Origin of the sequence: Millisia brevis NBRC 105863 (assembly GCF_001552615.1) — a bacterium.
GTDB classification, from domain to species: Bacteria; Actinomycetota; Actinomycetes; order Mycobacteriales; family Mycobacteriaceae; genus Millisia; species Millisia brevis.
On record NZ_BCRN01000004.1, the window covers coordinates 173,014 to 288,356 of the forward strand.

At 70.5% G+C, this 115,343-nt stretch carries 94 protein-coding genes, 1 pseudogene and 1 riboswitch (1 of these 96 running past the window's edge); of the genes and pseudogenes, 59 read left to right on the plus strand and 36 right to left on the minus strand.

Annotated elements, in window-relative coordinates; genetic code table 11:
- Positions 1 to 22 precede the first annotated feature (22 nt).
- The 5 genes from MB1_RS07395 to MB1_RS07415 form a co-directional block, all read right to left on the minus strand.
- Entirely contained in the window at positions 23 to 1,159 is a 1,137-nt protein-coding gene (locus MB1_RS07395; protein ID WP_066905282.1) for an Mrp/NBP35 family ATP-binding protein, read from the minus strand.
- 115 nt (positions 1,160 to 1,274) lie between these two features.
- Positions 1,275 to 2,213 (minus strand): lytic transglycosylase domain-containing protein, encoded by a 939-nt coding sequence (locus MB1_RS07400; protein WP_439646929.1) that lies wholly within the window; start codon positions 2,211 to 2,213, stop codon positions 1,275 to 1,277.
- Positions 2,214 to 3,059: 846 nt separating this feature from the next.
- Positions 3,060 to 4,538 carry a lytic transglycosylase domain-containing protein gene (locus tag MB1_RS26780; RefSeq protein ID WP_281189897.1) on the minus strand — a complete coding sequence of 493 codons (1,479 nt, stop codon included), beginning with the start codon at positions 4,536 to 4,538 and terminating at the stop codon, positions 3,060 to 3,062.
- A gap of 161 nt (positions 4,539 to 4,699) precedes the next feature.
- Complete coding sequence (locus MB1_RS07410; protein ID WP_066905639.1) at positions 4,700 to 5,239, minus strand: DUF1003 domain-containing protein; 540 nt, start codon at positions 5,237 to 5,239, stop codon at positions 4,700 to 4,702.
- Between the two features lie 129 nt (positions 5,240 to 5,368).
- Complete coding sequence (locus MB1_RS07415; RefSeq protein ID WP_066905286.1) at positions 5,369 to 6,658, minus strand: magnesium transporter MgtE N-terminal domain-containing protein; 1,290 nt, start codon at positions 6,656 to 6,658, stop codon at positions 5,369 to 5,371.
- Between the two features lie 99 nt (positions 6,659 to 6,757).
- On the opposite strand from MB1_RS07415, the gene MB1_RS07420 reads away from it, so the two are divergent.
- From MB1_RS07420 to MB1_RS07430, 3 genes are all read left to right on the plus strand, one after another.
- Positions 6,758 to 7,717, plus strand: a complete 960-nt coding sequence (locus tag MB1_RS07420) for an HpcH/HpaI aldolase/citrate lyase family protein (RefSeq protein WP_066905287.1) — start codon at positions 6,758 to 6,760, stop codon at positions 7,715 to 7,717.
- A 109-nt stretch (positions 7,718 to 7,826) separates the two neighbouring features.
- Positions 7,827 to 8,315 (plus strand): YflT domain-containing protein, encoded by a 489-nt coding sequence (locus MB1_RS07425; RefSeq protein ID WP_066905288.1) that lies wholly within the window; start codon positions 7,827 to 7,829, stop codon positions 8,313 to 8,315.
- Positions 8,316 to 8,334: 19 nt separating this feature from the next.
- Positions 8,335 to 8,922, plus strand: coding sequence for a suppressor of fused domain protein (locus tag MB1_RS07430; RefSeq protein WP_066905289.1), 588 nt, complete (start codon positions 8,335 to 8,337; stop codon positions 8,920 to 8,922).
- Positions 8,923 to 8,929: 7 nt separating this feature from the next.
- Here MB1_RS07430 and MB1_RS07435 read toward each other — a convergent pair whose 3' ends face one another.
- Positions 8,930 to 10,006 (minus strand): magnesium and cobalt transport protein CorA, encoded by a 1,077-nt coding sequence (locus tag MB1_RS07435; protein WP_066905290.1) that lies wholly within the window; start codon positions 10,004 to 10,006, stop codon positions 8,930 to 8,932.
- A gap of 92 nt (positions 10,007 to 10,098) precedes the next feature.
- Between MB1_RS07435 and MB1_RS07440 the strand changes: the two genes are divergently transcribed.
- From MB1_RS07440 to MB1_RS07460, 5 genes are all read left to right on the plus strand, one after another.
- Positions 10,099 to 10,965, plus strand: a complete 867-nt coding sequence (locus MB1_RS07440; RefSeq protein ID WP_066905642.1) for a PHP domain-containing protein — start codon at positions 10,099 to 10,101, stop codon at positions 10,963 to 10,965.
- A complete protein-coding gene (locus MB1_RS07445; protein WP_066905292.1) occupies positions 10,962 to 11,258 on the plus strand; it encodes a hypothetical protein in 297 nt (98 codons plus the stop codon). The genes MB1_RS07440 and MB1_RS07445 overlap by 4 nt, the downstream gene beginning before the upstream one ends.
- A 248-nt stretch (positions 11,259 to 11,506) precedes the next feature.
- The gene (locus MB1_RS07450; RefSeq protein WP_066905294.1) at positions 11,507 to 12,718 is read left to right on the plus strand and encodes an NAD(P)-dependent malic enzyme; all 1,212 of its coding nucleotides are present in this window, start codon (positions 11,507 to 11,509) and stop codon (positions 12,716 to 12,718) included.
- A 234-nt stretch (positions 12,719 to 12,952) separates the two neighbouring features.
- Positions 12,953 to 13,555, plus strand: coding sequence for an HdeD family acid-resistance protein (locus MB1_RS07455; RefSeq protein WP_066905296.1), 603 nt, complete (start codon positions 12,953 to 12,955; stop codon positions 13,553 to 13,555).
- Between the two features lie 102 nt (positions 13,556 to 13,657).
- The gene (locus MB1_RS07460) at positions 13,658 to 14,509 is read left to right on the plus strand and encodes a type 2 periplasmic-binding domain-containing protein (protein WP_157083944.1); all 852 of its coding nucleotides are present in this window, start codon (positions 13,658 to 13,660) and stop codon (positions 14,507 to 14,509) included.
- Positions 14,510 to 14,585: 76 nt separating this feature from the next.
- On the opposite strand, the gene MB1_RS07465 is transcribed toward MB1_RS07460, so the two are convergent.
- Positions 14,586 to 15,419: an SDR family NAD(P)-dependent oxidoreductase gene (locus tag MB1_RS07465; protein ID WP_066905302.1), complete on the minus strand. Its 834-nt coding sequence runs from the start codon at positions 15,417 to 15,419 to the stop codon at positions 14,586 to 14,588.
- The gene (locus tag MB1_RS07470) at positions 15,416 to 17,116 is read right to left on the minus strand and encodes a flavin-containing monooxygenase (protein WP_084351134.1); all 1,701 of its coding nucleotides are present in this window, start codon (positions 17,114 to 17,116) and stop codon (positions 15,416 to 15,418) included. Before MB1_RS07470 ends, MB1_RS07465 begins: the two co-directional genes overlap by 4 nt.
- 88 nt (positions 17,117 to 17,204) lie before the next feature.
- On the opposite strand from MB1_RS07470, the gene MB1_RS07475 reads away from it, so the two are divergent.
- Positions 17,205 to 17,885, plus strand: coding sequence for a TetR/AcrR family transcriptional regulator (locus MB1_RS07475; RefSeq protein WP_066905644.1), 681 nt, complete (start codon positions 17,205 to 17,207; stop codon positions 17,883 to 17,885).
- A 65-nt stretch (positions 17,886 to 17,950) separates the two neighbouring features.
- Here the strand turns inward: MB1_RS07475 and MB1_RS07480 are convergent, their stop codons facing one another.
- From MB1_RS07480 to MB1_RS07490, 3 genes are all read right to left on the minus strand, one after another.
- Positions 17,951 to 21,742 (minus strand): multifunctional oxoglutarate decarboxylase/oxoglutarate dehydrogenase thiamine pyrophosphate-binding subunit/dihydrolipoyllysine-residue succinyltransferase subunit, encoded by a 3,792-nt coding sequence (locus tag MB1_RS07480; protein WP_084351136.1) that lies wholly within the window; start codon positions 21,740 to 21,742, stop codon positions 17,951 to 17,953.
- A gap of 216 nt (positions 21,743 to 21,958) precedes the next feature.
- Entirely contained in the window at positions 21,959 to 22,696 is a 738-nt protein-coding gene (locus MB1_RS07485) for a hypothetical protein (RefSeq protein ID WP_066905304.1), read from the minus strand.
- A 192-nt stretch (positions 22,697 to 22,888) separates the two neighbouring features.
- The gene (locus MB1_RS07490) at positions 22,889 to 23,746 is read right to left on the minus strand and encodes a CHAD domain-containing protein (protein ID WP_066905306.1); all 858 of its coding nucleotides are present in this window, start codon (positions 23,744 to 23,746) and stop codon (positions 22,889 to 22,891) included.
- 206 nt (positions 23,747 to 23,952) lie between these two features.
- On the opposite strand from MB1_RS07490, the gene infA reads away from it, so the two are divergent.
- The 10 genes from infA (at position 23,953) to MB1_RS07540 (ending at position 31,971) form a co-directional block, all read left to right on the plus strand.
- Positions 23,953 to 24,174: a translation initiation factor IF-1 gene (gene infA, locus MB1_RS07495; RefSeq protein WP_066905648.1), complete on the plus strand. Its 222-nt coding sequence runs from the start codon at positions 23,953 to 23,955 to the stop codon at positions 24,172 to 24,174.
- A 104-nt stretch (positions 24,175 to 24,278) separates the two neighbouring features.
- On the plus strand, positions 24,279 to 24,392 hold the full coding sequence (gene rpmJ, locus MB1_RS07500; protein WP_026917227.1) for a 50S ribosomal protein L36: 114 nt from the start codon (positions 24,279 to 24,281) through the stop codon (positions 24,390 to 24,392).
- A 181-nt stretch (positions 24,393 to 24,573) separates the two neighbouring features.
- The gene (rpsM, locus tag MB1_RS07505) at positions 24,574 to 24,942 is read left to right on the plus strand and encodes a 30S ribosomal protein S13 (protein ID WP_066905308.1); all 369 of its coding nucleotides are present in this window, start codon (positions 24,574 to 24,576) and stop codon (positions 24,940 to 24,942) included.
- Between the two features lie 7 nt (positions 24,943 to 24,949).
- Positions 24,950 to 25,363 (plus strand): 30S ribosomal protein S11, encoded by a 414-nt coding sequence (gene rpsK / locus MB1_RS07510; RefSeq protein WP_066905311.1) that lies wholly within the window; start codon positions 24,950 to 24,952, stop codon positions 25,361 to 25,363.
- 26 nt (positions 25,364 to 25,389) lie between these two features.
- Positions 25,390 to 25,995, plus strand: coding sequence for a 30S ribosomal protein S4 (gene rpsD / locus MB1_RS07515; protein WP_066905313.1), 606 nt, complete (start codon positions 25,390 to 25,392; stop codon positions 25,993 to 25,995).
- Between the two features lie 103 nt (positions 25,996 to 26,098).
- A complete protein-coding gene (locus MB1_RS07520; RefSeq protein WP_066905315.1) occupies positions 26,099 to 27,157 on the plus strand; it encodes a DNA-directed RNA polymerase subunit alpha in 1,059 nt (352 codons plus the stop codon).
- Positions 27,158 to 27,174: 17 nt separating this feature from the next.
- Positions 27,175 to 27,765, plus strand: coding sequence for a 50S ribosomal protein L17 (rplQ, locus tag MB1_RS07525; RefSeq protein WP_066905317.1), 591 nt, complete (start codon positions 27,175 to 27,177; stop codon positions 27,763 to 27,765).
- A 56-nt stretch (positions 27,766 to 27,821) separates the two neighbouring features.
- The gene (gene truA, locus MB1_RS07530; protein WP_066905650.1) at positions 27,822 to 28,673 is read left to right on the plus strand and encodes a tRNA pseudouridine(38-40) synthase TruA; all 852 of its coding nucleotides are present in this window, start codon (positions 27,822 to 27,824) and stop codon (positions 28,671 to 28,673) included.
- A 40-nt stretch (positions 28,674 to 28,713) separates the two neighbouring features.
- Positions 28,714 to 29,310 (plus strand): NADPH-dependent FMN reductase, encoded by a 597-nt coding sequence (locus tag MB1_RS07535; RefSeq protein WP_066905319.1) that lies wholly within the window; start codon positions 28,714 to 28,716, stop codon positions 29,308 to 29,310.
- Between the two features lie 399 nt (positions 29,311 to 29,709).
- The gene (locus MB1_RS07540; protein ID WP_066905321.1) at positions 29,710 to 31,971 is read left to right on the plus strand and encodes a putative bifunctional diguanylate cyclase/phosphodiesterase; all 2,262 of its coding nucleotides are present in this window, start codon (positions 29,710 to 29,712) and stop codon (positions 31,969 to 31,971) included.
- Positions 31,972 to 32,034: 63 nt separating this feature from the next.
- Here MB1_RS07540 and eccE read toward each other — a convergent pair whose 3' ends face one another.
- A complete protein-coding gene (gene eccE, locus MB1_RS25585; protein ID WP_066905323.1) occupies positions 32,035 to 33,633 on the minus strand; it encodes a type VII secretion protein EccE in 1,599 nt (532 codons plus the stop codon).
- A gap of 128 nt (positions 33,634 to 33,761) precedes the next feature.
- On the opposite strand from eccE, the gene eccB reads away from it, so the two are divergent.
- The gene (eccB, locus tag MB1_RS07550) at positions 33,762 to 35,234 is read left to right on the plus strand and encodes a type VII secretion protein EccB (RefSeq protein WP_066905325.1); all 1,473 of its coding nucleotides are present in this window, start codon (positions 33,762 to 33,764) and stop codon (positions 35,232 to 35,234) included.
- Here the strand turns inward: eccB and mycP are convergent.
- Together mycP and eccD are read right to left on the minus strand one after the other, a co-directional pair.
- Positions 35,183 to 36,610, minus strand: coding sequence for a type VII secretion-associated serine protease mycosin (gene mycP / locus MB1_RS07555; RefSeq protein WP_084351213.1), 1,428 nt, complete (start codon positions 36,608 to 36,610; stop codon positions 35,183 to 35,185). The two genes, eccB and mycP, sit on opposite strands and share 52 nt — an antisense overlap.
- Before the next feature lie 38 nt (positions 36,611 to 36,648).
- Positions 36,649 to 38,169: a type VII secretion integral membrane protein EccD gene (gene eccD / locus MB1_RS07560; protein ID WP_066905327.1), complete on the minus strand. Its 1,521-nt coding sequence runs from the start codon at positions 38,167 to 38,169 to the stop codon at positions 36,649 to 36,651.
- Between the two features lie 426 nt (positions 38,170 to 38,595).
- On the opposite strand from eccD, the gene eccCa reads away from it, so the two are divergent.
- From eccCa to glmM, 7 genes are all read left to right on the plus strand, one after another.
- Complete coding sequence (gene eccCa, locus MB1_RS07565; protein ID WP_066905652.1) at positions 38,596 to 42,525, plus strand: type VII secretion protein EccCa; 3,930 nt, start codon at positions 38,596 to 38,598, stop codon at positions 42,523 to 42,525.
- Positions 42,504 to 44,189: a type VII secretion-associated protein gene (locus tag MB1_RS07570; protein ID WP_066905328.1), complete on the plus strand. Its 1,686-nt coding sequence runs from the start codon at positions 42,504 to 42,506 to the stop codon at positions 44,187 to 44,189. The genes eccCa and MB1_RS07570 overlap by 22 nt, the downstream gene beginning before the upstream one ends.
- Before the next feature lie 212 nt (positions 44,190 to 44,401).
- Positions 44,402 to 44,716: a WXG100 family type VII secretion target gene (locus MB1_RS07575; protein ID WP_066905330.1), complete on the plus strand. Its 315-nt coding sequence runs from the start codon at positions 44,402 to 44,404 to the stop codon at positions 44,714 to 44,716.
- Positions 44,717 to 44,769: 53 nt separating this feature from the next.
- The gene (locus tag MB1_RS07580) at positions 44,770 to 45,066 is read left to right on the plus strand and encodes a WXG100 family type VII secretion target (protein WP_066905333.1); all 297 of its coding nucleotides are present in this window, start codon (positions 44,770 to 44,772) and stop codon (positions 45,064 to 45,066) included.
- Between the two features lie 303 nt (positions 45,067 to 45,369).
- Entirely contained in the window at positions 45,370 to 45,813 is a 444-nt protein-coding gene (rplM, locus tag MB1_RS07585) for a 50S ribosomal protein L13 (protein WP_066905334.1), read from the plus strand.
- Positions 45,810 to 46,340 carry a 30S ribosomal protein S9 gene (gene rpsI / locus MB1_RS07590; RefSeq protein ID WP_084351144.1) on the plus strand — a complete coding sequence of 177 codons (531 nt, stop codon included), beginning with the start codon at positions 45,810 to 45,812 and terminating at the stop codon, positions 46,338 to 46,340. The genes rplM and rpsI overlap by 4 nt, the downstream gene beginning before the upstream one ends.
- Before the next feature lie 234 nt (positions 46,341 to 46,574).
- Positions 46,575 to 47,948, plus strand: coding sequence for a phosphoglucosamine mutase (gene glmM, locus MB1_RS07595; protein ID WP_066905655.1), 1,374 nt, complete (start codon positions 46,575 to 46,577; stop codon positions 47,946 to 47,948).
- A gap of 48 nt (positions 47,949 to 47,996) precedes the next feature.
- Here the strand turns inward: glmM and MB1_RS07600 are convergent, their stop codons facing one another.
- Positions 47,997 to 49,040 (minus strand): LLM class F420-dependent oxidoreductase, encoded by a 1,044-nt coding sequence (locus MB1_RS07600; RefSeq protein WP_066905336.1) that lies wholly within the window; start codon positions 49,038 to 49,040, stop codon positions 47,997 to 47,999.
- Positions 49,041 to 49,198: 158 nt separating this feature from the next.
- Between MB1_RS07600 and MB1_RS07605 the strand changes: the two genes are divergently transcribed.
- Positions 49,199 to 49,696 carry a hypothetical protein gene (locus tag MB1_RS07605; protein WP_066905337.1) on the plus strand — a complete coding sequence of 166 codons (498 nt, stop codon included), beginning with the start codon at positions 49,199 to 49,201 and terminating at the stop codon, positions 49,694 to 49,696.
- On the plus strand, positions 49,686 to 51,581 hold the full coding sequence (locus MB1_RS07610; protein WP_066905338.1) for a hypothetical protein: 1,896 nt from the start codon (positions 49,686 to 49,688) through the stop codon (positions 51,579 to 51,581). Before MB1_RS07605 ends, MB1_RS07610 begins: the two co-directional genes overlap by 11 nt.
- A gap of 179 nt (positions 51,582 to 51,760) precedes the next feature.
- Here MB1_RS07610 and MB1_RS07615 read toward each other — a convergent pair whose 3' ends face one another.
- Positions 51,761 to 52,618, minus strand: a complete 858-nt coding sequence (locus MB1_RS07615) for a dienelactone hydrolase family protein (protein WP_066905340.1) — start codon at positions 52,616 to 52,618, stop codon at positions 51,761 to 51,763.
- A 114-nt stretch (positions 52,619 to 52,732) separates the two neighbouring features.
- Here MB1_RS07615 and glmS point away from each other — a divergent pair, with 114 nt between their 5' ends.
- The 8 genes from glmS to tsaD all read left to right on the plus strand — a co-directional run bounded on the left by glmS (position 52,733) and on the right by tsaD (position 61,193).
- Positions 52,733 to 54,595, plus strand: coding sequence for a glutamine--fructose-6-phosphate transaminase (isomerizing) (gene glmS, locus MB1_RS07620; protein WP_066905342.1), 1,863 nt, complete (start codon positions 52,733 to 52,735; stop codon positions 54,593 to 54,595).
- 10 nt (positions 54,596 to 54,605) lie between these two features.
- Positions 54,606 to 56,051 carry a bifunctional ADP-dependent NAD(P)H-hydrate dehydratase/NAD(P)H-hydrate epimerase gene (locus MB1_RS07625; protein WP_066905344.1) on the plus strand — a complete coding sequence of 482 codons (1,446 nt, stop codon included), beginning with the start codon at positions 54,606 to 54,608 and terminating at the stop codon, positions 56,049 to 56,051.
- 87 nt (positions 56,052 to 56,138) lie between these two features.
- The gene (gene alr, locus MB1_RS07630; protein WP_066905346.1) at positions 56,139 to 57,383 is read left to right on the plus strand and encodes an alanine racemase; all 1,245 of its coding nucleotides are present in this window, start codon (positions 56,139 to 56,141) and stop codon (positions 57,381 to 57,383) included.
- A complete protein-coding gene (locus tag MB1_RS07635) occupies positions 57,380 to 58,474 on the plus strand; it encodes an alpha/beta fold hydrolase (protein ID WP_245650086.1) in 1,095 nt (364 codons plus the stop codon). The genes alr and MB1_RS07635 overlap by 4 nt, the downstream gene beginning before the upstream one ends.
- A complete protein-coding gene (gene tsaE, locus MB1_RS07640; RefSeq protein ID WP_066905657.1) occupies positions 58,471 to 59,019 on the plus strand; it encodes a tRNA (adenosine(37)-N6)-threonylcarbamoyltransferase complex ATPase subunit type 1 TsaE in 549 nt (182 codons plus the stop codon). Before MB1_RS07635 ends, tsaE begins: the two co-directional genes overlap by 4 nt.
- 10 nt (positions 59,020 to 59,029) lie before the next feature.
- Complete coding sequence (tsaB, locus tag MB1_RS07645) at positions 59,030 to 59,668, plus strand: tRNA (adenosine(37)-N6)-threonylcarbamoyltransferase complex dimerization subunit type 1 TsaB (protein ID WP_066905348.1); 639 nt, start codon at positions 59,030 to 59,032, stop codon at positions 59,666 to 59,668.
- A complete protein-coding gene (gene rimI, locus MB1_RS07650) occupies positions 59,665 to 60,150 on the plus strand; it encodes a ribosomal protein S18-alanine N-acetyltransferase (RefSeq protein ID WP_066905350.1) in 486 nt (161 codons plus the stop codon). Before tsaB ends, rimI begins: the two co-directional genes overlap by 4 nt.
- On the plus strand, positions 60,147 to 61,193 hold the full coding sequence (tsaD, locus tag MB1_RS07655) for a tRNA (adenosine(37)-N6)-threonylcarbamoyltransferase complex transferase subunit TsaD (protein ID WP_066905352.1): 1,047 nt from the start codon (positions 60,147 to 60,149) through the stop codon (positions 61,191 to 61,193). Before rimI ends, tsaD begins: the two co-directional genes overlap by 4 nt.
- Before the next feature lie 65 nt (positions 61,194 to 61,258).
- On the opposite strand, the gene MB1_RS07660 is transcribed toward tsaD, so the two are convergent.
- Positions 61,259 to 62,893: a DUF7159 family protein gene (locus tag MB1_RS07660; RefSeq protein WP_066905354.1), complete on the minus strand. Its 1,635-nt coding sequence runs from the start codon at positions 62,891 to 62,893 to the stop codon at positions 61,259 to 61,261.
- A gap of 347 nt (positions 62,894 to 63,240) precedes the next feature.
- Here MB1_RS07660 and groES point away from each other — a divergent pair, with 347 nt between their 5' ends.
- Entirely contained in the window at positions 63,241 to 63,543 is a 303-nt protein-coding gene (gene groES / locus MB1_RS07665) for a co-chaperone GroES (protein ID WP_066905356.1), read from the plus strand.
- A gap of 168 nt (positions 63,544 to 63,711) precedes the next feature.
- Positions 63,712 to 65,325 carry a chaperonin GroEL gene (gene groL, locus MB1_RS07670; protein ID WP_066905358.1) on the plus strand — a complete coding sequence of 538 codons (1,614 nt, stop codon included), beginning with the start codon at positions 63,712 to 63,714 and terminating at the stop codon, positions 65,323 to 65,325.
- Between the two features lie 156 nt (positions 65,326 to 65,481).
- On the opposite strand, the gene MB1_RS07675 is transcribed toward groL, so the two are convergent.
- Complete coding sequence (locus tag MB1_RS07675) at positions 65,482 to 65,778, minus strand: WhiB family transcriptional regulator (RefSeq protein ID WP_066905661.1); 297 nt, start codon at positions 65,776 to 65,778, stop codon at positions 65,482 to 65,484.
- 792 nt (positions 65,779 to 66,570) lie between these two features.
- On the opposite strand from MB1_RS07675, the gene MB1_RS07680 reads away from it, so the two are divergent.
- From MB1_RS07680 to MB1_RS07690, 3 genes are all read left to right on the plus strand, one after another.
- Positions 66,571 to 67,491 carry a hypothetical protein gene (locus MB1_RS07680; protein ID WP_157083946.1) on the plus strand — a complete coding sequence of 307 codons (921 nt, stop codon included), beginning with the start codon at positions 66,571 to 66,573 and terminating at the stop codon, positions 67,489 to 67,491.
- 207 nt (positions 67,492 to 67,698) lie between these two features.
- Positions 67,699 to 68,277 carry a sigma-70 family RNA polymerase sigma factor gene (locus MB1_RS07685; protein ID WP_066905362.1) on the plus strand — a complete coding sequence of 193 codons (579 nt, stop codon included), beginning with the start codon at positions 67,699 to 67,701 and terminating at the stop codon, positions 68,275 to 68,277.
- A complete protein-coding gene (locus MB1_RS07690; protein ID WP_066905364.1) occupies positions 68,270 to 69,235 on the plus strand; it encodes an anti-sigma-D factor RsdA in 966 nt (321 codons plus the stop codon). Before MB1_RS07685 ends, MB1_RS07690 begins: the two co-directional genes overlap by 8 nt.
- Positions 69,236 to 69,447: 212 nt before the next feature.
- Here MB1_RS07690 and MB1_RS07695 read toward each other — a convergent pair whose 3' ends face one another.
- Positions 69,448 to 69,846, minus strand: coding sequence for a DUF5319 domain-containing protein (locus MB1_RS07695; RefSeq protein WP_066905663.1), 399 nt, complete (start codon positions 69,844 to 69,846; stop codon positions 69,448 to 69,450).
- A 354-nt stretch (positions 69,847 to 70,200) separates the two neighbouring features.
- On the opposite strand from MB1_RS07695, the gene guaB reads away from it, so the two are divergent.
- The 4 genes from guaB to guaA all read left to right on the plus strand — a co-directional run bounded on the left by guaB (position 70,201) and on the right by guaA (position 76,532).
- Positions 70,201 to 71,742: an IMP dehydrogenase gene (gene guaB, locus MB1_RS07700; RefSeq protein WP_174531939.1), complete on the plus strand. Its 1,542-nt coding sequence runs from the start codon at positions 70,201 to 70,203 to the stop codon at positions 71,740 to 71,742.
- Positions 71,743 to 71,830: 88 nt separating this feature from the next.
- Positions 71,831 to 72,967, plus strand: a complete 1,137-nt coding sequence (locus MB1_RS07705; protein ID WP_066905366.1) for a GuaB3 family IMP dehydrogenase-related protein — start codon at positions 71,831 to 71,833, stop codon at positions 72,965 to 72,967.
- Positions 72,968 to 73,056: 89 nt separating this feature from the next.
- Complete coding sequence (locus tag MB1_RS07710; protein WP_066905368.1) at positions 73,057 to 74,856, plus strand: FAD-dependent oxidoreductase; 1,800 nt, start codon at positions 73,057 to 73,059, stop codon at positions 74,854 to 74,856.
- Positions 74,857 to 74,936: 80 nt separating this feature from the next.
- Positions 74,937 to 76,532, plus strand: coding sequence for a glutamine-hydrolyzing GMP synthase (guaA, locus tag MB1_RS07715; RefSeq protein ID WP_066905370.1), 1,596 nt, complete (start codon positions 74,937 to 74,939; stop codon positions 76,530 to 76,532).
- Positions 76,533 to 76,568: 36 nt separating this feature from the next.
- Here the strand turns inward: guaA and MB1_RS07720 are convergent, their stop codons facing one another.
- The 3 genes from MB1_RS07720 to MB1_RS07730 all read right to left on the minus strand — a co-directional run bounded on the left by MB1_RS07720 (position 76,569) and on the right by MB1_RS07730 (position 80,083).
- Positions 76,569 to 78,161 (minus strand): MinD/ParA family ATP-binding protein, encoded by a 1,593-nt coding sequence (locus MB1_RS07720; protein WP_066905372.1) that lies wholly within the window; start codon positions 78,159 to 78,161, stop codon positions 76,569 to 76,571.
- 202 nt (positions 78,162 to 78,363) lie between these two features.
- Positions 78,364 to 78,594: a hypothetical protein gene (locus MB1_RS07725; protein WP_066905374.1), complete on the minus strand. Its 231-nt coding sequence runs from the start codon at positions 78,592 to 78,594 to the stop codon at positions 78,364 to 78,366.
- Positions 78,587 to 80,083 (minus strand): PspC domain-containing protein, encoded by a 1,497-nt coding sequence (locus tag MB1_RS07730; protein WP_169801615.1) that lies wholly within the window; start codon positions 80,081 to 80,083, stop codon positions 78,587 to 78,589. The genes MB1_RS07725 and MB1_RS07730 overlap by 8 nt, the downstream gene beginning before the upstream one ends.
- Before the next feature lie 190 nt (positions 80,084 to 80,273).
- On the opposite strand from MB1_RS07730, the gene MB1_RS07735 reads away from it, so the two are divergent.
- Together MB1_RS07735 and MB1_RS07740 are read left to right on the plus strand one after the other, a co-directional pair.
- Entirely contained in the window at positions 80,274 to 81,689 is a 1,416-nt protein-coding gene (locus MB1_RS07735) for an ATP-binding protein (protein ID WP_084351148.1), read from the plus strand.
- Positions 81,686 to 82,384 carry a response regulator gene (locus tag MB1_RS07740; RefSeq protein ID WP_084351150.1) on the plus strand — a complete coding sequence of 233 codons (699 nt, stop codon included), beginning with the start codon at positions 81,686 to 81,688 and terminating at the stop codon, positions 82,382 to 82,384. Before MB1_RS07735 ends, MB1_RS07740 begins: the two co-directional genes overlap by 4 nt.
- A 67-nt stretch (positions 82,385 to 82,451) precedes the next feature.
- On the opposite strand, the gene MB1_RS07745 is transcribed toward MB1_RS07740, so the two are convergent.
- Positions 82,452 to 83,609 (minus strand): serine/threonine-protein kinase, encoded by a 1,158-nt coding sequence (locus MB1_RS07745; RefSeq protein ID WP_066905378.1) that lies wholly within the window; start codon positions 83,607 to 83,609, stop codon positions 82,452 to 82,454.
- A 214-nt stretch (positions 83,610 to 83,823) separates the two neighbouring features.
- Here MB1_RS07745 and imuA' point away from each other — a divergent pair, with 214 nt between their 5' ends.
- Positions 83,824 to 84,576, plus strand: a complete 753-nt coding sequence (imuA', locus tag MB1_RS07750) for a DnaE2-dependent mutagenesis accessory factor ImuA' (RefSeq protein WP_066905380.1) — start codon at positions 83,824 to 83,826, stop codon at positions 84,574 to 84,576.
- Complete coding sequence (locus MB1_RS07755; protein ID WP_066905382.1) at positions 84,576 to 86,267, plus strand: DNA polymerase Y family protein; 1,692 nt, start codon at positions 84,576 to 84,578, stop codon at positions 86,265 to 86,267. The genes imuA' and MB1_RS07755 overlap by 1 nt, the downstream gene beginning before the upstream one ends.
- Here the strand turns inward: MB1_RS07755 and MB1_RS25590 are convergent.
- A complete protein-coding gene (locus MB1_RS25590) occupies positions 86,258 to 87,196 on the minus strand; it encodes an SDR family NAD(P)-dependent oxidoreductase (protein WP_169801616.1) in 939 nt (312 codons plus the stop codon). The two genes, MB1_RS07755 and MB1_RS25590, sit on opposite strands and share 10 nt — an antisense overlap.
- Positions 87,197 to 87,368: 172 nt before the next feature.
- Here MB1_RS25590 and MB1_RS07765 point away from each other — a divergent pair, with 172 nt between their 5' ends.
- Positions 87,369 to 88,214 (plus strand): helix-turn-helix transcriptional regulator, encoded by an 846-nt coding sequence (locus MB1_RS07765; protein WP_066905386.1) that lies wholly within the window; start codon positions 87,369 to 87,371, stop codon positions 88,212 to 88,214.
- Positions 88,215 to 88,362: 148 nt separating this feature from the next.
- Here MB1_RS07765 and MB1_RS07770 read toward each other — a convergent pair whose 3' ends face one another.
- Both MB1_RS07770 and MB1_RS07775 read right to left on the minus strand, forming a co-directional pair.
- Positions 88,363 to 90,603 carry an MMPL family transporter gene (locus MB1_RS07770; RefSeq protein WP_066905388.1) on the minus strand — a complete coding sequence of 747 codons (2,241 nt, stop codon included), beginning with the start codon at positions 90,601 to 90,603 and terminating at the stop codon, positions 88,363 to 88,365.
- Positions 90,604 to 90,739: 136 nt separating this feature from the next.
- The gene (locus MB1_RS07775; protein WP_169801617.1) at positions 90,740 to 91,378 is read right to left on the minus strand and encodes a TetR/AcrR family transcriptional regulator; all 639 of its coding nucleotides are present in this window, start codon (positions 91,376 to 91,378) and stop codon (positions 90,740 to 90,742) included.
- A 186-nt stretch (positions 91,379 to 91,564) separates the two neighbouring features.
- On the opposite strand from MB1_RS07775, the gene MB1_RS07780 reads away from it, so the two are divergent.
- Positions 91,565 to 92,320 (plus strand): alpha/beta fold hydrolase, encoded by a 756-nt coding sequence (locus MB1_RS07780; RefSeq protein ID WP_066905392.1) that lies wholly within the window; start codon positions 91,565 to 91,567, stop codon positions 92,318 to 92,320.
- A gap of 99 nt (positions 92,321 to 92,419) precedes the next feature.
- Here the strand turns inward: MB1_RS07780 and MB1_RS07785 are convergent, their stop codons facing one another.
- Both MB1_RS07785 and MB1_RS07790 read right to left on the minus strand, forming a co-directional pair.
- A complete protein-coding gene (locus tag MB1_RS07785) occupies positions 92,420 to 94,528 on the minus strand; it encodes an SDR family oxidoreductase (protein ID WP_066905394.1) in 2,109 nt (702 codons plus the stop codon).
- A 147-nt stretch (positions 94,529 to 94,675) separates the two neighbouring features.
- Positions 94,676 to 96,901, minus strand: a complete 2,226-nt coding sequence (locus MB1_RS07790; protein ID WP_066905396.1) for an MMPL family transporter — start codon at positions 96,899 to 96,901, stop codon at positions 94,676 to 94,678.
- A 193-nt stretch (positions 96,902 to 97,094) separates the two neighbouring features.
- Here MB1_RS07790 and MB1_RS07795 point away from each other — a divergent pair, with 193 nt between their 5' ends.
- Both MB1_RS07795 and MB1_RS07800 read left to right on the plus strand, forming a co-directional pair.
- Complete coding sequence (locus MB1_RS07795) at positions 97,095 to 100,379, plus strand: error-prone DNA polymerase (protein ID WP_066905398.1); 3,285 nt, start codon at positions 97,095 to 97,097, stop codon at positions 100,377 to 100,379.
- A 123-nt stretch (positions 100,380 to 100,502) separates the two neighbouring features.
- A complete protein-coding gene (locus MB1_RS07800) occupies positions 100,503 to 101,240 on the plus strand; it encodes a hypothetical protein (RefSeq protein WP_066905400.1) in 738 nt (245 codons plus the stop codon).
- Here MB1_RS07800 and MB1_RS07805 read toward each other — a convergent pair.
- Positions 101,213 to 102,157 (minus strand): NUDIX hydrolase, encoded by a 945-nt coding sequence (locus MB1_RS07805; protein WP_169801618.1) that lies wholly within the window; start codon positions 102,155 to 102,157, stop codon positions 101,213 to 101,215. The genes MB1_RS07800 and MB1_RS07805 overlap by 28 nt on opposite strands.
- 285 nt (positions 102,158 to 102,442) lie before the next feature.
- On the opposite strand from MB1_RS07805, the gene MB1_RS07810 reads away from it, so the two are divergent.
- Positions 102,443 to 104,173 carry a DUF4349 domain-containing protein gene (locus tag MB1_RS07810; RefSeq protein ID WP_169801619.1) on the plus strand — a complete coding sequence of 577 codons (1,731 nt, stop codon included), beginning with the start codon at positions 102,443 to 102,445 and terminating at the stop codon, positions 104,171 to 104,173.
- 175 nt (positions 104,174 to 104,348) lie between these two features.
- On the opposite strand, the pseudogene MB1_RS07815 reads toward MB1_RS07810, so the two are convergent.
- Positions 104,349 to 104,798, minus strand: a pseudogene (locus tag MB1_RS07815) (tRNA (cytidine(34)-2'-O)-methyltransferase); the annotation flags it as partial.
- A 173-nt stretch (positions 104,799 to 104,971) separates the two neighbouring features.
- Between MB1_RS07815 and MB1_RS07820 the strand changes: the two are divergent.
- Both MB1_RS07820 and MB1_RS07825 read left to right on the plus strand, forming a co-directional pair.
- Positions 104,972 to 105,850: a bifunctional methylenetetrahydrofolate dehydrogenase/methenyltetrahydrofolate cyclohydrolase gene (locus tag MB1_RS07820; RefSeq protein ID WP_218000201.1), complete on the plus strand. Its 879-nt coding sequence runs from the start codon at positions 104,972 to 104,974 to the stop codon at positions 105,848 to 105,850.
- A complete protein-coding gene (locus tag MB1_RS07825) occupies positions 105,847 to 106,152 on the plus strand; it encodes a DUF3017 domain-containing protein (protein WP_245650087.1) in 306 nt (101 codons plus the stop codon). The genes MB1_RS07820 and MB1_RS07825 overlap by 4 nt, the downstream gene beginning before the upstream one ends.
- Before the next feature lie 95 nt (positions 106,153 to 106,247).
- On the opposite strand, the gene metX is transcribed toward MB1_RS07825, so the two are convergent.
- From metX to MB1_RS07840, 3 genes are all read right to left on the minus strand, one after another.
- A complete protein-coding gene (gene metX / locus MB1_RS07830; RefSeq protein WP_066905671.1) occupies positions 106,248 to 107,378 on the minus strand; it encodes a homoserine O-acetyltransferase MetX in 1,131 nt (376 codons plus the stop codon).
- A gap of 110 nt (positions 107,379 to 107,488) precedes the next feature.
- Entirely contained in the window at positions 107,489 to 108,814 is a 1,326-nt protein-coding gene (locus MB1_RS07835; protein ID WP_066905408.1) for a bifunctional o-acetylhomoserine/o-acetylserine sulfhydrylase, read from the minus strand.
- A 261-nt stretch (positions 108,815 to 109,075) separates the two neighbouring features.
- A riboswitch (SAM riboswitch) is annotated at positions 109,076 to 109,194 on the minus strand.
- Positions 109,195 to 109,308: 114 nt separating this feature from the next.
- Positions 109,309 to 110,016 carry a VIT1/CCC1 transporter family protein gene (locus MB1_RS07840; RefSeq protein WP_066905410.1) on the minus strand — a complete coding sequence of 236 codons (708 nt, stop codon included), beginning with the start codon at positions 110,014 to 110,016 and terminating at the stop codon, positions 109,309 to 109,311.
- Positions 110,017 to 110,096: 80 nt separating this feature from the next.
- Here MB1_RS07840 and trpS point away from each other — a divergent pair, with 80 nt between their 5' ends.
- On the plus strand, positions 110,097 to 111,122 hold the full coding sequence (trpS, locus tag MB1_RS07845) for a tryptophan--tRNA ligase (protein ID WP_066905412.1): 1,026 nt from the start codon (positions 110,097 to 110,099) through the stop codon (positions 111,120 to 111,122).
- Positions 111,123 to 111,127: 5 nt separating this feature from the next.
- Positions 111,128 to 112,132, plus strand: a complete 1,005-nt coding sequence (yhjD, locus tag MB1_RS07850; protein WP_066905414.1) for an inner membrane protein YhjD — start codon at positions 111,128 to 111,130, stop codon at positions 112,130 to 112,132.
- A 51-nt stretch (positions 112,133 to 112,183) separates the two neighbouring features.
- On the opposite strand, the gene MB1_RS07855 is transcribed toward yhjD, so the two are convergent.
- The 3 genes from MB1_RS07855 to sdhA form a co-directional block, all read right to left on the minus strand.
- Positions 112,184 to 113,527 (minus strand): D-alanyl-D-alanine carboxypeptidase family protein, encoded by a 1,344-nt coding sequence (locus MB1_RS07855; protein ID WP_245650088.1) that lies wholly within the window; start codon positions 113,525 to 113,527, stop codon positions 112,184 to 112,186.
- Positions 113,528 to 113,688: 161 nt separating this feature from the next.
- Positions 113,689 to 114,459, minus strand: coding sequence for a succinate dehydrogenase iron-sulfur subunit (locus MB1_RS07860; RefSeq protein ID WP_066905418.1), 771 nt, complete (start codon positions 114,457 to 114,459; stop codon positions 113,689 to 113,691).
- Positions 114,459 to 115,343: the 3' portion of a succinate dehydrogenase flavoprotein subunit gene (gene sdhA, locus MB1_RS07865; protein ID WP_066905420.1), read on the minus strand. It continues 867 nt past the right edge of the window; only the last 885 of its 1,752 coding nucleotides appear in the window; the start codon falls outside the window, past its right edge; it ends in the stop codon at positions 114,459 to 114,461. The genes MB1_RS07860 and sdhA overlap by 1 nt, the downstream gene beginning before the upstream one ends.

Consider the following 115,343-nt stretch of genomic DNA (forward strand, 5'->3'; position numbering starts at 1 on the left):
GCGGAGGTGCTCTGCCGGACGCTCAGCCCTGCCGGGTGGTGGCGATCCCCAACGACATACCCGCGAGGCCGCGGCTGCGCACCGACAGGGCATCGGCGACCCCGCGCATCGCCACCGCGGCGGGCAGGTCCGGCCGGCCCAACACCACCGGCACGCCCGCGTCGCCGGCCTCCACGAGGGCCGGGTCCATCGGCACCTGGCCGAGCAGCGGCACCGAGGCACCGACGGCCCGGCTCAGGCGCTCCGCGACCGCCGCGCCGCCACCGCTGCCGAAGACCTCCATGCGACTGCCGTCCGGCAGCTCGAGCCACGACATGTTCTCGACGACGCCGACGATCCGCTGCCGGGTCTGCAGGGCGATCGCACCGGCCCGTTCGGCCACCTCGGCAGCAGCGTCCTGCGGGGTGGTGACCACCAGGATCTCCGAGCTCGGCAGCAGCTGCGCGATCGAGATCGCGACGTCGCCGGTACCGGGCGGCAGGTCGAGCAGCAGCACGTCCAGATCGCCCCAGAACACGTCGGCCAGGAACTGCTGCAGCGCCCGGTGCAGCATCGGCCCGCGCCAGACGACGGGGGTATTGCCCTTGGTGAACTGGGCGATCGAGATGACCTTCACGCCGTGCGAGATCGGCGGCATGATCATGCGGTCGACCTGGGTCGGCGGCGCCGAGGTGCCCAGCATGCGGGGGATCGAGTGGCCGTAGATGTCGGCGTCGACCACGCCGACCGACAGGCCGCGGTCGGCCATCGCAGCGGCCAGGTTGACCGTGACGCTCGACTTGCCCACCCCACCCTTGCCGGAGGCGACCGCGTAGACCCGCGTCAACGACCCGGGCTGGGCGAAGGGGATCACCGGTTCGGCGGAGTCGCCCCGCAGATGCTTGCGCAGTTCGGCGCGCTGCTCGTCGTTCATGACGTCCATGTCGACGTGCACCTGCGAGATCCCCGGCACGTCGGCGACCGCGGTGCGCACCCGGTCGGCGATCGTCTCGCGCATCGGGCATGCCGAGGTGGTCAGGTAGACCCCGACGGTGGTGACGCCGTCGGCGTCGATATCGACGTTGCGCACCATCCCGAGCTCGGTGATCGGTTTGCCGATCTCGGGGTCGTTCACCCGGGACAGGGCAGCGCGAACAGCGGAGTCGGTGGCAGTGACCATATTTCGATGGTAGAGCCTCACCGATCGGCGCCGAGGACGGCCACCGCCGGGGTGGTACCGCAGACGGGGCGCGGCGTGCGCCTTCGGCGGGAACCGCGACCGGCGGCGGCGGTGCTCAGTGGATCTTCGGCAGGTCCTCCGCGCGCGGCGCGACACCGGTCGCATAGGCGGCCGACCAGGCGGACACATTGGTCGCATAGGCCCGCGAGTTGTTGTACCGCATGATCGCGCGGGTGGCCTGAGCCGGATCGCGCATATCGAGGCCGCCGTCGCACAGGTAGGCCGCGGTGGTGGCGGCCGCGTCGAAGAGGTTCTGCGGATCGGCCTTGCCGTCGCCGGTGCCGTCGGTCGCGTACTTCTTCCACGTCTGCGGGATGAACTGCATCGGGCCGACGGCGCGGTCGTATTCGGTGTCGCCGTCGTACTCGCCGCCGTCGGTATCGCGGATCACCTTGCTGCCGGGCAGCGAGCCGTCGAGGCGCAGACCGTAGATCGGGTCGAGCAGATTGCCGTCGCTGTCGACCTTGCCGTCGTTGGCGTGGCTCGACTCGACGCGGCCGATCCCGGCCAGCAGCTCCCAGGTCATATTGCAGCCGGGGAGGCGCTCGGCGGTGATCCGCTCGGCGCGCACATAGGTCGCCAGATTGATCGTCGGGATGCCGAGCGGGCTGGACTTCAGCGAGGTCGGCAGATCCGGCAGGTTGCGCAGCGTCGGACCGCCCGCGGCGCCCGGCACGGTCTGCGCGACGACCGGGACCGGTGCGGCCGCCGGGACGGGCGCGACCGCCGCGGCCGCGAAGTAGCCGTCGCCGCCGGCCGTCGCGGGCGCCTGCGGAGCGGTAGAGGTGGTCGATGCGGCGGCCGGTGTGCCGGTGATGTCGGTCGACTCGGCGGTGTCGATCGGCGCGGTGTCCGGCTGGGCGTTCAGATCGGTCGAGTGCGCCGACAGCAGCGCGGTGCTGCCCGCGCCGGTGGTGGCGCCGGCGATGCCGATCAGGCCTGTCGGGATCAGGCTCGCGAGCGTCAGCGTCGAGTGCCGGCGGATCGCGGCCAGCGGGCGACGCCGATGGCGACCGCGCGGATCGTCGGCAGCGGTCGCATCCGAATCGGCGGTATCGGGGGCAAGCAGGGCGGCCGGGGCCTGCGGGCCGGCCGGGGCGTCGATCGCGGCGACCAGCGCGGCGGGAATACCACCGGTAGCCGGGTCCGCGGCCGCCGGCGTGGCCGTCTCGGTCGACAGGCTGCGCAGCGTCGAGGCGATCGCGCGATCGGTCGCGTCGGTCACCATCGGGATCGGCACGATCGGAGCGATCGGCGAGGGCAGCGCCGGCACCGTCGCCGGGGAGCCGGCCGTGGCGGCGACCGTCGGTGCGATCGTCGGAGCGGTCGCCGAGCCCTTCCGGGCGGCGGTCGGTATCGCGGTCGTCCCGGTCCGCTCCGCCCGGCGCCGCAGATAGGTGCGCTCGAGCTGATCCGACCACGGATCGGTCGCCGTCCGGGTACTGCCGGCCAACGCGTTGAGGCTGTTGCGGCGACGCAGCGCGGCGGGGGCCGAGATGGCGGCCGGCTGCGCGGGAGCGGGCAGGCTCGTCGCGGCGGCGCGATGTGCGGTCCCCTCGGCGATCGAGCGGCCCTCGGCAATCGATCGGCGCAGCGCGGCGTCGGCGCGCAGGGTGCGGCGCAACTCGGTCGGCGCGATGTCCGATGCGCTCGTCAAGGTGGTGCGGTCGGGGTCGATCTCCCGGGCGGCGTAAATCCGCTCGCGCAGCTCATCGACCGAGCTGGATTTTCGACCGCTTTTTCTGTGTCGCCCCACCCTCGATACCCCTCCGTCGTCCCGAACGTTCTCGTGGATCCGACAAGAGGCTACCCGATTCGTTGCCGGGCCGTTACAAGGCCGTTATCCGCCGAGGTGGGCGGGGTCGACGGGTGGGATCGGGATACCGGCGACCTGCAGGACCATGTGGTCGACGCAGGGGCCGAGCGGCAGGAACGACAACCGGGCGCGGTCCGGCTCCGGCAGAGCGTCCAACGGGGTCTCGTTCGGTCGGCATTGCGGCAGCGGCGCGGGTTCGGCCGGTGCGGCGGGAGCGGGAGCCGGCGCGGGAACCGCCGGTGCGGCGGGCGCGGGCGGTGCGGCGGGCGCCGGGATCGGTGTGATCCCCGGCGCGGGCGCCGTGGCGTCCACCGGAGCGGCCGGTTGGGCCGGATCGGCGGTCGGAGCCACCGGTGCGGGTGTCTGGTCGGTCGGCGCCTGCGGTACCCCGGCGAGCCCCTCCAGGGCCCCACGGATGTCGTTGAACTGACTCTCGAGACCCATATCGCGGGCGCTCTGCGCGAGCGCGTCGATCGGATGGTGCTCGGGTGCGCCCGGCACGGGTGTCGACGACGACGGCGCCGCCTCATCGGTTGTCCCCGGTGCCGTCGGTTCGGTGGTCGCCGCCAGCGCGGCCAGGGTCACCGGATCGAGCGTCACCGCTCCCGGCGCCGCGCCGGAGTCGGGTCCCGGGGCGGCGGGGATCGGCTGCGCCATCGCGGTCGACAGTTGGCCGGGCGTCGGGGTGGCGCCCTGCGAATACGCCGCCGCCCAGGTCAGCACCTGAGCGGCGTAGGCGCCGGAGTTGTTGTAGCGCAGGATCGCGGACATCCGTTGCCCGGCGTTGCGCATATCGAACGCGCCGGCGCAGAGGTACTTGCCCGCGCCGAGGGCGGCGTCGAAGACGTTGTTGGGATCGGCCCGGCCGTCCCCGTTGCCGTCCGCCGCGTACGCCTTCCAGGTCCCGGGCAGGAATTGCATCGGGCCGACCGCGCGATCGAAGTGCGGATCGCCGTCGATCGCGCCGCCGTCGGTATCGCCGATCACCGCGTTGCCCGCCAGGGTCCCGTTGAGTCGCGGCCCGAGGATGGCGGTCATGGTGGTGCCGTTGACGTCGGTGCGTCCACCACCGGCGTGCCCGGATTCGATGCGTCCGATTCCGGCCAGCAGGTACCAGGGCAGATGGCAGCCCGGCTGGTCGATCGCCAGCCGCGCCTCCGCCGCGCGATAGGCCTCGAGGACCAGCTGCGGGATGCCGGCGGCGCCGGCGATGATCTGTACCGCCGGGCCGAGGGTATTCGGCAGGACCGGTAGCGCGGCCGGTGTACCCGGCACGGCCGCGGCCGCCGCGCGGTCGGCCGCGGCCAGCGCCGATGTGCGCAGCGCCGGCCCGCGCAGGGGTTCCGGAACGGAGATCCCCGGGACCGATACTCCCGCGACGGCGGGGGCGGCTTCGACCTGAAGCTCCCGCTCGTGCGCGGTCGCCAGTACGGCCGTCGCGGGGACCGTGGAAGCGGCGGACAACCATCCGATCGCACCGACCACGACTGCGGATGCAGCCATAAACCCAAGCCGCATAACGTCCTTCCGTCAGCCCCCGGAGAAGCCCGACTTTCGAGAACAAGTTACCGAGCGGTCGGGTGCGGAGGCTGTGGAGAATGTAAGGATCGTCTGAGGGTGTGCTGGGTACGTTTCAGGGGCCGGACCAGCGTCGATCGCCCGGTTCAGTCGTCGGGAGCCGAGTCGGGCCGCGGCCGTCGTCGACCGGACTCGCGGGGTTCGTCCTCGTCCTCGTCGAGGGCGGAGACGATCAGATTGCGAATGTCCTCGAGCTCGCGACGCATGTAGTCGCGGGTCGCGACCTCACCGAGGGCGATCCGCAGCGACGCCAGTTCGCGGGCGAGGAATTCGGTATCCGCCTTGGTCTGTTCCGCCCGCCGCCGGTCCTCCTCCAGCGATACCCGGTCCCGATCGTCCTGACGGTTCTGCGCCAGCAGGATCAGCGGTGCCGCGTACGCCGCCTGGGTGGAGAACGCCAGATTGAGCAGGATGAACGGATAGGGGTCCCAGCGCAGGCTCACCGCGAAGACGTTCAGCAGGATCCAGACGATCACGATGATCGTCTGGATCGCCAGATACCGCCCGGTGCCCAGGAAACGGGCGATCGCCTCGCTGGAACTGCCGATCTTCTCGACATCGAAGCGCATGCGCATCCGACTGCCGCGCGGTGTATCCAGACGGTCGCCGCGACCCGGCCCCATCATCCGATCGCCTCCGCGACCGGGCCCGCCGCCGGGTCCGTTGCACAACACGCGCCGCAGAGCATCGTCGAGGACGATACGTCCTCGACCACGCTGTACCGACCGTGTTGTGTCACGGCCTTGATCGTGGACCTATACATAGCCGACCTCGGGATCCCGGTCGCGCCACCCGTCGGGCAGCAGATGGTCGAGAACGTCGTCGACGGTCACCGCACCCAGCAGGTGGTTCTGGCTGTCGACCACCGGTCCGCAGACCAGGTTGTACATCGCGAAGTAGCGGGTGACCAGGCCGAGCGGCTCGTCGGGGGACAGCGGGGTGATCGTCGTATCGACGATGCCGCCCACCAGGTTCGCGGGCGGTTCGCGCAGCAGCGCCTGGAGATGGACACAGCCGATATAGCGGCCGGTCGGCGTCGCCGTCGGCGGGCGCACCACGAAGACCATGCTCGCCAGCGCCGGGGTCAGGTCGCCGTTGCGGGCCCGGGCGAGCGCCTCGGCGACCGTCGTCGAGGCGGTCAACACCACCGGCTCCGGCGTCATCAGACCGCCGGCGGTATCGGGGGAGTGCTCGAGCAGTCGCCGCACCGGTGCGGACTCGACCGGGTCCATCAACGTCAGCAGGGCCTCGGCCTCCGCGTCCGGCAACTCGCCGAGCAGGTCGGCCGCGTCGTCCGGGTCCATCGCCTCGAGGATGTCGGCCGCGCGGTCGACATCCATATGCATCAGCACGTCGACCCGGTCGTCCTCGTGCATCTCCTGGATGACGTCGGCGAGGCGCTGATCGTCGAGCGCGAAGGCGATCTCCAGGCGCCGCTCCGGGGGCAACTCGTGCAACGCCAGGGCGACGTCCGGTGGGCGCATGTCCTCGAACTGTTCGAGGAAGACGTTGACCCCGGCCGCGGTGCGCCGATCGGGGTCCGCCGAGGCCAGGCCCAGCACGTGTTGCCATTCGACGATGGTGACCGCGGCGCGCCGGGTCAGCCGGGAGCGCACCCCGTTGGGGCGCAGCGCGACCTTGGAGACCACCCAGTCGCGGGTGCGGGTCCGTTCGAGAGCCAGGTCGACCACCACGCACTCGACGTCCGCCAGCTGCGGAAGGTCGGGGTCGTCGGTGCGCACCCGCGAATCGATGACCTGGGCGAGCGCGAGCACCTCGCCGGACCGCTGCGCGAAACGCCGGAGGCTGACGTTGCCGGTCGTCAGGGTGATCGCCGACGGTTCGATCGAGGTCACCCGCAGCATCGGCACGAAGATGCGCCGCCGGGTCGCCAGCTCGACGACCAGGCCGAGGACCCGCGACTGCGAGTGCCCCGATCGCGAGGTGATCACGACATCGCGTATGCGTCCGATCGATTCCCCGTCCGGTCCGAGCACCACCAGACCGGCCAGCCTGGCTGCGAAGACCCTGCCTACTGCTGCCATGATCGCTCCCGAGTGGGTGTGCCGGGTCGGATGACGAACGACCGGGGCGGCCCGGGCGGCGTCGCCGGCGCCGCGAACCGATCGACGAGGCGAGGTTCGATGAGCGAGCGACCGTACCGATCCCGAAGGTCCGTGCTGGCGGTCCCCGGCAGCAATCCGCGGATGCTCGAGAAGGCGTCGACATTGCCCGCCGACGCCGTATTTCTCGATCTCGAGGACGCGGTCGCACCCGCCGCGAAGGAGCAGGCGCGGCGGGCGGTGGGGGAGGCGCTGACCCGGTACACCTGGCGGGCGCCCACGCGGACGGTACGGGTCAACGACTGGACCACGGCTTGGACGGTACGTGATGTGGTGGAGGTGGTCGAGACCGCGGGCGCGTCGATCGACGCGATCGTGTTGCCAAAGGTCACCGATGCCGGACATGTCCGGGCTCTCGACCTGATTCTGACCCAACTCGAGCGAGAACTCGACCTTCCGGTCGGTCGTATCGAGATCGAACCGCAGATCGAGGACGCCCGCGGATTGACCGCGATCGACGCGATCGCCGCGGCCTCCGACCGGGTGACGACGCTGGTCTTCGGGCCCGGCGACTTCATGGCGTCCCTGGGCATGCGGACGCTGGTGGTCGGCGACCAGCCGCCGGGGTACGAACCGGGCGACGCCTACCACCACGTGCTGGCGACGATCCTGGTCGCGGCGCGGGCGCGGAATCTGCAGGCGATCGACGGGCCCTATACCCGGGTGCGCGACGCCGAGGGCTTCCGGCGATCCGCGGCACGCACCGCCGCGCTCGGCTACGACGGCAAATGGGTGCTGCACCCCGACCAGATCGACGCGGCCAACGAGATCTTCGGCCCCGATCCGGAGGAGTTCCGGCGCGCGGTCGCCCTGCTCGAGGCGTACCGCTTCCACACCTCCGGCGCCGGCGGGGCGCGCGGAGCGATCGTCTTCGGCGACGAGATGGTCGACGAGGCCGGCGCCAAGATCGCCGAACGGGTCGTCGCCCGCGGCCGCGCCGCCGGCCTGGACGCCACACCCGCCGCCGACCACACCCTCTGACCGCCGCGACCCGCACCGTCCGGTGAGTTCCGGGCGGTCACCCCCGCCCGGCCGGAAGCCGGCCGGGCGCGGCGAGAATCGTCGCCGGGGTACGGGCACAATGGGGGTTATGACCAATCCCATGGCACGGCCCGCCCAACAACCGGGCAACCTGCCTACCCCACCGTCGGGCTGGCCGGTGGGTTCCTACGGAACCTACGCCGAGGCGCAGCGCGCCGTCGATCACCTGTCGGATCAACACTTCTCGGTCGAGGACCTGACGATCGTCGGCGTCGACCTCATGCAGGTCGAGCGCGTGATCGGCCGGCTGACCTGGCCGAAGGTCATCGGTGGCGGCGTCGCCTCCGGTGCCTGGCTCGGCGCGTTCATCGGTGCCTTCATCGGCATCTTCACCAACCAGATCCTCGCCGCGATCATGTTCTGTGTGCTCGGCGGCATCGTCTTCGGCGTGATCACCGCCGCGATCCCCTACGCGATGACCCGCGGCCAGCGCGACTTCGCCTCGACGATGCAGCTGGTCGCCGGTCGCTACGACGTGCTGTGCGAACCGAAGTCTGCGGAGCGCGCCCGGGATCTGCTCGCCCGGTTGGCGATCTGAGCGCCTCGGTGACCAACGCGTGAGCGCGGACATCGTCGACCGGGTCCGAGCCCATCTGACCGAGACCTTCGACGTCGGCGCCCCGGCCAGTGCCTCGGTGACCTTCCTGGGCGTCGAACCGATCGAGATCGCGCGCTTCCCCGCGGATTCCGACGCGATCGTGCGCTACGCGACCATCGGCTGCTCCCGCCACCCCATGGGCGACCCCACCGAGATGGTGGTCGACCCGGTGGCCGGGCCCCGCGCCGAGGTGATCCTGGCGGTGCGCGGCGGACTCGCCTCGGGCGGCGGCGTCGTGCGCACCCTGGCGACATTCGCGGCCGCTCCCGCCGTCGAGGGTGTCGTCCTGCGCCCCGACCTGCTGCTCGACGCGGGTGAACCGCTCTGGGACGGTGCGCCGTTCACAGCGGTGGTGCTGCGGGCCGAGGCCGCCCGGGATCTGCCGCTCGACCCGCCCGCGGAGCCGGTGCGCTTCCTGCGGGCGGTGCCGATCACCGCGACCGAGGCGGCCTGGCTGCGGCTGCGCGGAGTAGACGCGCTCGTCGAGGCCTGGACCGAGGCGGGTATCGATCTGACCGATCCGACCCGCGCCGGCGTCGAACTCTGATCGCCGCCTACAACCAGTGGTTGCGGCGGAAGGTGACGAAGAGCAGCAGGCAGGCCGAGAACATGATGCTCAGCAGGGTGAAATAGCCGTAGTGCCAGCTCAGTTCGGGCATGTTCTCGAAGTTCATCCCGTAGATACCGGCCATCATGGTCGGGACCGCGGCGATCGCCACCCAGGCGGAGATCTTCCGCATGTCCTCGTTCTGGGCCATTGCGACGCGACCCATGGCCGCGCTGATCATCGAGTTGAGGGTCTCGTCGAGTTCGGCGATCCGGTCGGTCACCGTGGCCTGATGGTCCGCGACATCCCGGAAGTACCGGCGCACCGCCTTCGGGACCAGATCCGGGGTGGCGAGCAGCCGACGCAGCGGACCGTCGAGCGGGGCGACCGCGCGGCGGAACTCGATCAACTCCCGCTTGAGCATGTGTGACTGGTCGATCGGGATGATCCGGCCGCGCGGCCCGAAGACCTTCTCCTCGATCTCCGCGACGTCCTCGGCCATCGCCTCGACCACCGTCAGATAGCGGTCGACCGCCATATCGGCGATCGCGTGCATCACGGTGGTCGGTCCCTGGGCGAGCCGCTCGGCGGTCGCCTCGAGCGACTTGCGCAGCGACCCGAGTCCGGAATGCTCCCCGTGCCGCACGGTCACCACGAAGTCCGGCGCGCACAGCACCATCAGCTCGCCGGTCTGCACGATCTCGCTGACCGCGTCGACCGCGTCGTGCTCGATGTAGTTGATCGTGCGCAGGACGAGGAAGAGCAGGTCGTCGTAGCGCTCGAGCTTGGGCCGCTGATGCGCCTGCACGACGTCCTCGACCACCAACTCGTGCAGACCGAAGGTCTCCGCGACATCCATCATCTGACGGGCGTCCGGCTCGAGCAGCCCGAGCCAGACGAATCCCTCGCCGCGTCGGCGCACCTCCGCCAGCGCCGCCCGGTAGGTGAAGGTGCCGGGCAGGCGCAAACCCTCGATGTAGACCGCGCAGTCGATGACCGCCCGCGCCGCGGGTACCGGGATCGCCTCCAGGGGAGACCGGTGCTCGGCGGGGGGCTTGCGGTTCAGTCGGCCAAATCCGTTCATCGACGACCTCCTCCGCGGAACCGGTTCACCCGGGACCGACTCCAGTGTCGGGTCCCGGGATTGATACGACTATCGCCTGACAGACTGTGAACGTGCTGATCGACCTGCATTCGCATTCAACCGCATCGGATGGAACCGACACACCCGGTCGGGTGGTGGCGTTGGCCGCAGCCGACGGTATCGATGTGATTGCGCTGACCGATCACGACACGGTGGCCGGGTGGGACGATGCCACCGCGGCGGCGGAGCGCCTCCCCGACATCGCCCTGGTGCGGGGGATGGAGATGTCCTGCGTCGGCGACGGGCAGGATGGCCGACCGGTCTCCCTGCACCTGCTCGCCTACCTCTTCGACCCCGACCAGCCCGACCTGGCGGCCGAACGCGACCGGGTCGGCTCCGATCGACCGCGCCGCCTGCGCCGCATGGCCGAGCTGATGCGCGACGACGGCCTGCCGGTCGACCCCGACGACCTGCCCACCGACAACGATTCGATCGGCCGACCACATCTCGCGGGTCTACTCGTCCGCGCCGGCGTCGTCGACTCCCTGGACGAGGCCTTCCGCCGCTACCTGCGCTCCGACGGGCCGTACCACGTGGCCAAGGCCGAAACCCCGCTCGACGAGGCGGTCGCGTTGGTCCGACGGGCCGGTGGGGTCTCGGTGCTCGCCCACGGCCGGGCGGCGCGCCGGGGACGGCTGCTGGCCACCGAGCACATCGAACGGCTCGCCGCCGCCGGCGCGCTCGACGGAGTGGAGGTCGACCACCCGGACCACGACGCGTCCGATGCCGCCGAACTGCGCGACCTCGCCGAACGCTACGACCTGGTGGTCACCGGATCGTCGGACTATCACGGCGCGAACAAGACCACCCCGCTCGGCGCCCGGACCACCGCCCCCGAGCAGTACCGGCGGCTGGTCGAGCGCGCGCACGGTGTCGCGGTGATCGGAGGTCGGGGATGACGGTGCTCAGGTCGATCAGCGGCGTGCTCGCCGGCGGTCTGGTGGTCCTGGCGATCGGGGTGATCGTCGTATCCCGGATCGAATCGGTCGGCGCCGGGCCCGGGGCGACCTCGCTGGTCGTGCACGTCGTCGCGGCGATCGGTGCGGTGGTCCTGCAGGTACTGGCCGACGCCCGGCGCACCTCGCGCGCGGCCGCCGCCCTCGCCAGCCTGATGATCGTCGCCCTCGTCTTCGCCGTCCTGTGGAGTCAGTGGTGGACGGACTCCACGCCCGCCGGCCTCTTCGGGAATTGACCGCTGCGAGGGTGGTCGTGGAGTCGGGGTGGACGGACTCCACGCCCGCGGGCCTGTTCGGGAATTGACCGCCCATCCGTCCGCCCATCCACCCACCCGGCCGGTCGGTCAGGGCCGGTTGACGGGTTCCGGAGGGGGCGCCGAACCCTCCGTCTAGACTGTGACGAATTCATCAGCGGTAGACGTACCGGCGCGACCACGCGGCCGCCCGACGTACCGCCCCCGCCGGCAACCTATGGGAGTTTGCGATGACTGGTGCCACCGAAACCGGTTCGGCCGTCGACATCTCGGTCGCGGACGACCGACCGATCACCGACGAGGACATCTTCGAGGGCCACCTCGGCGGCAAGCTCGAGATCGACCTGCGTGCCCCGTTGACCACCAAGCGCGATCTGTCGATCGCCTATACCCCCGGCGTGGCCAAGGTGTCGCTCGCCATCGCCGAGGACCCCTCGCTGGCGGATACCTATACCTGGGCGAGCCGCCTGGTGGCCGTGGTCAGCGACGGCACCGCGGTGCTCGGACTCGGCGACATCGGCCCGCGCGCCTCGCTGCCGGTCATGGAGGGCAAGGCGGCCCTCTTCCGGTCGTTCGCCGGCCTCAACTCGATCCCGATCGTGCTGGACACCACCGACGTCGACGAGATCGTCGAGACCCTCATCCGCCTGCGCCCGACCTTCGGCGCGGTCAACCTCGAGGACATCTCCGCTCCGCGCTGCTTCGAGATCGAGCGCCGCGTGATCGAAGCCCTCGACTGTCCGGTGATGCACGACGACCAGCACGGCACCGCGATCGTGGTGCTCGCCGCGCTCGAGGGCGCCGCCAAGGTGCTCGACCGGCCGATGGCCCCGCTGCGCGTGGTGATCAGCGGTGCCGGAGCGGCGGGCGTCGCCTGCACCGAGATCCTGCTCGCCGCCGGCATCCCGGACATCGTGGTGCTCGACTCGCGCGGCATCGTCGAATCCGGCCGCGGCGACCTCAACGACATCAAGAAGTCGGTGGCCGGCCGCACCAACCCGCGCGGACTGACCGGCGGCATCGCCGAAGCCCTCGCCGAGGCGGACGTGTTCATCGGCCTGTCGGCCGGCACCGTCGACGAGGAACTGATCGCGACGATGCGCCCCAACTCGATCGTCTTCGCGATGTCGAACCCGACCCCGGAGATCCACCCGGACATCGCGCGTCGCCACGCGGCGATCGTCGCCACCGGGCGCAGCGACTTCCCCAACCAGATCAACAACGTGCTCGCCTTCCCCGGCGTCTTCCGCGGCGCGCTCGACGCCGGCGCACGACGGATCACCGAGGCGATGAAGCTCGCCGCGGCCCGCGCGATCGTCGAGGTGGTCGGCGACGACCTGTCCGCCGAGATGATCGTGCCGAGCCCGCTCGATCCGCGGGTGGCGACCGCCGTCGCCGCCGCCGTGGCCCGCGTCGCCCGCGAGGACCAGGCCGGCGTCTGACCCTCCCGAGACGTACGGAACCGCCCGACACCCGGATCACCCGGGCCGTCGGGCGGTTCTGTCCGTGGGACGGCATGCGTCGGGTGTTGTTCGCGCCGGCAAATATCGTGGTGTGGGACGCCGATTCGGCAGGCGGCGTAATAGATTGATCGGCGTACACCGTTGTTTCGTGCCCGTGATCGCAGCCCGGGGGTCGGCGCACGCGTCTCTCGGCCGTCATACATAAGGACCACGATGACCACTCCCGAATCGTCGACCCCCGAACCCACGGTCGGATCGTCGGCGACACCTCCCGACGCGCCGATCGTCGCCCTCGCCAAGGGAATGCGCCGTCTCGGCATCATCGGCGCGGTCCTCGGCATCGCGCTCGGTATCGCCGCGCTGGTGTGGCCCGGCGCCACGCTGGTGGCGATCGCCTACCTGCTCGGCTTCGGCGTGATCGTCGGCGGCGTGCACCGGCTCGCCGCGGCGATCGCGTTCGGCGTCCTGCCCACCGGAATGCGTTGGCTGCTGGGCATTCTCGGCGCCCTGATGGTGGTCGCCGGCTTTGTCGCCCTGCTCAACCCGGTGGGGACGCTGTTCTTCCTCGCGATCTGGATCGGCGCGGCCTGGCTGGTCGGCGGCATCTTCGACATCGCCGCGGGCATCTCCGGCGCAACCACCGGTCCGCGCTGGTGGGCGATCGTGTCCGGCCTGCTCGGCATCGTCGCCGCGATCGTCGTCTGGACGATGCCGGCCGCCGCGCTCGGCACCTTCGTGATCGTCGGCGCGATCGCGCTGATCATCGTCAGCGTCTCGACGCTGTTCGTGCTGCCGAAGGTGCCCGACCAGTCCTGACCGGGCGGATCCGGTTCGGGCGAGAGGTGAACGTTGCCCGATCCACGGACGCGGGACCGATCGGTGGTCCGCGTCCGCGGCGCGGCGGTCTATCGTGGTGCGGTGTCGCGAAGGGTAGGACGTCGAACGGGTGACCGGCGCCGGTTGCTGCGGATCGTGGCGACGGCCGCGATCGGCCTGACCCTCACCGCCTGCGCCCGCATCCCCGAGCCCGGGTCCACCTCCCCGCGGGGCGAATCGCGGCAGGTGGTGATCGGGGTCGGCGCCGACGAGGCCTCCGCCGTGGTCGCCCGCCTCTACGCCGGCATCCTGTCCGCCCGCGGGACCGATGTGCGGCTCGACGTCGATCCGCGACAACGGCAGCGATCGCTGGCCGACCTCGACGCCGGGGCCCTGACCCTCGTCCCCGAATCGATGGGCGACCTGGTCGATCACCTCGAACCGCTGTGGCGGCTCGACGTCCCGGACGCCGACGCGGAGGCGACCTTCGTCGAACTCAGTCGCGCCCTGCCGATCGGGCTGTCGGTGGGGGACTTCGCCGAATCGGCCACCCTGCCGGCCGCGAGCGTGCCGGCCGACCTGCCCGCGTCGGCCGACCCCGCTGTGCCGGGACTCGAGACCGTTGCGGCGCCGCCGAGCGCCACCGGCGCACCCGAGACACCGCCGATCGAGCCGGCACCGACCGAGCCGGCACCGATCGAGACCACTCCGATCGACACCACACCGATCGACGCGCCGGCGGTCGAAACCACACCGATCGAGCCGGCCCCGGAACGCCCCAACAACGTCATCCCGGTGTTCCGCTCCGGCGAACTCGATTCCGATCAGATCCTCGCGCTCAACGTGATCGCCGGTGAGCTGACCACCGCCGATGTCGAGGCGATGCTCGACCAGATCGACTCCGGCCGTTCGATCGGCGAGGTCACCGGTACCTGGATGGCCGAGCGCTCCTGAGCGGACGGCGGCCGGCAACACGAAGCGGGGCCGAACCCTCGAAAGGACTCGGCCCCGCGTTCGGGTCGACGGTCGATCAGGGCAGGACGCGCTTGGCGGCCACCGCCACCACACGCTGGTAGGCCGGTCCGAGGATGCGGACCACCAGATCGAGGGCGATCGCGTCGGCGCCGACCAACACCCGCGGCCGGTTCTTCCGGACACCGTCGAGGATGATCGTCGCCGCCTGCTCCGGGGTCAGCCGGGCGAGCCGCTTGTCGAACAGCTGCGCGACGCTCTGCTGCTCGTGATCACCGGAAACCGTGGCATTGCGGGCGATCGCGGTCTTGATCCCGCCCGGGTGGACGCAGGTCACCCGCACCGGACGCTGCTCGATCAGCATCTCCTGACGCAGCGACTCGGTGAACCCGCGCACCGCGAACTTCGCCGCGTTGTAGGCGGACTGACCGGGCATCGACAGCAGCCCGAAGAGCGACGAGATGTTGATGACGTGCCCGTCACCGGAGGCGATCAGGTGCGGCAGGAAAGCCTTGGTTCCGTGTACGACACCCCAGAAATCGACGTCCATCACCCGGTCGAAGTCCTTGAACTCCGTGGTCTCCACCTCGCCGTGGTGGGCGATACCCGCGTTGTTGTAGATCTGGTGGATCACCCCGAAGTGATCGGCGACCGTCGCGGCGTATTCGAGCACCGCCTCGCGTTCGGAGACGTCCAATGGCTGCGCATGCGCCTCGCCGCCGGCGGCCTCGACCAGCCGGACCGTCTCGGCCAGGCCGGTGGTATCGACGTCGCTGAGCGCCAACCGGGCGCCCCGCTCGGTCAGGCCGAGCGCCAGGGCGCGGCCGATACCCGAACCGGCGCCGGTGACGACAGCCACCTTGCCGGCAAACGCTTCGCGATCCGAGGTCATCGGGCTACCTCCACAGTGGTCGTGGTGTCGACGTGTTCAGCATGGGCGGGCGCAGCGACGTCCGCACGATCGGGGGGTGTCGCCGACGCGGCGTCCAGCGCGGTTTCGCCGCCGGCCCCGATGCTCGGCGCGGTTTCGCCGTTGCTCCCGGCGCTCGGTGCCGAGCCGATCGCGTCGACCCGCGGAGACCCGGCGCCGCCGATCGCGTAGGCCTCCGGGTCGAAGGTGCGAGTGATCTTGCGGAACTCGAAGGTGAAGTCCGGCCACAGCGTGGTGACGTTGCCGTGCTTGTCCTTGTACCAGCTCGAGCAGCCGCCGTTGACCCAGATGGTCTTCTTCATGCGCTCCTGGATACCGGCGTTGTACTCGTCCTGGGCTTCGGCGGTGACCTCGACACGGCGCAGGCCGTACCGGCGGGCGGTGACCATCGCGTCCGTCAGGTAGTTGAGCTGTGACTCGATCATGTAGACCATCGAGGTGTGGCCGAGCCCGGTATTCGGGCCGATCATCAGGAACAGGTTCGGGAAGCCGTGCGTCGTCATGCCCTTGTAGCCCTGCATGCCGTGTTCGTCGAAGACGTCCGCCAGCGATCGGCCGCCGGATCCGATGATCGAGCCGAAGACGGGGGAGTCGGTGACGTGGAAGCCGGTGGCGACGATGATCGCGTCGACCTCCCGCACGGTGCCGTCGGTGGTCACGATCGCGTTCGGGCGGACCTCGGCGATGCCGTCGGTCACCAGATCGACGTTCGAGCGACCCAGCGTCGGGTACCAGGCGTTGGAGATCAGGATCCGCTTGCAGCCGAGCCGGTAGTTCGGGGTGACCGCCTTGCGCAGCTTCGGGTCGGCGACCTGAGCGCGGATGAAGGCCTTGGAGATCACCTCGAGGGCCCGCAGCGCCCCCGGCTGCCGGGTCATGCCGATCGCCTGGGTCTCCCGACTGAGGTAGACGCCGAGGCGGGCGAGGCGGGTCGCGCCGGGGATGTAGCGGTAGGCCAGCTTCTCGGCGCGGGTATACGGCCGGTCGACGCGCGGCGCGATCCAGGGTGCGGTGCGCTGGTAGACGTCGAGGCGCTCGGCCAGCGGGGCGACCTTCGGGCCGATCTGGATCGCGGAGGCGCCGGTACCGATCAGCGCGACGCGCTTGCCGTCGAGCGGAACGTCGTGGTTCCAGCGGGCCGAATGGAAGATCTCGCCCTCGAACGACTCGATGCCCGCGATATCCGGCAGGTTCGGTTCGCAGAGCGGACCGACCGCGCCGACGAGGAATCGGCAGACGTAGAGACCGCGGTTGGTGTGGACGTGCCAGCGCTTGCTGTCCTCGTCCCAGACCGCCCGTTCGACGGAGGTCTCGCCGACGAAGTAGTCCTGCAGCTTGTGCTCGCGCGCGACCTTCTGCAGGTAGCTCTCGATCTCCGGCTGGGTGGAGAACGACCGCGACCACCGCTTGTTCGGCGCGAACGAGAACGAGTAGAGCTGCGAGGGCACATCGCAGGCGGCACCGGGGTAGGAGTTGTCGCGCCACGTCCCACCGACGTCGCGTCCGCGATCGAGGATGACCAGATCGCGGATTCCCTTCTTCAGGAACCTGATCGCCGCGCCCATACCGGAGAAGCCGGCGCCGATGATCACGACCTCGACCGTGCGGACCGCCGTGGGCTGCTCGGCGGCGGTGGTGTCTGTAACTGGGGGAACCATGTACGTAGGATAGGACCGCTATTGAGTCCTGGTCAATAGTCTATTGAGAACTGTTCAATAGCGTGGTAGTACTCGAACGGTGCCCGTGGTGAAACGATCGACCCCACCCGGTCCGGCGTCGGCCGGATCGACCCGTGCCGGGCCCAAACGTGCGCGTCTCGATCCCGAGGAACGCCGGGAACAGCTGGTCAGGTTGGGTGCGCAGCTCTTCGCCGAGCGGCGCTATACCGAGGTACCGGTCGACGAGATCGCCGACCGGGCGGGGATCTCGCGCGGTCTGCTGTTCCACTACTTCCCGACCAAGCGGGATTTCCACGTCGCGGTGGTCGAGTGGCTCGGTCGGCAGATGCTCGAGCGCACCACCCCGCGCGAATGGCACGACGATCCGATCCGGCTGCTGGCGACGGTCCTCGAGGCCTATCTCGACTACGTCGAGGGAAACCGGGATACGTATCTGGCGCTGGTGCGCGGCGGCCTGGGCGGGGACGACCGGTTGCGGGAGATCATCGATCGCACCCGCACCGCGCAGGCCGAGGTGGCGCTCGACGTGCTCGGGGGGATCGGGGTCGAGATCGGTCCGACGGTCCGACTCGCCGTCCGCGGCTGGATCGCCTTCGTCGAGGAGATCACCGTGACCTGGCTGCGCGATCCGGCGGTCGAGCGGGCGGACGTGCTGGCGCTCGCCATGCGGGCCCTGCCGGCGACGATCTTCTCCGACGGCGCCCTCGACAGCCTGCGCGCCCGGGTGGACCAACACCCCCGAACCTGAAAAAACCACCGCGGTGGGGCGCACTCGGCGCCCCACCGCGGTGGTTTTGTTCACAGCTCGTCGGCTCAGCCGAACGCGGTGTCGATGATCTCCTGCTGCTCGACCGCATGGACCTTGCTCGAACCCGACGACGGCGCGGACATCGGCCGCCGCGAGACGCGCCGGATACCGGCGAGCTTCTCGGGCAGCTTCTCCGGCAGCGCCAGGCCCAGGAACGGCCAGGCACCCTGGTTGGCCGGCTCCTCCTGAACCCACAGGAACTCCGTGGCGTTCGGGTACTCGCCGAGGGTCTCCGCCAGGCGGTACTCCGGGATCGGGTACAGCTGCTCGACGCGCACGATGGCGACGTCCTCGCGGTTGTCCTTCTTCTTGCGCGCGGCCAGCTCGTAGTAGAGCTTGCCGGACACCAGCAGCACGCGCCGCACCTTGCTGCGGTCACCGTCGCCGTTGACGAAGGTCGGCTCGTCGAGGACCGACCGGAACTTGTTGTCCGTGAAGTCCTTGATCGGGCTGACCGCCTGCTTGTTGCGCAGCATCGACTTCGGGGTGAAGACGATCAGCGGGCGACGGATGCCGTCGCGGGCGTGCCGCCGCAGCAGGTGGAAGTAGTTCGCCGGGGTCGAGGGGACCGCGACGGTCATCGAGCCCTCGGCGCACAGCTGCAGGAATCGCTCGATGCGGCCCGAGGTGTGGTCCGGGCCCTGGCCCTCGTGGCCGTGCGGCAGCAGCAGCACGACATCGGAGAGCTGGCCCCACTTGGCCTCACCCGAGGAGATGAACTCGTCGATGATCGACTGGGCGCCGTTGACGAAGTCGCCGAACTGGGCCTCCCAGAGCACCAACGCGTTCTCCGCGCCGAGCGAGTAGCCGTACTCGAAGCCCAGGCCCGCGTACTCGGTCAGCGCCGAGTCGTAGACCTCGAAGCGGCCGCCCGACTGCTCGGCGATCCGCTGCAACGGCACATACTCCCCACCGGTGACCCGGTCGATCAGCACCGAGTGGCGCTGGGTGAAGGTGCCGCGGCGGGAGTCCTGACCCGACAGGCGGACATTGCGGCCCTCGTCGATCAGGGTGCCGAAGGCGAGCAACTCGGCGAACGCCCAGTCGACGCCACCCTCGTAGGCCATCTCGCGGCGACGATCGAGCACCGGCTGGACGCGGGAGTGGACGTTGAAGCCCTCCGGCACCTCGACGAAGGCATCGCCGATGCGCTGCAGGACGGCCTTGTCGACCGCGGTCGACAGCTTGACCGGCAGCTTCTGGTCGCCCTCGACCGATTCGCTGGGTTCCGGGGTGTACTTCTCGAGCTCGCGGACCTCGTTGAAGACCCGTTCGAGCTGGCCCTGGTAGTCGCGCAGCGCGTCGTCGGCTTCCTTGAGCGAGATGTCACCGCGGCCGATCAGCGACTCAGTGTAGCTCTTGCGGACACCGCGCTTGGTGTCGATGACGTCGTACATCTTCGGCTGGGTCATCGAGGGGTCGTCGCCCTCGTTGTGACCGCGCCGGCGGTAGCAGATCATGTCGATCACGACGTCGTTGTGGAACCGCTGACGGAAGTCGACCGCCAGGCGGGCCACCCAATCGCAGGCCTCCGGGTCATCGCCGTTGACGTGGAAGATCGGCGCGCCGATCATCTTCGCCACGTCGGTGGCGTACTGGCTCGACCGCGACGCCTCCGGCGAGGTGGTGAAGCCGACCTGGTTGTTGACCACGATGTGCACGGTGCCGCCGGTGGCGTAGCCGTCGAGCTGCGCGAGGTTGAGCGTCTCGGCCACGACGCCCTGGCCGGCGAAGGCCGCGTCGCCGTGCAGCATCAACGCCATCACCGGGAAGGGCTCCTCCGGCGTCGCCCGCAGCTCCTGCTTGGCGCGCACCAGGCCCTCGAGCACCGGGTCGACCGCCTCGAGGTGCGACGGGTTGGCCGTCAGCGACACCTTGATGTCGTTGTCGCCGAACATCTGGATGTAGGTGCCGTCCGCGCCGAGGTGGTACTTCACGTCACCGGAGCCGTGCGTACCGGCCGGGTTCATGTTGCCCTCGAACTCGGTGAAGATCTTCGAGTACGGCTTGCCGACGATATTGGCCAGCACGTTGAGCCGGCCGCGGTGCGGCATGCCGATGACGACCTCGGACAGGCCGTATTCGGCGGTCTGGTCGATCACCGCGTCCATCGTCGGGATGACCGACTCGGCGCCCTCGAGCGAGAACCGCTTCTGGCCGACGTACTTCGTCTGCAGGAAGGTCTCGAACGCCTCGGCGGCGTTGAGCCGGCTGAGGATGTACTTCTGCTTGGCGACCGACGGCTTGACGTGCTTGATCTCCACCCGTTCCCGAATCCACTTGATCTGCTCGGGTTCGAGGATGTGGGTGTACTCCACGCCGATGTGGCGGCAGTACGAATCGCGCAGCAGGCCGAGCACGTCGCGCAGCTTCATCTGCTCCTGGCCGTTGAAGCCGCCGACGTGGAATTCGCGGTCGAGGTCCCAGAGGGTCAGTTCGTGGGTGGTGATGTCCAGGTCGGGGTGCGACTTGAACTTGTCCTGGACCAGCTTGAGCGGGTCGACGTCGGCCATCAGGTGGCCGCGCTGACGGTAGGACTCGATCAGCTCGAGGATCCGGGTCGACTTGTCGACGCCGCTGAGCGCGACGTCCCGACGCCACCGGACCGGCTCGTAGGGGATCGACAGCTCGTGGAAGATCTCGTCGTAGAAGTCGTCCGAGAGCAGCAGCTGGTGGATCGTCTTGAGGAATTCGCCGGACTCGGCGCCCTGGATGATCCGGTGGTCGTAGGTCGAGGTGAGCGTCATCAGTTTGCCGACGCCGATATCGGCGATGCGCTGATCGCTGGCGCCCTGGAACTCCGCCGGGTACTCCATCGCACCGGCGCCGATGATCGCGCCCTGGCCGGGCATCAGGCGGGGCACGGAGTGCACGGTGCCGATACCGCCCGGGTTGGTCAGCGAGATCGTGACGCCCTGGAAGTCGGCGGCGGTCAGCTTGCCGTCGCGGGCGCGGCGCACCACGTCCTCGTAGGCGGCGTGGAAGCCGGAGAACGACAGGTCCTCGGTGCCCTTGATCGCCGCGACCACCAGGGAGCGGTTGCCGTCCTTGCCGGGCAGGTCGATCGCCAGGCCGAGGTTGATGTGCGCCGGGGTCACCGAGTTGGGCTTGCCGTCGACCACCGCGTAGTGGCGGTTGATGTTCGGGAACTTCTTCGCCGCCTGCACGATCGCGTAGCCGAGCAGGTGGGTGAAGGAGACCTTGCCGCCGCGGGTGCGGGCGAGGTGATTGTTGATGACGATGCGGTTGTCGATCATCGCCTTGACCGGGATCGCCCGCACGCTGGTGGCGGTGGGGATCTCGAGCGAGGCGTTCATATTCTTCGCCACGGTGGCGGCGGCACCGCGCAGCGGCTTGTTGACGTCGACGGCGGGCTCACCGCGATCGGCGGCGGCCTTCGGCGCGGCGGCATTCGACGCCGGACCGGCCGGCACGGTCGGTGGCTTCGGGCGCGGCGGGGGAGAAGTCTTCTTCGCGACCGGTGCGGGCGCGGGCGCCGGGGTGGCCGCCTTCGGCGCGGAGCCGTTGGTCGGGGCCGCGGCGGGGCGGCTCGGCGCGGTGGTCACGGGGGCTGAAGCGGGGCGGGATGCGGTCGGCGCCGACGAGGACACAGCCGAGGTCTGTGCGGCCTTGGCCGGTGCGGCCGCCGCGGTGTCACCGTTGGACGACGGGGTGTAGCCGGCGAGGAACTCGTGCCAGCTTTCATCCACGGACGACGGGTCCTGCCGGAATCGTTGGTACATCTCGTCCACGAGCCACTGGTTCTGTCCGAACTGGTTCGGGGAGCTGTTGCTCACGGCGGTAGTGCCTACTTTCCGTCATCGATCTCTCACAGGCCTGTTTTGCCTGAGGTCAAGGCTAAACCCATAGGCTCGAGCGGCGCCACGAATCGCCAGTGCGCGCCGCGCCCCGACAATCTTCGCAAACGAGACCGACCCGCAATCATCTGGAACCCCGACCGCTCGTCGGTTATTCCGGCGGGTCGCTCGAAGCGGTCGCGCGGCCGCGGGTCGTCACGCCCGGTCGGACGTCCCGGTGGGCAACTGCGGGGTCGCCCCGGCGGGCAATCCCGGGGCGCTCCCGTCGGCCAATTGCACGATCCTCCAGGCGGCCGGCGGCGGTCCGAAGGCCTCCCGGGCGTTGCGCACCACGCCGCGCCCGATCGTCCGGTTGCCGGCGCCGCCGATCACCGCGCCGATACCCGCCGGCAGCAGCTTGCCGAGGATCAGCGTGCTGCGTTTGGCCAGGAAACGCTTGACGAACTTGGCCAGCAGGGACTTGTTCATGCCGGCGACCGCGCTGCCGGGGATCCGCTTGGACATCAGGTCGCGTACGCCGCGTACGCCGACCGTTCGTTCGATCACCTCCATTCCGCTCTCGCCGAGGGCGACGGCGAGTACGAGGCTGCGGCGGCGTTGCCGATCCTCGAGGGGGATTTCGTGGACCGCCGCAACCGACAGGGCCAGCAGGGCGGAGGCTTCCAGGAAGAAGGCGGTCTCTCCGCCGATCGCGGCCAGCGCCGCGAAGGTGCCGACGCCGGGGATCGCCGCGGTCGCGCCGGCGGCGCTGCCACTTCCGGTCACCGCGAGCAGATAGCGCTTCTCGAGGCGTTCGATGATCTGCGCGGGGGACTCGTCCGGGTGCTGCTGCCGCATCCTGCGGACGTAGGCCTGTACCGCCGGCGCCTGCAGACGGGATGCGTTGTCGAGAACCGAGGTGATGCCGTCCTCGATACCGCCCTGCATCTTCATATGCGCCCCCGCTCTCCGGTGCGCCGGCCGGTCGACAATCGTCGCCGGGGCGCACCCGTCGTCTGTCGTACCGCCGCCGGTTGTAGGCGCCCGTGCGGCGTACGTACCTGCCATCGTATGGATCGAACCGGAGCGGCGGATGTCGATTGCGTATCGCCCGGGTGATCGGCGCGGTAGCACCCGGATGGGCGGTCATCCCGGCGCCGAGATCGCTCCCTCGCGCAGCGCCTCGGCACGCTCGCGCGCTCGCAGGGTCACCATGCCGAGCACGAAGGTGGTGGCCGGATCGACCTCCGGTGCGAGCGACTCGGCCAACTCCGCGGTGACCACGGCGTCCTGGTATTCGCCCAACCCGTCCTGCAGCCCGGTCAACCGCGACAACCGTCGGCGGACCCGGCCCCGCCGGCCGCCGGCGACCTCGTTGGCGTAGCGGGCGCGTTTGACCGTCTTGCGGGCCCGGTGGATCAGCTCCGGTTCGCCGCGCGCGATCGCCCGCCGGGTACGCCGGTGGGCCCGATCGGCCGCGCGGTCACCGGCCGCGGACAGCTCGCTCGCCCGCACCAGCGCCCGGGTGGGGGGATCGCCGGCCCACCGATCGAGGGCCTCGGCGAGATCGTGGTGGCGCGCCGAGTCGAAGGTCGCCTCGAGCGCGCCGCGGGCGGCGTCCTCGCGGCGGGCGAGAGCGGCGTCGATCGCCTCCGCCGCCGCCGAGCGGGCCTGCGGCGGCAGCGGCAGGCCGTCGACGAGGGCGGCGATGATCGGCCGCTGGACCTGGACGTCGCGCACCGCCCCCCAGACGCCCGCGTACCAGGACAGTTCGTCGTCGAGTCGACCGACGTCGTCGGGGGTCAGCTCGAGGAACTGCGCGTAGACCCGCAGCACCGCGCGCAGGCGGCGGATCGCGACGCGGGTGCCGTGCACGACGTCGTCGCCGGCGAGCAGGGCCGCGCGGCCGTCGAGGATCGTGCGGGCCTGCACGGTGACGTAGCGGCCCAGCGAGGTGGTCCCGTCCGGGCGGTCGTCGAGGCGGCTCTTCGATCGGGAAACCATCGCCCGATTGTCCGCTTTTACTCGTCGGCTCGGGGGCGGTTTGGGAAAGCGCACCGACACGGCGTACTCTTGTAGGTCGGTGCTCGTATGCGCCGGTTTTGGCGTGTCTGTTCCCGGTGACGGGATCGACGCCATCCGGCGATGGGCACCACCGTATCGGAAACGAAGACAAGCAACCAGGCGTGCGGGCCGGGATCGCGGAGGACATGGCTAAGAAGGACGGCGCAATCGAGGTCGAGGGCCGGGTGGTCGAACCCCTGCCGAATGCGATGTTTCGCATCGAGCTGGAGAACGGACACAAGGTGCTCGCCCACATCAGCGGCAAGATGCGGCAGCACTACATCCGCATCCTTCCCGAGGACCGCGTCCTGGTCGAACTGTCCCCGTACGACCTCTCGCGTGGACGCATCGTCTACCGGTACAAGTAATCGCCCACCGAGTCCCCGGGTGGTCATCGACGCGTCGGTGACCGGCCGAGGGCTGTCGTTCGTTTGCCCATCCGGGTGAACAATCAGCAGGAGATCGAACAGACGTGAAGGTCAAGCCGAGCGTCAAGCCGATCTGCGAGAAGTGCAAGGTGATCCGCCGTAACGGGCGGGTCATGGTGATCTGCGAGAACCTGCGCCACAAGCAGCGTCAGGGCTGACCGAATCACCACTGCTCGAAGATCTTCTTGGCGGGTATAGCCCCTCCGCAAGGAACAATTGCAGACCTCTCGACACCAGCCACCCACACGGGGTGGCCCACCGCCGGCACGGAGGCCGGTGCCCCAACGGGGGACGGTGCGGGAGTAGACCTCCGCGACAACGTTAGGAATACCCAGCCACATGGCACGTGTTGCCGGCGTTGATCTGCCCCGCGAAAAGCGGATGGAGATCGCGCTCACCTATATCTACGGCATCGGCCGTACCCGGTCGAAGGAGATCCTCTCGGCCACCGGCATCAGTCCGGATCTGCGCAGTCGCGATCTGACCGACGATGACACCGCCAAGTTGCGCGAGTACATCGAGGCGACGCTCAAGGTCGAGGGTGACCTGCGTCGCGAGGTTCAGGCCGACATTCGTCGCAAGATCGAAATCGGCTGCTACCAGGGTCTGCGCCATCGGCGTGGCCTTCCGGTTCGCGGCCAGCGGACCAAGACCAATGCGCGCACCCGCAAGGGTCCGAAGCGCACCGTCGCCGGCAAGAAGAAGTAGGTAGTCCATGCCCCCGAAAGCACGCACCGCCGGGCCGAAGCGGACCCAGAAGACTCGGCGCCGCGACAAGAAGAACGTTCCGCACGGCAACGCCCACATCAAGAGCACGTTCAACAACACGATCGTGTCGATCACCGACCCGAACGGCAACGTGATCTCCTGGGCGTCGTCCGGCCACGTCGGATTCAAGGGATCGCGCAAGTCGACCCCGTTCGCCGCGCAGCTCGCCGCCGAGAATGCCGCCCGCAAGGCGCAGGAACACGGCGTCAAGAAGGTCGACGTCTTCGTCAAGGGCCCGGGTTCGGGTCGCGAGACGGCGATCCGATCGCTGCAGGCCGCCGGCCTCGAGGTCGGCACGATCTCCGACGTCACCCCGCAGCCGCACAACGGTTGCCGTCCGCCCAAGCGGCGACGCGTCTAAGCGGGAAAGGAAAAAGGTAGAACATCATGGCCCGTTACACCGGACCCATCACCCGCAAGTCGCGTCGTCTGCGCGTCGACCTCGTCGGAGGCGACCAGGCGTTCGAGCGTCGCCCCTATCCGCCCGGCCAGCACGGCCGTGCGCGGATCAAGGAGAGCGAGTACCTGCTGCAGCTGCAGGAGAAGCAGAAGGCGCGCTTCTCCTACGGCGTTCTGGAGAAGCAGTTCCGTCGCTACTACGACGAGGCCAACCGCCTCAAGGGCAAGACCGGCGACAACCTGCTCAAGCTGCTCGAGCTGCGGCTCGACAACGTCGTCTACCGCTCCGGTATCGCCCGCACGCGTCGTCAGGCGCGCCAGCTGGTGACCCACGGTCACTTCCTGGTCAACGGCAAGCCGGTCGACGTCCCCAGCTACCGCGTCTCGCAGTACGACATCATCGATGTTCGGGACAAGTCGGCCGCGACCCTGCCGTTCCAGGTCGCTCGCGAGACCTACGGCGATCGCCCGGTCCCGGGCTGGCTGCAGGTCGTCCCCGGTCGGCTGCGGATCCTGGTCCACCAGGAGCCCGAGCGTGCGCAGATCGAGGTGCCGCTGCAGGAACAGCTCATCGTCGAGTACTACTCGAAGTAACACCGGTACCCGGATCCGCCGAGGACATCTCCGCCGCGGATCCGGGTTTCCGTTCCATCGTGGCGTCATATGGCGGACGCCGGATATAGGAGTCACACAACTCATGCTCATCTCTCAGCGCCCGGTGCTGACCGAGGAAGTACTCGCCGAGAACCGCTCGAAGTTCGTCATCGAACCCCTCGAGCCGGGCTTCGGCTACACCCTCGGCAACTCGCTGCGCCGGACTCTGCTCTCGTCGATTCCCGGCACCGCGGTCACCAGCATCCGGATCGACGGCGTGCTGCACGAGTTCACCACCGTCCCCGGGGTCAAGGAGGATGTCACCGACATCATCCTGAACCTCAAGGGCCTCGTGGTGTCCTCCGAGGACGACGAGCCGGTGACGATGTACGTGCGCAAGCAGGGTCCGGGCGAGGTCACCGCGGGTGACATCGTTCCGCCCGCGGGTGTCACGGTCAACAACCCCGACCTGCACATCGCGACCCTCAACGACAAGGGCAAGCTCGAGATCGAGCTCGTCGTCGAGCGGGGCCGCGGCTATGTGCCCGCCGTGCAGAACAAGGCGGCCGGGGCCGAGATCGGACGCATCCCGGTCGACTCGATCTACTCGCCGGTCCTCAAGGTGACGTACAAGGTCGAGGCGACCCGCGTCGAGCAGCGCACCGACTTCGACCGGTTGGTGCTCGACGTCGAGACCAAGAACTCGATCAGCCCGCGCGACGCCCTGGCGTCCGCCGGCAAGACCCTGGTCGAGTTGTTCGGTCTGGCCCGTGAGCTCAACGTCGAGGCCGAGGGCATCGAGATCGGACCCTCGCCCGCCGAGGCCGATCACATCGCCTCGTTCGGGCTGCCGATCGAGGACCTCGACCTGACGGTGCGTTCGTACAACTGCCTCAAGCGCGAGGGCGTCCACACCGTGGGTGAGCTGGTGGCTCGTACCGAGTCCGATCTGCTCGACATCCGCAACTTCGGACAGAAGTCGATCGACGAGGTCAAGGTCAAGCTGCATTCGCTGGGTCTGTCGCTCAAGGACAGCCCGACGACCTTCGACCCGTCGAGCGTGCCCGGCTACGACGTCAACACCGGTACCTGGAACGACGCCGAGTCGACCACCGCCGGTGATCACGCCGAGCCGGACTTCGCCGAGACCGAACAGCTCTAGTTCAGGAGAACATTCCAATGCCCAAGCCCACCAAGGGTGCCCGCCTCGGGGGTTCGGCCTCGCACCAGAAGGCGATCCTGGCCAACCTGGCCACGTCGCTGTTCGAGCACGGCCGCATCACCACGACCGAGGCCAAGGCCAAGCGCCTGCGCCCGTACGCCGAAAAGCTGATCACCCACGCCAAGGCCGGCACGCTGGCCCACCGGCGTGAGGTGCTCAAGGTCATCCGCGACAAGGACGTCGTCCACAAGTTGTTCGCGGAGATCGGCCCGCACTTCGCCGAGCGCGCGGGTGGCTACACCCGCGTCGTCAAGACGATGCCGCGCCGGGGGGACAACGCCCCGCTCGCGATCATCGAGCTCGTGCAGGAGCAGACCGTCACCTCCGAGGCCAACCGCGCTCGTCGGGTCCAGGCCTCGCAGGCCGCCCCCGCCGCGCCGGCCGACGAGACCGTGGTCGAGGAGACCCCGGCCGCCGAGGCCGTCGACGAGGTCGTCGAGGCTCCCGCCGCCGAGGAGACCGCCGCCGAGACGGTCGCCGCGACCGAGGATGCCGCTGCGGATGATTCCGCCGAGGCGCCCGCGGCCGATACCGAGGACAAGAAGTAGTCGGACATCCTCGGGTGAACATCACCGACGTCGGCGAACCCGCCGATCCCACCGGGATCGGCGGGTTCGCTCGTTCTCGCACCGAGGGGTTCGCGCGCTACCGCCTCGACATCGCCTACGACGGCACCGACTTCAAGGGGTGGGCCCGGCAGCCGGGGCTGCGCACCGTCTGCGGCGAGCTCGAACGGGCGCTGTCGCTGATCCTGCGGCAGCCGATCACCCTGACCGTCGCCGGCCGCACCGACTCCGGGGTGCACGCCGACGGGCAGGTCGCGCATATGGACCTCGCGGACGGGGCGATCCCCGAGCCGACGCGCCTGGTCGGCCGGCTCGCGCGGATGCTGCCGCCCGATGTGCGCGTGCGTGCCATCGCGCCGGTATCGCCGGACTTCGACGCCCGCTTCTCGGCGCTGCGGCGGCATTACCGGTACCGGCTGACCACCGCCGCGCACGGCGCCGACCCACTGCGTGCCCGCGAGGTCGTCGGCTGGTCGCATCCGATCGATCGCGACGCGCTCGATCGCGCCTCCGCACGGCTGATCGGGCTGCACGATTTCGCCGCCTTCTGCCGACGCCGCGAGGGCGCGACCACCGTGCGCGACCTCCAGGACTTCGCCTGGGAGTCCGATGGCGACCTGCTGACCGCACGGGTGGTCGCCGACGCCTTCTGCTGGTCGATGGTGCGCTCGTTGGTCGGTGCGGTGCTGACCGTCGCCGGCGGACGGCGCCCGGTCGAGTGGATCGACGGGCTGCTGGCCGCCCGCGAGCGCGAGGGTGCGATCCCGGTCGCCCCGGCGAGAGGCCTGTCCCTGGTCGGTGTCGACTATCCGGACGCCGACCGGCTGGTCGAACGCAACCGCGTGACCCGCGATGTGCGCTCCGCGCCGACGGGCTCGGGCTGCTTCTGAGCGCGGCGGCGTGCGGGATGCGGTCACCTAGGCTGAGGGGATGACCGCCCATCTGGCGATGATCGTCGGCAGCGTGCGCCGGGGCCGCAAGGCGCCGTCGCCGGCACGCTGGGTATACGAGCGCATCTCCGCCGATCCCCGTTTCACCGTCGAGGTTCTCGATCTGGTCGACTGGGCTCTGCCCGCCGACCTGTCCGGCGGTGCGACCACCGACGCCTTCGCTGATCGGATCGCCGCCGCGGACGGCTTCGTGATCGTGACCCCCGAGTACAACCACGGCTATCCGGCCGCGCTCAAGAATGCGATCGATACCGTCAAACGCCCCTGGTACGCCAAGCCGGTCGGATTCGTCTCCTATGGCGGCTGGGGTGGTGGCATCCGCGCCGTCGAACAACTGCGCCAGGTGGTCGCCGAGGTGCACATGGTCGACGTGCGGCAATCGGTCGCTATCCGCGACCTCGGCGCCCGGTCGGGTGCCGGCGCGCCGGAGGCCGGCGGCGGGGCGCCCGGCCATCCCGACGAGGCGGCCGAGAGCGACCACCTCGACGCGATGCTCGACCAACTCGACTGGTGGGCGACGGTGCTGTCCGCGGCGCGGCGGGATCTGCCCTATCCGGGGAGCCGGCGCCGTCGGTGACCACCCCGGCGGGACCGCGCCGTGAATCCGGCCGTTCCGCGTACACGGGAACCTACGGTTCGGTATTCGTAGGAATGAGCGGTCCGATACGCGGCGAACGCGCGGCTTCGGGCCCGCGCACCGAGGATTCTTCGTACCAGGTTCTGGTCGGCGAGGTCGACAGTCGGCATCCGGGCGGGTGTGTATCGGGTCGCTCGGCGGAAAAATCATCCCTGAGTACGCGTACGACCGGTTGTGACGCTAATCTGTGGGCTTGTGGTACGAGGGAGGTTCGCCGGTCGGCAGCCTCGCCACGATGCAGGAGCGGGGGCCGGCAGCTCGTCGGCGTGGTGGAGGGCGGCCGGCTGGGTCGCGGCGGGGATCCCGGGGGTCCTCGTCATAGTGTTGTCGATCGCCAGCGTGGCGATCGACCCTTCGACGACCCTGCATGTCCTGCGGTTGCTCACCTCCGCGATCGCGGTGGTGGTCACCCTGCGCGTCGCCCTCGTCACCCGCCTGCTGCCACTGCACATCATGGCCGCGGGCACAGGCTTCTGGCTGATCGGTGATATCGCCGAGATCCTCGCCCAGATCGCGGCGAGCCCGCCGGTCGCGGCGGTACAGATCGCGCAATATGCGCACCTGATCGCACGGATCGTGTTGACCGTCTCCGCGCTCGCGGCGATGGGTTCGCTGCTCGGCGCCGCCACGCTGCGCCGCTCCACCGATACCCTGCTGTCCCTGCTGGTGGCGGCCTTCGCGGTGGTCACCCTGTCCCAGGTGACCGATGCCGGGCGGTACGCCTTCGCGATCACCGCGGTCGACGCCACCTATCTGACCCTCGCCGGGCTGGCGCTCTGTGGGGCCGGCGGACCCCAGCGCACGCCCTACCGCATTCTGCTGCTCGCGTCGCTGGTCCTGACGACCACCGACGTGATCGACATCTACGGCGACTACTTCTCCGCCTCCGTTCCGGACGGCGTCCTGCAGTTCGGTTGGGCCCTGCAATCGGTGATCCGCACGATCGGCGTCCTGATGATCTACCGCGGCTTCGGCCGGGGGATCACCACGATCGACGCGACGTTCCGCGAATCGCGCCCGATGCTGCTGGCCGTCTTGTCGGTGGTGGGCGCCGCGTCCGCGCTCGAACCGATCCGGCACTGGAGTGTCGCGAGCATCCTGCTGGGATTGGCGATCTGCGCGGTTGTCGCGGCCCGCGAGTGGATGATCACCGCCGAGCAGCGCAGCCTGGCCCGCTCGGAGGCGCGGGCGGCCGCGGAGTTGCTGCGGCAGGCCGAGTACGACGACCTCACCGGGCTCTATCGCCGCGACAGCATCCTGCGCCGGCTCGAGGCCGCGATGGCCGCGGGGCGGGTGTCCAATACCCCGGTCGCGGTGTTGTCGGTCGACCTCGACCACTTCAAGGAGATCAACGACACCTTCGGCCACGACACCGGCGACCGTGTGTTGCGGGGCCTGGCCGAACATCTGCGGCTGGCCGCCCGGACCGCGCAGATCGGTCGGTGGGGCGGTGACGAGTTCGTCGTCGTACAGGCCCCGGCGGGCACCGCCGGAGACCTCGAGCGACTGATGCGGGCGGTGGAGCAGGCGGTCGACACCGAGATCGACGTCGCCCCGGGGGCGGCGATCCGGCCGTCCGGCTCGGTGGGGCTCGCCGTCGTCGAGGACTGGGACGATCCCGCCAACGCCGCCGACGTCTTCGGGCCCGGCCAGCTGATCGCCCGCGCCGACCACCGCGCCGGGGAGGCCAAGCGCGGGGCGTTGCGCCGCCGGGCCAGCTCCGACGACCGCACCGCCGACCCGACCGATATGAGCTCCGCGCTGCGCGCGCTCGACGAGGAACGGCTCACCGTCTGGTACCAGCCGATCGTCGATCTGCGCACCGACCGGGTGGTGGGCGCCGAGGCGTTGATCCGCCTGATCGAACCGGACGGCACCGTGCGCTCGGCGGGCGAGTTCCTGCCGATGCTCGTCGCCGCCGGCCACGGCGACCACATCACCGATCTGGTGGTCCGCCAGTCCTTCGAGGACTTCGCCGGCGGCCCGGCCGCCGATATGGGTTGGGTGCTGTCGATCAACCTGTCCGAACGCGATCTCGCCGGCAGCCGGGCATTGGCGCTGATCCGTCGCGAGATGGAGCGCACCGGCCTGCCGGGCAACCGGTTGATCGTCGAGATCGACGAGCACATCGCCCCCGACGACCCGGTCGGCGCGGCGGTCGACGGACTGCGCGAGCTCGGGGTGGCGCTGGCCCTCGACGACTTCGGTGCCCGGTCGTCGTCGTTCGGGCAGATCTCCCACCTGCGGCCGACCTACCTCAAGCTCGACGCCGCGCTCGCCCCGCAGGCCCCCGGTGCGGTGGGCCGCACCGAATGGAGCACACCCGGTGTCGAACTGGCCGACGCCTTCACCCGGCTCGCCCACCAACTCGACATCCGCGTCGTCGCCGAGGGCATCGAGACCGCCGAACAACTCGAACTGATCCGGGGCATCTCCTGCGACCTCGGGCAGGGCTTCCACTGGTCCGGCGCCGTTCCGCTCGATCAGCTGATCGGGCTGGCCGCGGGCATCGATCAGGAGGCGACCGAGACGCAGCCGATCACCCGGCGCGGATCGCGCGGCCGGATCGCGCAGGCACCGGCGGAGTTCCCCGCCCGCTGATCCCCGTCGGTCGATTCATCGCGGTTGGTCCCCGTCGATTCTTCGCGGCTCGGCCCGAGGGTGTCAGCCCCGCCGCGCGCCGAGGCCCCCGGTGATCTCGGCCTCCGCCGCGATGGTGACCAGGGTCAGGCGCACCGCCCGCGGCCCCGCGGTCAGCACGACGCGATCGTCGCCGGGCGCCGGCTGGACGATCGTCACGTCGGGGTCCTCGACCGGCCAGAACGCCGCGTCGTCGGCGACGTGGATCAGGGTGCCGGCGGCCTCCGGCGGGTCGGCGTAGGGCCCGTCGAGCAACACCGCGTCGAATCGGGTCAGACCGCCCTCCGGCCGGGTCTGCGCCGCTTCCACGGTCAGCTGATCGTCCGGGACCGCGCGCGCGAGCGGCTGCCACGCGCTCGGGCGGTCGGTGATCACCAGCAGCCGGCCGCCGATAGCGATCGCGCGCAGGGCCAGTTGCAGCGCGACGAACAGCTCGCCCGCGACGTAGGTGCGGGCCACACCGCGCCCGAAGAGCCGGGCGGTCACCCCCGCGCCGGCCGCGTCCGAACCGACCAGCTGACCGCCGGCTCCCGCGGGGACGACGATCCGCCCGAGTTCGGCGACCGGTAGCTCGCCGAACGGGGCGAACCGATCGTGATCGGTGGCGGTCGCCGGCAGATGCGAGAGGATCGCGACGCCGCGCGGTACCGGCAGCGACCGGGCCGGATGCGTCGCGCCGTCCGGCTGCCGCCCGCGCGCGAGGTAGCCCGCCGCGACCAGCACCCGGTCGCGGTCGCGATGCGGGCGGAGCCGAATCGTCGTGGTGATCGAGTCCTCGGGCAGCCCCCAGACCGCGTTGAGCGTGCTCGAGTCGATCGTCGCGGAGGCCAGGGCCCGGCCGCGGGCCTCGTCGGGAACCTCCGGATCGGCGTCGGTGGTGACGATCTGGCGCGATACCGAGTCGAGTTCGGCGGCGGTCAGCACGCGGGCGCGCAGCCCGTCGCCCGACAGCGCGGTCACCATCCGCGCCGCGGTCACCGACAGCGCCCGCGCCGCCCCACCGCCGCGCCCGCCGCGCCGGTCGACCGCGCGCCGGTTGCGCGGAACACTCATCGTCAGGACCACCCAGGTCGACCGTTCGGCCGCGATCGGCAGATCGCCGATCAGCCGACGGTAGACCTCGCCCGCGGTACCCGACGACATACTCCGCCGGCCGTGGCAGATCACGTCGATCCCGTCGAGCTCGACGTCGACCCCGGTGAGGCTGCGCGCCAGCGTCGCCAACGGGATCGCCCGATCCGGCTCGCAGCGACCGGTGGCCACCGTGGTGAACCCGCCGGAACGCGGCAGGATCTCGACGACCGCTGTCAGCAGATCGCGATGCCTGTGCAGCCCGATCACCCCGCCGTCCGGGGTGGTCCAGGCGAAGGTGTCCACCTGCGGCTGCGCGCCCGTTCGACGCAGGCGGCCGCCGATCCGTTCGAGCAGGCTGCGCCCGCGGACCGGGCTCGCGGTGGCGGCGGCGACGACCGCACCGCCGACCGCGGCCCAGACCGGCGCCGCCCCGGTGAACGGAATTCCCACCGCCACAGCGGATCCGAGGAGCACCGCGGTAACGGTCGGTCCGGTGCGCAGCGGGCCCGGACGAGGGGTGGTCGCGGCGGTGTCGTCGGGGTCGGTCACGATCTGCCTCCGGGTTGGCTGCTCGGTCGACGGTAGGGTGTGCGCTGGCACGCGGCCGGTGGGGAGCCGCGATCGGAATCGGCCGCGGTCGATTCCTGCCGGGGATCGATCGACGGGGGAGGCACGACGTGGCGGCAACGCCGACAACGCGATGGCAGGTGGGGGGCCACCGCTTTCTGGTTCGCCGACTCGAGCACGCGATCGTGCGGCGCGACCCCCGGATGATCCACGACCCGATGCGCTCGCAATCGCGGGCGCTGATGGTCGGCGCGGTCCTGGCGGTGATCGGCCTGGCGGTCGCGGGCGCGCTGGCATTGTTCCGCCCCCGGGACACGGTGGGGGACGCGGCGATTCTGGTGGGCCGCGATTCCGCCGCGCTCTACGTCGTCGAGGACGGGGTGGTCCACCCGACCACCAATCTGGCCTCCGCGCGGCTGGTGGTCGGCAGCCCCGACGAGCCGACGCGGGTATCGGACTCCCAACTGGGGGAGTATCCGGTCGGGCCGCTGGTCGGCATCGTCGGAGCGCCGTCCGCGCTGCCCGCCGACACCGCGGACCCCCGGCCGGTCTGGGCGGTCTGCGATACGTTGCGCGACGGCCATCCCGAGCCGGTGTCCACGGCGGTGCTGGTCACCGGCGCCGCGGCCCCGGATGCGGTCCGGCCCCTCGGCGATCGGCAGGCGCTGTTGTGGAGCAACGCCGGGCGCACCTTTCTGGTGCACGGCGGTGTCCGCTCCGCGGTCGACATCAACGATCGCGCCGTGGTGCGGGCGCTCGGCCTCGATCCCGCCGCGGTCACTCCGGTCTCGACGTCGGTGCTCGACGCGGTGCGCGAGGTCCCCGCGATCTATCCGCCGGTGATCCCGCGGGTCGGCGAGCCACCGACCCAACCGTTCGGGGATCGGCCGATCGGATCGGTGGTCACCGTCGAACGCAACGACGGCGCCGAGTACTACCTCGTGCTCGACGACGGTGTCCAGCAGATCCCGGCCACCGTCGCGGACCTGATCCGCTACGCCGACGCCCGCACCGGCGCCACGATCGATGTGGTCGCCCCCGGCGAGTTGTCCGATGTCCCGACCACCGCGCGGCCGGTCTCGATCGACATGTTTCCGACCGAGCCGCTCGACGTGATCGCCCGCGGCGTCCACACCGTGCAATGCCTGACGTGGACGTCGAGCACGCCGACCGAGGCGGCCGACGGTGGCGAACTGCGGGCCGATGTGGCGGTCGCGGTCGGGTCGACACTGCCGCTGCCCGCCGACGCGCGGATGACCGAGTTGGCCGGCGCGGACGGTCCGGGACCGCTGATCGATGCGGTGCACATCGACCGGCCGGTGGGCTACTTCGCGGTCGCCACGGGTGCCGGGACGAGCGAGGTCCGCCGGGACGGCGCCTTCGTGGTCGCGAATACCGGTGTGCGTTACGGGGTTCCGGATGTCGAGGCGCAGGAGGCGTTGGGTGTGGGGCTCGCGACCGCCGGGCCCTGGCCGATCCTGCGGCTGCTGCCGGAGGGGCCGGTGCTCGCCCGCGACCGGGCGCGGGTCCTTCACGACGGTGACCTGCCCGACGAGGCGGTGCGGTCCCTCGGCGAACGGTAGCGGCGGCGCACCGCTCGGCGCGGGCGCGCGCCGGTGGCCGACCGGCCGGGCCGGATCGCGGCGACCAGTAGCGGGGTCAGCAACGCCAGCACCGCCGCGATGATCAGCGCCGCGGTCGCCGCTCGCCGGTCGGGCGGCGCCGGGGCGGGAGTCTCGGCGAGCAGCGTCTCGATCGGGCGATCCGGCACCGCCGGCGGGGGCACGTCGAAGGTGACGGCGGCGAGGGGATCGACCGTGCCGCGGCCGACCATCGGATTCCACCCACCCGCGGGCGCCCGGGCGGTCTCGACGATGCGCCGGATCACCTCGGCGGCGGGCATCTCGGGATAGCGCGAACGCACCAGCGCCGCGGTCGCCGCGACCAGCGGCGCGGCGAAGCTGGTGCCCGCGTACGGGACCGCGTCGCCGCGGCTGTCGCGGTACCCGTCGGTCAGGTCGTCGCCTCGCGGATTCAACGACACCACCGACGTGCCCGGTGCGGCGACGTCGACCCACGGGCCGCCCAGGGAGAAGCTCGACGGGGCGCCGGACGGGTCGGTCGAGCCGACCGTCAACACCCAGTCGTCGAAGTAGGCGGGCGAGGCGAATGTCGCGACCCGCGGCCACGGATCGGCGTCGGGATGGGCGGGATCGGGGCCGGGGTTCTGCTGGGCGCAGTCCGAGGTGCTGCCGACGTTGCCGGCCGCGGCGACGATGACCACGTCGCGTTCGACGGCCGCGTACTGCAGCGCGGCGGCCAACGATCCGTCGCCGAGGCCGGTCCCCGCCGGGGCGCACGCCACCTCGGAGATGTTGATGACGGTGGCGCCGAGGTCGGCGGCGTGCCGGACCGCCGAGGCCATCGTGCGCACATTGCCGTAGCCGGAGGAGGTCGCGCCGGTCTCGTCCCGCTCGGGGGAGCCGACCGCGGAGAAGGCGCTGCTCGACTGGCGGATCGACAGGATGGTCGCGTCCGGCGCGCCGCCGGAGAATCCGGAACCGGGCACCGGGGTCGCGGCGATCAGCCCGGCGACCAGGGTGCCGTGCCCGTCGCAGTCCTCGAGGCCGTCCCCGCCGGCGACGTAGTCGCCCGCCGCCTCGAGATTCGGCAACCGGGGATGCGGGGAGATGCCGGTGTCGATGACCGCGATGCGTTGGCCGGCGCCGCGGGTGAACGGCCACACCGCGCCGAAGTCGAGCAGGCGCAACTGTTCCGGCGGTTCGGCCGGGTCGCCGATCGGCGTCGTATCGGTGCACAGGGTGCGCTGCTCGGTGGCATCGGGCGGCGACGGCGTGCCGGCGGCGGGCACGGCCGCGGGGTCGGCGATCGGCGGTTGGGCGCCGGCCGGAACGACTCCCGGGCCGAGGCCGATGCCGAGCAGGATCGCCGCGACCATCGCGGCCGCCGGCAGCCGGCGGGTCGCGCGCGGACCGTTCACAGGTTGCGGACGAGGGCGAACAGGCCCGCGACCCAGAACAGCAGCGGCACGACCGCCGCGGTGGCCGCCAACTCCAGGTATTCGACCGCCCGCCGGGCGGTGGGCGGGAAGGTGCGCACCGCCGCGATCGTCCCGAGCACCAGGCAGATCGCGATACCGGCCAGGGCGATCAGCAGCGCCACCCACCAGAGCCCGGGGCGACCGATCGCGACGCCGAGGACCGCGGCGACCGGGATCGCCGCACCGGCGACGATCATCGCGGTCACCTGCCGACTGCCCACGTAGCTGCGGGCCCGCAACATCAGCATGAGCGCGACCACCGCGGCCAGCAGCAGACCGGGCAGATGCGGCTGGCCCAGCCGCTCGACCAGGCCTGCGGCGATCGGCCCATCGCCGACCGCACCGGCGGCGACCTCCGAGGTCGGTGTCGCGAAGGGCAGGGCGACGATCGTGCCGAGAACGGCGACCGCCACCGCGGCCGCGCTGCCCGCGACGTGGCCGGAGAGGTACTCGTCGGCGCGATTCGCCCGGGCCAGCACCGCATCGACGTCCTCATCGATCGGCTCGTCGTCGACCGGTTCGGTCGCGTCGGCCGGCGCGGTGCGGGGGATGACCGGCACCGCGAGCCCGGCGGCGAAGATCGACAGCCTCGGCCCGAGGATCAGCAGGATCAACCCGACGGCCACCACGATCGCCGCGCTGATCCGCGCGGTGGTGATGTCCGCGGTCACCACGGCCAACCACAGCGTCATCAGGCCGCTGAACAGGATGATCGCCGTCGCGGTGGCGTAGCCGACCGACAGGGCGCGGCGGCCGATCGCGGCGACGGCGCAGACCGCCGCGCAACCGGCCAGGCCCGCGGCGGCGGGGTCGTTCGGCGGCAGGATCCGCGCCGCGCCGACAAAGGCCGGGGCGAGCGCGCAGGCGGCGACAACCGCGCCGGTCCGCGGATCGCCGAGCAGTCGGTCGATCGCGATGCCGCCGCCGAGCAGCATCGCCGCGAGCACCAGTCCGACGATCGCGGCCACCATCGTCGAGGTCGGTGCCGTCAGGATCGCCGCGCCGAGGGCCACCGAGGCGATCGGAGTGAGCAGATAGCCCAGCCGGCGGGCGTCGGTCGCCTCCCATCGGCGGGGACCGACCACCTCGGCGTAGGCGTTGGCGATGTCGTCGAACAGCGGTGGCGGGTGCGGGGAGTCGCTGTCGGTCAACAGCAGCAGGTCGCCGTCGCGGATACCGGAATCGCCGAGCGAACGGCCGGGCGGCAGGGCCGCGGCGCCGACCGGGGTCAGCGACCAGGATCGGGTTCGGCCGGCGGTGGTGACCCCGTCGTCGCCGGTGCGGTCGGTGACCAGGGTGACGATGCCGGGGATCAGCCGACCGATCGGGACCGCCGCCGGCAGGGCGATATCGATCTCGACCGAGCGCGCCGCGATGGTCACCCGGCACATCTCGGGGACGAGCAGTCCCTCGTCGGTATCGGTCGGAATCGGCCCCGACGCCTGCGTCGTCGTCATCTGATCCCCCCGGACCTGTTCTCGCGCACGCTGTGTTCCCGGTGCGCTGCCCTCGTCTCGCGCACCGCCGTATCCCGGCGCCCCGCGCATCCCCTCGCCACCGGGACTGTACGACACTCCAGGTCGGTATCGTCGCCCACCGCAGACCATTCGGACAAACCCAAACTAGAGGTCGGTTTGGTTCGCGACGTGCGGTAGCGCCGCGGGCCTGTGGATAGTCGGCTTTCCGTGGGGCGGTTTCCCGGGTTACCGTCGGCGCGCGCGGTGGGGAGGCCGTGCTGGAGTCGACCCCCGAGGGTGTCGGCGTGGCGTCGGGGGAGGTGTCGAGTGGTCGGTCGCGGTGCCAGTCGGGGTGCGGGGGCGGTACCCGGGTCGGGGACGACCAAGGTCGTCGTGCGGCCGCCGGCGCGCATCGAGCCGCCCCGCATGCCCGGCGGGGAGCTGCCCCTGGAGGCGCCGCCCGAGGTCCCTCGGGTGATTCCGGGCAATACCTTCATGAAGCTGATGCCGGTCGTGATGATCGTCGCGATGGTCGGCATCGTCGCGATGATGATCACCTCGGGGATGGCGACCAACCCGATGATGCTGCTGTTCCCCGCGATGATGTTGTTCTCGGTGGTCGCCATGATCGGTTCCGGAGGAGGGCGCGGTCAGGGGCAGCGCACCGCCGAGGCCGACGAGAATCGCAAGGACTACCTGCGCTATCTCGGCCGGATGCGCCGGGAGGTCGCACAGACCGAGCGCCTGCAGCGCAGCGCCCTCGAATGGACCCATCCGGATCCGAACGGGCTGTGGACGCTGCTCGGCAGCGACCGGATGTGGGAGCGCCGACGCGGCGACGCCGATTTCTGTCATGTGCGCATCGGCAGCGGCAGCCAGCGGCTCGCCACCCGGCTCGTCCCCCCGGAGATCGGCCCGGTCGAGGACCTCGAGCCGGTTGCGGCGGTCTCGCTGCGCCGCTTCGTGCGCGGCCACTCGATCGCCCGCGAGCTGCCGATCGCGGTGGCGGTGCGCGGCTTCCCGGTGATCTCGGTATCGGGTGACAAGGACCGGGCCCGCTCGCTGGCCTGCTCGATCATTATGCAGCTGTGCACCTTTCACGGCCCGGACGTGCTGCGGGTGGTCGTGGTGCGCAGCTTCGACGTCGCCGCCGACTGGGACTGGGTCAAGTGGTTGCCACACGCCGCGGACCCGACGCGCTCCGACGGCGCCGGCCAGGCGCGGTTGATTTTCGACAGCTTCGGCGCGGCGGCGGCGGGCTTGTCCGACCTGCTGGCCGGACGCGGGCGCTTCGTACGGTCCGGTGGCCCGACCGAGCACCCGCAGATCGTGATCGTCGTCGACGGGGCCCGGATCGGCGCGGAGCCGATCGGCCGGGCCGCCGAGGGTATCGACTCGGTGACCTTCCTCGACCTCGCCGGCGCCTTCGAAGCCTCCGCCGCCGAGGCGGGCCTGCGGCTGCGCACCACCGACGACGCGATCGGCGCGGTCGGCGCTGCGGGGACCGAGTGGTTCGGATCGGTCGACCGCCTCGACCCGGGAACCCCGCTGGTCTGGGCCTGCGCGATCGCGCCCTATCGGCTGCCGGCCGCGGGCGCCGCGGCCGAGGAGACCGAACTCGGTGATCCCGGCGCCTGGCACCGGTTGATCGGCCTGCCCGATCCCGCGCGGTTCGATACCGAGCGCATGTGGGCACCGCGGCAGGCGCGTGACCGGCTGCGGGTGGCGATCGGCGTCGGGACGGACGCCCGGCCCGTGGAACTCGATCTCAAGGAATCCGCCGAGGGCGGCATGGGCCCGCACGGGCTGTGCGTCGGCGCGACCGGTTCCGGCAAGTCGGAATTCCTGCGCACCCTGGTGCTCGGTCTAATTGCTACCCACCCGCCGGATCAGCTCAACCTGGTGCTGGTCGACTTCAAGGGCGGTGCGACCTTCCTCGGCCTCGAGCCGGTCGCCCATGTCGCCGCGGTCATCACCAACCTGGCGGACGAGTCGGCGCTGGTCGATCGCATGCGCGACGCGTTGTCCGGTGAGATGAACCGGCGTCAGGAGGTCCTGCGGGCGGCGGGCAACTTCGCCAACGTGTCCGACTACCAGCGCGCCCGCGCCGCCGGCGCCGACCTGCCGCCGCTGCCGGCGCTGTTCATCGTGGTCGACGAGTTCTCCGAATTGTTGTCCCAGCATCCGGATTTCGCGGAGCTCTTCGTCGCCATCGGTCGGCTCGGTCGCTCGCTGCATATCCACCTGCTGTTGGCCAGCCAGCGTTTGGACGAGGGGCGGATGCGCGGCCTCGAATCGCACCTGTCCTATCGCATCGGTTTGAAGACGTTCTCCGCGAACGAATCCCGATCGGTCCTCGGCGTTCCCGATGCCTATCACCTGCCCGCCCAGCCGGGCGCCGCCTATCTGAAGACCGACGCCGACGAATTGGTCCGCTTCACCGCGGCGTTCGTCTCCGGTCCCTACCGCTCGTCGACATACACCCCGAGCAGCCCGGCCGGCGCCCCGACGGCGGTCGAGCAGGTTTCGGTCTTCCGCGACGGCGTGGTCCCGATCGACCCGGGCGCGCGGGCCGATGCGCACCGACGGCGCGGCAGCCGACCGCCGGGTGCACCCGATCGACCGTCGGCGGAGGCCGGCACGGTGCTGCAGACGGTGGTCTCCCGCATCGTCGGACACGGCCGCCCGGCCCACCGGGTCTGGCTGCCGGTGCTCGACGATCCGCCGAGCCTCGACTCGCTGCTGCCGATCCGCGCCGGCGACACCGCCTCGTTGCGGGTGCCGATCGGCGTGATCGACCGCCCCTTCGATCAGCGGCGCGATCAGCTGACGGTCGACCTGTCCGGCGCCCGGGGGCACGTGGTGATCGTCGGCGGTCCGCAGTCGGGCAAGTCGACGGCGGTGCGCAGCCTGATCCTGGCCCTGTCGGCCGGTCACTCCGCCCGCCAGGTGCAGTTCTACTGCCTCGACTTCGGTGGCGGCTCGCTCGCCGGCGTCGCCGGGCTGCCGCACGTCGGCTCGGTCGCCGGCCGCACCGACGCCGACCGGGTGCGCCGCACCGTCGCCGAGGTGGTCGCGATCGTGCACCGGCGCGAACGCGAATTTCGTTCCCGGGGCATCGAATCGGCCGCCGACCATCGCGCCCGGCGGGCTGCCGGGGAGATCGACGACGATCCGTTCGGCGACGTCTTTCTGGTGATCGACGGCTGGGCCACCGTGCGCAGCGACTTCGAGCCGCTCGAGGAGGACATCCGGGTGATCGCCGCGAGCGGTCTGTCCTACGGGGTACACGTGGTGCTCGCCGCGACCCGGTGGGCGGAGATCCGACCGGCGATGAAGGATCTGCTCGGCACCCGGATCGAACTGCGGCTCGGCGATCCGGCCGACTCGGAGTACGGCCGGGCCAAGGCCTCCCGGGTACCCACCGAACGTCCCGGCCGCGGCATGACCGCCGACGGTTCGCATCTGCTGATCGCCGCGCCGCGGCTCGACGGGGTCGACAGCATGGCGAATATCGGAGCGGCGATGGGCGCCGCCGTCGAGCGGATCACCCGCGCCCATCGCGGCCCGGCCGCCCCGCGGGTGCGGATGTTGCCGGACGTCTTCGACCGCGATGAGTGGGTCGCGTCGTTGGGGCTCGATCTGTCGTCGCGCGACCAGCGCCGCCGCATCCCGATCGGCATCGACGAGAGCGAACTGGCCCCGGTGGTCCTCGATTTCGCCGAGACCCCGCATATGGTCGCCTTCGGCGATGCCCGCAGCGGCAAGACCGGATTGCTGCGCGGCGTCGCGCGCGGGCTGATGCAGGCGCACTCCTCGGACGAGGTGCGGCTGCTGGTGGTCGACTATCGGCGCAGCCTGCTCGGGGAGGTGCCGCCGGCCTATCTGGCCGGATACGCCTCGACCGGTCCGGCGCTGACCTCGCTGATCGGCGAACTCGCCACCCTGATGCGCAAGCGGCTGCCCGGACCCGACACCACGCCGGCGCAGCTGCGGGACCGCTCCTGGTGGAGCGGACCGGAGGTGTACATCCTGGTCGACGACTACGACCTGGTCGCCTCGCCGAGCGGAAATCCGTTGGCGCCGTTGATCGAGGTGTTGCCCCAGGCCCGCGACGTCGGCGTCCACATGGTGGTCGTGCGTCGATCGGGTGGCGCGGGACGCGCCCTCTTCGAACCGGTCCTCTCGCGCATCCGCGATCTCGAACCGCTGACGCTGATCCTCAGCGGCAACCGCGACGAGGGCGCCCTGGTCGGCTCGGTCCGGCCGAGCCCGCAACCCCCCGGCCGCGGCACGTTGGTCTCGCGCGACGGCATTCGACTCGTCCAACTCGCATGGTCGCCCCCGACCGCCTGAGCGGCGGCCCGCGCATCGCCGCTGTCCATCCGACCGGCGCGACGCTTCGGGTGGTCGGCAGCCGCCCCTTCGCCGGGCCGGTCACGCTCGAACGGGTGGGTGCCGAGTTGCGGGCGCACGCCGGACCCGGCCCGGGCGAGCCGATCGGCGGGGTCGACGTCGAGCGGGTGATCGACCGGCCGTCGCTGGCGATCGGCGGGGTCGACGTCGACATCGTCGAGGTGCTGCGGGAGGTCTTCGAGGCGGGCCTCGGCGCGGCCGGCGCCGAGATGCCGCCCGACATCCTGGCGATCGTTCGTCCACCCCAGTGGGGCGCGCCGCGGACCCGGCGGCTCGAGCGGGCGGGGCGCGAGATCGCGGACGACGTCGTGCTCTTCGACGCGGCGTCCCTGGCCGCCGAGGTCGCGGACGCCACGATGGCGCACGGTCCGGCGGTGTCGTCGCGGCCGCCGGCGGACCGGACGATCGTGGTCGCCTGTGCGCGGGATCGCTGGGTGGTCACCGCCGTGCGGGCCGCGGCCGACGGCTACCGCTCGATCGCCGACCGCGTCGTGCGGCTCACGTCGCCCGATCCGCCGACGGCGACGCAGCCGAGCGATCGCCGGCTGCTCCCGACACAGCCGGCCGCCACCGACGTCGACGCCCTGGTCGAGGTGATCGACGAGTTGCTCGGCCCCGACGTCGACCCGATCGATTGTGTGCGCCGCGTGGTCCTGCACGCGGCCGACGATGCCGCGGTGCCGGTCGACCGGATCGCCCGGGCGATCGTCGTGCCGCGGGAGCGTCCGTGGGCCGAACCGCTGCTGACGCAGGTGGTTGCGGTCGACGCCCTCGTCGAAACCGCCTACGACCGGATCGCCCGCTCGGTGGTGTCCACAGCGCCGCCCGCGCGGCAGCCCGCGCGCCCACCGGCATCCTGGTTGGACGACAACCGCCGCCGTCCGAGCGGAGGCGGCGGGCGACGGTGGTGGCCCGCGGTGGCGGCGGTCGCGGTGCTGTTCGTGGTCGCCGGGGTCGTCGGTTGGTCCGGGCGCGGATCGGGTTCCGTGCCGGTGGAGTCGACCACTCCGATCGCGGCGGAGATGGCGGCGGCCGGCAGCGGCGCTCCCGGGCCCACGCCGCTCGCGCCTCCCGGGGTGTCGGCCGCCACGACGACCGCCGCCACCGCCACGACCACCGCCACGACCACCGCCGCGACCACGCCGGCCGAGGCGGGGCCCCGGACGATCGAACTGGGTCGGGTGGCGGTCGAGATTCCGGACGGGTGGCGGGTCGACGAGTCCTCGGACCGGATCGCCTTGTTGCCGCAGAACCCCGATGTCGCGCAACGCATCCTGGTGCAGGCGGTCTCGGTCCTGCCCGATACCGATATCGCGTTGCTCGAGCGCCGATTGCGCGAGCAGGCGTCCGGTCCCGACCCCGGTGTGCCTGCCGCAGCCTTCGCGGACTTCGTCGCGGCCGACCACGACGAGCTTGCCTACCTCGAACGGCCGATCGATGGCTCGGTGGTCCGCTGGCGTGCGCTGCTGCGGTCCGAACTGCAGATCAGCATCGGCTGCCAGTACCTACCGTCCGGGTCGGATCTCGGCGTCGACGGTCCGCCCGCCGACCTCGCTCGCGCCTGCGATCGGGTAGTGGCATCCATGACGGTGCGGGATCCATGAGCGAACCGCTCGCCGCCGGACGCGGATCCGACCGGCGTGGCGGCCGATTCGGATCTTCGTGACGATTCGAGGGAACCGACGGTGCCCGCGGGGAGTCGAATACGGCGTAAGGGGGGAGTGGTCTCGCCGATCCGGTCGTCTCGACGTTCGGTGGGCTCCGCCCTCGACCACCGACGAGTCCATCGAGGAACTCGAGGAAGAGAGGGTTGTAGATGTCACTGAATGCGGAAACTCAGGCCATTCTGGCCTCCGCCGGTCGTATCGACGGGATCAGCGGAGAGATCAAGGCGGTCGTCGCCCGGCTGCGCAACGAGGTCGCCGAGTCGGCGTCCTACTGGCAGGGCCGCGGCGCCGCCGGCTTCGGCAACACCATGGCCAACTGGGACGGGGCGGCGAACCGGCTCAACACCGTGCTCGACGAGATCAGCCAGCGGCTGCGCGCCAGCGGGCATACCTACGACCAGACCGAGTCGGACAACGCTCGGCTGGCCGCGGTGGACGTCCCGCCGCTCAACGTCAACATCTGATCAACGTCAACATCTGACCACCGCACCCGGAAACCGGAAGAGGACCGACCACCATGAGCGACAGGATTCAATACGACTTCGGCCGGATCGCGGCCCTGTCCGCCTCCGTCAACAGCGGAATCGGCCAGCTCGACAACCTGCTCGGCGAGCTCGGCTCGGCGATCGCACCCATGCAGGCGACCTGGCAGGGTGACGGCGCAGCCTCCTACGAGGGCACCCAGCAGCGGTGGAACTCGGCGTTCAACGAGCTCAAGGGGGTCGGCACGCAGATCTCGGCCGCCGCCGCCCGCGCGAACGACAATATGCAGGAGACCGAGCTGATCAACCGCAACCGGTTCGCCGGTTCCTGACCGTCGGTTCCTGACCGTCGGTTCCTGACCGCTGCCCGCACCCGGGGCCGATCCACGTACCGGCCCCGGGTGCGATGCGCGGCGCGCCGCCCCCCGCCGGGATCCCGCCGATCGCGGCGTTTTGGGAGGTTGGGCGGGGTGGTGGTAACGTTGTCGGCTGGTATTCACCTGCTCGTCGCGGGCATCGATGGGGACAACCCATCGCAGGTCGGCGGCGGACGCTTCCTCGGGTCTCAACCGGCCGCCGAGGGAACGCGGTGACCTGCCTCGGCCGGCAGCCACCTGGAGACCGAAGGAAGTTCTGTGTCCACATACACCCCCAAGGCGGGTGACGTCACTCACGGCTGGTACGTGATCGATGCCACCGACGTCGTACTCGGGCGTTTGTCGGTGCAGGCCGCGAACCTGCTTCGCGGTAAGCACAAGCCGACGTTTGCCCCCAACGTCGACGGCGGAGATTACGTCGTCGTCATCAACGCGGACAAGGTGTCGATCAGCGGCACCAAGCGCGACAACAAGCTCATCTACCGGCACTCCGGTTTCCCGGGTGGCCTGCATTCCCGCACGGTTGGCCAGGTCATGGACACCCGCCCGGAGAAGGTCGTCGAGAAGGCGATCCTCGGCATGCTGCCGAAGAACAAGCTCGGTCGCGCCATCGGCGGAAAGCTGAAGGTCTACGCGGGCCCGACGCATCCGCACACCGCGCAGCAGCCGGTTCCGTTCGAGATCAAGCAGGTGGCACAGTGACCGCTCCCGAGGACAACTTCGCCAACGAGGAGATCGTCGCCGACGAGATCGTCGAGGACGCCCCCGTCGAGGCCGTCGAAATCGTCGAGGCCGAGTACGAGCCCGCCGCCGAGGAAGCCCCGGTTGTCGCGGCCTTCGTCGACCGCCCGGTGCAGACCGTCGGCCGCCGCAAGGAGGCGGTCGTGCGCGTCCGCCTGGTGCCCGGCACCGGCAAGTTCCAGCTCAACGGCCGCACCCTCGAGGATTACTTCCCGAACAAGGTGCACCAGCAGTTGATCAAGGCTCCGCTGGTGACCGTCGATCGCGTCGAGTCCTTCGACGTGTTCGGTCGCCTCAGCGGCGGTGGCCCCTCCGGCCAGGCCGGTGCTCTGCGCCTGGCGATCGCCCGTGCGCTCGTGGAACTGACCGCCGAGGATCGCCCCGCGCTCAAGCGCGCCGGCTTCCTCACGCGTGACCCGCGTGCGACCGAGCGCAAGAAGTACGGCCTGAAGAAGGCTCGCAAGGCTCCGCAGTACTCGAAGCGCTGACCGAGCGGCGCGCCGCGTCGGGAGCGATCACCCGCTAGGGTCGATCGTCATGATCGACTCGAAGCGCTGCGGTGGGGTGACCCGGTCCGCGGCGCGAGTACGTTCACGACACACAAAGCAGGCGTTCGCACTTGTCGAACGCCTGCTTTTGTCGTGAACGGGTACGACTACCGCAACGAAGCAGTAGCCATGAAGCAGCAACACACGGCAGTGTGCGAACGGGAGCGTGTGCCGATGGGGCGGTTGTTCGGAACGGACGGAGTACGGGGTCGGGCCAACGTCGACATCACCGTCGACCTGGCGCTTCGGTTGGGAGCGGCCGCGGCAACGGCCCTCGTCGACCCACCGGAAATCGAATCGACCTCGCCGGATCGGTCGGGCATTCCCCGGCCGATCGCGGTGGTCGGTCGCGACCCACGCGCCTCCGGGGAGATGCTCGTGGCCGCGGTGGCCGCCGGCATCGCCTCGCGCGGCGTCGACGTCATCGACGTCGGTGTGCTGCCGACCCCGGCGATCGCCTATCTGACCGCCTCCTACGGTGCGGCGCTCGGCGTGGTGATCTCCGCCTCCCACAACCCGATGCCCGACAACGGCATCAAGATCTTCGCCGCGGGCGGGCGCAAGCTCGAAGACGCGGTCGAGGACCGTATCGAAGCCGCGCTCGACCATTCCGGGCCCGGCGCCGGGCCGACGGGTGCCGCGGTCGGCCGGGTATCGGCCGACGGCAGCGCCGCTGAGCACTACCTCACGCACCTCGGTCACCGCGCCGCCGCCGGGACCGGCGCCGCCGGATTGACCGTCGTTGTCGACTGTGCGAACGGTGCGGCCTCCACGGTCGCCGCCCGCGCCTACCGGGCGACCGGCGCGACCGTGGTCACGATCAACGATCAGCCGACCGGCTACAACATCAACGATCGCTGCGGCTCCACCAACCTCGAGATCCTGCAGAAGGCCGTCGTCGACAACGGCGCCGACCTCGGCCTGGCACACGACGGTGACGCCGATCGGGTGCTCGCCGTCGATGCCGGCGGCACGATCGTCGACGGCGACGCGATCATGGCGATCCTCGCGATCGCGATGGACGAGGCCGGACGCCTGCGCGATCGGACCCTGGTCGCGACGGTGATGAGCAATCTCGGACTGCACCTGGCGATGCGCGCGGCCGGCATCACGGTGGTCACCACCGGGGTCGGCGACCGCTACGTCGTCGAGGCGCTGCGCGCCGGTTCCTATTCGATCGGCGGCGAACAGTCCGGACATATCGTGTTGCCGGAGCACGGGACGACCGGCGACGGAATCCTGACCGGTCTGATGCTGGTCGATCGGATGGCGACGACCGGACGCGACCTCGCCGATCTCGCGGCGGTGATGACCGTCCTGCCGCAGCGGCTGATCAATGTGCCCGTCTCCGACAAGGCCGCCGTCTCCCGACACCCGCTGGTGACCGAGGCGGTCGCTCTGGCCGAGGCGGAGCTGGGCGACGAGGGACGCATCCTGTTGCGCCCCAGTGGTACCGAGAACCTGGTGCGGGTGATGGTCGAGGCCCGCAGTGTCGAGCTGGCCGACCGCATCGCCGATGAGCTGGCCGAGGTGGTCGCGGGGGTCTGACCGACCCGGCCCATCCGGCGCCGCCGCGGCGACGCCGGATGGGATGTATCAGCGGTCGACGATCTTGCGGAGCTTCTCGATCAGCGCGACCCGCCCCGCACTGTCCCCGGCGATCGGGGTGACATCGATCGTGGTGACGCCCGACTCGGCCAGCGCGGCGACACGGTCGGCGATATGGCCCTCCGGGCCGATCAGCGAGATCTTCTCGACCAGCTCGTCCGGAACGGCCGCCGCCGCCTCCTCCTTCTTCCCGTCCAGGTACAGATCCTGGATGATCTTGGCTTCGTCGGCGAAGCCGTAGCGGACGGCAAGATCGTTGTAGAAGTTCTTGCCGCGCGCACCCATTCCGCCGACGTAGAGGGCGACAAACGGCTTGACGGCCTGGACCAGATGCTCGACGTCGTCACCGATCGCCAGCGGCGTCCCGGCGTGGATGTCCAGAGTGCCCAGGGCCGGATCGCGCTTCTCGAAGCCCGCCCGCAAGGAGTCGCCCCAGACCGAGTCCGCCTTCTCCGGCAGGTAGAGGATCGGCTGCCAGCCCTCGGCGATCTCGGCGGTCAGCTGCACGTTCTTCGGACCGATCGCCGCGATGGTGATCGGAATCCGCTCGCGCACAGGGTGGTTGATCAGCTTCAGTGGCTTGCCCAGGCCGGTGCCGCGCTCGGCGGGCAACGGGATCTGGTAGTACTTGCCGTCGTATTCGAGCCGCTCGCGCCGCCAGACCTTGCGGCAGATGTCGACCAGTTCGCGGGTGCGGCCGATCGGGGCGTCGTAGGGCACGCCGTGGAAGCCCTCGATCACCTGGGGACCCGAGGCGCCGAGACCCAACTCGAAACGTCCGTCGGAGACGAAGTCGAGGCCCGCGGCAGTCATCGCGGTAAGCGACGGGGTGCGGGTGTAGATCTGGAAGATCCCGGACATCAGGTGCACGGTCGAGGTCTTGGCGGCCAGGAAGCCGAGCTGGCTGACCGCGTCGTACGAGTAGGCCTCCGCGACCGCCAGGACGTCGAGTCCGGCCCGTTCGAGGTCCGCCACCTCCTCTGCGGTCTCACTGAACCCGCCCGAGTAGGTGATCTGCATTCCGATGCGCATGGGTGGCGATTCCTCACGTCTTCGTTGACTGCCCGGTACGGGCTTATCGGCCCAACTTACCCGTGACAGTCGGTTCGGGGAATGGCGCCGAGCGGTTTCGGAAGTCCTGTGCCGGTCGGCCCGGGAACCCCGACCGGCCGGGATGCGTCCAAGTGGCCATGGGGGCGACGACGGGGGAGACCGGGGCCGGCGAGCCGGGTGCGGCCGACGGGGCAGCGGGCGATCGGTCGACGTCCGACGGGACCGGGTTGGTCACGATCGACCTCGCGGAGTGGGAGAGTCGCGCGCAGCGGGTGCGGCTGTCGGCGGAGCGGCTGGTCGCCGTGGCCCGTGCCTCCGGCGCGGTCGAGGGTCCGGCCGACGTCGACGCGGCGACCGGCGAGTACGCCCGCGAGCTCGCCCGCCTCTCCGGGGCCCGGCAGAGCCTGATCGGAACGGCGGAGTCCTGGGCGACGGCGTCGCTGGCCACGGCGCAGCGTTGGGGTGCCGCGATCGAGGACTACCGGCGCGCGGACATGTTCCCGGCGGACCGCGGCCCGGGTCCGCTCACCCCGATCCTGGTCGATCTGCCGGCACTCACCGACGCTGGCGGGGATGGGCGCCTCGCCGCGGTGCGGGAGCTCGACGCGTCGGGGGAGCGCAGCGATGGACGGTGATCATCGCCTGCCGCCGGCCGGACTGGATCGACTGACGGAACTCGCCGCTCGCGTCGATCGCATCGGTGGATCGGCGAGCGCGTCGATGTCGATCGCCGACCGCTATCGAATGGTCACCTCGATCGATCCCGAAGGCTTGATCGAACAGGCGAAAATGCTTGCCGCCGTCGGTGATGCGGTGGCGTCGGAATGTGTGGAGGGGCGGGCGGTCGCCGCCGACGCCGACGTCCTGTGGAACGGGGCGGCAGCGGACGCGGCCCGGCGGCAGTGGCTCGAGCACCTGCGGGACGGGTGGGCGCGGACCGACTCCTTCGACGCGGCGGCCGGCGCGGTGGATCGCTGTGGTCGGGACATCGCCGAACGGCTCGCCGATCTGCGGGCGCGGGCGGATCGAGCCGACGCGGCCGTTCCCGGTGCGGACGACCCCGCCGCGATCGATGAGGTTCTTGCCGTCGCCGACGGCGCCGCGGCCCTGTCGCCGCGGGTACGCGAACTGCTCGGGGTCGTCGACTCGGTGGATCCCGCGCAGGCCGCGCCGACCGCTCGCCACTGGCTGGAGACCGCCTTCGTCCCCGCCGTGGTCGAGGCGATCGACGCGGTGTTCGGCTGGTGCGAGGCCACCTCCGCCGAGATCCGGCACCTGCTCGCCGCCGCAGGAGCTGCCCTGGAAGCGGCAGGCGGCTCGCCGGGGACCGGCTTCGCGGACCCGCCGGGCGCCCGACCGGGGGATGGTGGACCGGCGGATACCGACGTTGGGGTCGGCGACGCCGGTGCACAGGTCGCGGAGGCGCGGCCGTCCGATCGCGCGTCCTTCGATTCCGCGCCGTCCACCGATGGTGCCGCGTCCACCGATGGCGCCGCGGCTACCTCGCCGGCCGGTTCGGCGCCGGGACTGTCGGACCGGTCGTCCGCGGCGGGTGGGGCGACCGACTCCGGCGTTTCCCGCGCCGGTGACTCCGACCTCGACGACCCCGCGTCGAGTGAGGCGGATACCGGCGCGGCCGACCGCACCGATATCGCCGCGCTGGTCGGTGCGGGCATCGAATTGGGTGTCGCGGTGGTCGAATGTGCCACCGCCGTAGTCGATGCCGGGGCCGCTATCGCTCGGGCGGTGACCGACGCGATCGAGGCTACCGGCGATGATCCCGCCGCGTCGGAAATGTCCGGCGCACAGGGCTTTGCGAACGATCGCAGCCTGACGGACGGTTCGGGTGTGACCGACGGTCGGGGTCCGGGCACCGTCGGCCTGGCGGATGATGCCGCGACAACACCTGCGGCGCAGTCCGGTTCGGGAGCCTATGGCGCGCCGGCCGATCGGCCGAGCGCTGCCGTACCCGGACCCGATTCGGCTGGTGGTGGCTCGCCGGCGTCCGAGATTCCCATCGCCGCAGGAACTCCCGACCCGACCGCCGTACCCGACCCGTCGGCCGGACCCGACCCGTCTGCCGGACCCGACGCGGCGAGCCACCCCGACGACTCCTGTGCCACCACGGGCACCCCGGCCGGGTCGCCCACCGCAGAGGCCCCGACTGGCGCCGGGGCGAGCGATACCACCGCGCCGGCCCCGGTCGGCGCACCGCCGGTCACCGGACGCACGCCATCCGAGGCCCCGGCGCCGATCACTCCCGTACCGATTACCCCTGCGCCGATCACCCCTGAGCCCGCATCGCCCACCGCCGCGACGCCCGAGGCGGAACCGGCCGCGCCGGCGCCTCCCGCGCCCGGGCCTCCCGCGCCGGCCCCGGAGCCCGCCGCGCCCGAGTCCGCGGCTCCGATGCCCGAGGCTGCGCCGGTGCCCGAGGCCGTGCCGGGACCCGAGCCCGCGCTGGGGTCCGAACGCGGCGAACTCGCCCGGGCGGGACCGCTACCGGCGCCCGCCCGCTGAACCGGCTTCCGAACCGGCCACGTCCCACATCCCGACCCGTCGGTCGGATGCGGCAGCCGGTCGGTGCAGGAGCCCGCCCCATCGACGATCAGCGGCGGACGCTATCGGCGATCAGCGACGGACGCACGGACGATCAGCGGCGGACGCTCTCGACGACCGGCGACGGACGCCATGGACGATCAGCGACGGATCAACTGCTGCATCAACGACTTCGGCGGTTCCGGGGTGCCATTCGGATCGACGGCAACCGTATCGGGCAGGACCTCCTGCGCCGCCGGATCGCCGAGTGCGGCAAACGCCGAGTACGTCGAGTTGTCCCCGAGATGGTGGAGCAGGAACCCGGTCAACAGGGCGCGAACGACGCGCTGCGTCCCGTGCTGCGGGCCGCTGTAGCCCAGCAGGCTCAGCAGATTGCGCCCCTCGGCCAACCCCTCGTTGGACGCCTTGTCCACCGACCGCACGACCGACTTTCCACCCCACCCCGCGGCGAGCAGCCGTCCGATCGATGTGGTGTTCACCGCATCGCCCGGGGTGACCGTCGCGAGCAACGGGGCGGAGATATCGGCGGCCACCGACACCGCCGGCGGTGCGGAGGGTTGTGGGAACAGCGCCGCGACCGCGCGCAGGTCCGGACGGCCGGCGGCGGCCAGCACCGCGGCCGACCCGCCCATCCCGTGGCCGGCGACGCCGAGGCGATCGGGATGGACGCTGATCTCGCCGGGGCCGAGCCGCACCGTCGAGCACACCTCGAGGGCGGTGCCGAGATCGGCCGCCATGTCCAGGTGGGACGGCACCGGACCGCGCTGGGTGCGTGGGGCGGCCGCGACGATGCCCCACGACGCGAGGTGGCGCAGGGTGCCCGCATATCGGTCCGGGTCGATCAACCAGCCGTGCGCGAAGGCGACCGCGGGCAGCCCGGTTCCTTCCTCGGGGGTGAACACCATGCCGGGAACGCCGGCGACCGACAGCTCACCGCACAGCACGCGATGCGGGCCGCGCATGGTCAGTGCGGTGAACAGCTTCTTGGTGTTGGCCACCCCCGGAACTTAGCGCACCGCCCCGGCGACCGGGTGGCCGATCAGCGATCGAAACCGGACGTTTGGGTGCGGGCTCGACGACATCGGCGGGGCAGGGAAGTACGCTGATCGTCCATGTGTGGAATCGTCGGCTACGTCGGACACCGTCCCGCGTTGGCTGTGATCGTCGAGGCCCTGCGTCGGATGGAATACCGCGGCTACGACTCCGCCGGGGTGGCGATCCTCGACGGCGCCGGTGATCTCAACGTCGAGCGCAAGGCCGGCCGGCTGGCCAACCTGGAGACCGCGCTCGCCGAGGACGGCACCGACACCTTCGTCGGCCGGGCCGGTATCGGCCACACCCGCTGGGCCACCCACGGGCGGCCGACCGACCGCAACGCCCACCCGCATACCGACGCGACCGGGCGGATCGCGGTGGTGCACAACGGCATCATCGAGAACTTCGCCCCGCTGCGCGCGGAGCTCGAGGCCGACGGCGTCGAATTCCACTCCGATACCGACACCGAGGTGGCCGTCCACCTGGTGTCCCGCGCCTACGCCGCCGGCCCGACCGCCGGACGCTTCGTCGACAGCGTCCTGCAGGTGCTGCGCCGGCTCGAGGGCGCCTTCACGCTGGTCTTCGTGCACGCCGACCATCCGGACACCATCGTCGCGGCCCGCCGCTCGACCCCGCTGGTGATCGGCGTCGGTGACGGGGAGAACTTCATCGCCTCCGATGTGGCGGCGTTCATCGAGTTCACCCGCGATGCGGTCGAGATCGGCCAGGATTCCGTGGTCATCCTGTCCTCGGGCGGCTACCGCATCACCAACTTCTACGGTGAGCCGGAGACCGGCCACCCGTTCCGCATCGACTGGGACCTCGCCGCCGCCGAGAAGGGCGGCCACGAGTACTTCATGCTCAAGGAGATCGAGGAGCAGCCGGCCGCGATCGCCGACACCCTGATGGGCCACTTCGACGGTGGCCGGATCATCCTGGACGAGCAGCGCCTGTCCGATCAGGAACTGCGCGAGGTCGACAAGGTCTTCGTCGTCGCCTGTGGCAGCGCCTATCACTCCGGTCTGGTCGCGAAGTACGCGATCGAGCACTGGACGCGGCTGCCCGTCGAGGTCGAACTCGCCAGCGAATTCCGTTACCGCGACCCGGTTCTCGATCGTTCGACCCTGGTGGTGGCGATCTCGCAGTCCGGCGAGACCGCCGACACCCTCGAGGCCGTGCGGCACGCGCGCACCCAGAAGGCGCGGGTGCTGGCGGTCTGCAATACCAACGGCGCGCAGATCCCCCGCGAGTCCGATGCGGTCCTCTACACCCGGGCCGGTCCGGAGATCGGCGTGGCGTCGACCAAGGCCTTCCTCGCCCAGATCACCGCGAATTACCTGGTGGGACTGGCGATCGCGCAGGCCCGCGGCACCAAGTACCCCGACGAGGTCGCCGCCGAGTACACCCATCTGGAGGAGATTCCGGATCTGGTGAGCAAGGTGCTGGGGAACATGGAGCCGGTCCGCGAGATCGCCCGGGCCCTGGCCCACGAGTCGACCATCCTGTTCCTGGGTCGGCACGTCGGCTATCCGGTGGCGCTCGAGGGTGCGCTCAAGCTCAAGGAGCTTGCGTACATGCACGCCGAGGGCTTTGCCGCCGGCGAGCTCAAGCACGGGTCGATCGCCCTGCTGGAGGACGATCTGCCGGTGCTGGTGATCATGCCGTCGCCGCACGGCCGACCGGACCTGCACGCCAAGCTGCTGAGCAATATTCGCGAGGTGCAGGCCCGCGGTGCGCGCACGATCGTCATCGCCGAGGAGGGCGACGAGACGGTGCGCCCCTTCGCCTATCACCTGATCGAGCTGCCGGCGGTGCCGACGCTGCTGCAACCTCTGCTCGCGACGGTGCCGCTGCAGGTCTTCGCCGCCGAGGTCGCCCGCACCCGCGGATACGACGTCGACAAGCCGCGCAACCTCGCCAAGTCGGTGACGGTGGAGTAGTCGTACCGCGATGCTCCGGTATTACGCCGCCGACGACATCCGCGCCGCCGAGCGGCCGGTGATCGCCGCTGCTCCGCCCGATGCGCTGATGCGTCGGGCGGCGCACGGGCTCGCGCTGGTGGTCGCTCGCGAATTGCGGGAGCGCACCGGTGGGATCGCCGGTCGGCGCGTGACCCTGCTGGTCGGCAGCGGTGACAACGGCGGCGACGCGCTGTGGGCCGGAACGGAATTGGCCCGGCGCGGGGTTGCCGTGCGGGCCGTGTTGCTCGACTCGCGCCGATTCCACCGCGCCGCGGCCGCGGCGCTGAGGCGAGCGGGTGGCCGCATCACCGGCGACCTCGGACCACAGGAGGGGCCCGCCGCCCCCGATCTGGTGGTCGACGGCATCGTCGGGCTCTCCGGCCGCGGCCCGCTGCGCCCGGCGGCCGCGGAACTGGTCGATCGGGTGCGTGCGCCGATCGTCGCGGTTGATCTGCCGTCCGGTGTCGACGCCGACACCGGTGTGGTCGACGGCCCGGCGGTCACCGCCGCGGTCACGGTGACCTTCGGCGCGCTGCGCAACGCCCATGCGCTTAATCCGCAGCGGTGCGGACGAATCGAACTGGTACCGATCGGGATCGATCCCTCGCCGCCGGCCCTGAGCGCCTACCGGGACGCCGATATCGGCCGGCTGTGGCCGGTACCCGGGCCGCACGACGACAAGTACACCCAGGGCGTGGTCGGAATCGTGGCCGGCAGTGCGCATTTCCCCGGCGCGGCGGTGCTGTCGACCGTCGCGGCGGTCGCGGCGACCTCGGGGATGGTCCGCTACGTCGGAAGCGCGGCCGACCGGGTCCTCGACCGGCGCCCGGAGGTGGTCGCCACCGCCGACCTCGCCGATGCCGGCCGGGTTCAGGCCTGGGTGGTCGGGCCCGGCGCGGGGACCGACGACGCCGCTCGCGCCCGTTTGGCGCAGATCCTGGCGCGGCCCGAGCCGGTGCTGGTCGACGCGGACGGTCTGACCCTCCTGGCGGACGCTCCGGAGTTGCTGCAGGGGCGGACCGGCATCACGGTGTTGACGCCGCACGACCGGGAATTCGAACGGGTGGTCGGGCGACCCCCCGGCGCCGATCGGGTGAGCTCGGTCGTCGAGGCCGCCGCCGATCTCGGGGTTCACCTGCTGCTCAAGGGCAATGTCACGATCATCGCCGATCCCGGGGGAACCGTGGTGGTCAACGACGCCGGCTCCGCGTGGCCGGCCACCGCCGGTTCCGGCGACGTGCTGTCGGGTGTGTCCGGTGCACTGCTGGCGGCCGGACTCGAGCCCCTCGACGCGCTCGGCTGCGCCACCCGCGCCCACTCGGTGGCCGCGGTCGAGGCCGCCCGGGCGCCCGGACCCGCCGGCGCGCCCGTTCGAGCCGGTGCAATCGCCGAATCGTTGCCGACGGCGATCGCCCTCTTGCGCGCGGCTGTCTAACTCCGCCGCCGCCGCGACCAGCGACAACACCGATCTGTGACCGGTCGGGCTGCCCTTCGTTGCCCCGGGCGGGCACAATGGTCGGCCATGAGCATCTCGCACCCTGCGGTGTCCGCCGGGCCCGGCGGAGTCGACGACGCCGCCGATCGGGCCTCGGCGCCGGTGGGGGAGACCACCACGCCCGCTGCGCCGCTGGCGACGATCGACCTGTCCGCCATCGCCCACAATGTGCGATTGCTGCGCCGCTACGCCGGGGACACCCCGCTGATGGCGGTGGTCAAGGCCGACGCCTACAACCACGGTGCGGTACCGGTCGCGCGGACGGCGCTGACCGCCGGCGCCCGAGAACTGGGCGTCACGACGATCGACGAGGCGCTCGAACTGCGGGCCGCCGGTATCGACGCGCCGATCCTGACCTGGCTGCACGCCCCGGGCACGGACTTCGCCGCCGCGATCGCGGCGGACATCGAGATCGCGGTGTCGTCGCGCGAGCAACTGGCCGCCGTGGTCGCCGCGGCCGGAGCCCTCGGACGCACCGCGACGGTCGCGGTCAAGATCGACAGTGGTCTGAGCCGCAACGGCGTACCGGTCGACGAATGGGCCCCCGTGGCCGACGCCCTCGCTGCCGCGGTCGGGGCCGCAGCGGTGACGTTCCGATCGATCTTCACCCACCTCGCCCACGCCGACGACCCGCATCATCCCGTGATCGACAGCCAGCGGCAGCGTTTCGACGATGCGATCGCCGTCTTCACCGAGCGCGGCGTCGCGCCGGCCGTGCGCCATATCTCCAATACCGCCGCGACGATGACGCGGCCGGACCTGAGGTACGACCTCGTCCGCCCGGGTATCGCGATCTACGGGCTGTCCCCGCTGCCGCCCGGTATCCCGGCGAGCCCGATCGACGGGCCGACCGATCTGCGACCGGCGATGACCCTCTCCGCGCCGGTCTCCCTGGTCAAGGAGATCGCCGCCGGAGAGGGCGTCTCCTATGGGCACATGTGGACCGCACCGACGCGCACCCGCGTCGCGCTGATTCCGCTGGGCTACGCCGACGGGGTCGTGCGCGCCCTCGGCGGCCGGCTCGAGGTCGCGATCAACGGTCGCCGCTACCCGGGAATCGGCCGGATCTGCATGGACCAGTTCGTCGTCCACCTCGGGCCGACCGATACGGAGGTGCGCGCGGGCGACACGGCGGTGCTCTTCGGCGCCGGCATCGACGGCGGGCCGACCGCCGCCGAATGGGCCGGTCTGCTCGACACGATCCACTACGAGGTGATCACCGGGGTCCGCGGCCGCGTCGAGCGTCGGTACCGGGAGGATGCCGGGCTGTGAGTCGACTCGCTCCGCCGGCTTTTGTCGGCGGCCTGGGTAGCGCTGCCGCGGTCGCCGCGGCCGCGGGCCTCAGTACGGCCCGCAAGTCGCTCAACCGGGGTCGGGAACTGCGCAAGATCGATCGCAACCAGACCGAGAATTTCGATCTGATCGGTGCGGATCGGTCGTCGGTGGTCACCGCCGACGACGGGGTCCATCTGGCGGTCCGCGAGGTCGGGCCGTCCGACGCGCCGGTCACCGTCGTCTTCGTGCACGGCTACTGCCTGCGCATGCAGTCCTGGCATTTCCAGCGCCGGGCACTGGAACGGCGCTGGGGCTCCACGGTGCGGATGGTCTTCTACGACCAGCGCGGCCACGGCGCCTCCGGCCGACCCAGCGGGCACAGTTGCACGATCGACCAACTGGGCGCCGACCTCGCCGGCGTCCTGCGGGCGGTGGTACCGAAGGGACCGATCGTGCTGGTCGGTCATTCGATGGGCGGGATGACCGTCCTGGCCTACGCTCGGCGCGATCCCGAGACCTTCCTCGAACGGGTGGTCGGCGTCGGGCTGGTCGCCACCGCCGCCAAGGGGCTCGCCGAGGAGGGCCTGGGCCGCAACCTGGAGAACCCCGCCACCAATCTGGTGCGCGGATTGGTGCGCAATGTGCCGGGGGTGACCAGGATCGGCCGCGGATTGCTGCGGTCGGCGGTCGCCCCGATCCTGCTGGAGGCATCCTTCGGAACCGATCAGGGCGCGCGATTGGATCGATTTGTCGCCGAGATGATCAGCGATACCTCCATGGTCACGATGGTCGATTTTCTGCCGTCCCTGGAATTGCACGACGAATCCGACGCCCTGCCGACCGTCGCGACCAAGGAGGCGCTGGTGGTCAGTCCCGGAGCGGACTGGGTGATCCCACCCTCGGCGTCGCAGTTCCTGGTCGACAATCTGCCCAAGGCGGAGCTGCTGTCGATCCCGCGGGCGGGGCATATGGTGCAACTGGAGAACCCGGCCGAGGTCAGCGACGCGATCGATCGGCTGGTCGTGCGGTCGGTGCAGGCGATGCCGGATGCCGGCCGCCGCCGGCGATGGTGGTGGACGGTCGGATGACCGGCGACGGAACCGAACCCGGCACCCGGGCGGCAGACCATCCCGAGCGGCTCGAGACCACCGCCGATACCGAGGAATACGGTCGCCGGCTCGCCGCGACCCTGCGGACGGGCGACGTGGTGGTCCTCGACGGCCCGGTCGGCGCCGGCAAGACCGCGATGACCCGCGGCATCGCCGACGGCCTCGGGGTGCAGGGGCGGGTGAGTTCGCCGACCTTCGTCATCGCGCGCACCCACCGTCCCGGCGAACGGCCCGACGGGCGCCCGTCGATCGGCCTGGTGCACGTCGACGCGTACCGTCTCGGCACCGCCGGTGGCGACGTCTTCGACGAATTGGCCGCCCTCGACCTGGAATCCGAACTCGACAGCAGCGTGCTGGTGATCGAATGGGGGGCTCGGCTGGTCACCGGGGTCACCGACCGGTACCTGCTGGTGCGCCTGCGTCGCGATATCGAATCGGAGACCCGGTTCGTCAGCCGTGAATGGGTACTCACCGGGCCGTCCGGTGTGGGCGGCAGTGCCGACGCGGGTGTCGACGGCAGGTAGTGTTTTCCGTGTGTTTGTCCTGGCTATCGATACCTCCACCCCGGCGGTAACCGTCGGGGTCGTCGAGCTGACGGCCGTGGTGGAACGCACCGTCGCCGCCAGGGTGACCGTCGACGCCCGCCGCCACGCCGAGTTGGTCAGCCCACAGATCTCGTCATGCCTCGCCGCGGCCGACCTGACCCCCGCGGACATCGACGCGGTGGTTGTCGGCGTCGGCCCCGGCCCGTTCACCGGGCTGCGCGTCGGGATGGCCACCGGCGCCGCGTTCGCCGATGCCCTGTCGATCCCGGCGTACCCGGTCTGCAGCCTCGATGCGATCGCCGTCGAGCTGGGCCATTGTGACGCGCTGGTCGTCACCGATGCCCGTCGCCGCGAGGTCTACTGGGCGCGCTACAGCGGCGGCCGACGCATCGAGGGGCCCGCGGTCGGCGCCCCCCGGTCGGTCGATCCCGGACCCGCCGAGGTGGTCGCGGGCAGCGCCTCGCACGTCGATCTGTTCGATCTGCCGGTCGAACCCCTCGAGAGCCCCGCCCCGCTCGGCCTGGTGCGCGCCGCCCGCGCCGAACTGCTCGCCGGTACACCGCCGCAGCCGTTGGTGCCGCTCTACCTGCGCCGCCCGGACGCGAAGCCGGTGGTGACGTCGTCGTGACGGCGGTGATCGAACCGATGACCGCCGCCGACGCGGCCGCCTGCGGGCGGATCGAGGCGATCCTGTTCGACGGCGACGGGCCGTGGACCGAGGCGGCCTTCCGCTCCGAGCTCGCCGCACCGCATTGCCACTACTTCGTCGCCCGTTCGCCGGAGGGCGCCGTGATCGGTTACGCCGGCATCGCGCTGCTCGACGGCGGTGGTCGGGACGCCGAGGTGCACACCATCGCTGTCGACACCTCCTGGCAGGGGCGGGGATTGGGGCGTCGCCTGCTCGACCGACTGGTGGCCCTCGCCGATGCGCACGGGGGGCCGGTCCACCTCGAGGTGCGCACGGACAACCAGCCGGCCCTGGAGTTGTACCGGCGCTTCGGATTCGAGATCGTCGGCACCCGCAAGCGGTACTACCACTCGGGCGCCGACGCCTACACGATGACGCGACCCGCCCGCGCCGCGGCCGTTTCCGGAGAGGAGCGGTCGTGATCGTTCTGGGTATCGAAAGTTCCTGTGACGAAACCGGAGTGGGCATCATCCGGTATCACGAGAGCGGCCCGCTCGCGGGTACCTGCGAACTGCTGGCCGACGAGGTCGCCTCCAGCGTCGAGCAGCACGCCCGCTTCGGTGGGGTCGTGCCGGAGATCGCCTCGCGCGCCCACCTCGAGGCGATCGTGCCGACGATGCGGCGGGCCCTGCAGAAGGCCGGGATCGACAAGCCGGACGCGATCGCCGTGACGATCGGCCCCGGCCTGGCCGGCGCCCTGATGGTCGGGGTATCGGCGGCCAAGGCCTACTCGGTGGCCTGGGGGGTCCCGCTGTTCGCGGTCAACCATCTGGGCGGCCATATCGCGGTCGACACCCTCGAACACGGCCCGATGCGCCCCTGTGTCGCTCTGCTGGTGTCCGGTGGCCACACTCACCTGTTGAAGGTCGACGACCTCGCCGCGCCGATCGTCGAGCTCGGCAGCACGATCGACGACGCCGCCGGCGAGGCCTTCGACAAGGTCGCCCGGCTGCTCGGACTCGGCTATCCCGGTGGGCCGCATATCGACCGGATCGCCCGCGACGGCGACCCGAATGCGATCGCCTTTCCCCGGGCGCTGACCCGCCCGGGTGATTCGGCCCTGGACTTCTCGTTCTCCGGTCTGAAGACCGCGGTCGCCCGACACGTCGAGGCGGCGCAGAGATCCGGTGCCGCGGTTGATGTTCCGAACGTCGCCGCCTCCTTCCAGGAGGCGGTCGCCGACGTGCTGACCGCCAAGATGATCGAGGCGGTGCGCCGGACCGGTGTCGACACGGTGGTGATGGGCGGCGGTGCCACCGCGAACTCCCGGCTGCGTGAGCTCGCCGAACAGCGGTGCGCCGCCGAAGGGGTACAGCTGCGGGTCCCCGTGCCCCGGTTGTGCACCGACAACGGCGTGATGATCGCGACCTTCGGTGCGCATCTGATCGCCGCGGGCGCCGCACCGTCCGATCCGACGGTCTCCGCCGATCCGGGGCTGCCGGTGTCGATCAGCCGCCTGGGCTGACCCGATTCGCCCGGGACGGATTCGTCCGGGCCGGGGCGGTCGGGCGCGATCCGTCGGATCGGGGGTCAGCCCGTGGTCGCCGGGTCGTCGACGGTGGCCGCCGCGCTTTCCGCGGCCCGGGTGGTCTCCCGCTGCGCCGTTGCCTCCCGCTGCGCGGTGGTCTCCGTCTCTGCGGTGGTCTCCGATCCGGGGCGCGGGACCGCGGTTCCGGTCGGGATCGCGCTCTGCAGGGTCGGGGTGACCAGCCCCCCGCGCGGGCTGGTCGTCGTCGGTGGGACCTCGGTGGTCGGCGCCGTCGTCGTCGGCGGCGGCTCCTCGGTGGTGGTCGTCCGGGTCCGATCGCGGTCCGGGCGGGTGCGGTCCGCGGCGCTCGGCGGGATCAGGGCGGGGACGCTCGGCACGGTCACCGACGGGGTTGTCGTCTCGACGGTGGTCTCCGGCGGCGGAATCACCTCGGGCTCCGCGTCCGGGGCGGCGATCACCTCGACGTGCTCGTCGACCGGTTGCGCGCTCGGCAGGGGGATCGCCGGCAGGTCCGGACCGGGGTGCAGGCTGCGGGTGGTGCGCGACGTGGTGGACCGGTCGGAGGTATCCGCCGCCGGCTGGGCGACCGTCGAGCCGACCGGGACCTCCGAGGACGCGGTCAGTGTCGATTCGACCGCCGTGGTCGACCACACCCGGGTGCTGACCGCCGAGGCGGCGTCCGGGGTGATACCCGTCGTCTCGCGCGGTCCGTAGGTCAACGCGAGCGTCGCGATCGCGATCGCGCCGGCGAGCACGCCGGCGCCGCGCAAGGACAGCCGAGGACCGACCCGTTCGCCCGGGGAGACGACGGCGAAGCTGGTGGCCTCCTCGCTGGGTTGGGCCAACAGGGCCGCCCCGCGGGCGAGGACCGTATCCGGCTCGTGCGGTACCACGACCGGAAGTCCGAACGATTCGCCGAGAACGCGGGCGAGGACGGGGATATGGGCGCCACCGCCGATCAGTACGAACGCGTCGGGCAGGGTCGGCGACTGCTCGACCGCGGCGTCGATCGAGGCGATCCCCGCGAGCAGGGCCGGGGCGATCGCGGACTCGAAATCGGCCCGGGTGATCGACAGCGGCTGCTCGCCGATGCGGTGCACCAGCGTCGAGTCGGCGAACGACAACTGCTCCTTGGCGGTGCGCACGCGCGCGCCGAGCAGGTCGCGGTCGACATCGGGATCGATGGTCCGTCGACTGCGAATCAGTCCGTCGAGCAGATCGTCGAAGACCGCACCGGACATCTCGGTGGTGTGGTCGTAGGCCAGCAGGATCGGTTCGGCGGAATCGACCCCGGCCGCATCGACGACGCTGGTAGCGGTACCGGTATCGCCCACGTCCACCAGGGCGACCCGGCGGTGGCCCGCGAGTTCACCGGAGGCGCCCAGGCAGGCGGTCGCGGCGGTCGCCTCGGGTACGAGGGTGATCCGCCGATCGCTGACCGCCCGGACCGACATCGCCTGCGAGCGGCTGCGGTAGGTCACCGCGATCTGCTCGGGTTGCCCGTCGACCAGTCCGGCCAGCAGATCGGCGCAGGCGATGACCAGATCGCCGACCTCGCGGCGGCGATCGACCGCCACCATGCGGACGTCGACATCGTCACCGCGGGATCGGTCGCGGGTGAGTATGGCGCCGCAGACGACATCGGCTCCCAACGAGATCCCGAAAGTCGTCGACACGTCTCGCCCTTCCCCAAAAGTACGAAAACCACACCAAAGCGGCCGTTATTGGAATGTTACCAAGCTTTGCCGCGGGAAGTGAGGCGGGGGTCACCCCGGGAGTGTCATGGTCGGCACGGGTGGGTCGGTCGGCGAATCCGGTGGCCGCGACCAGGCGGAATAGAGATTGCGGACGAGATACTTGAGTGCCGGCACTCGCGTGTATAGAGTGCCAAGTGGCGATACCTCGTGCTCGGCACCCGCGACGACGGGCCCGGGGCTGCGCCGTGAATCGTACGTCCCATATAACAGTGGCCCGAACGGCTCCGCCGGGGCCGCGGACACGTGAAAAAAGTGGAGGACACATCGTGGCGAGCGTGAACATCAAGCCGCTCGAGGACAAGATCCTCGTCCAGGCCAACGCAGCCGAGACGACGACCGCCTCCGGCCTCGTCATCCCCGACACGGCCAAGGAGAAGCCCCAGGAGGGCACCGTTGTCGCCGTCGGCCCCGGCCGGTGGGACGAGGACGGCGACAAGCGGATCCCGCTGGATGTCAGCGAGGGCGACGTCGTGATCTACAGCAAGTACGGCGGCACCGAGATCAAGTACGGCGGCGAGGAGTACCTGATCCTGTCGGCCCGCGACGTGCTGGCCGTCGTTTCCAAGTAATTCGTCTCCAGGTAGTTCGAAACCCCATCCGCCCCGGCGTTCCAACCAGGACTCCGGGGCGGATTGCATCCGGGGGCTTCCCGGCGATCGGATACGCGGACTCGGGTCACGAACCCGAGGCGCGGCGAGCCGCCGCAGCACGCCCCCGACAAGGAGGCTGAGGAGAGTATGGCCAAGGAAATCAAGCACGACGAGGCCGCGCGGCGGTCGCTCGAGGCCGGGGTGGACAAGCTGGCCGACGCGGTCAAGGTCACCCTGGGCCCGCGCGGCCGGCATGTCGTGCTGGCCAAGTCGTTCGGTGGCCCCGTGGTCACCAACGACGGTGTGTCGATCGCCCGCGAGATCGAGCTCGAGGATCCCTACGAGAACCTCGGCGCGCAGCTGGTCAAGAGCGTGGCGACCAAGACCAACGACGTTGCCGGTGACGGCACGACCACCGCGACGGTGCTCGCCGCCGCGCTGGTCAAGGGTGGTCTGCGCAATGTCGCCTCCGGTGCCAACCCGATCGCGATCGGTGCGGGCATCGCCAAGGCGACCGACTGGGTGGTCGAGGAGCTGCACAAGGTCGCCACCGACGTGTCCGGCGAGAAGGCGATCGCTCAGGTCGCCACCGTGTCCTCGCGCGACCCGGAGATCGGTGGGATCGTCGCCGAGGCGCTGACCAAGGTCGGCAACGACGGCGTCGTCACGATCGAGGAGTCCTCGGGCCTGTCGATCGAGCTGTCGGTCACCGAGGGCGTCCAGTTCGACAAGGGCTACCTGTCGCCCTACTTCGTCACCGATCTCGATCGGCAGGAGGCGGTTCTCGACGACGCCTACATCCTGCTCGACCGCGACAAGATCAGCTCGCTGCCGGATTTCCTTCCGCTGCTCGAGAAGATCGCGGAGAGCGGCAAGCCGGTTCTGATCGTGGCCGAGGACGTCGACGGCGAGGCGTTGTCCACCCTGGTGGTCAACTCGATTCGCAAGACCCTCAAGGCCGTTGCGGTCAAGGCGCCGTACTTCGGCGACCGCCGCAAGGCGTTCCTGGAGGATCTCGCGGTCGTCACCGGCGCCACGGTGATCAGCCCGGATCTGGGTCTGTCGCTGCGTGAGGCGGGGCTCGAGGTGCTCGGTTCGTCGCGTCGTGTGGTGGTCACCCGCGACGAGACCACGATCATCGACGGCGCCGGCAGCAAGGAGGACGTCGATGCGCGTGCCGCTCAGCTGCGGCACGAGATCGAGGCCACCGACTCCGACTGGGATCGCGAGAAGCTCGAGGAGCGGCTGGCGAAGCTGTCGGGCGGCGTCGCGGTCATCAAGGTCGGCGCGGCCACCGAGACCGAGCTCAAGGAGCGCAAGTTCCGGGTCGAGGACGCGGTCAACTCCGCCAAGGCGGCGGTGGCCGAGGGCATCGTGGCCGGTGGCGGTTCGACGCTGGTGCACGTCGCCGAGGGTCTGAAGGACGGTCTGGGCCTCAGCGGTGACGAGGCGGCCGGTGTGCGGGTCGTGCGCGAGGCGCTGCGTGCCCCGCTGTACTGGATCGGGGAGAACTCCGGTCTCGACGGCGCGGTCGTGGTGTCGAAGGTCGCGGAGCTGAAGCCGGGCTTCGGTTTCGACGCCGCGAACCTCACCTACGGCAACCTGATCGAGGCGGGCATCATCGACCCGGTCAAGGTCACCCGTTCCGCCGTGGTCAACGCCGCGTCGGTGGCGCGGATGGTGCTGACCACCGAGGCCGCGGTCGTCGACAAGCCGGCCGAGGACGAGGGTCACGATCACGGACACGGGCACGCCCACTGAGTGATCACCCACCGGGTGATCGCTCCACCGGGTGATCGCCCGGGGCGCATGACGAGGGGTCGTGCGGTTCGCTTCTCGAAGCGACCGCACGACCCCTTGGTCGTGTGCGTGCCGACCGCGGATGTCGAGGACGTATCCGGGTCCGGCAGGTGTCCGTCAGGACGCGATACGGCGGCGTCCGCGGCGGCGGTTGTAGACCTCGCGCTCGGCTTCGGACATGCCGCCCCAGATGCCGTAGGGCTCGCAAACGGTCAGTGCGTGATTGCGGCACTGGGCGATCACCGGGCAACGGTGGCACATCTCGCGGGCGCGCATCTCCCGCTGGGCGCGAGCACGGCCGCGCTCCCCGTCCGGATGGAAGAACATCGAAGAATCGACTCCCCGGCACAGTCCGTGTCGCTGCCAATCCCACATATCGGCGTTGGGTCCCGGGAGGTGGTTCGGCTGTGACATGTCGTACTCCTCGTGCACTTCGTGTCTGTTGTTCACAGCATCGCCCGGAGACTGACGCACAGCCGTTGCCCCATCGCAAATAATCGGCTAACGCATGTCAACGAATACTCGGCACCTTTGGCGAACCGGGTCGATCACTGGGGCAACGGTAGGGCGGACCCGGAAAACCCGTCAATACTGCGTCGAGGTGGCGACCGACATAGCGCCGCACGAAGATTTGATCTGTGTGTCACTTTCGGTGCACTCGCGTCGACCTGCGGTTCGGTGCCGGCCGGCGGGCTTGCGGGTGGGTACGCGGCGACACGACGAGCTCCCCCGGGGGAGCTGTAGATTCGTTGAAACGTTCACTACGACAGTGCATTTGAGGTGATCTCTACTGTCGGTCAGCAGTGGGTAAAGGGTCTCCACAGTGTGACTCGAGTCTCCGAAAAGTGCGCGCGCTGCGGACAATTCCGCGGTGCGGGTTCGGTACGTCGACGGCCGTCGAGGGGGCTGCGGAGCCATATTCACGTGCTGGTGAAATATATCCGAAACATTGGCGTACGCAACTGTTAACCGGTCGAATTCCGCGAGAAGGGCTATTCCGTGAGCATATGCTCAATCCGCACGTCAGGGGGGTGGTGGGAGCCCGAATCGTTATGCGCGATGGGTAGGTTCGAGCCTGCCGAATCGGGTAGGTCGGAACTCTTCGGGCGGCAGTTGACGCCACCGTCACATAGGGATGCGGTCGCGGTCGCCGCGGCTTTCGGTTGTGCCCGGACGGTCGAAGGACCCGTGCCGACGGTGGCCTCGATGCGCGCCGACCCGATCACGATCGACCGGCTGTGGCTCGCCGCGATCGGATCGGCGGCCCGCGGGCACTACGCGTCGGCCCGCCGCGACCTCGCCCTCGCCGAGCGGATCGCCGGCGGGCGGGCCCGCGATGCCGCCCACGGGGTGCGCCTCGCGCGGGTATTCGTGGCGGCGGCATCCATCGCCCGCCAACTCGGCGATCACCGCGCCGGGGCGCGCTACGACGGGCGCGCGGCTGTCCTCGTTGCGGCCGCACGGTCGGGAACCGAGGGGTCGGGGACCCCGGCCGGGATCGGCGTCGCCGAGGCCCTGTGGATCGATGCGATCGCCGGCGCCGCTGCCGACGCGCTCGGCGACGGCGGGATCGCCCGCGCCGCCGGGATCGCCCGCCGACTCGACGCGCTGACCCCCGCCCCCGCGCGTGATCGCACCGAGGCCGCCAACGATGTCTGGGATACAGCGGCGGGTGCGCCCCCGGCGGACGGCTGGGAGGTGACCGCCTCGGCGCTCTGTGCGTCCGAGGTGCCCGCCCGCGGGCCCTCCGGTCGCGAACTCGTCCGGGCGGGTTGGGTACGGGCCGAGATCGCGATGACCGCCGGCGACGGCGGGGCGGCGGTCGCGGCGGCGACCGGGGCGCTCGACCGGGCGTCGATCGGTGGATCCTGTCGCCATCGGATCAAGTCGGCGCTCGTGCTGGCGGCCGCGCGGGTCGTGGCCGGTGAACCGGACGGCGCGCGTCCACTCGTCGAAGCCGTGCGCGCCGCCGCGGACGACCACGGCCACCTTCCACTGCTCTGGGCGGCGGGCATGTTGGCACCGGCGGTGGGGCTCGACGCTCCGGAGGGCCCGGCGGTCACCGCGGAACTCGGGCGCCGCGGGGGGCTTCCGACCGTGCTCGGCGCCCGCTCGTTCGCCCGGTGAGACCGGCCTCACCCGGGCGGCCGCAGCCGGCGGACGACACGCCATCGGGTTCGTCATCGGTGCAGGTCGCATCCCCTTCGGTCGGGATGGGACAAACGTCGATCGGCAGTGGACGTTCGAGTCGATATGCTGGCGAGGTTCCACTGGTGTGGAAGCACGTTCGGAGATGAACGCTGTCCGAGGGAGAAATCGGGATCCTCGCAACCAATGAATCTGTCCGGTGACGACCTCGACGCCCAGGTCGCAGCGGCGGCGGACGGCGATCGAGCGGCTCTCGGCCGCGTACTCGAATCGATCCGTCCCTTGGTCGTGCGGTACTGCCGCGCTCGTTTCGGCGTCGGTGACCGCGGTCAGATGTCGGCGGACGACGTCGCCCAGGAAGTCTGCCTCGCGGTTATGACCGCATTGCCGCGTTACCAGGATCGCGGCAAGCCCTTCATGGCGTTCGTCTACGGAATCGCCTCTCACAAAGTTGCCGACGCACATCGTGCCGCAGCGCGTAACAAATCAGACGCCGTCGCCGAAGTACCAGATGTGATTGCCCTCGATGAGGGTCCGGAAAAGCGGGCCATCGACTCGGAGGCCACACGGCAGATGGCTACTTTGCTGAGTTCGCTGAACGAGAAGCACCGCGAGATCGTGGTGCTCCGCGTGATAGTCGGGCTCTCCGCAGAGGAGACAGCCGCGATTATTGGAAGCACGGCCGGCGCGGTACGCGTCGCCCAACACCGAGCGATGGCAAAGCTGAAGAACGAAGTGAAGAAGAGAGGTGAACTCGATGGGTAGGGGCGATGGGCGGTCGACTGATCCCTTTGCCGATTCCGGCGAGCCCGTAGAGGTCGCCAGGGTCCACCACGACGATGCCTTTCTGGACGCGATAGCCGGAGACGGCCGGGTCGCCACCGAGTCGAACGAGGAGTACCAACTCGCTCTCCTGTTCGCCCAGTGGCGCACGGAGGTCGACCGGGAACCCATGCCCGCCGGGCCGACGATCGACGAGGTCCTCGCCGCGATCGCCGCTCAGGAGGAGAAGCCGCAGCCCCGGCGCGAGTCGACCGTGCTGCGCTTCCTGCGACCGGTCGGTCGGGTGGCCGCGGCCTTCCTGATCGTCGGCGGTGCGGCGACGGTGGTCTTCTCCTACAACGCGCAACCCGGCGATCCGCTCTGGTCGATCAAGTCGGTCGTCTTCTCGAGCGAAGCCAGCGCGACGATGGCGAAGGTCGACACGTCGTCGGCGCTCGATGCCGCCGCCAGCTCGATCCAGGCGCGCGACACCACCTCGGCGGCGACGAACCTCTCCGAGGCCGTCGAACGCATCGAGGCGATCAACAACGAGGGTGACAAGAACGCCTTCGAGGAACGCCTCACCACGCTGCAGGCCGAGCTCGACGCGCTGCTGCAGGCACAGCTCGCGCAGGAGCAGCAGGCGGCCACGACCGCCCCGCCGACCACGACGCCGTCGGTAGCCGCTCCGACCACCACGCAGGCCCCGGTGACGACGACACCCGCCCCGGTGTCGCAGCCCTCGGTCGGATGGCCGACGCTGCCGACCATCCCGACGTTGCCGTCCCCGGAAGATCTGACGCTGCCGACGATTCCGTCGATCCCGCTGCCGACGATCCCGACCGAGGTTCCGACCGACATCCTGCCGACGGTGCCGGCGCCGGAACCCACCGGCGGCCCGTCACTGCCGACGCTCGAACCCGCCCCGCCGGTGACGACGACAACACTTCCGGAGAACTGACCGGACGCGTACACGGCAACACGAAGATCACACGAACGAGGCACCCCGGTCATCGGCAGGGTGCCTCGTCGTATACCCGGTACGCGGGCGGGTGCTTCTATGCGGAACGTCCGGGGCTCGTGACGCCCAGCGCGGGTGTGGATCGAGACGGCGGCCGTCGGTGCCCGGGCCACCGTGGATCTCGAGACCGGGGCGGATCGATCCGCAATGCCTCAGTGATCGTGGCGCAGCGCGTTGTCGCCGAGGGTCGCGTCGGCGAAGCCGCGGCAGTAATCCCACGTGACGTAGGCATCGGGCTGCGGATCGTAGGCCGGTTCGTGTGGGCGCACCGTGCCGTCGACCAGCAGTTGCAGCAGGTTGGCCCGCAGCATGTCCCAGTCGTGATAGTGATCCTGATTGCAGTCGTCGCAGCAGACGACCAGGCCGCGGAAACCGCGCGGAGCGAGCAGACCTTCGTATACCGCGAGATCGGCGAGATCCTCCTCGACCGCCAGCCGCTCCCGCGAATCGAGCGGCCGTCCCGGCTCGATCGCGTCGAGCGCAGCAGAGGGATCCGCCGGATCCCCGGCAAACGGGTCCGGCGGCAATCCCGGTGGAAGGTGATCGCGCACGAGGTCCACGGTACGCAAAACGGGTCGGGTAGCGCCAGCCGGGTCGGCGGCCCGGTCGGGATTCCGCGGCCCCCAACGCCGATGACGAGCGGGTATTCGACCAGGTAACCGGCCGTGTAACCGAAGAGTTACCGGCACACCGGCGGCAGTGGATCGGTCTCCGGTCGAACCGGATACGATTAACGGGAACACGAGTCCGTCGTTCATTGTTGTGCGCATTGCTCGTAGTGATCATCCGGCGGGAATCGATGACCGATCCGCCGGGACGCGATCGTGTCGAGCACGTGTCAATCCATGCGCGCCGCATCGTTGTCGAGATTTCGGTGCGGTATCAATCAGGAGGTCGACAACCGGATGAGTACGTCTATCGCTCCGCGTACGACGACCGAGACGGCCGTGCGAACCGGGGGAGATGATCCCGGCAAGGTCGCGATGCTCGGGCTGACCTTCGACGATGTTCTGTTGATCCCCGATCAGTCGGATCTGCTGCCCAGTTCGGTCGACACCTCCAGCCGCATCACCCGCGAGATCAGCCTGCGGGTTCCACTGGTCAGCTCCGCGATGGATACCGTCACCGAGGCGCGGATGGCGATCGCCATGGCCCGCGCCGGTGGCATGGGCGTGCTGCACCGCAATCTCTCGGTCCAGGACCAGGCGGGCCAGGTCGAGACCGTCAAGCGCTCCGAGGCGGGCATGGTGACCGATCCGGTCACCTGCAAGCCGACCGACACCCTCGCCGAGGTCGACGCGCTCTGTGCGCGATTCCGTATCTCCGGTCTGCCGGTCACCGACGAGTCGGGCGCGCTGGTGGGCATCATCACCAACCGCGATATGCGCTTCGAGGTCGACCACAACCGGCCGGTGTCGGAGGTGATGACCACCGCTCCGCTGATCACCGCGCGCGAGGGGGTCACCGCCGAGGCGGCCCTGCGCCTGCTGCGCAAGAACAAGATCGAGAAGCTCCCGATCGTCGACGGGCACGGCAACCTCACCGGCCTGATCACCGTCAAGGACTTCGTCAAGACCGAACAGCATCCGCTCGCCACCAAGGACCGGGACGGCCGACTGCTGGTCGGCGCGGCGGTCGGGGTCGGCGCGGACGCGTGGACGCGCGCGATGACGCTGGTCGACGCCGGTGTGGACGTGCTGATCGTCGACACCGCCCATGGACACAATTCGCAGGTCCTCGACATGGTCAGCAAGATCAAGGCCGAGACCTCCGGTGTCCAGGTCGTCGGCGGCAATGTCGCGACCCGCGCCGGTGCCGCCGCCCTGGTCGAGGCCGGGGCGGACGCGGTCAAGGTCGGCGTCGGACCGGGCTCGATCTGCACCACCCGCGTGGTCGCCGGCGTCGGCGCCCCGCAGATCACCGCGATCCTCGAGGCCGACGCCGTCTGCCGCCCGGCGGGAGTGCCGGTTATCGCCGACGGCGGCATGCAGTTCTCCGGTGACATCGCCAAGGCGATCGCCGCCGGCGCGTCGACCGCGATGCTCGGTTCGCTGCTCGCCGGCACGGTCGAGTCGCCCGGTGAGGTGATTCTGGTCAACGGCAAGCAGTTCAAGAGCTACCGCGGCATGGGCTCGCTGGGAGCGATGCAGGGCCGCGCCGGCGCCCGCTCGTACTCGAAGGACCGCTACTTCCAGGACGACGTGCTCGCCGAGGACAAGCTGGTTCCCGAGGGCATCGAGGGACGCGTCCCCGTGCGCGGGCCGCTGTCCCAGGTCATCCACCAGTTGACCGGCGGATTGCGCGCCGCCATGGGCTATACCGGCTCGGCGACGATCGAGGATCTGCAGAAGGCTCGCTTCGTTCAGATCACCGCGGCGGGCCTCAAGGAGAGTCATCCGCACGACATCACCATGACCGTCGAAGCGCCGAATTACACCGCACGGTAGCGTTCAGGTGCTCCCGGGGGAGGGCCGGGGGTAAAGCCGATGGATCTGTCGCGGGGCCGTGGTGCGCGCGACGAGGGGAAGGGTTGCCGTGCGCGATCTCGTCGAAATTGGGATGGGTCGCAGTGCCCGCCGGACGTACGAGCTGGATGATGTCGATATTGCCGCGTCCCGCCGGACGCGATCGTCGAAGGACGTATCGGTGTCCTGGCAGCTCGACGCCTATCGGTTCGATATCCCGATCGTCGCGCATCCGACCGACGCACTCGTCTCGCCGAGCTTCGCGCTCGCGCTGGGCAAGCGCGGCGGCCTCGGCGTGCTCAACGGCGAGGGCCTCTGGGCCCGGCACGCCGACGTACCGGCGAAGCTCGAGTACCTGACCCACCTGGCGGAGACCGCCGAGGACCCCAACGACGCGTTGCGGTACCTGCAGCAGCTGCACTCCGAGCCGCTCGACCCGGACCTGCTCGGTGCCGCGGTGGCCGAGATCAGCAGCTCCGGGGTCACCACCGCGGTGCGGGTCAGCCCGCAGAACGCCCGGGTGCTCACCCCGATCCTGCAGACCGCGGGGATCGACCTGTTGGTCATCCAGGGCACGATCATCTCCGCCGAGCATGTCGGCCGGGGCGGTGAGCCGCTCAACCTGAAGACCTTCATCGCCGATCTCGACATCCCCGTGGTCGCCGGCGGCGTCAGCGACCACCGCACCGCGCTGCACCTGATGCGCACCGGCGCGGCCGGCGTCATCGTCGGGTACGGCTCCACCCCGGGGGCGACGACCACCGGTGAGGTGCTCGGTATCGCGGTGCCGATGGCGACGGCGATCGCGGACGCGGCGGCGGCGCGGCGCGACTACCTCGACGAGACCGGCGGCCGCTACGTGCACGTGCTGGCCGACGGCGGGATCGAGACCTCCGGTCAGCTCGCCAAGGCGATCGCCTGTGGTGCGGACGCTGCCGTGCTCGGTGCGCCGCTGGCCGTCGCGGACGTCGCCCCCGGGCGCGGCTGGTACTGGCCGTCGGCGGCCGCCCATCCGTCGATGCCGCGCGGCACGCTGCTCCCGGTCGGGGAGCCGAATCCGCCGAGCCTGGACGCCGTGCTGACCGGCCCCTCCGGGGATGCCTTCGGCACGCTGAATCTGGTTGGTGGCCTGCGCCGTTCGATGGCCAAGGCCGGCTACTCCGACCTGAAGGAATTTCAGCGCGTCGGGCTGAACGTCCAGGGCTGACCGCCCTGGTCGACGCTGTCGACCATTTTGGTGTGACTCGCGGAAACGCGTATATGCTTTTGTGAGTCACATCATTGGGAGGCGAACCCATGGCCGAATCGACACAGCCCGTCGATCCAACCGAACAGCCTGCGGACCACGATTTCGACGTCCTGATCATCGGATCGGGATTCGGCGGGAGCGTATCGGCGCTGCGGCTGGTGGAAAAGGGATACCGCGTCGGTGTCCTCGAAGCCGGACGGCGCTTCGCCGACGCCGACTTCGCACGCACCAGCTGGGATCTGCGCAAGTTCCTGTGGGCCCCCGCCCTCGGGTGTTTCGGGATCCAGCGCATCTACCTCATGCGTGAGTGCATGGTGCTGGCCGGTGCCGGGGTTGGCGGCGGCAGTCTCAACTACGCCAACACGCTCTACGTGCCGCCTGCGCCGTTCTTCCGGGACCGGCAGTGGGCGGACATCACCGACTGGCAGGAGGAGTTGGCGCCGCACTACGAGCAGGCCCAGCGCATGCTCGGTGTCGTCCGATACGGCAAGACCACCCCGGCCGACCGCGTGCTGCGCTCGGTCGCGGAGGACATGGGCGTCGCCGATACGTTTGTCTCCACCCCGGTCGGGGTGTTCTTCGGCGCACCGGGCGAGACGGTCCCCGACCCCTACTTCGGCGGGGCGGGCCCGGAGCGCACCGGCTGCATCGAATGCGGTGAGTGCATGACCGGATGTCGGCACGGTGCCAAGAACACCCTGGTCAAGAACTACCTCGGATTGGCGGAGGCCGCCGGCGCCACCGTGCTGCCGATGACGACGGTCACCGATTTGCTCCCGCAGGCCGACGGCTCCTGGCAGGTGCGCACCAAGCGTTCCGGGTCGGTGCGACGCGGTCGCCGGACGTACACCGCCGGCCGGGTCATCCTGGCCGCCGGCACCTGGGGGACCCAGTCGCTGCTGCACCACGCCCGTGACACCGGAGCGCTGCCGCGGCTGTCCGATCAGGTCGGCGTGCTGACCCGCACCAACTCGGAGGCGATCCTCGGGGCGGCCCGCACCCGGGTCGACCCGGATGTCGATTTCACCGAGGGGGTGGCGATCACCTCCTCGTTCCACCCGACGCCGAATACCCACATCGAACCGGTGCGCTACGGGCACGGGTCCAATGCGATGGGCCTGCTGCAGACGCTGATGACCGACGGCGGCGGCAGCCGACCGCGGTGGGCCAAGTTCCTCGGCCAGGCGGTCCGCAACCCCGTGCACACCGCGTCGATGTTGCAGGTCCGCCGGTGGAGCGAGCGCACGATCATCACCCTGGTGATGCAGCACCTCGACAACTCGATCACCACCTTCACCAAGCGGGGCCCGCTCGGCCGACGGCTGAGCAGCCGGCAGGGCCACGGGGAGCCGAACCCGACCTGGATCCCCGAGGGCAACGAGGCGACCCGTCGGATCGCGGAGAAGATCGACGGCGTCGCCGGCGGCAGCTGGCCGGAGATCTTCAACATCCCGCTGACCGCGCACTTCCTCGGCGGTGCCGTCATCGCCGAGACCCCCGACAAGGGGGTGATCGATCCGTACCACCGCGTGCACGGTTACCCGACGCTGTACGTGGTCGACGGCGCGGCCGTCTCGGCGAACCTCGGCGTCAACCCCTCGCTGACCATCGCGGCCCAGGCCGAGCGGGCGGCGTCGATGTGGCCGAACAAGGGGCAATCCGATCAGCGCCCGCAGCAGGGTGAGGCCTATCGGCGGGTCGACCCGGTCGCCCCCGAGGCGCCGGTGGTGCCCGCGGGTGCCGCCGGCGGGCTGCGGCTGCCGATCGTCGGGGTGACCTCGGGGCGGGTGATCGCCGCCGATCCGCCTCCGCTGCGCGACCTCGATCACTCCCGATCGGCGTCCTGACCGACCCCGTCGGCGCCCCGATACCCCGGCGATACGCCCGGACGTCTCGTCGGGGCCGGGGCGCCACTAGACTGCCCGTCGTGACCGATAATGCCGCGAGCGTGCCCGCCCCTGCCGAGGACGGGCCGCAGCCCGCGGTGCTGGTGGTCGATTTCGGTGCGCAGTACGCGCAGCTGATCGCCCGCCGAGTCCGCGAGGAGCGCGTCTACTCGGAGGTTGTCCCGCATACGATCACCGCCGCGGAGGTCGCCGCGCGCGCCCCGATCGGGTTGGTCCTCTCGGGTGGGCCGTCGAGCGTCTACGAGCCCGGTGCCCCGAGCATCGATCCGGCGATCTTCGACCTGGGTATCCCGATCTTCGGGATCTGCTACGGCTTCCAGGCGATGGCCTCGGTGCTCGGTGGAGCGGTGACGCATACCGGCACCCGCGAATACGGTCGCACCGGCCTCGAGGTCGAGGCGGGCTCGCTGCATGCGGGTCTGCCGCAGCGGCACGAGGTCTGGATGAGCCACGGCGACGCGGTGACCGAGGCGCCCCCCGGATTCGTGGTGACGGCGTCCACGCCGGGTGCCCCGGTGGCGGCCTTCGAAAACCGGGAGCGGCGGATGGCGGGGGTGCAGTATCACCCGGAGGTCATCCACAGCCCGCACGGCCGCACGGTCCTCGAGCGGTTCCTGCGCGATATCGCCGGCATCAGCCCGACCTGGACCGCGGCGAGCATCGCCGAGACGTTGGTCGAGCGGGTGCGCGAGCAGATCGGCGACGGCCGCGCGATCTGCGGCCTGTCCGGCGGCGTCGACTCCGCGGTCGCCGCGGCCCTGGTGCAGCGGGCGATCGGGGACCGGTTGACCTGTGTCTTCGTCGACCATGGTCTGCTGCGCGCCGGCGAGCGCGAGCAGGTCCAGCAGGACTTCGTCGCGGCGACCGGCGCCCGGCTGGTCACCGTCGATGCCGTCGACACCTTCCTGGGTCACCTCGAGGACATCACCGATCCCGAGGAGAAGCGCAAGATCATCGGCCGCGAATTCATCCGCAGCTTCGAGGGTGCGGTCGCGGATCTGATCAGCGAGTCCGGCGGCGACGGTATCGACTTCCTCGTCCAGGGCACGCTGTACCCGGACGTCGTCGAATCCGGTGGCGGCTCCGGTACCGCGAACATCAAGAGCCATCACAACGTCGGGGGACTGCCCGACGACCTGCAGTTCGAACTGGTCGAGCCGCTGCGCACCCTGTTCAAGGACGAGGTCCGCGCGGTGGGGCGCGAGCTGGGCCTGCCCGAGGTGATCGTCGCCCGCCAGCCCTTCCCCGGTCCCGGCCTGGCGATCCGCATCGTCGGCGCGGTCAGCGAGCAGCGGTTGACGACGCTGCGGGCCGCCGACGCGATCGCCCGTGCCGAACTGACCTCCGCCGGGTTGGACGGCGCGATCTGGCAGTGCCCGGTGGTGCTGCTGGCCGATGTGCGCAGCGTCGGTGTGCAGGGCGACGGACGCACCTACGGGCATCCGATCGTGTTGCGCCCGGTCTCCAGCGAGGACGCGATGACGGCCGACTGGACCCGGGTGCCCTACGACGTGCTCGAACGGATCTCCACGCGGATCACCAACGAGGTGCCGGACGTCAACCGGGTGGTTCTCGACGTCACCAGCAAGCCGCCGGGCACCATCGAGTGGGAGTGACGGCGCTGCCCCCGTCGCGCGGCGGCAGGGGAGCGCTCAGCTGCCGTCGGGCGTGATCCGGGCGAAGCCGTCGGCGAGGGACGCCGCCAACTGCAGGTAGGCATTGGTGGTGCGGCGCCCGAGCAGCGACATCTCGATCGGACCCCCCTCGGCCAGATGCGCATCGTAGGGCAGGTTGGCGACGCCGCGCACCCCCCGGGACAGGAAGACCTGTTCGAGGCGTTCCGGATCGAGGGCGCCGGGACCCGGACGCAGCGAGTTGATCGCGACCATCGAGTGCGACACGAGATCCTTGTAGCCGTGCTCGTTGAGCCAGGTCACGGTGGCTACGGCGCTGCGCGCACCGTCGCGGGCCGTCGAGGAGATGATCACCAATGCGTCGGCCTGGTTGAGGATGCCGTGCATCGCCGAATGGGAGATACCGGTACCGCAGTCGGTCAGCACGATGTTGTAGTGCACCTCGAGGATGCGCAGCGTGTCGAGATAGTCGCTCTCGCTGAAGGCTTCGGCCGTTGTCGGGTCGACCTCGCTGGCGAGTACCTCCAGGCGTGAGTCGCCCTGCGAGGTATAGCGCCGCACATCGCTGTAGGTGCGCACCTTCGGATCGGCCAGCAGATCGCGGACGGTGTATTCGTGTTCGCGGTGGACGCGGTCGGCGAGGGTGCCGAGGTCGGGGTTGGCGTCGATCGCGATCACCCGATCGCCGCGCACCGACGCGAAGGTCGATCCGACCGTATTGGCGACGGTGGTCTTGCCCACCCCACCCTTGATCGAGACGAAGGCGATCTTGTGGCGGCCCCGCATCGGCTGATTGATCCGGGTGACCAGCTGGTCGTGTTCGAGTTCCGCCTGCGAGGGGCCCAGGTTGATCGAGCCCGCGGACGCGGTGTAGACGAGCTTGCGCAGGCCGTGTCGGGCGGGACGTTTCGTCGGGCGCAGCAGGGTCAATTCGTCGACCGCGGACTCCGGCGCGGGCGCGGCGAAGGGTGCCGCGTCCCGGGTGACCCGCTGCGGAGGTGGCAGCGGCGCGACCGGCTCGGCGGGGGCCCGATCGTCGACGTCGCCGCGGGCGGACGGGATCTGCTCGACGGGTGCGACGGTCATCATCTCGGTCTCGGCCGCGGGCAGGTCCGCCGCGAAGAACATCGGGGGACGAGCGCCGTCCACGTCGGGCGCACCGGAGTGTCGCTCCACCTCGGTCGGCGCGGCGGGATGCTCCGCGCCGGCGCGCGCGGGATGGCTGTCCGCATCTGCGGGGACCGGGCGCCGGTCGCCCTCGGACGGCACGGGACGGCGATCGGAACCGGGGAGTGCGATCGACGCGCCGTGCTGGTCGGCGAGCGGGCGACCCGTGCCGGTTGGCGACGGACCGTGGCCGTTCGGCCGGGGCGCGGGGGGAGCCTGGAGCGGGGTGACCGGTACCTGTGCCCACCCGGACGGCGCCGGCGGCCCCGACGGAACGGCCTCGTTCGGCACGGTGGGGGCGGTGGCGACCGCTCGCTCGACGTCCTCCTTGGTGCGGATGAGCGTCGGCTGGGCCGTGGTGGGGACGGTGATCGAGTGGGAGGGGGTCCATTCACCGGCCGAGCGATCGGTGGTGTCCTGTGGGCCCTGTTGGGTATCGGTCACGGACGTCCATCTCCCCTTCCGGCGACGGTCGAACCGTCGCATCCCACCGATGCTCCGACCGTCGGGAACGGTGGCGTCGGCACGACGGGTGTGACACCGCCTGCCGAAGGTCCGACCTGCCGGATTCTACCGTGGGAACAGCGGAAACCGGGTACTCGGCATCATTGTGTTATCTGCAGAGTACCCGGTTCCGGATATCGAGCTACCGAACGCGCTTTCGGTCCGGTTTCATCAACAGGAACGCTCCGCCCGCGGTTGCGGCTATGACGATCAGCCAGCCCAGCGGTAGATCGAACAGTCCGGCCACCGTCTCCGGGCCCAGCAACCCGGCCAGGGCGATCGTGATCGTCAGCAGACCGGCGATCATCAGCGGTGCCGAGCGTCGGCGCACCTGCGGTTCGGAGTCGCCGAGGGTCGTCTGCGTATCAGCCATTGCGCACCACCTGAACGTCGGCGAATCGAGCGGACATGTCGAGCGTCAACACCGGATCGTCGGCATTGCCGGCAGCCGGGATATCGCAGAGCGCCTCGGCCATCTTGGCATCGCAGGTGACGTCCACCCGCATATCGGCCGGGACGGTGACCGTCGTCTCGCCGAAGTGCGTGGTGATGTCGATGGTGCGGTCGGCGTCGAGGTCGATATTCGACAGGTCGAGGGTGAACTCGCCGAATCCGTTGGCGTAGCTGGAGCTCAGGTCGTCGACCGACTGGGGACGCATCACGGCGGTCTGCCCACTGACCACGGTTTCCGCGTCGAGATCGAAGATATCCCCGGGGACCAGCGAGGCGGTGATCATCACCGCGGACAGCGGGGCGGCGAAGAAGAGCAGCCCGTAGCCGCGGCGGCGCAGGCCACCGAAGAGCAATCCCAGGCCGATCACCAGCAGCGCGACCGCCGACAGGTGCGCGAGGGTGACCCAGGACCCGCCGGTCGCGAGTCCGACGCCGGCGGTGGCCGCGGTGATCACGATCGCCGCGCCGAGCACCTTCGAGGTGTAGTGCGAGCGTCGCCGACCGGCCGCGACCGGCTCGGCCGGTGCGTTCGGGTCGGGCAGATCCCAGGCGAAGGGGGCGACGCCGAGCGGATCCCACGACGGCGGGCGGCCGGGGGTGAACGGCGCGGTGTTCGGGCGGCCGGCGGCCGGGTACGTGGCGGCCGCGGCGCCGCGCTGTTCGGCGGTGGTCGCGGTGGCCTTGTGCAGCGACGGGCCCGGGGTGGTCGCGGTGTCCTTCGACAGGGACGGTCCGCCGGTAGCCGCAGGTCCGGCGGTGGTCGCAGGTCCGGCGGTGGGTGCCGGGCGGCCGGGAGCCGGGGCGCCGGGTGCGGCGGCGGGCGGGGCCGGGCGGGTCGGCTCGGGCTCGTAGTGATCCGGCAGCACCGTATAGGCGTTCCAGGTCGACCCGGTATCCCAGAGCGAGTCGGTCCGACCGAATACCGGACCCGACGCCACGCCGGGTGCGGGGTTCGAGCCGGCGGGGAGCGGATACTCGACCGGCGGATTCGGGGTCCGCTTGTACAGCAGCCACCAGGCGGCGCCCATCGCGATCAGCGACAGCGGGCCGGCGCCGATCAGTCCGACACCGATCGGGGTGCCACCGATCAGGCTGAGCAGGGTCGCTCCGGCGACCAGGACGGCCGCGGTCTGCGAATCGCCGGATCGGCCGCGGCCGAGCAGCATGTCCGCCATCGAGACACCGCTGCCGGCGCGCGGCAGGGTCAACCAGGCGAACAGATAGAGGAACAGGCCGGAGCCACCGAAGATGGTGGTGACGACGAAGGCGATGCGCACCAGGGTGGGGTCGACGTTGTAGCGATGGCCGAAGGCCGCGGCGACACCCGCGATCGGACCTCGATCGGGGAGCCGATGCGGTCGGGTACGCCACAGCTGGGCAAGCTGCTGACTGGGGCTGGGATTGGTCACCACACCATCGTGCAAGAGCGGGGGTGCTCCGCACATCGGGTGAATCCCTGAATCCGTCCCCCGAGAGCCCCGGGGGTGTGGGGATCGGATCCGGGTTGTCCCCGATGCCCGAGACGCCGGTGCGTGCCACCATGGAGGGGTGAGTTCTCCCCGACCCGAGCAGTCCGTTTCGGCGGCCCGGGGCGGTCCGATGCTGCGGGCCGCCCGGTCGGGCGCGGCCGAATCCGGTGTCGGCGGCTCGGTCGTCCCGCTGCGGCGCCGCTCGGCCGGCCGCATCGTCGGCGGGGTCGCCGGCGGCCTGGCCGATCACCTCGGTATCGATGTCTTTCCCATCCGGGTCGCCTTTGCGGTGCTGGCGGTCCTCGGTGGATCCGGTATCGTCGCCTACGGGCTGTTGTGGATGTTCACCAGCGTCGGTGACGACGTGCGCCAGCCGTCCGCCGACGAGCGGCGGCGCGCCTACGGCCTGATCGCGATGGCCCTCGCCGGTGCGGCCGCCCTCGGATTGTTGGCGGGCAGCAGCGCGGGCTGGTTGATGATCCCGCTGGTCGCGGTGGGATGTGGCGCGGCGCTGGTCTGGCGGGAATTCGACTTCGGCGGTCAGCGCCCGACGGTGCCGCAGACCCGCCGCGCCCGTCTGTTGACCGCCGCGCGTGTGGTGACCGGCGTGGCGATGGTGCTGCTCGGGGTGCTGGTCGTCGTCGCCTTCCAGGTCGATCTCGGGGCGCTGCGCTCGTCGATGTTCGCCGCGGTCGCCACCCTGATGGGCGTCGGTCTGTTGACCGTGCCGTTGTGGATGCGTCTGGTGGGCACCCTGTCCGACGAGCGGGCCGCCAGGATCCGCAACGAGGAACGCGAGGAGATCGCCTCCCACCTGCACGATTCGGTCCTGCAGACCCTGGCGTTGATCCAGAAGCAGGCCGATCGGCCCGGCGAGGTCGCCCGGTTGGCCCGCAGCCAGGAGCGCGAACTGCGACGCTGGCTGTTCGGTGACGACGGACCCGATCACGCCACCCTGTCCGGGGCGATGCAGACGATCGCCGGCGAGGTCGAGGACACCTACGCGGTGACGGTCGACCCGGTGATCGTCGGCGAGGTTCCGCTCGACGACGGCCGGCTCGACAAGCGGGTGATCACCGCCCTGCTCGGTGCCACCCGCGAGTCGCTGGTCAACGCGGCCAAGCACTCGGGCTGCTCGGCGATCGACCTGTTCGTCGAGGCCGGGGACGAGCAGGTCAGCGTCTTCGTGCGCGACCGGGGGCGCGGCTTCGATGTCGACGCGGTCTCCGAGGATCGGCGCGGGGTGGCGGTATCGATCCGGCGGCGCATCGAGCGGCGCGGCGGCTCGGTCGACATCTGGTCGGAGCAGGGACGGGGTACCGAGATCGGCATCCACGTACCGCTCGGCCCGGTCACCGGGGCGAACGGTGACGATGCCTCCGAGGACGGCGGCGAGGACGCCGACCCGTCGGCGAGCGCCGGTGACCGGGCCGACGGCAACGCCGCCCGGGACGATGGCAGCCGGGACGACAACAACAGGGACGACAACGACAAGAAGGACGGTGTGGTGGACGCACGAGTGTCCGATCCGCAGGTGAGTCGATGAGCGGCGTGCGCGCGGCCGGCGGCTTCGGGACCCGGACGGAGTCCACCGAGCAACGGCGATTTCGCGTCTTCCTCGTCGACGATCACCGGGTCTTCCGTTCCGGGGTGCGCGCCGAGCTGTCCGATATGGCCGATATCGAGGTCGTGGGTGATGCCGGCACGGTCGCCGAGGCGATCCACGGCATCGAGGCGACCATGCCGGACGTGGTCCTGCTCGACGTACACATGCCGGACGGCGGTGGCGTCGCGGTGCTGCGCGAGATCGTGCAGGGGCCGGTCTGCCTGGCGTTGAGCGTCTCCGACGCCGCCGAGGACGTCATCGCGGTCATCCGCGCCGGCGCCCGCGGCTATGTCACCAAGACCGTGTCCGGAACGGAACTGGCGGACGCGATCCGGCGGGTCGCCGGGGGAGACGCGGTCTTCAGCCCGCGGCTTGCGGGCTTCGTGCTCGACTCCTTCACCGGTCGGTCGGCCGTCCCGGAACCGCAGCTCGACCCCGAGCTCGACTCGTTGACACCCCGCGAGCTCGAGGTGCTGCGGCTGCTCGCGCGCGGCTATACCTACCGGGAGATCGCCGAGCGGCTGGTCATCTCGATCAAGACCGTCGAGACCCACGCGTCGAATGTGCTGCGCAAGACGCAGCAGTCGAACCGGAATGCGCTCACCCGCTGGGCGCACCGCCGCCGTCTCGACTGATCCGATACGACGCCGAGCCGTACCGCTGATCCCCCCCGCCGACCGCACCGGCGGCGGGGGCTGACCGTCAGAGCAGGATCAGCAGGACGACGATCAGGATCAGGATGGCCAGCGCGGCGATCGCCATCGACAGGTAGGGCTGCGTCAGCAGGGTGGGCTTGCGCTTCGCCGGCTCGAACGGCGGTGGCGCGTAGCTGGTTCGGGGAAGCCGACGGGTATCGGCGGGACCGGTGGCGAAAGGGGCGGTGCCGGACGGACGTTGGCCGGACCGTTCGGTCGACCCGGAGGTGCTGCCGCGTCGCGCCCAGTAGGGCACCGCGCCGTCGGCCGCCCGCAGGGGGCTGTTGAGCGAGGCGCGGGTGCGCCCATCGGACTGCAGCGCGATCAATTCGTCGCGGGCCTGCCCCATGGTGGGTCGGCGCTTGGGGTCCGGTTCGAGCATGCGCAACAGGATCGCGGTCATCGCGCCGCTGCGCCGCGGCGGCTGAATCTCGCCGAGCGCCACCCGATGCAGCAATTCGCGGGTATCGGCCGCGGTACCGAACGGCGGCTGCCCCTCGGTGGCGGTGTACAGCGTCGCCCCGAGGGAGAACACGTCGCTCGCCTCGTCCGGGTCGGCGCCGCGGGCGACCTCGGGGGCGAAATAGGCCGGGGTACCGGTGATCACATCGGAATCGTCGTCGTCCTTCTCGCCGGTGGCCCGCGAGATGCCGAAGTCGCTGATCTTGACCATGCCGAGTGCGGCGCCGCGGTCGGCGATCAGGATGTTGCCCGGCTTGATATCCCGATGCACGATGCCGGCGGTATGCGCCTCGGCGAGAGCGTCGGCCACCCGCGCGCCGATCTGGATCACTTCGCTGGGCGGGATGCGGCCGACGGATCCGAGCGCCTTCGCCAAACTGCGCGAGGGCAGATACTCCATGACCAGCCAGGGTTCGCCGCCGTCGAGGGCGACGTCGTGCATCGCGATCGCGTGCGGGTTGTCCAGGCGTGCGGCCATGCGGCCCTCACGCGTTGCGCGACGGCGGATCTCGCGCGCCTGCGCCTCGTCCATATTGACGGTCGTGGTCACCTGTTTGACGGCTACCTTGCGATGCAGGAGCGTGTCGTTGGCCAGCCAGACCGAGCCCATCCCACCTCCGCCGAGCTTGGAGTCCAGGCGATATCGGCCGGCGAGGAGGTAGTCCGGGCCAACGATTCGCCCACCGTGGTGCTGTTCGGTCACCCTGGTGAGCGTAGCGGTCGCCGGGCCCGCGCGTGTGTGGTGCCGTCGGCGATCGACCCTCCTGTCCGCGGGTGCGCACGATCCCCGCATCAACCGGTTGACCGTCGCGACGGTAGCCGTGTTCAATGGACGTATTCGAAAGTGTGTTCGAATCCCTTGCGGGGATTCCGGCGGCGCGTTCGAGCGGCCGATGGGGGGACGAAGGGTGGTACACATGCTGCACGAACCGGCTCCGGCGGCCGATGCGCGAGTGGCTTCCCTGCGCCGTCGGCTGGTCGCGATGTCGTCGCCCGATCGCCCCGGTGGGGCGTCCGCGGACGGTCGGCTGCGATCGCGCGCGCACGGTTCGCTTCCCGCTCCCGCCGGGATGGAGTCGATCTTCCCGCGGGGGGTGGTCGATCGCGGGTCGGTGCTCTCGATCGCCGGCGCGGGATCGGTACTGCTCGGGGTGCTCGCCGCCGCGACCGCCGCCGATGCGCACGTCGCGATCGTGGGTATGCCCGCGTTGAGCATGCTGCGCCTGGTCGAATTGGGCGGGGTGGTCGATCGGATCGCGGTGATCCCCGATCCCGGCCCCGACCCGGTGCGGATCGCCGCGGTCCTGCTCGACGGGATCGACGTGGTGGTTCTGCATCTGGGTGGGATGGCGGTACCGCCGACGCGGGCGCGGGCGGTCACCGCCCGGGTGCGGGCCAAGGACGCGCTTCTCGTGGTGGTCGACGGGAGTTGGCCGGGGACCGATCTGCGCCTCGAGTCGCGGGTTGTCGGCTACCGGGGGGTTGCTTCCGGGCACGGGCGGCTGCGATCGATCGAGATCGCCGTGGCGGTCGACGACCGGTCGCATCGGCGGACCGAGTCGCGGCTGTCGGTGGAATCGCTTGCCGGAGAGGAACGCTGGCGGGACTGTTCGCCCGGAGCGTCGGGTGACGGGCAGTCGGCGCGGGCCCTGGCCGAGGGGGTGTCCTGATGGGCGATCGGCGGACCGGGCGGGTGCTGGCGGTGCTGTGTCCGGACTGGCCGGCGACCGCGGCGGCCGCCGCGGAGGGATTGCCGGAGGACGCCGAGGTCGCGGTGCTGGCGGCCGGGCGGGTGATCGCCTGCTCCTATACCGCTCGGCGCAACGGGGTGCGGCGCGGCCTGCGCCGTCGGGAAGCCCAGTCCCGTTCTCCCGAGGTGCACGTCTTCCGGGACGATCCGGGCCGCGACGCGCGCCTGTTCGAGCCACTCGCCGCGGCGATGGAGGAGGTCACCGCCGGGGTCGAGGTCCTGCGGCCGGGGTTGATGGTGTTCGACTCGCGGGGCATGCGGCGCCGATTCGGCGGTGAGCAGGAAGCCGCCGAGCGGTTGGTCGACATCGCCGCCGCTGTCGGGGTCGAGATACGGGTCGGGGCCGCCGACGCGTTGACCACCGCAGTGATCGCCGCCCGGCATACGACATTCGTTCCGCCGGGGGACGGCGCCCGCTTCCTCGCCGAACTGCCGATCGAGGAGTTGTCCGGCGAGCCCAGCCTCGAGGACGACACCCGCGCCGATCTGATCGATCTGCTCCGCCGGCTGGGGCTGCGGCGGATCGGGGACTTCGCCGCCCTGTCCCCGGCCGACGTCGCCTCCCGCTTCGGTCGCGATGCGATCACCGCGCACCGGGCGTCCCGCGCCGAACCCGAACGGGGGGTATCCCATCGGGACGTTCCCACCGATATCGCCGTGGAGAAGCGGTGCGATCCACCGGTCGGCCGGGTGGATGCGGCGGCCTTCGTCGGCCGCGGGCTCGCCGAGGAGGTCCATCAACGCCTCGCCGCGTCCGGGCTGGCGTGTACCCGACTGCTGGTGCACGTCGAGAGCAGCCGCGGCGATGTGCTGTCGCGGACCTGGCGATGCGGTGAGCCGCTGACCGCCCGCGCGACCGCGGATCGCATTCGCTGGCAGATCGACGGCTGGATGACCGGGCGAGCCGGTATCGCCGGCGGGCGTCAGGGGGCGCCCGGCCGTGCGGGACGGTCGGGGCGGCGGGCGGTTCGGGCGGCCGACGAGGAGCCGGTGGACGATCCCGGCGACGAGATCGACGACGCGGACGAGGGGGTGGTGCTGCTGCGCCTCGAACCGCTGGAGGTGGTCGATGCCGGATTTCTGCAGAGCGGGCTGTGGGGGGAGACCGGCCGGGCCGGCGAGCGGGCCCAACGGGCGCTGACCCGGGTGCAGGGACTGCTCGGCGGCGACGCGGTTCGGGTGGCGACGGTCGCCGGCGGATACGGGCCGGGGGAGCGCATCACCGAGATCCCCTTCGGCGACGAGCGGGTGCCGCACGCCGATCCCGCCGCCCCGTGGCCGGGTCTGCTGCCGCAGCCGACGCCGGCGATCCTGTACCGGGAGCACCCGGATATCGACGTCCTCGACCGGATCGGGGCCCCGGTGCTGCTGACCGAACGCGACGAGCTGTCCGCGGTACCCGAGCAGGTGCGCCGGCGCGATCGGCGGTGGCGGCTGCGGGCCTGGGCGGGTCCCTGGCCGGTACATCGCCGATGGTGGGCGACCCCCGGCCGGCCCGACGCCGACATCGACGGGCCGCGCGCCCGGATCCAGGTGGTGCTCGACGACAACCGCGCGCTGTTGCTGCTCTACACCGACGCCGGGTGGCGGGTCGAGGGGCGCTACGAATGATCGACCAGTTGCTCCGAGTCGTGCCACAGCGTCTGCGCGAGCTGCTCGTCGTAGGACACCTTCGACGAAGCCACCTTCGACAGCTTCCCCTCCTTGGCCTGGAAGTATCCGCCGGTCCCGTCCGCGTAGCGCGGGTCGACGGCCAGGTCCGCCAGCGCCGCCCCGGAGAACGTGGCGGTCGAGGTGGTCACGCCGATGAGCTTCATCAGCCGATTCGGCAGCGAGGTGCTCATCACCCACCGCACCGCCGCGGGCATATCGCGCACGAGGCCGGTCCCGGTCACCGATCCCGGGTCGTAGGCGATCGATGCGATCGAGCTGCCCTCCCGCTCCAGGCGACGGGCGAGTTCGTAGGCGTACATGACGGTGCAGAGCTTCGAGGTCGCGTACCGCTTGCCCACCGACAGCGGCTTGGCGCCGTTCTTGCCGTCGTTGGCCAGGGCCACGGCATTCGGTGCGACCGCGGCCCCGATCAACCGGCCGTCCATGCTGTCCGCGTCGTGCGTGCCGCTGGCGGTGAAGATCACCCGACCGTCGGCGGCCATCGCGGGCAGCAGGAGCTCGACGAGCAGGAAGTGTCCGAGGCAGTTGGTCGCGAAGGTCATCTCGTAGCCCTCCGGACTGTAGGACTCCGGCCCGTCGAATCGGCCGCCTGCATTGCAGATCAGCGCGTCGAGCGGCGCGATCTCCCCGCGCTCGATCATCGCCCGGCAGGTCTGCGCGGCCTCGCGCACCGAGGCCATCGACGAGGTGTCGAGGGCGACCATGGCCACCTCGACCCCGTTGCGGGCCCGCAATTCCTCGGCGACCTCACGCATCCGGTCCGGGCTGCGTCCGGCCAGGACGAGGTTGACCCCGCGACCGGCGAGCTGCCGGGAGCATTCGAGTCCGATACCGGAATGACCGCCGGTGATGAATACGGTTGCCACAACCGCCTCCTGATGTCGATCCATGTTGTGGAGCACTTCGCCCCACCGATGCCTCCACGGTGCTGCCGCGCGGCGGGTGCAACAAGAGAGCCTCGAGACTGGGACCGGCGGTCCCGGGCAGAGTCCGCGCGCGCCCGAGGACAGATCCCGCTCCGACGAGGACAGTGGGGACATGGATCGTGCCGAATTGGCAACTGTGCTGCGGGCCGCGCGGGCGCGCATCGCGCCGGAGGAGGTCGGCCTGACCGTCGGGCAGCACCGGCGGGTGGCCGGCCTGCGCCGCGAGGAGGTCGCCCAGCTCGCGGGCCTGAGCGTCGACTATGTCGTGCGCCTCGAGCAGGGCCGGGCGCCCCAACCGTCCGTCCAGGTGCTCACGGCGTTGACCCGGGCCCTGCGCCTCGACCGCGACGGCCGCGACCTGGTCTTCCGGCTTGCGGGCAGCGCGCCCCCGCTGCCCGGCCTGATCGAGATGACCATTCGGCCCAGCGTGCTGCGCCTCCTGCAGCGCTTCGCCGACCTGCCCGCGCTGATCCTGTCTGCGAAGGGAGATGTGCTGGCGCAGAACGAGTTGGCGGCGGCGCTGCTCGGCGACCTCACCGCGCTTCCCGAGCGGCAGCGCAACATCATCCGGCTGCAATTCCTCGGGTCCGACGCGGTTCGCCCGGTGCTGTCCTCGGACGATCTCGTCGTGGCGGAGGAGCAGGCGGTCGGGTCGCTGCGGGCCGCGCTCTCGCGCTATCCGGACGACGCCGAATTGCGGGCGCTCGTCGACGAGGTGATCGCCGGCAGCGAGCGCTTCCGACAGTTGTGGCAGTCCGGGACGTCGACCGTGGCGCGCACGATGACCAAGACGGTCGAGCACCCCGATGTCGGCCGGCTGACCCTGGATTGCGACACCCTGCTGCTGCCGGACACCGACCAGATGATGGTCGTCTACTCCGCGGCCGCCGGTACCCGCGAGGCGTCGGCGCTCGAGGTCCTGCGGGTGACCGGCACCGAGCGGATGACCGCGCACTGACCGCCCACCGGCCCCTCCGCGCGCCGGCCCCTCCGCGCGCCGGCCGCTCCGCCTACCGGCCGCTCCGAGCCGCGGCCGCAACCGCAGCCGCAACGGCGTCGGCCGCCGCCCGCGCAATGCGGGCGACGGCCGATCGAACGATTCCGGGTCAGACGTTGACCGGTCGGTCGCTGTCGAGTGCCAGGTCGCGGGCGTCCAACTCCAACCGCAACTTCTCGCCCTCGACGTCGACATTCGGCAGGATCCGGTCGAGCCATGCCGGCAACCACCAGGCCCGGTCGCCGAGCATCGACATGACCGCGGGGATCACCATCATGCGAATGATGAACGCGTCGAAGAAGACCGCCGCGGCCAGCGCGAAGCCCATCATCTTGCCCACGGTGTCCGGCGAGAGCATGAACGCCGCGAAGACCGAGATCATGATGATCGCCGCCGAGGTGACCACCCGGGCGCCGTGCTGGAAGCCGGTCACGATCGCGTCCTTCGCCGAGGCGCCGTGTACGTACTCCTCGCGCATCCGGGTGACCAGGAAGACCTGGTAGTCCATCGCGAGGCCGAAGACCATGCCCACCAGGAAGATCGGCAGGAACGAGATGATCGGCAGCGGGTACTGGATCAGCCCGCCCCAGCCCTCCTGGAAGATCGCCACGGTCACGCCGAAGGTGGCGCAGACCGAGAACAGGAAGCCCAGGGTCGCGGTCAGCGGCACCAGGATCGAGCGGAAGACCAGCATCAGGATCAGGAAGGCCAGCCCGACGACGACGATCAAATAGGGGATCAGCGCGGAGTCGAGCTTGCTGGACATGTCCGACAGGATCGCCGTCTCACCCGCCACCCCGAGTTCGACGCCGAACTGCGAGGAGCTGGTGTCCGCGTGCGCGCGGATCGCCTCCATCAGGTCGTGGGTTTCGGTCGAACTCGGCGCCGTCTGCGGGGTCACCCGGATCAGCGCGGATGTCGCGCCCTCCTGCGAGGGCATCGCACCGGTGCCGTTGCCGGTCCACATCAGCTGCCCGGGGTCGGCGACGTTGTTCAGCCCCTGGATGAAGCTGATCGCATCGTCGGCGGCGGGCGCGATGTCCTGCCCGTCTTGGCCCGAGAGCACCACGAACAGCGGTCCGTTGACACCCTCGCCGAAACCGGTCCGCATCAATTCCAGGGCCGGGCGCTGCGCGTCCGGGGTGAACGACATCCCCAGTTCCATGCGCGTCATCGGGACCGCGGCCACCGCGAGCACCGCCAGGCCGGCCAACGCGACCGGCAGCGGGCGGCGCACCGCGAACTTCGCCCACCGGTGCCCATTGGATTCCTTCGAGTCCGGCTCGTCGCCGTGTCGGATGCCGGGGATCCGGCCGGCGAAGGCGAACCGTCCGAAGATGCCGAGCACCGCGGGGATCAGGGTGGTCGCACAGAGCACCGACACGATCACCGCGATCGCGGCACCGATGCCCATCTGGCTGATGAAGGGCACCCCGACGATCGTCAGCGCCGTCAGCGCGATCACGACGGTCAATCCGGCGAATACCACCGACGATCCCGCCGTGCCGACCGCTCGACCGGCGGCGTCCGCGCGGCTGCGCGAGGTGTTCAGCTCGTTGCGGTACCGGGAGACGATGAACAGCGAATAGTCGATCGCAACGGCGATGCCGATCATCGAGGCGATCATGCTGACCATCTCGTTGACGTCGACGATCGCTGCGCCGAGGGTCAGCAGGTTCAGCGAGATCGCCACGCCGACAAGGGCGGTGATGATCGGAATGAACGACGCGACCAGGGCGCCGAAGGCGATGATCATCACGACGAAGGCCACCGCGAAGCCGATCGCCTCGGACGCCGATCCCTCGACGCCGCTGGTCATCAACGATCCGGTGCCTTCGACCTGCAGCCCGTTGACCGAGGAGTCGGCGATGATCTGCTTGAACTCGTCGACCGATTCGGTCGACTGGTCGGCCATCGGGATGCTCTGGGTGACCTGGATCAGGCCCACTCGCCCGTCGTCGCCGAGTACCGAGGCCGCCTGCTCCGGCGCCTGCTCGGCCACGGTCACCGGATTGGCAAGCGCGTCCCCGTTCGCGAGGTCGGGCAGCGTGCGCAGGCGCTCGATCAGCGCGTCGATATCCGCGTCGTGCGCGGCGAGCCCATCGTCGGCGTGGATCAGCACCGATGTCGAGGCCTGTTCCTGCTGTTGACTGATCGCCGGGAAGTCCTCGGCCATCAGGTCGGTCGCCCGCTGGGAGTCGGTTCCCGGCAGGCTGAAGTTGTTGGACGTCTGCGGGTCGGTCGCGGCGACGGTGCCCAGAATCGCCGCGAAGGCGAGGATCCACACCCCCACAACGAGGTATTTCCTGCGGTAGGCGAAGCTGCCCAACCGGTACAGATATGTGGCCATGCGGGGTGGTCCCTCTCCGATGAATCGCGTCGATCGCGGGCTGGTCGTCGGCGCTGGTTGATGGGCGGCGCTGGTTGAGGGCGGCGCGGGTCGATGTGAACCGGGCTGGTGACGCGGGTGGTGCGAGGTGTCCGGGTCAGTGGAGCGTCTCGGTGGCCGGCTGCTCTACCGAACGTTCGACCGTGGCCGGCAGGGTTCCGAAGCCGTTGCGCAGCAGGGCGAAACCTTCCGTCAGGTAGCGCCGGCGACTCACCGCGTCGTCGCCGGCGGTCGTCAGGGCGGAGTTGATCGTCACCACGGCGACGTGCGCGATCAGGGTGACGGTCATGGCATCGGTCCCGGTGGGCAGGCGTTCGGCGATCGCCTGTTGTACCGGATGGCCCTCGCGATCCTTCGACAGCCGCAATGCCGTCAGCTGTGGATAGGTCGAGCTGAGGGAAACGATGGCGCGCAGATCGTCGGCATCCTCGGGAAACCGTTCGAGCATCGTCGAGGTGGCCCGTTCGATCGCGTCCCAGACGTTCTCATCGGCCGGTCGCTCCCGCAATGCCGTCGTCCAGCGCTCCTCGATGCGACCGAGGTGGAACAGGATCGCGTCCTCTTTGCGGCCGAAATAGTTGTGGAACGTCCGGGTGGATACGTTGGCGGCACCCGCGATCGTCTCGGCGGTGGCCCGATCGAGGCCCACCTCCCGGGCGATGCGCAGCGCGGCGGCGCCGAGAGCGCAACGGGTGGCCGCTTTCTTGCGATCGCGCAGTCCGCGCAGTCCTTCCACCCGGCTCAGCATTCAGAATCTTGCCGACCTCTGCAACTTTTCAGTCGGCTGCACGTTCATTGCGTTGCTCACCGGTCGGCTGAACTATGAGATTCATCGCACATCGGGCCCGTATCCGGGGGCGAGATGGTCCGAAATGTCACGTTTGCTGCGTCTTGCCCGGTGGTGCCTCTAAGCTTTGCGTGCATGCACCTCGCTGACCGCACCCTCGGACTCGGCGGTCTGCGAATCGCTTACCGGGACAGCGATCCGACCGCCGGTATCGACGTGCCCGTCACCGTCCTCGTCCACGGATTGAGCGCCGATTCGCGCTCCTGGGAGCCGACGATCGATCGACTGGTCGCACAAGGGCAGCGGGTGATCGCCCCGGATATGCGGGGCCACGGCCAGACCGCCCGCGCGCAGCGCTATCTCCTGGACGACTTCGTCGCCGACCTGAACGCGGTCACCGATGCCGTCGTTCCCGATCGGCCGGTCGACATGATCGGCCACTCGTTCGGCGGTCTCGTCGCGGCCCTCTGTGCCGCGTCACCCGATCGGCAACGTGTGCGGCGATTGGTCCTCGAAGACATCCCGCTGCCCCCGCGCTGGGATGGGCCCACCGAACTACCCACCCTGAAGCGGCGGGAGTCCCTGCTGCACGGATTGTTCTTCCTGCTGCGTAACCCCCGCGGAGCGTGGAACTTCGATCGCAGTCAGATCTCCGCGGTGCGCGGGGCGATCCAGGCGCGCAATCCGCAGTGGTGGTCGGCGGTCTCGCAGTTGCCGGTGCCGGTCCTGGTGGTCGACGGTGGGGCCAAAGGGATGATGGACCGCGCCCGCCTCGACGACCTGCGCTCGACGATCCCCGACGTGCGGGTGGTCACCATCCCGGTGGGGCATGTGGTGCACCGGGCGGACCCGGAGGGGTTCGCCGCCGCCCTGCGGTCCTTCCTGAACTGACACCCCGTCCGGACCCCCTGACTCAACCGCCGGAACCGGCCCCCTGAACCGGCCCTTGAACTGGCCCTTGAACCGGCCCGCCCGCTGAGCCGGGTCGGTCTACCAGTGGGTGCCGGGCAGCAGGCGGCCCAGGCGACGCACCGGCTTCGGCATCGCCCACGGCGTCGCCACCCGCAGGAGCGCGTCGACCGGTGTCGATCGGTTCGGGGTTGATCGGGGCGGTTCCGATTGGGTCGGGGTTGAGGGATCATCCGCCGCTCCGGTGGACGTCGCACTCGACGCCGGCTCCCCGATCGGGCTCGCAGGGACCGAGGTGTCGGGCCGCGCTCCCCGGGCGGCGGCCGAATCCGGGTAGAGCCGATTGAACCGACTCAGCAGCCGGGTCTTGAGGCCCGGCGCGAATACCGACCCCCACTCACCCAGCGTGCCGAGTGGATCGTCGATGCGCTGCGGCCGTTCGATCAGGCCGCGCACCACCATCGCCGCCGCCCATTCCGGGGTGGCGACCGGCCCGGCGTTCAGGTTCCCGGTCGGCGCGATCATCGGGGTGGCCACCAGCGGCATGTGCACGGTGGTGAACGTGATCCCGTCGTGCAGGGTCTCGGCCGCGACGACATCGGTGAAGCCGTCGAGTGCCGCCTTGCTCGCGACGTACCCGGAGAATCGCGGGGTGCTGCCCTGGACCGAGGCGGTCGAGACGTTGACGATGTGGCCGAATCCGCGTGCGCGCATATGCGGCAGGAGGGCGAGCACGATGCGCACCGCCCCGAAGTAGTTGACCGCCATGGTGCGTTCGAAGTCGTGCATGCGATCGGTCGAGCGGTGGATCGACCGCCGGATCGAGCGGCCGGCGTTGTTGACCACCATGTCGACGTGGCCGTTGTCGGCCAGCACCCGAGCGATCGTCTCGCGAACCTGGTCGTCATCGGTGATGTCGCAGACGTAGCCACGTGCGCGGCCACCCGCAGCGACGATCTCCGCGACCACCTCGTCGAGTTCGGCCCGTCGGCGGGCGATCACCAGCGCGACCGCCCCCTTCGCGGCGACCGACAACGCGGTGGAGCGGCCGATCCCCGAGGAGGCGCCGGTGATGAGAATGTGTCGATCGGCGAGGGCCGTCGGGCCGGAATCGCGGTGCGGGCGAACGTGGTCGAGGTGGTCGCGCCAGTAGCGCCATAGGACGGCGGCGTAACTGCTCGGTTCCGGGACGATCGGACCGGCGTCGCCGAGCGCCGCACGGGTGTGCTCGTTGACGAAGCGGGTGGGGATCGCCAGATTGTCGACCACCGCCGGCGGGATCCGCAGTGTCGACAGGGCCGCGTCGCGCAGCGAACGAATGGCGCCGATCGAGGGGCGCAGCACCGGATCGACCAGCGCCGCAGGCAGTGTCGCCACCGCTCGCGGAGCTCCCGCCGCATCGGCGAAGGCGTTGTAGATCTCCCGCATCGACTGCGGGCGCGGGGCGACCAGATGGAAGGTGTGGTTGTCCGGGTCGTCGGCCGTGCGCCCGATCAGCTCGACGATCGCGGCCGAGACGTAGTCGACCGGAACGATATTCGTCGCACCGATGTCCGGCGTGAGCATGGGGACCGCCGCCGGCAGGTGCCCGAGCAGTGCGAACAGTCCGAACAGGTAGTAGGGGCCGTCGACCTTGTCGATCTCCCCGGTGGTCGAGTCGCCGACGATCACCGCCGGTCGATAGACCCGCCATCGCAGCCCCTCGGCGGACCGCACGAGTCGCTCCGCCTGATACTTCGTGCGGTGATACGGCGTCGGGAAGCCCTGTCCGACATCGAAACTGGTCTCGTCGAAGTCGCCCGCCCAGTCGCCGGCCACCGCGATCGAGGAGATGTGATGCAAGGTCGCGCCCAGGGCGATCGACAGCTCGACGATCGCCCGGGTCCCCTCGACATTGGTGGCGGCCTGCTCGTCGCCGACCGTCAGGTCGTAGATGGCGCCCAGATGTACGACGTGGTCGGCCGGTGGGATCGCCCCGTCGGCGATTCCCAGGCCCGGCGCGGTCAGGTCGCCCGGTAGGGCGTGTACCCGGTCGGCCGCGTCGAGGGCGTCGACCAATGCGGCGAAGCGATCGAGCGAACCCGGTCGGACCAGGGCGTACACCTTCGCGGACGGATCGGCGTCCAGGAGGCGGGCCAGCACATGTCGACCCAGGAACCCGGTCGCTCCGGTGAACAGATAGGTGGTCACGGCATCTCCTGTCGTGCGGCCGGATCGGAGTCGATCATCCTCGGGACGACGGTCCGGAACAGGGGAGTTCCGGTTCTGACTCATCGGTAAGAACGAACCTTACTTTGCGGTAAGAAATGGCTGTGCGCAAGGGGCCGCGGCCTCCGGTCACCCGTCGTGCCCGATGCCCCAACGGCGGTGCAGGGCGGCGATCGGCGGCGGCGCCCACCAGTTCGCGGGGCCCAGCAGTCGGGTCAGGGCGGGCACGAGCAGCATGCGGATGATCGTCGCGTCCACGATCAACGCGACGATCAGCCCGACGCCCACCATGCGCATCGAGACCAGGCCGGATCCGGCAAACGCTCCGGTGACCACGATCAGGATCAGGGCGGCGGCGGTGATGATGCGCCCGGTCCGCCGCGCGCCGTCCACGATCGCCTCCGCGGTGTCCGCGCCGCGACCGCGGGACTCGACGATGCGGGAGACCAGGAAGACCTCGTAGTCGGTCGAGAGGCCGAAGACGATCGCGACGATCACCACGACGAAGGTCGCTTCCAGCGGCTGCGGGGTGATCCCGAGCAGGCCCGCCCCGTAGCCCTCCTGAAAGACGAGGGTCAGCACCCCGAAGGTCGCGCCCAGGCTCAGCGCCGACATCAGTACCGCCTTGAGCGCCAACAGGACCGAACCGAAGGCGACCAGCAACAGCGCCAGCGTGGCGCCGACCATGATCGCCGCCATCGCCGGTAGCGCGGCCACGATCGCGGCGTTGTTGTCGATCGCCAGGGCGGCCGCTCCGCCGATCAGGATCCGGTTGCCCTCCGGTACCTCGATCGTCCGCAGGTCGCGCACCACCCGCTCGCGATCTGCTCCGACGTCGTAGTCCACGGCGATCACCGCGGCGGATGTCCCCGGCTCGGTGGACGCTTCCGGCCCGCCGGATTCCGGTCGGTCGAGGGTCACCGCCTGCTCGAACCGGACGTCCGCGACCCCGGTGGTCGCCCGCGCGGCGAGCACCGCCGAGTTGATCGTCGGCCCCTCCGGCACCCCGTCGGGCCCGATGATCACGATCTGCGCGGTATCGGTCGAGCTGCCGAAGTCGCGTTGGATCGTCTCGAACGCCATCCGGGTCGGGGAGTCCGCGGGCAGCGCGTCGGCCGAGATGCCGCCCAGTCGGATACCCGCGCTCGGCGCCGCCAGTGCCAGCAGCACCAGCGCGATGATCGCCGCGACCGGGATCGGCCGCCGGATCACACGGCCGACGACGGCGGTCCAGAACCGCGCCGAACGCTCATCGGCCCGGTCGGCGGCGCCGGCCGACCAGGTCAGCGCATCGATCCGCGGACCGAGGGCGAGCAGCAGGAGCGGCACCAGGGTCAGCGACAGCGCGGCCGCCCCGATCACCGCGCAGATCGCACCGAGGCCCAATGAGCGGATGACCGGTTGCGGGAAGACCAGCAGGCCGAGGAACGCGGCGACCAGCAGGATCGCCGAGAACCCGATCGTGCGGCCGGCCGTGCGCATCGTTCGCCGGACCGCGGCGGTCACCACGGTGTCCCGGCCGTCCGAGCGCCTGCGGCGTCGGCGCAGCTCCTCCCGAAACCTGCTGACCAGGAACAGTCCGTAGTCGATCGACAGGCCGAGGCCGAGCAGTGCGGCGAGGTTGATCGCGAAGGCGCTCACCTCGACGACGGTGGTCAACGCCCGCAACAGGACCAGGGCGACCACCACCGCGAGCGCGCCGGTGACCACGGGGACGGCGGCCGCGACCACGCCGCCGAAGACGATGACCAGCAGGATGGCCGTCAGCGGGATCGCGATCAGTTCGGCGCGGATCAGATCGGACTGCAGCTGGCTGCCGAAGGCGACGTCGAGGGCGATATCGCCGGCGAAGCCGGGGTCCAGACCCGGCGGCGTCAGATCGGCGAACAGGCGCTCGGCGTCGGCGATGCTCGCGACGGGAACCTCGGGGAAGGCGACGGTCACCAATCCGGTGCGCCCGTCCGCGGATACCAGTCGACCGCGGATCGGATCCGGGCTCGTCCAGTACGACATCACCCGCGCGTCCGGGTGGGTCGCGCCGAACTCGTCGAGCGTCGCGGTGATCGGCGCGGTCCAGGCGTCGAGCGACCCGCCCTCCGGCGCGGTGAATACCGCGATCACGTCGGGAGACCCCGCGGCGGCCGCGGCATAGGGGAGCGCCCGGGCGGATGCGCTGTCCGGGGCGTAGTAGCCGCCGCCCCCGAGCCGTTCGAACAAGCCGAGCGCCCAGATCCCGGCCAACAGAACCCCTACCACGATCGCGACCGGCGCGAGCCGGCGGCGAACGGAGCCGGCGGCGAGGTCGGCGCGCGCGCCATCGTCGTGACGCGTCGGTGCGACAGCACTGCGCTGCATGGTTGTTCCCCCGAGTACGTGTGACCGCTGCCGCCCCGACACGCCCGTGGGGCGTCGGGACGGCGGCGGATACCGGCTCACCGTATCGCCGCGTCGTCGGTCTTGCGCGATCCGCGCGGCCGGCGTTGAATGAAGAAGTTCGAACGCATGTTCGAATAGAACCATGCGGGGCCGACACGGGGAGCGAGGGACCATGGGTTGGGACAGCGGACCACCGCGGTGGAGCGAGTTCGAACGCATGCTGTCCGGCCGGACCGGTGACGCCGGAGACGATCGGGCGGCGGCGGGTCCGCCGGCCCCCGCGCGGGGGCGTGCCGCCCGGCGCGGTGCGGGCGGCGGGCCGATCGAGTACGCCGAGTTGCATGCCCACTCGTCGTTCAGCTTTCTCGACGGCGCCTCCCTGCCGGAGGAGTTGGCCGAGCAGGCGGCGGCCCTGGGGTTGACCGCCGTCGCCCTGACCGACCACGACGGCTTCTACGGGGTGGTCCGCTTCGCGGAGGCGGCCCGGCAGTGCGGTATCAAGACCATCTTCGGTGCCGAGTTGTCGCTCGGCGCGCCGGACGACGAACCGATCGAACGCACCGGGGTGCCGGATCCGGCCGGTGAACACCTGCTGGTGCTCGCCCGCGGTCCCGAGGGGTATCGCCGGCTGTCGCGGCAGATCTCGATCGCGCATATGCGCGGGGGAGCGAAGGGGCGACCCCGATACGACCTCGACGAGTTGTCGGCGGCGGCCGGTGGGCACTGGCAGATCCTCACCGGCTGCCGCAAGGGTCGGGTACGCCGCGCCCTGCGGTCCTTCGGTCCCAGCGGCGCCGAACTGGCGCTGCGGGAGTTGGTCGCCCTCTTCGGGGCCGAACGGGTCACCGTCGAACTCACCCGATTCGGCGACCCCCGCGACGACGAGGACAACGACGCGCTGAACCGCATCGCCGATCGTCTGCACCTGGACGTCGTCGCCACGACCGCGGCCCATATGGCCGGTCCGGATCGGCGGGAGTTGGCGATGGCGATGGCCGCCGTGCGCTCCGGGGGCAGCCTCGACGACGTCGAGGGGTGGCTGCCCGCGGCCGGCGGTGCGTATCTGCGGTCGGGTGCGGAGATGTCGCGATTGTTCGTCGACTATCCGGATGCGGTCGCGGGGGCGGCGCGGCTCGGTGCGCAGTGTGCGTTCGACCTGCACCTGATCGCCCCCGATCTGCCGCCGTTCGACGTGCCGGCCGGCTACGACGAGAACGGGTGGCTGCGCGATCTGGCGATGCGCGGTGCGGCCGACAGATACGGCACCCCCGAGCAGCGGCCGGAGGCGTACGCGCAGATCGAGCACGAATTGGAGGTGATCGCCCAGCTGAACTTCCCCGGGTACTTCCTGGTGGTGCACGACATCGTCTCGTTCTGCCGCACCAACAACATCCTCTGCCAGGGCCGGGGATCGGCGGCAAATTCCGCGGTCTGCTACGCGATCGGCATCACCAACGTCGATCCGGTCGGCAGCGGTCTGCTCTTCGAACGGTTCCTGTCTCCGGAGCGCGACGGGCCTCCCGATATCGACGTCGACATCGAGTCCGATCGGCGGGAGGAGGCGATCCAGCACGTCTACCGCACGTACGGGCGCGACCACGCCGCCCAGGTCGCGAACGTGATCACCTACCGCGGAAAGTCCGCGGTGCGCGATATCGCCAAGGCCCTCGGCTTCTCGCCGGGCCAGCAGGACGCCTGGTCCAAGCAGGTGACCCGCTGGTCGGATGTCGGCGAGACCGACGCCGACGAGACCGGCATCCCGCGGCCGGTCCTCGACCTCGCCGCGCAGATCGAGGGCCACCCCCGACATATGGGCATCCACTCCGGCGGCATGGTGATCTGCGACCGGCCCATCGCGGACGTCTGCCCCGTCGAGTGGGCCCGCATGGCCGACCGCAGCGTCCTGCAGTGGGACAAGGACGACTGCGCCGCGGTCGGGCTGGTGAAGTTCGATCTGCTCGGCCTCGGCATGCTCTCGGCGCTGCACTACATGATCGACCTGGTCGCCCGGCATATCGGCGTTGACGTCGACCTGGCGAGGCTCGACCTCGCCGAAGCGGGTGTCTACGAGATGTTGCAGCGCGCCGACTCGGTCGGGGTCTTCCAGGTCGAGTCCCGCGCGCAGATGGCCACGCTGCCCCGGCTCAAACCGGAGAACTTCTACGACCTGGTCGTCGAGGTCGCCCTGATCCGCCCCGGCCCGATTCAGGGTGGATCGGTGCACCCGTACATCCGGCGTCGCAACGGGATCGAGAAGGTGACCTTCGAGCACCCGGCCCTCGAGCGGGCGCTCGGGCGCACCCTCGGAGTGCCGCTGTTCCAGGAACAGTTGATGCAGATCGCGGTCGACGTCGCGGGGTTCACCCCGGCCGAGGCGGACAGTCTGCGGCGAGCCATGGGGTCCAAGCGCAGCCTCGAGCGGATGGAATTGCTCCGCAAACGGTTCCGTGACGGTGTTCGCGAGATGCACGGCATCGGCGAGGAACTGGCGGACAGCATCTTCGAGAAGCTGCGAGCCTTCGCCAACTTCGGCTTCCCGGAGTCGCATTCGCAGAGCTTCGCGTCGCTGGTGTTCTACTCGGCGTGGTTCAAGCTGCACTATCCCGCCGCCTTCTGCGCCGGACTGCTGCAGGCCCAGCCGATGGGGTTCTACTCGCCGCAGTCGCTGGTCGCCGATGCGCGGCGACACGGGGTGGTGGTGCACGGGCCGGATGTCAACGCCTCCCGAGCTCTGGCCGACCTGGAAGGGGCCGGCCTCGAGGTGCGGCTGGGGCTCGCCGCGATCCGGCATATCGGCACGGAGGTCGCCGAGCAGATCGTCGCCGAACGCGAGCGCGCCGGTCCCTACGTCTCGTTCGCCGACGTCGCTCGTCGTGTCGAACTGACCGTCGTGCAGGCGGAGGCGTTGGCGACCGCCGGCGCGCTGGGTGGATTCGGTATCGACCGTCGCGAGGCGCTCTGGGCGGCCGGCGCGGTCGCCGCCGACCGGCCCGAGACGCTGCCGGGCACGATCGCCCCGGCGCCCGCACCGTCGTTGCCGGGGATGAGCGCCTGGGAGATCGCCGCCGCGGATGTCTGGGCCACCGGGGTATCCCCGGACAGCTACCCCACCCAATTCCTGCGGGACTACCTCGTCGGGATGGGGGTGGTGTCGGCCGCCGAACTGCGCGAGATCCCCGACGGTCGTCGCGTGCTGGTCGCGGGCGCGGTCACCCATCGGCAGCGGCCGGCGACGGCGGCCGGGGTGACGTTCGTGAGCCTCGAGGACGAGTCCGGGATCATCAACGTCGTCTGTTCGCGCGGGGTGTGGAAGCGGTATCGCCGCGTCGCGCAGGCGGCGCCGGCGTGGATCGTGCGGGGTACCGTCCGCAACGCGGAGTCGGTTGTGTCGGTGGAAGCGGACAGAATCGAATCGCTCGACCTCCGGGTGGCCGGCCGATCACGGGACTTTCGGTGACGTGTCCGACCGGGCGACCCGGGACATACAAAAACCCCGGCCGTGTGATCGGCCGCGCCGAGGCGCGACTACAGGGACGGTTCCGGGGTGTTCGCCAACCAACGTTACGCGAGGACACCACGTATGGGCAACCACCACCGCGGCCGGACCGAGACGCCCGCGTCGGCGCAGTGGCGATTTCACGAGCGGCACTTCTCCGCGGCGCGCTTGGGTACCTACGTGAGCGTCTGCGCGGGGGACCGGGACGCCGCCGCGGAGCTCTACCGGTGGAACGGGGAGCTGTCCGGGGAGCTGTGGATCGGGATCGGTCACCTCGAGGTGGCCCTGCGCAATGCGCTCGACCGGCAGTTGACGCAGCGCAACACCGACCTCGGTGGTCAACGACATTGGATCTACGACGAGCGCGGCGAACTCGGCCGCCGTCAGGACCGGCACAGTCGCCCGTACGTCGACGTGGCGATGGCGATGTCCCGCGTCCGGAAGAACCGCAAGACCGTCGAGCCCAATCAGGTGATCTCCGAGATCCCCTTCGGCTTCTGGCACCAATTGGTCTCGAAACGTCAGATGTTCCTGTGGCCGGACCTCGCCGGCGCCTTCCCGCATATGCCGGGACGGCGGCAGGACGTGATCGCGGAGCGGATCGGTCGGCTGCGGATGCTGCGCAACCGCATCGGCCACCACCACCGGATCTGGGCGCTCGACATCGCCGGGCTGCACACCGACATGCTCGACCTCGCCCACTTCATCGATCCCGAACTGGGGGATTGGATCCGGTCGACCACCGCGGTGGCGGTCCTGCTGGACAACCGCCCCGGCCCGGCCGCGGCGGGCGACTACGCCGGCCGACCCGACTCGGTATAGGTCACCCCGCCGGAGGTCACCGCCGCCGCGATCCGGCGCGCGGTGAAGTCGGTGCACCGACTCGCGATCTGTTCGCGGGTGCAGAACTCCGCCGTCCGGATCTCGCGGGTCTGCGCCACCACCCGATCGGTCAGCGCCGGGTCGTGGTGCCCGCCGTCGAAGACCAGGCACAGCGCGTCGTCCCACCCGCGCCAACTGGGCATCCAGTCGGTCAGCAGCAGATCGCCCGCGGAGATGTCGAGGCCGAGTTCCTCGGCGACCTCGCGTTGGGCGGCCAGCCGGGGCGATTCGCCGACCTCGACAACCCCGCCCGGCAGGTCCCAGTCCGACTTGTACGTCAGCTGGCACAGCAGCACCCGATCGGCGGTGTCGCGGATCAACAGCTGCCCGATCGCGCGCTTGCGGGGCAGGAAGGAGTTGAGCAGGGTGCGGAAGCTGTCGGGCTCGGACAGCGGCGGGTCGCTGGTCAGCCGGGACAGCACCACGTACTCGCCGATGTGATCGTGATCGGCGTCCGGCGGCAGCCGCAGCACGCCCTCGCGATGCAGTCCCGCGCGGATCGCGATGTGCATCGAGGCGGTATCGCGCGGATCGAGCCGCAGTTCGACCCGCCCGAGGCCCAGTCCGCCCTGGCCGGTGGCGGTCAGCGCGTAGTCGACCAGTACGCGAGCCGCCCGGGTGGCGTACCCGCGTCGGCGGTGGTCGGGGTGCAGCTCCCAGTCCAGGGCGCCGACGTGTTCGTCGACCAACCGCACCGAGCACCGCCCGACGTCCGCGTCGTCGACCTGGATGACGAACCGGCGCTCCTCGTCGGCGTCCGCATCCTCCGGCCGCAACGTCACCACACCGTCGGTCAGCGTCGGGTGGGGCGTCCGATGTCCGCTCTCACCGGGCGGACGGTGTCCGGATTCACTCACGTCGATTCCCATCGTGACGACGGCGGCCAACTACCCGCCGGACGGCACCACCGGAGCGGTCGTCGTGCGGGCCCTCGTAAGTGTCCCAAAGCCTCCCGAGTTCGCGGGGGCTCGGGCGGTGAACCGCATGTCACCGGCGCTCGCCCGCGTGTCGGCAATGTCCGTTCGGCGTGTCGCGATGACGTTGTGACCAATGATCTTCCTGTGACTTTTGCAGGGTATAAATCCCCCATGCGAATGGGACGAAGGGGAAGCCGGCCCACCCGGGCACGGTGGATGCCGGTGATGGCGCTCGCTGCGAGCGCCCTGTTGTTGGCGGGTTGTGGGTCGACATCGACGAGTGACGGCGCCTTCGACCTCGGATGGTCGTCGGAGGCTCCGGCGGAGTTCCGTACCGAGGCGGCCCCCGCGGTCGCCCAACCCGGAACCGACGGGTCCGATACTGCGCAGAGCACGGGCTCCGAGGTGGTCACCGGCAGCCTGAGCCTGCAGTCGAGCGATCCGATCGAGACCGCGAGTCGAGCGGTCGAGATCGTCGACGAGGCGGACGGTCGCGTCGATCAACGCACCGATATCCCCGACGTCGGCGGCACCGCGCCCTCCAGTTCGCTGACCCTGCGCATCCCCGCCGACGACTTCGACTCGATCGTCGAGGACCTGTCCGCGCTCGGAACCGTCGGCCAGCTCACCGTCGATCGCACCAACGTCACCGCCGAGGTCGCGGACGTCAATGCCCGCGTCGCCGCCCTGCGCGCTTCGATCGACCGGCTCAACCGGTTGATGGCCGAGGCGACCAATACCGCCGAGGTGATCGAAGCCGAGGCCGGACTGACCCAGCGTCAGCAGGACCTCGATGCGCTCCTCGCCCGCCAGCGCGCGCTATCCGATCAGGTCGACCTGGCCACCCTGAACCTGTGGATCTCGACCGAGACCGTCGAGGTCCCGGGCGACGGCTTCGTCGACTGGTTGCGTCAGGGCTGGAAGGCGCTGCTCGCCTCCCTCGGCGGTCTGATCGTCTTCCTCGGTGCCGCGATCCCGTGGCTGGTCCTGCTCGGCATCGTTGCCCTGGTGGTGTGGTTCCTGATCGGCTTGCGCCGGGCCGGTCGCCGCCGCCGTGCCGCCCGCCGCGAACGCAAGGCGCAGCGCAAGGCCCTCAAGCAGCAGAAGAAGGCCGCCGCGGCCGCGCCGGCCGAACCCGCTGCCGAGCCGGTCGTCACCCAAGCCGCGACGCCGACGCCCGACGCGCCGAGCCCCGCTGCCGCGGTCGAACCCGCCGCACCCACGACATCGGGTGCAGCCGAACCCGCGTCGACCGAGGCGTCGTCGCGCGGATCGGCCGCTACGACGGCCGCGGTTGCCGGCGCCGCCGGAATCGCCGGCGCGGTGGTGGCCGGTGGCCGTCACCACGCCGAACCCGACCCGGTGGCCACCGCCGCCGAACCGGCCGGTATCGCGGCCGAGCCGACGCCGTCGGAGTTCGGTTCCGAGCCGGTCACCGCCGACGCCACGGATGCCGAAGCGGTCACGACGCCCGAGCCCGCAGTGGCCCCGAGCGTCCCGGACGAGGCGCCGACCGGTGAGGTGCCGGCAACCGAGGCGCCGACCACGCCGGTGCCCGCCGTTCCCGAGCCCGTCGTCGAGGCGGCCGATACAACACCGGAGGTCGATACGACACCGGAGTCGACGCCCGGCGACAAGGCACCGGAGACCCCCGACGCGACAGACCCCGGCACCTCTGACACCGACACGGCCGGCGCCGGAATCGCTGACACCGACACGGCCGGCACCGACACGGCCGGCACCGGTATCGCTGACACCGACACGGCTGGGGCGGGTAGGACGGAATCCGCGACGGCCGCCGGCGACTCCGCCGCGGAGTCGACCGCAGCCGAGGTCCCGCCGGTCGAGTCGTTCGAGGATGAGGACGAGGACGAGGACGACGAATTCGTCGAGATCGGCGAGGCCGGTTCGTCCGCTCGGCCGTACCCGCCCGCCGAGGGGCCCGACCACCACTGACCCGGATTGACACTGACCCGGATCGCCCCAGACCCGGATCACCACTGAGCCGGATTACCCCAGACCCGGATCGCCCCCGTCGTCAGTTGTCGGCGACGGGGGCAGCCGGGCCGGTGGTGTTCGGATCGTCGGCGCTCGGGTTCGCGCCGTTCGAATCGGCCGTGCCCGGGTCGATGAAGTCGTACTGGCGCCACGCCTCGTAGACCACGACGGCCGCCGCATTGGACAGGTTCAGCGACCGCCGGCCGGGCAGCATCGGGATCCGCACCCGTTCGGTGATCGCCGGATCGGACAGCACCTCGGGCGGCAGGCCGGTGGGCTCGGGCCCGAACAGCAGGACATCGCCCGGCCGATACGCGATATCGGTATGCCGCACGGTGCCGCCGACAGTGAACGCGAAGACCCGCACCGGCCCGATATCGGCTAGCGCCTGCGGCAGCGACGGGTGCACCGTCACCGAGGTCAGGTCGTGGTAGTCGAGTCCGGCCCGCCGCAGCTTCGGTTCCGATAGATCGAATCCGAGCGGTTCGACCAGGTGCAGCGTCGCGCCGGTCACCGCGGCCAGCCGAATCGCATTGCCGGTATTCGGAGGGATACGCGGCGAGAAGAACATCACTCGGAACACCCGAACCAGCCTGCCGGCCCCGCGGAGCGGTTCGGCGACGGGCCCTGATCCGCGGGACCCGCCACCGCGCGACCGCGGCCACCCACCCCGCCGTCGGCCGGGCTCGCCGCAACGGCCCGCGGCGGCCGCGTGCCGCCGCAGGCGCGTTCACCGAGTCGTGAGATTCTGGTTCGGTGAGCGCAACGGTGATGGACGGGCGGCTGGTCCGCAGAGAGTTGTTCGCAGACCTCACCCAGCGGGTGGCCGCCCTGCGGGAGCGAGGCATCGTGCCCGGCCTCGGGACGGTCCTCGTCGGCGACGACCCCGGTTCGGCCGCCTACGTGCGCGGCAAGCACGCCGACTGCGCCAAGGTCGGCATCGCGTCGATCCGGCGCGACCTGCCGGCCGACATTTCGATGGCCGAACTCGAAGCGGTCATCGACGAGTTGAACGCCGACTCCGCCTGCACCGGCTACATCGTGCAGTTGCCGCTGCCCGGCCACCTCGACGCCGGCGCGATCCTCGAACGTATCGACCCGGCCAAGGACGCCGACGGATTGCATCCGCTCAACCTCGGCCGTCTCGTCCTGGGCACCCCGGCACCGCTGCCCTGCACCCCGCGCGCGGTCCTGCACCTGCTGCGCCGCTTCGACGTGCCGATCGCCGGCGCCCGCGCGGTCGTCGTCGGCCGCGGTGTGACGATCGGCCGCACGATGGGCCTGCTGCTGACCCGCCGCTCGGAGAACGCGACGGTCACCCTCTGCCATACCGGTACCCGCGACCTGGCCGCCGAGGTGCGCGGCGCCGACATCGTGATCGCCGCCGCCGGTGCCGCCGGCCTGATCACCCCGGACATGGTCGCCCCCGGCGCCGCGGTGGTCGACGTCGGCGTCTCGCGGACCGACGACGGGTTGCGCGGCGACGTCGACCCCGCGGTGGCGGAGGTCGCCGGCTATCTGTCGCCGAATCCGGGTGGGGTCGGTCCGCTGACGCGCGCGTTCCTGCTGATCAATGTGGTCGAGGCTGCGGAGGCCGCCGCCGGGGTGACCGCGGTCGGAGCGGGCCTGTCGTGACCGTCCAGCGGATCACCCGCCCGTATCTGCAGCAGGCGATCCGTCGGAACCTGCCGTTGATCGTGGTCGGGGGAGTGATCCTGGTCGCCGTGGTGCTGGTGATCTCCGGACGGTGGCGTCGCGGCGCGGTTGTCCTCGGCGGCGCCGCACTGCTGACGTCCGCGCTGCGCCTGACCACCCCGGTCGAGCGGATCGGCGTCCTCGCCGTCCGCAGCCGGGTATTCGACACCGTCTCGCTCGCGATGGTCGGTTCGGTCATCGTGTGGATCGCCCTGTCGATCGACCCGCTCGGCACCGACTGACCCACCGGTCGGCCCCGCGGTGCGGGAGCGGTCGCCCACTCGGCACCGACCGAACCCCCGGTCGGCCCCACGGAGCGGGAGCCGACCGACCGGGTTCAGTCCTCGGAGACCCTCGACCGATTCCGCTGCGCGGCTGCGGTGGTCAAGGTGCGCCGCAGCAGGGCGGCGATGTCCTCGGTCTCGGTGAGAAAACCGTCGTGGCCGTAGATCGACGAGATCGTCTCCAGGCCCTCGCACAGCGGGAGCAACTCGGCGATCTCGCGCTGCTGACGCAGCGGATACAGCCGATCGGAATCGACCCCGGCGACCACCGTCGGCACCCTGGTCGCCGCCAGCGCCGCCGCAACCCCGCCGCGTCCGCGCCCGACGTCGTGACGGTTCATCGCCTCGGTCAGCACGACATAGCTGCCGGCATCGAAACGGCCGACCAGCTTCCCCGCCTGATACTCGAGGTAGCTCTGGATCGCGTACCGGCCACCCTCGCGCGGGTCCTCGCCCTCCTGGGGGCTATTGGCGAAGCGCGCGTCGAGCTCACCCTCGGTGCGATAGGTCAGATGCGCGATGCGTCGCGCGATGCCCAAACCGGCCTCCGGCGTGCGGCCGGTGCCGTGGTAGTCCCCGCCGAGCCACTCCGGGTCGGCGGTGATCGCGGCGATCTGGGTGGACTGGGTGCCGATCTGATCGGCGGTCGCGCGGGCGCCGACCGCCAGCACCAGGGCGGATCCCACCTCGTCCGGGTACCCGACGATCCATTCGAGCGTGCGCATGCCGCCCATCGATCCACCGACGACGGCGGCCAGGCGCTCGATGCCGAGGCTGCGCAGCGCGATCCGTTCGGCGGAGACCTGATCGCGGATCGAGATCCAGGGGAAACGTGATCCCCAGGGCGATCCATCGGGGTGCAGCGACGACGGTCCGACGCTGCCGCGGCAGCCGCCGAGCACGTTCATCGCCACCACATGCCACCGATCGGTGTCGATCGCGGCGCCGGGGCCGACCGACCCCTCCCACCAGCCGGGCGACGGATGGTCCGGACCGGCCGGGCCGATGACGTGCGAGTCGCCGGTCAGCGCGTGCTCGACGAGCACGACGTTGTCACCCTCCGGCGAGAGCGCACCCCACCGCTGCACCACCAGGTGGGCACCGGGGATCGTCGCACCGCTCTCGAGCGTGAGCGTGCCGACGTCGACGACCTCGATCCGGCCGTCGTACCGGACCGGCTCCACATCGCCGGTCGCGGCGGAGGGCGCACCGACCGGTACGCCCCGGGTGGTCGCGGCGCGCGACCTGCCCGCACCCGTGGGGTGCGAGCAGGTCGGCTCACCGTCGATCACGGTCAATTCGAGGCCGCCTCGAACCCACGATCGAGATCCGCGATGATGTCCTCGATCGATTCGATGCCCACGGCCAACCGCACCAGACCCGGGGTCACTCCGGAGGAGGCCTGCTCCTCGGGGGTCAGCTGCGAGTGGGTGGTCGACGCGGGGTGGATCACCAGCGACCGCACGTCACCGATATTGGCGACGTGGCTGTGCAGGGTCAGCCCGTTGACGAACTTCTTGCCGGCTTCCAGCCCGCCCGCGAGCTCGAACGCCAGCACCGCTCCCGCACCCTTCGGGGCGAGCTCCTGGCCGCGCTTGTACCAGGGCGACGAGGTCAGGCCCGCGTAGTTGACCGAGGTGACCTCCGGCCGCGCTTCGAGGTACTCGGCGACCCGCTGCGCATTGGAGACGTGCCGCTCGACGCGCAGGCTCAACGTCTCGATGCCCTGGGCGATCAGGAAGGCGTTGAACGGGGAGATGGCCGCGCCGATATCGCGCAGCAGCTGCACGCGCGCCTTGAGCGCATAGGCCGGCGGGCCGAGCTCGGCGTACACCAGTCCGTGGTAGCTCGGATCCGGCTCGGTGAACCCGGCGTGCCGTCCGCCGGTCCAGTCGAAGGTGCCGCCGTCGACCAGGACGCCGGCGATTGTGGTGCCGTGCCCGCCGAGGTACTTCGTCGCCGAGTGCACGACGATGTCGGCGCCGTGCCTCAACGGCTGGATCAGGTACGGCGTCGCCACGGTGTTGTCGATGATCAGCGGCAGGCCGTTGGCGTGCGCGACCTCGGAGACGCCGGGGATGTCGAAGATGTCGTTCTTCGGGTTCGAGATCGACTCGCCGTAGAAGGCGCGGGTATTCGGCCGGATGGCGGCCCGCCACTGGTCGAGATCGTCCGGGTCGTCGACGAAGCTGACCTCGATGCCGAGTTTCGGCAGCGTGTAGTGGAACAGGTTGTAGGTGCCGCCGTACAGATGCGGGCTCGACACGATGTGGTCGCCGGCCTGGGCCAGGTTGAGGATCGCGATGGTCTCGGCGGCCTGCCCGGAGGACAGCAGCAGCGCGGCGACGCCACCTTCGAGGGCGGCGATCCGCTCCTCGACGACGCCCTGCGTCGGGTTGATGATGCGGGTGTAGATATTGCCCGGCGCGGCGAGCGAGAACAGATCCGCGGCGTGATCGGTGTTGTCGAAGACGAAGGACGTCGTCTGGTAGATCGGCAACGCGCGGGCGTTGGTCGCCGCATCGGGCTGCTGCCCGGCGTGGATCTGGCGGGTTTCGAAGCCCCAGGACGCGGTCGGATCCTCGGCGGCGGGAGCGGGGGTGTCGAGCTGGTCGGTCATCGCAGTCTTTCTGACTCTGGCGGCAGGATGTGTCTGATGGTCACCGGCATCCGGCGGACCGGCGATCCGCGACGGGCGGGTGGTCCCGGCCGGTCGGCGCGATCGTCGTTCGCTGGTTGAACACGGTGCGGCCCCGCCGGCGGCGAGCTACAGAGCTCGGCCTTCGGCACGGGGCGATTCGCTCACTGGCGACAACAACACATGTCGGTTCCTCCGATCGAACACATCGATGTGTTCGTGTCCCGGGGTCCGACTTCTGCGGACCCGCGCTTGCCCCCGCTCGGGTTCGAGCGGGTAACCAGGTCATCACCCGGGGCACCCCACCGCGGTAGGAGGGTTGCCGACCAGCCAGCCGGGGCTTGTCGCTGATACTCATGACCCATCGTCGATATTAGCGAGCCGGTCACCCGCCGGTACACATCCGGTCGATCCGGCGGCGGGTCGCATCCGTCCGATTCTCCGGATTCCGATCCCCGGAGGGGGCGGGTCGACCGTCAGGTGCCCAACCAGAGGCCGACCAGGTAGGTGACCGTCAGCGCCAGGGCACCACCGACGACCAGGCGTGTCACGCTGCGCACCCGCGGCGCTCCGGCGATCGTCGCCGACAGCCAGCCGGTCCCGACCAGCGCCAACAGCACCGCGACGAAGGTGATCGGGACGCGCAGCTGGGCCGACGACAGCACGATCGCGGCGAACGGCAGCAGACCACCGACGGTGAACGACGCCGCCGATGCGGCGGCCGCGGCCCACGGATTGGCCAGGTCGGTCCGATCGAGGTGGAGTTCGGCGTCGAGGTGGGCATCGAGGGCGTCGTGCGCGGTCAGTTCCTCGGCGACGCGGGCCGCCGTCTCATCGGACAACCCCCGCTGCCGGTACAGGTCGGCCAGTTCCGCGAGCTCCACCTCGGGTTCCGCCGACAGCTCCGACTTTTCCTTGGCGATCAGGCTGGTCTCGGTATCGCGCTGGCTCGAGACCGAGACGTATTCGCCGAGCGCCATCGACACCGCCCCACCGATCAGGCCGGCGGCGCCGGCGGACATCAGCAGTCCGCTGTCGCTGGTGGCGCCGGCGACACCGACCACCAGGGCGGCGGTCGAGACGATCCCGTCGTTCGCGCCGAGGACCGCGGCGCGCAGGCGGTTCAGACGATCTCCCAGCGGCCGGTCGTGCGGCTCATCGGGATGCGGGTGTACTTCGGTCATCGACCTATTCGAGCAGGACCGCCACCGGTACCGGGCACGCAGGTTCACCTACCTCGGGGGCGCCCCTAGAATCGTCAGCCATGGTGACGTCCGTGCCTTCCGCCGCGACCCGGGTGCTGTCCGGGATCCAACCGACCGCCGACTCGTTCCATCTCGGCAATTACCTCGGCGCGCTGAAGCAATGGGTCGACATGCAGGACGAGCACGAGGCGTTCTACTTCATTCCGAATATGCACGCGATCACCGCCGGCCACGACCCGAAGGAATTGCTGCGCCGCACCCGCGGGTCGGTCGCACAGCTGCTGGCTATCGGTATCGACCCGCAGCGCGCGACGATCTTCGTGCAGAGCCAGGTCCCCGAACATGCCGAGCTGACCTGGATCCTGTCGTGCCTGACCGGGTACGGCGAGGCCGCCCGGATGACGCAGTTCAAGGACAAGTCCCAGAAGCAGGGCGCCGACTCCAGCAGCGTCGGACTGTTCACCTATCCGATCCTGCAGGCCGCGGATATCCTGCTCTACCAGGCGAATTACGTGCCCGTCGGCGAGGATCAGCGCCAGCATCTCGAGCTGACCCGCACTCTCGCAGAGCGTTTCAACACCCGTTTCGGGTCGACCTTCGTCATCCCCGAGGCGCTGATCGTCGGCGGCGTCGCGAAGATCTACGACCTGCAGAATCCGACCGCGAAGATGAGCAAGTCCGCGGCCACGCCGGCCGGTCTGATCTCGCTGCTCGATCCACCGGCGGTGTCGGCGAAGAAGATTCGCTCCGCGGTGACCGATACCGGGCGCGAGATCCGCTTCGATCCGGACAACAAGCCCGGCGTGAGCAACCTGCTGACCATTCAGTCCGCCCTGACCGGCCGGCCCGTCGAGGACCTGGTCGCCGGCTATGCCGGCTCCGGCTACGGCGACCTCAAGAAGGACACCGCGGCGGCGCTCGAGGAATTTGTGACACCGATTCAGCAACGGTACGAGCAGTTCGTCGCCGATCCGGCGGAGCTGGACCGTATTCTCGACGCCGGGGCCGAACGTGCACGGAAGGTCGCGTCGGAGACATTGCTCCGCGCGTACGACGGGGTGGGATTTCTCCGACCGAAGGGATAACACCGATGCCCGACTTTCCCGCGCTCCTGCAGAGTCTGCGCGAGCGATGGCGATGGTTCGATCACATCCTGCGGGCGGCCAATACCTACAACTCCCAGAAGGGCGACTACTACGCCGCCGGGATCACGTACTTCAGCATCCTGTCGCTGTTCCCGATCCTGATGCTGTCGTTCGCGATCGCGGGCTTTGTGCTCGCCTCGCGGCCGGATCTGCTCGACGACATCAGTTCGGCGATCACCAACGCGGTGCCGGGCAGCCTGGGGGAGACGGTCAACAGCCTGGTCGAGGCGGCGATCGACTCCCGCAACACCGTCGGCATTCTCGGTCTGCTCGGTGCGCTCTATACCGGGCTCGGCTGGATGTCGAACATCCGCGAGGCGCTCAGCGCCATGTGGTCGAGCCGGTCCGATGCGCCGAATTTCGTGATGACCAAGATCGTCGACCTCGGTGCGCTGGTCGCCCTCGGCGCGGCGGTTCTGCTGTCGCTGGGACTGTCCGCCCTCAGCAGTGGATCGGTGATCCGCGGTCTCCTGGGGTTGGTCGGGCTCGAGAATCTGCCCGGTATCGAGTACGCCATTCGCGGCACCGCCCTTGCGCTGTCGCTGCTCGCGACATGGGCGCTGTTCACCGTGATCATCGCGCGGCTGCCCCGCGAAACGGTGAAACTGCGCAGCGCGGCCCGCGCAGGTCTGCTGGCGGCGCTGATCTTCGAGGTGTTCAAGCAGGTCGCCGCCTTCTACCTCGAGAGTGTCACCAGCGGGCCCGCGGGCGTGGTGTTCGGTCCGATCATCGGTCTGATGGTCTTCGTCAACGTCACCTGCCGGTTGTTGCTGTTCTGCACCGCCTGGGCGGCGACGGCGAAGGAGAACGTCAGGGTCGCGCCGATCGAACCGCCGCCGCCGGCCACGTTGATCCCGCGTGCACCCGCCGAGCGGCGGTCGGGTCCGGTCCTGGCGTTCGCAGCCGGCGCGGTGTCGGCGGTCGGCCTCTCGCACCTCTTGCGACGCTGACCGTTCGATCCATGGCACCACCCGGTCCGGCGCCCGGGCTCGCCGGGGCCGTCAGCGGCGGCGGGCGGCGCGGATGCCCGCAGCGATCAGCATGATGATCGCGCCGAGCGCGATCGCCGCCACCGCCACCATCGACGACTCGGCCGCGTCGCCCGAGGCGGCCGCGTCGGTGGCGGTTCCGGGTGCGGTGGTCCCGGTCGAGCCGTCGGAGTCGGTCACCTCGGTCGGCCGCAGCGGCGGCGCTTCGGTTGTGGTGGCCGTCGATGTGGCAGCCGCGGTGGGATTCTCGGCCAGGTCGGCGACCGTGGCGATCGTGCCGACCGCATCGGCCGGGTCGCCCGCGAAACCCCAGTCCAACAGCGCCGCGGCCTGTTGCCACGGCGCCAGGCCGCCGACCTCGGCGGCCATCACCGTGACCACGAGGGTGCGGCCGTCGCGTTCGGCGGCGCCGACGAAGGTATGCCTGGCGTCGTCGGTGAAGCCGGTCTTGCCGCCGAGGGCGCCGGGGTAGTTGTGCAGCAACTGGTTGTCGTTGCCGAGCGTGAAGCCGGGCCGGTCGACGTCACCGGGGACGGCCCCGTCGGCGGGGTACCCGGGGAACTCGGCCTGCGGGGTCGAAATCAGTTCGCGGAAGGTGGGATTGGTCAGCCCGTAGGTCAGGATGAGCGCCATATCGTAGGCGGACGTGCTCATCCCCGGCCCGTCCAGACCGGACGGTCGAGCCACGCGGGTATCGCGAGCTCCGAAATCCCGTGCGACAGAGGTCATCATTTCGGCAGCGCGGTCCTCCCCGCCGAGCTGCGCCGCGATCGCGTGCGCCGCGTCGTTCCCGGACGCCATCAGCAGACCTTGGAGCAGTTGGTAGTTCGTATAGGTGCCGCCCGCACCGATGCCGGCCGCGCTGCCCTCGACGACGGCGTCGGCCGCCGTCGCGGTGATCACCCGGGCCGGGTCGAGCCGCTGGAGTGCGACCGCTGCCAGCAGGGTTTTGATCGTCGACGCCGGCCGGTAGCGCCCGTGCGGGTCCTTCGCGGCGAGCACGACGCCGTCGGTGACGTCCGCCAGCACCCACGCGGAGGCGGTCAGACCGTCCGGGAGAGCGGCGGCGCCGTCCGGCACGATGACGCCGCATTCGTCGAGCCGCCCGCCGCCGACGGGCTCGTCGGGGACGGGAACGGGATCGGGTGTCGAGCGTCCCGGCCGCGGGACCTCGGAGGTGTCGACCGGGGGCGGGGGAGTCGACCGGTGCGGGCACGCCGACGTATCCGGGGTGGTGACGGGGGTGGTAACCGTGTCGTCGCCGGTCGGCTGCGCCGCGGCGGGGGCGCCGGCGGCGACGATCAACACGACACCGATCAGCGCCGCGAGCGGGCGCAACCATCTCGATGCGGCCACCGGGTGCGCCCGGCCCGATCCTGTGGACAACCCCTGCGCACCCCGTCTCGCACGCCCGTCACCCGGCCGCGGAAATGCGTCGAGCCGCCGCGAAATGCGGCGGCTCGACACTACTCTCGATCCCGACGAATCCCGCCGTGGTCGGCGGGGTGTCGCAGGGCTCAGCGGCTGAACAGCAGGGCGCGCTTGACCTCCTGGATCGCCTTGGTGACCTCGATCCCGCGCGGGCAGGCGTCGGTGCAGTTGAAGGTGGTGCGGCAGCGCCACACGCCCTCGGCATCGTTGAGGATCTCCATGCGCTCCGCGGCGCCCTCGTCGCGGCTGTCGAAGATGAACCGGTGCGCGTTGACGATCGCCGCCGGGCCGAAGTAGCTTCCGTCGTTCCAGAACACCGGGCACGAGGTCGTGCAGCACGCGCACAGGATGCACTTGGTGGTGTCATCGAAACGGTGCCGGTCGGCCTGCGACTGGATCCGCTCGCGGGTCGGCTCGTTACCGGTGGTGATCAGGTACGGCTTGACCGCTCGGAAGGCGTCGAAGAACGGCTCCATGTCGACGACGAGATCCTTCTCGACCGGAAGTCCGCGGATCGGTTCGACGGTGATGGTCAGCGACTTGCTGCTGTCCTTGGGCAGCAGGTCGCGCATCAGCACCTTGCAGGCCAGCCGGTTGACACCGTTGATCCGCATCGCATCCGACCCGCACACCCCGTGGGCGCAGGAGCGCCGGAAGGTGAACGTGCCATCGAGGTAGTTCTTGACGTACATGAGCAGGTTGAGCAGCCGGTCGGTCGGCAGCGTCGGGACCTGGAAGGAATCCCAGTGCGCGCCCAGATCGTCCTCCGGGTTGAAGCGGGCGATCTTCAGGGTGACCATCACCGCGCTCTCGGGGATGGGCGGCAGCGTGGGAGCTTCGATTGCCGGTGCGCTCATCAGTACTTCCGTTCCATCGGCTCGTACCGGGTCTGGACCACGGGCTTATAGTCCAGCCGAATATCGGACAGCAGCTCGCTGCCCTGCTTGTAGGCCATCGTGTGCCGCATGTAGTTGACGTCGTCCCGGTTCGGGTAGTCCTCGCGGGCATGGCCGCCGCGCGATTCCTTGCGGTTGAGCGCGCCGACCACGGTCACCTCGGCCAGCTCGAGCAGGAAGCCCAGTTCGATGGCCTCGAGCAGGTCGCTGTTGTAGCGCTTTCCCTTGTCCTGAACGGTGATCCGGCTGTACCGCTCCTTGAGTACATGGACATCGGCCAGCGCCTGCTTGAGGGTCTCCTCGGTGCGGAACACCGACGCATTGTTGTCCATGGTCTGCTGCAGTTCGGTGCGGATGTCCGCGACCCGCTCGTGGCCGTGATCCGAGAGCACCAGGGCCAGCCAGTCGACGACCATCTGCTCGGGCTTGTCCGGCAGCGGCACCAGCGGCGCGGTCTTGGCGTACTCCGCGGCGGCGATCCCGGCGCGGCGACCGAAGACGTTGATGTCGAGCAGCGAGTTGGTGCCCAGACGGTTCGAGCCGTGCACCGACACGCAGGCACACTCGCCCGCGGCGTACAGGCCCTTGACGATCTGGTCGTTGTCGAGCAGGACCTCGCCGTTGATCCGGGTCGGGATGCCGCCCATCACGTAGTGGCAGGTCGGGTACACCGGCACCAGTTCGGTGACCGGGTCGACGCCGAGGTAGGTTCGCGAGAACTCGGTGATGTCCGGGAGCTTCTCCTCGAGAACGTCCGCGCCGAGGTGGGTCACGTCGATGTAGACGTAGTCCTTGTTCGGGCCGGCGCCGCGACCCTCGAGTACCTCGAGGACCATCGAGCGGGC

Excerpts from the sequence above, each read along its gene's own strand:
- groL (WP_066905358.1), top strand. The coding sequence starts at position 63,712 with ATGGCCAAGGAAATCAAGCACGACGAGGCCGCGCGGCGGTCGCTCGAG.
- MB1_RS07735 (WP_084351148.1), top strand. The coding sequence starts at position 80,274 with ATGCTGCGGGCCGCCCGGTCGGGCGCGGCCGAATCCGGTGTCGGCGGC.
- eccCa (WP_066905652.1), top strand. The coding sequence starts at position 38,596 with ATGCCCGGCGGGGAGCTGCCCCTGGAGGCGCCGCCCGAGGTCCCTCGG.
- MB1_RS07835 (WP_066905408.1), bottom strand. The coding sequence starts at position 108,814 with ATGACCGACCAGCTCGACACCCCCGCTCCCGCCGCCGAGGATCCGACC.
- rpsD (WP_066905313.1), top strand. The coding sequence starts at position 25,390 with ATGGCCCGTTACACCGGACCCATCACCCGCAAGTCGCGTCGTCTGCGC.
- MB1_RS07685 (WP_066905362.1), top strand. The coding sequence starts at position 67,699 with ATGAATCTGTCCGGTGACGACCTCGACGCCCAGGTCGCAGCGGCGGCG.
- MB1_RS07810 (WP_169801619.1), top strand. The coding sequence starts at position 102,443 with ATGGCGCTCGCTGCGAGCGCCCTGTTGTTGGCGGGTTGTGGGTCGACA.
- MB1_RS07610 (WP_066905338.1), top strand. The coding sequence starts at position 49,686 with ATGGACGGTGATCATCGCCTGCCGCCGGCCGGACTGGATCGACTGACG.
- infA (WP_066905648.1), top strand. The coding sequence starts at position 23,953 with ATGGCTAAGAAGGACGGCGCAATCGAGGTCGAGGGCCGGGTGGTCGAA.
- MB1_RS07600 (WP_066905336.1), bottom strand. The coding sequence starts at position 49,040 with ATGCGCATCGGAATGCAGATCACCTACTCGGGCGGGTTCAGTGAGACC.
- MB1_RS07445 (WP_066905292.1), top strand. The coding sequence starts at position 10,962 with ATGACGGTGCTCAGGTCGATCAGCGGCGTGCTCGCCGGCGGTCTGGTG.
- yhjD (WP_066905414.1), top strand. The coding sequence starts at position 111,128 with ATGCCCGACTTTCCCGCGCTCCTGCAGAGTCTGCGCGAGCGATGGCGA.
- MB1_RS07690 (WP_066905364.1), top strand. The coding sequence starts at position 68,270 with ATGGGTAGGGGCGATGGGCGGTCGACTGATCCCTTTGCCGATTCCGGC.
- rpsK (WP_066905311.1), top strand. The coding sequence starts at position 24,950 with ATGCCCCCGAAAGCACGCACCGCCGGGCCGAAGCGGACCCAGAAGACT.
- MB1_RS07520 (WP_066905315.1), top strand. The coding sequence starts at position 26,099 with ATGCTCATCTCTCAGCGCCCGGTGCTGACCGAGGAAGTACTCGCCGAG.
- MB1_RS07410 (WP_066905639.1), bottom strand. The coding sequence starts at position 5,239 with ATGATGGGGCCGGGTCGCGGCGACCGTCTGGATACACCGCGCGGCAGT.
- MB1_RS07795 (WP_066905398.1), top strand. The coding sequence starts at position 97,095 with ATGGGTTGGGACAGCGGACCACCGCGGTGGAGCGAGTTCGAACGCATG.
- MB1_RS07725 (WP_066905374.1), bottom strand. The coding sequence starts at position 78,594 with ATGGCTGATACGCAGACGACCCTCGGCGACTCCGAACCGCAGGTGCGC.
- MB1_RS07680 (WP_157083946.1), top strand. The coding sequence starts at position 66,571 with ATGCGCGCCGACCCGATCACGATCGACCGGCTGTGGCTCGCCGCGATC.
- eccD (WP_066905327.1), bottom strand. The coding sequence starts at position 38,169 with ATGACGACGACGCAGGCGTCGGGGCCGATTCCGACCGATACCGACGAG.
- MB1_RS07575 (WP_066905330.1), top strand. The coding sequence starts at position 44,402 with ATGTCACTGAATGCGGAAACTCAGGCCATTCTGGCCTCCGCCGGTCGT.
- MB1_RS07780 (WP_066905392.1), top strand. The coding sequence starts at position 91,565 with ATGCACCTCGCTGACCGCACCCTCGGACTCGGCGGTCTGCGAATCGCT.
- mycP (WP_084351213.1), bottom strand. The coding sequence starts at position 36,610 with ATGGTCGCGGCGATCCTGCTCGGCATCGGCCTCGGCCCGGGAGTCGTT.
- MB1_RS07860 (WP_066905418.1), bottom strand. The coding sequence starts at position 114,459 with ATGAGCGCACCGGCAATCGAAGCTCCCACGCTGCCGCCCATCCCCGAG.
- MB1_RS07710 (WP_066905368.1), top strand. The coding sequence starts at position 73,057 with ATGGCCGAATCGACACAGCCCGTCGATCCAACCGAACAGCCTGCGGAC.
- MB1_RS07470 (WP_084351134.1), bottom strand. The coding sequence starts at position 17,116 with ATGGTTCCCCCAGTTACAGACACCACCGCCGCCGAGCAGCCCACGGCG.
- MB1_RS07450 (WP_066905294.1), top strand. The coding sequence starts at position 11,507 with ATGACTGGTGCCACCGAAACCGGTTCGGCCGTCGACATCTCGGTCGCG.
- alr (WP_066905346.1), top strand. The coding sequence starts at position 56,139 with ATGAGCATCTCGCACCCTGCGGTGTCCGCCGGGCCCGGCGGAGTCGAC.
- MB1_RS07840 (WP_066905410.1), bottom strand. The coding sequence starts at position 110,016 with ATGACCGAAGTACACCCGCATCCCGATGAGCCGCACGACCGGCCGCTG.
- MB1_RS07535 (WP_066905319.1), top strand. The coding sequence starts at position 28,714 with ATGACCGCCCATCTGGCGATGATCGTCGGCAGCGTGCGCCGGGGCCGC.
- MB1_RS07580 (WP_066905333.1), top strand. The coding sequence starts at position 44,770 with ATGAGCGACAGGATTCAATACGACTTCGGCCGGATCGCGGCCCTGTCC.
- MB1_RS07740 (WP_084351150.1), top strand. The coding sequence starts at position 81,686 with ATGAGCGGCGTGCGCGCGGCCGGCGGCTTCGGGACCCGGACGGAGTCC.
- MB1_RS07605 (WP_066905337.1), top strand. The coding sequence starts at position 49,199 with ATGGGGGCGACGACGGGGGAGACCGGGGCCGGCGAGCCGGGTGCGGCC.
- guaB (WP_174531939.1), top strand. The coding sequence starts at position 70,201 with ATGAGTACGTCTATCGCTCCGCGTACGACGACCGAGACGGCCGTGCGA.
- MB1_RS07420 (WP_066905287.1), top strand. The coding sequence starts at position 6,758 with ATGAGCGAGCGACCGTACCGATCCCGAAGGTCCGTGCTGGCGGTCCCC.
- MB1_RS07765 (WP_066905386.1), top strand. The coding sequence starts at position 87,369 with ATGGATCGTGCCGAATTGGCAACTGTGCTGCGGGCCGCGCGGGCGCGC.
- glmS (WP_066905342.1), top strand. The coding sequence starts at position 52,733 with ATGTGTGGAATCGTCGGCTACGTCGGACACCGTCCCGCGTTGGCTGTG.
- MB1_RS26780 (WP_281189897.1), bottom strand. The coding sequence starts at position 4,538 with ATGGCTGCATCCGCAGTCGTGGTCGGTGCGATCGGATGGTTGTCCGCC.
- rpsM (WP_066905308.1), top strand. The coding sequence starts at position 24,574 with ATGGCACGTGTTGCCGGCGTTGATCTGCCCCGCGAAAAGCGGATGGAG.
- tsaE (WP_066905657.1), top strand. The coding sequence starts at position 58,471 with ATGACCGGCGACGGAACCGAACCCGGCACCCGGGCGGCAGACCATCCC.
- MB1_RS07675 (WP_066905661.1), bottom strand. The coding sequence starts at position 65,778 with ATGTCACAGCCGAACCACCTCCCGGGACCCAACGCCGATATGTGGGAT.
- MB1_RS07755 (WP_066905382.1), top strand. The coding sequence starts at position 84,576 with ATGGGCGATCGGCGGACCGGGCGGGTGCTGGCGGTGCTGTGTCCGGAC.
- rplQ (WP_066905317.1), top strand. The coding sequence starts at position 27,175 with ATGCCCAAGCCCACCAAGGGTGCCCGCCTCGGGGGTTCGGCCTCGCAC.
- MB1_RS07800 (WP_066905400.1), top strand. The coding sequence starts at position 100,503 with ATGGGCAACCACCACCGCGGCCGGACCGAGACGCCCGCGTCGGCGCAG.
- glmM (WP_066905655.1), top strand. The coding sequence starts at position 46,575 with ATGGGGCGGTTGTTCGGAACGGACGGAGTACGGGGTCGGGCCAACGTC.
- MB1_RS07570 (WP_066905328.1), top strand. The coding sequence starts at position 42,504 with ATGGTCGCCCCCGACCGCCTGAGCGGCGGCCCGCGCATCGCCGCTGTC.
- MB1_RS07415 (WP_066905286.1), bottom strand. The coding sequence starts at position 6,658 with ATGGCAGCAGTAGGCAGGGTCTTCGCAGCCAGGCTGGCCGGTCTGGTG.
- MB1_RS07490 (WP_066905306.1), bottom strand. The coding sequence starts at position 23,746 with ATGGTTTCCCGATCGAAGAGCCGCCTCGACGACCGCCCGGACGGGACC.
- MB1_RS07625 (WP_066905344.1), top strand. The coding sequence starts at position 54,606 with ATGCTCCGGTATTACGCCGCCGACGACATCCGCGCCGCCGAGCGGCCG.
- MB1_RS07485 (WP_066905304.1), bottom strand. The coding sequence starts at position 22,696 with ATGAAGATGCAGGGCGGTATCGAGGACGGCATCACCTCGGTTCTCGAC.
- MB1_RS07395 (WP_066905282.1), bottom strand. The coding sequence starts at position 1,159 with ATGGTCACTGCCACCGACTCCGCTGTTCGCGCTGCCCTGTCCCGGGTG.
- MB1_RS07770 (WP_066905388.1), bottom strand. The coding sequence starts at position 90,603 with ATGGCCACATATCTGTACCGGTTGGGCAGCTTCGCCTACCGCAGGAAA.
- MB1_RS07465 (WP_066905302.1), bottom strand. The coding sequence starts at position 15,419 with ATGACCTCGGATCGCGAAGCGTTTGCCGGCAAGGTGGCTGTCGTCACC.
- trpS (WP_066905412.1), top strand. The coding sequence starts at position 110,097 with ATGGTGACGTCCGTGCCTTCCGCCGCGACCCGGGTGCTGTCCGGGATC.
- MB1_RS07455 (WP_066905296.1), top strand. The coding sequence starts at position 12,953 with ATGACCACTCCCGAATCGTCGACCCCCGAACCCACGGTCGGATCGTCG.
- imuA' (WP_066905380.1), top strand. The coding sequence starts at position 83,824 with ATGCTGCACGAACCGGCTCCGGCGGCCGATGCGCGAGTGGCTTCCCTG.
- MB1_RS07790 (WP_066905396.1), bottom strand. The coding sequence starts at position 96,901 with ATGCAGCGCAGTGCTGTCGCACCGACGCGTCACGACGATGGCGCGCGC.
- MB1_RS07425 (WP_066905288.1), top strand. The coding sequence starts at position 7,827 with ATGACCAATCCCATGGCACGGCCCGCCCAACAACCGGGCAACCTGCCT.
- MB1_RS07435 (WP_066905290.1), bottom strand. The coding sequence starts at position 10,006 with ATGAACGGATTTGGCCGACTGAACCGCAAGCCCCCCGCCGAGCACCGG.